Origin of the sequence: Bradyrhizobium sp. BR13661, assembly GCF_029892425.1 — a bacterium.
GTDB lineage: Bacteria > Pseudomonadota > Alphaproteobacteria > Rhizobiales > Xanthobacteraceae > Bradyrhizobium.
In genome coordinates this window covers 1-112,291 of record NZ_JARXWB010000018.1, presented here as the reverse complement: position 1 = coordinate 112,291, position 112,291 = coordinate 1, and the positions used below count along the sequence as shown (strand labels likewise).

Genomic DNA, 112,291 nt, shown 5'->3' with positions numbered 1-112,291 from the left:
CCTTCAAGGTCATGGAGCGCCGGCTGTTCAAGGCGATCATCAATCCCGCCATGATCGTCACCTGGCTCGCCGGGCTTTATCTCGCCTGGGCCGGTCACTGGTTCAGCTTCGGCTGGCTGCACGTAAAACTGGCAATGGTCCTCGCCATGTCCGCGGTCCACGGCTTTTTTTCCCGCTGGCTCAAGGACTTCGCGGCCGACAAGCGCCTGCACAGCCAGAAATTCTTCCGGATTATCAATGAGGTGCCGACCGTCCTGATGATCATCATCGTCATCATGGTGATCGTGAAGCCGTTCTAGGCAAGATTTGAGGCAGGAAACGTGAACGATCGCTCAGCGCTTCGGCTTGCGGAGTGGAAAGCGATTTTCTATATTGTCGACATCCCACCCAACGCAGGCGGATGTGGTTGTGTCTGAGCTTTTTAAAGGCCGGACACCGCATCAGGTTTGAAGCCCCACGGGCACGTAACCTTGCCAGACCTGCGGACCTTACCTTCTCGCGTCCGCATTTCAGAGCCTCCTCGCACCCCCCTCCCAAGGCTACCCCACAGGACCACCCCAATGCGGGAAATTAAACTCGAAGACCTCAAGTCCAAAACGCCGGCCGAGCTGGTCTCGTTTGCGGAGGAAAACGGGGTCGAGAACGCCAGCACCATGCGCAAACAGGAGCTGCTGTTCGCCATCCTCAAGCAGCTTGCGCTGGCTGAGACAGACATCGTCGGCCAGGGTGTGGTCGAGGTTCTCTCCGACGGCTTCGGCTTTCTCCGCTCTCCCGATGCGAATTATCTGCCCGGCCCTGATGACATCTACGTTTCGCCCTCGCAGATCCGCCGCTTCGGCCTGCGCACCGGCGACACCATCGAAGGCCATATTCGCAGCCCGAAAGAGGGCGAGCGCTATTTCGCGCTGCTGAAAGTCAACACGCTCAATTTCGAGGATCCGGAAAAGGCCAAGCACAAGGTCAATTTCGACAACCTCACGCCGCTGTTTCCGAACCAGCGTTTCCGCATGGAAATCGACGATCCGACGCGGAAAGACCTGTCGGCACGCGTGATCGACATCGTCGCCCCGATCGGCAAGGGCCAGCGCGCGCTGATCGTGGCGCCGCCGCGCACGGGTAAAACCGTGCTGATGCAGAACATCGCGCACTCGATCGCGCACAACCATCCCGAATGTTATCTGATCGTACTTCTGATCGACGAACGTCCGGAAGAAGTCACCGACATGCAGCGCTCGGTGAAGGGCGAGGTCGTGTCGTCGACCTTCGACGAACCGGCGGTGCGCCACGTTCAGGTCGCCGAGATGGTGATCGAAAAGGCCAAGCGCCTCGTCGAGCATGGTCGCGACGTCGTCATCCTGCTCGATTCGATCACGCGCCTCGGCCGCGCCTACAACACGGTGGTGCCGTCCTCAGGCAAGGTGCTGACCGGCGGTGTCGACGCCAACGCGCTACAGCGCCCGAAGCGCTTCTTCGGTGCCGCCCGCAACATCGAGGAGGGCGGCTCGCTGACCATCATCGCGACCGCACTGGTCGATACCGGCAGCCGCATGGACGAAGTCATTTTCGAAGAGTTCAAGGGCACCGGTAACTCGGAACTGATCCTGGACCGGAAGGTCTCGGACAAGCGCACCTTCCCGGCGATCGACATCTCGCGCTCCGGCACCCGCAAGGAGGAGCTCATCACCGATCCGCAGGTGCTGAAGAAGATGTACGTGCTCCGCCGCATCCTCAACCCGATGGGTACGATGGACGGAATCGACTTCCTGCTCGACAAGCTGCGCTCGACCAAGAGCAATTCGGAGTTCTTCGACTCCATGAATACCTGAGTGCAGTGCAGCAAGACATCAGGGCGCCTTCGGGCGCCCTTTTTCGTTGTGCAGCTTTGCTGCAGGGAAAGTGCAGCATGGCGACGAGTGGCAGGCTTCCGAATCATGGTGTCAATTAAGTTGTTGATATATTTATCAAATAGTTGACTTATGATCGACCGAAATCGCTCTGGATGGCGACTTTTGCGGCAAAATCCGAGTGCACTGCTGCAGTGCAATATTTATCTTATTGCGGGTTTGACCGCAGCAAAATCGTTGCTCCGGCTGACCGAGAACGGGCCCGTTTGCCTTTTCCCCGCCAGCCGGACAAATAGGCCATGCACCCGCGAGACCAGACCATCTTTGCGCTGTCGTCCGGCCGTCCGCCGAGCGCGATCGCCCTGGTGCGCGTTTCCGGTCCGCAAGCAGGGATCGTGCTGACATCCCTCGCGGGCAAGCTGCCTGCGCCGCGGCAGGCCAGCCGTCGGCTGCTTCGTGACAGTGCGGGCCAGCCGATCGACGACGCGGTCGTGCTCTGGTTTCCAGGGCCGGGGAGCGCGACCGGCGAGGACATCGCCGAATTTCACGTCCATGGCGGCCGCGCGGTGCTATCCGCGCTCTTTACCGCAATTTCTTCAATTCCGAATACGCGCGCGGCGGAACCCGGCGAGTTCACCCGGCGCGCCTTCGAGAACGGCAAGCTCGACCTGACCGAGGCCGAGGGCCTCGACGATCTCATTCATGCCGACACCGATCGTCAGCGCCGCCAGGCGCTGCGCCAGTTGCAAGGCCTGCTCGGCAATCGCGCACGCGACTGGCGCGAGCGCATCATCGAGGCCTCGGCCCTGATCGAGGCCGGCATCGATTTTTCCGATGAGGGCGATGTGCCGGCGGAGCTGCGGGCGCCAGCGGTGAAAGCGATCAAGGCGCTGCACGACGAAATTGCAGAAGTACTTGCGGCTCAGGGACATTCTGAACGGCTGCGCGATGGCCTGATGGTTGCGATCGCCGGCCCGCCGAATGTCGGCAAGTCGACGCTGATGAATCAGCTCGCCCGCCGCGAGGTCGCGATCGTCTCGCCGCACGCCGGCACCACGCGTGACATCATCGAGGTGCAGCTCGATCTCGACGGCTATCCCGTTACCGTGATCGACACGGCTGGCATCAGAGAGACCGATGATCCCGTCGAGCAGGAAGGTGTGCGCCGCGCGAGGGCGCGGGCCGAGGATGCCGACCTCGTGTTGTGGCTGGTGGAGGGGGAGCGCGCTGTCGGTCCGGACGTAATGCGGTCGCTCCTCCAATCGGGCGCGGGAGATCAGTCCCACAGCTCGGTCTGGGTCGTACGCAACAAGATTGATCTAGGCGGAGCTGGTCCGCAGGGTGAGCTCGGAATCTCGGCGAGCCGCGGCGATGGCATTCCCGAACTGGTCGAGGCTCTCGTGAAATTTGCGGCCGAGTTTTTTGGAACCACCGAAGGTGCGTTGGTCACGAGGGCTCGGCAACGAGATTTGTTGGCGCGGGCCTCGGACAGCTTGCGTCGGAGTTTGGAACTTGTAGAAGAGGGGGAAGAGCTGGCCGCCGAAGAACTGCGTGCCGCCGCTTATGCTCTTGGTCGGCTGCTTGGCCGAGTCGACGTCGAGGACGTCCTTGGGGCCATCTTCCAGAAGTTCTGTATTGGAAAGTAGCCCTAGTTCTACAATGTAGGACTAGCGCTTGTTCCATTGCTTGTGTTTCACGTGAAACACAGACGAGGGTTCCTGACTGTTTCACGTGAAACAACGCAGGCTCATAAGCAGCGGTGAGCCTCTGGCTCCATCCGCGTCATTGCGAGGAACACTTGCGACGAAGCAATCCGGACTGCCTTCGTCGAGGGAATTCTGGATTGCTTCGCTGCGCTCGCAATGACGGAGCACGGCGGCGGGAGGCTCGCTTCAATGGACGGGTCGTGCCCATAGCCCGGTCATCCTGTTTCACGTGAAACACCAATCAGGCCAACACCCTCCCTACTGTGCATGGGGTTGTTTTCGCGAACCACGCAGCAGCCCACCCCGTTTCACGTGAAACATCCACCTCACCCAGTTTCCACTTCCGGCTTTCCTGCCTCTGAGCTAGAAGTCCGCCCATGCGTACAGAGCAAGCGAGTTTCGACGTCATCGTCATCGGCGGCGGCCATGCCGGCTGCGAGGCCGCGGCTGCGGCCGCCCGGATGAGCGCGACGACGGCGCTGGTGACGCACCGCTTCTCGACCGTCGGCGCGATGTCCTGCAATCCCGCCATCGGCGGTCTCGGGAAGGGCCATCTGGTCCGTGAGGTCGATGCGCTCGACGGCCTGATGGGCCGGGTTGGCGACGCCGGCGGGATCCAGTTTCGCGTTCTCAATCGCCGGAAAGGTCCGGCTGTCCGTGGTCCGCGGGCGCAGGCTGACCGGAAGCTCTATGCCGCCGCCATGCAGATCGCGATCCGGGAGACCGGGGGACTTTCCGTCATCGAAGGCGAGGCCGACGAACTCATCGTGGTCGATGGCCGGGTGACGGGACTGCGCCTGGCTGATGGCCGAGAGCTCCGGGCAGGGGCCGTTGTCGTCACCACCGGCACCTTCCTCCGTGGTCTGATCCATCTCGGCGAGAAGAATTGGCCTGCCGGTCGGGTCGGAGAGGCCCCCGCGATGGGTCTTTCGGCCTCGTTTGAGCGCGCTGGCTTCAAGCTCGGACGCCTCAAGACCGGCACGCCGCCGCGTCTGGATGGGTCGACGATCGACTGGTCCGCGGTCGAGATGCAGCCCGGTGACGAGCCGCCGGAGCCGTTTTCGGTGATGACCGGGCGGATCACGACTCCGCAGATCCAGTGCGGGATCACTCGGACCACGGCCGCCACCCATGAGGTGATCCGAGCCAATGTCCATCGCTCCCCGATGTACTCCGGCCAGATCAAGAGCTCGGGTCCGCGCTATTGCCCCTCGATCGAGGACAAGATCGTCCGCTTCGGCGATCGCGATGGCCATCAGATCTTCCTCGAGCCGGAAGGCCTCGACGATACGACCGTCTATCCCAATGGCATCTCCACATCACTTCCAGAGGAGGTCCAGCTCGCGATCCTGGCCAGCATCCCTGGCCTGGAGCGGGTGAAGATGGTCCGTCCCGGCTACGCCATCGAGTACGACCACATCGATCCCCGCGAGCTCGATCCGACCCTGCAGACCAAGCGCCTGCGCGGTCTCTTCCTGGCCGGGCAGATCAACGGCACCACAGGATATGAGGAAGCTGCCGGCCAGGGCATCGTGGCCGGCCTGAATGCGGCGCTCGCTGCCGGCGGCGCCGCGCTGACCGTGTTCGACCGGGCTGATGGATACCTCGGGGTCATGATCGACGACCTTGTCACCCGCGGGATCACCGAGCCCTATCGGATGTTCACCTCGCGGGCCGAATACCGGCTGACTTTGCGGGCGGACAATGCCGATCAGCGTCTGACCGAGAAGGGGATCGCGCTGGGCTGTGTCGGGAGCGCCCGGACGCAGTATCACCGGAGCAAGATGGACGCCCTGAATGCCGCCCGGGCGCTCTCGAAGTCTCTGACGATCACCCCGAACGAGGCGATCAAGCACGGGTTGTCCCTCAACCACGACGGCCAGCGTCGGTCGGCCTTCGAGTTGATGGCCTATCCTGATATCGGTTGGAGCCAGGTCCGGGCGATCTGGCCGGAGCTCTCGGCGATCGATCCTGTCATCGCCACCCATCTTGAGATCGACGCCAAATACGACGTCTATCTGGAGCGCCAGAGCGCCGACGTCGAAGCTTTCCGGCGCGATGAGGGGATGGTGCTCTCCGACGTCGATTACAGCCTCGTCCCGGGTCTCTCCAATGAGGTTCGTGCCAAGCTGCAAAAGGCGCGGCCCTTCACGGTCGGGCAGGCCGGCCGGATCGACGGCATGACGCCGGCAGCGCTCGGCATCCTCGCGGCCTATCTCCGCCGAGAAGCACGCAAGTCGTCCAAAGCAATCGCATAGGCGTTTCACGTGAAACAGCGCGGACCGGGCGGCGACAGACCACTAACGCGACGACCCGAAGCAGGTGAGGGTGGCGCGCGCCGATCTGACCCCGCGCCCAGCAAACCGAAGATCGCCAAGGCCGGCGCTAACGATCAGGCACTCGACTCCGTCATCGCCGCGGACAAGCGTGCGGCCTTGAAGCTCGCGCCGGTTTCACATGAAACGGAGGCGCGGCTCGATCGCTATATCGCGTTGCTCCGGGAATGGCAGGCCAAGACCAATCTGGTCGCGCCCTCGACCTTGCCAAACCTCTGGACCCGGCACATCGCCGACTCACTTCAGCTCGTCGATCTCGCACCGTCGGCCAAACGATGGGCCGACCTCGGCAGCGGTGGCGGCTTTCCAGGTGTAGTCCTTGCCTGCGCGATGGCCGGAACACCGGGCGCCAGCGTCCATCTTGTCGAGCGAATCGCCAAGAAGGCCGCGTTTTTGCGCGAGGCGATCCGCGTCACCACATCTCCGGGAGTCGTACATCTCGCTGAGATCGGGGATAATGTGGATAGAATCACCGGCCCCGTCGATTGCGTCACCGCGCGAGCACTGGCTCCGCTACACCAGCTCATCGGCTTTGCGGAGCCGCTGATGCGCCAAGGCGCAAAAGCGTTGTTTCTCAAAGGTCAAGATGTAGAGGCTGAATTGACCGAAGCCGCTAAATATTGGAATATTCAGCCGCAGCTCCACCAAAGCCGGACGGGCGATGGTTGGATCGTCGAGCTGGCTTCAGTTGAACGGCGCGGGTGAGCGTTCAGGGGTTGAGTTGGGGAATTTCGATGACCGTGACTGACGAGCCGAAGCAAGACCAGACCGCCCAAGAGCAGTCTGAAGTCCCGCATGGCCACCCGCGCATCCTGGCGCTGGCGAATCAAAAGGGTGGTGTGGGAAAAACAACCACAGCGATCAACCTTGGCACGGCACTCGCTGCAATCGGCGAGCGCGTCCTGATCGTCGATCTCGATCCGCAGGGCAACGCCTCGACCGGTCTCGGCATCGATCGCCGCAACCGCTCCTGCTCGACCTATGACGTGCTGATCGGCGAGGCGCCGCTGCGCGAGGCCGTTGTCTCGACCGCAGTGCCGCGGCTCCACATCGCGCCTTCGACCATGGACCTCTCCGGTCTCGAGCTCGAACTGGGCACCACGCCCGGCCGCGCCTTCAAGCTGCGTGACGCGATCTCCTCGCTCAACAACAACGTTTCGCCGGACGCCGACTACACCTACGTGCTGATCGACTGCCCGCCTTCGCTGAACCTGCTCACGGTGAATGCGATGGCCGCATCCGACGCGATCCTGGTGCCGCTGCAGTGCGAGTTCTTCGCGCTCGAAGGTCTGTCGCAATTGCTGCAGACGGTGGAGCAGGTGCGCTCGACGCTCAATCCGAACCTGTCGATCCACGGCATCGTGCTGACCATGTTCGACTCGCGCAACAACCTCTCGAACCAGGTCGTCGCCGACGTCCGCCAGTTCATGGGCGAGAAGGTCTACAAGACCATGATCCCGCGCAACGTGCGCATCTCGGAAGCGCCGTCCTACGGCAAGCCGGTGCTGGTCTACGATCTCAAATGCGTCGGCAGCGAAGCTTACCTGCGGCTTGCCACCGAAGTGATCCAGCGCGAGCGCGAGCTGCGCGTCACGCATTGAAGGTGCCGTAGTCCGTAGGGTGGGTTAGCGCAGCGTAACCCACCAAGTCTCTCGGCTCGAACAAGCCTGTGGCGGATTACGCTACGCTAATCCGCCCTACGATCGACAATTCGAAATTCAGTTCTGGAGTGCTGCAGCGTGAATCCAAGGGAGTTGGCAATGGCCGACGAAGCGCGTTCGCGATTGGGCCGGGGTCTTGCGAGTCTGATCGGCGATGTCGGTGGCGAGGCTCAGCACGTCGATCGTCCGCGCGCGCAGCGCAAGGTGCCGATCGAATTCATCAAGGCAAATCCGCGCAACCCGCGCCGGACCTTTTCGGACACCGAGCTCAAGGAGCTCTCGGAATCGATCAAGCAGCACGGCGTGATCCAGCCGATCGTGGTGCGTCCAGTGAAGGGCGCGCAGGATCGCTTCGAGATCATCGCGGGCGAACGGCGCTGGCGCGCCTCGCAGATGGCGGGCCTGCATGAAGTGCCGATCGTGCCGGTCGACATCAGCGACAGCGATGCGCTGGAATTCGCGATCGTCGAGAACGTGCAGCGCGAAGACCTCAACCCGATGGAAGAGGCGCAGGGCTATCACGCGCTCGCCAACGAGTTCAAACGCAGCCAGGACGACATCGCCAAGGTCGTCGGCAAGAGCCGCAGCCACGTTGCCAACATGATGCGGCTGACCAAGCTGCCAGCGGAGGTCCAGGCCTTCATCGCGGAAGGCCAGCTGACCGCCGGTCACGCCCGCGCGCTGATCGGCGTGCCCGATCCGCTGGCAGCGGCCAGGCGTATCGTCGCGGAGGGCCTCAATGTCCGTCAGACTGAGGCGCTCGCGCATGAAGAGGGCGTACCTGAGCGCAAGCCGCAAAAGGCGCGTGCCACTGGAGGCAAGGAGAAGGATCCTGACACGATCGATCTCGAGAAGCGCGTCAGTGACGCCCTTGGCCTCAAGGTGACCGTCAATCACCGCGATCCCGGCGGCTCGGTCCAGATCAACTACCGCAACCTCGATCAGCTCGACGAGGTGATGAAGCGGCTGGCGAAGGGCGCGCTGTAGACCGCGCACTCTCCACGTCATTGCGAGCGAAGCGAAGCAATCAAGAATCTTTCCGCGGAGGGACCCTGGATTGCTTCGTCGCAAGAGCTCCTCGCAATGACGGGGAGAGAGTGGCGTGCTATCCCCGCCGCCTCGCATTCGCGGCGATCGCCATCAGCGTGCGCTGGGCGATGGTGGCGGCCAGGGTCGATTGCTTGCGGGTGTCGAGCGCAGCGGCCGCAAGCTGCTCGATGATGCCGGCGAGGCGCGCCACGCTGAAATTGCGCAACGCCGTTTCGACCATAGGCTTCCGTGAAAAATGCAGGCGCGGGAATCCGCCGTCGAGCACCGCGGAGGCCGGCGTGCCGTCGGCAATCGCGAGCGCGGATTTGTGCAGCCACGCGGCCTGGCGCTGCGCGGCCGAGATGATCACGCCCGGATAGGTGCCGGCGATCATCGCTTTTGCGAACTCGGTCTCGACGATATCGGGCCGGCCGGCGAAGGCGCCGTCGACGATCGGATCGAGCTTCAGCTCGGAGGCATCAGCCACCACGGCCATGACGTCGTCCAGCGTGATCTCGCCCTTGCCGTAGCCATAGAGCGTGAGCTTGCGCAGTTCGTTGCGCGAGGCCTGGCGGTCTCCGCCGAGGAATGACATCAGCGCGGCGCGGGCATCCTGCGTGATGCGCAGATTCGCGATGCGGAGCTCGTCGTCCATCAGCTTGGCGAGGTCGCGCTCCGTGTCGGGATAGCAGCCGATCGCCACGGCGGTCTTGGCCTTCTCGCAGGCTTTGCGCAGCGGCGATTCCGGACGCAGCTCGCCGGCCTCGATCACGATGCGGCAATCTTTCACGCCCATCTCGGCCAGCGTGTCGACGCCGGCGGCGAAGCTGCGCGATCCTGCGCGGATGCGGATGGCGCGGCGTCCGCCGAACAGCGGCACGGTCATGGCTTCGTCGACCAGGCGCGACGGCTCGGCGGAAAGTTCGTCGCCGTCGAGCTTCACCAGCGAGAAGGGATCGTTGGGATCGTCGACGGCGGATGCAATCAGCGCGTCGGCGCGCTCGCGCACGAGGCCGGCATCGGGACCATAGAGCAGGATGATCGGGCGGCCCGCGTCAGGACGGGCGAGGAAGGCGTCGATCTCTTTTCCGCGCAGCGCGACCATGTTGCTCAAGGTTCGTCATTCCGGGGCGCGCCAAGCGCGAACCCGGAATCTCGATCTACAATCTCTGGATTCCGGGCTCGCCCTGCGGGCGCCCGGAATGACGGGAACTAGCTCCCCGCGGTGAAGAACGCGGCGAGCCTTGTGTTGATGTTCTCGGCGATCTCGTTGGCGGCACGATCCTCGGCGTCACGCAGTGCGCGGTTGCGGGCGAAGCGCTGATAGGAGCCGGGCAGATCATAGGACACCCGCGAGAACGTGGTGCCGGTCATCACCGATTTCCCGGTCACAACCTCGATCAGATTGTACTGGCAGTCGATGCCGTAGTTCTCGGTGTTCGGCAGGCCGGTCGCGGCATTGACGATCAGGGACGTCTTGCTGGTGTTGAAACGGATCACCAGGCGGTGCGTCGGCGGCATGCCTGTGGCCGAGCCGTAGAGCTTGAAGGCCAGCGCGTTGCGGACTTCGACTCCGACCCGGGCTTCGCGCGAGGCGTTCGCCTTGTCGACCGGCGGGAGGTCGACACCCATCAGCTTTTCGCGCAGGCCGGGGGTGCCGTCGGTATGCTCGGCATACATCGGCTGGAAGCAGCCGGCCGTCAGCGCCGCCAATGCAGCGACAGCCAGCAAGCGGGCTGCGATACGGATCCTAGCCGACAACATTCACGATCCTCTTGGGGACGATGATCACCTTGCGGACGGGCTTGCCGTCCAGGGCTAGTTTTACAGCATCGAGGGCCAAAGCGGCAGCCTCGATTTCCGGATTCTGGGCCGCTGTTGCAACCGTGACCTCGCCCCGCTTCTTGCCGTTGACCTGAACCACCAGGGTCACGCTGTCTTCAACCAGCAAATCGCGTTCGATTTGCGGCCAATTGGCCTCCGAAACCAGCCCGGGCTGCCCCATGACCTGCCAGCACTCCTCGGCCAGATGCGGCATCATCGGGGAGAACAGCTGGACCAGGATCTGGCTGGCCTCCCGGATCGCCCAAGCCAAATCTGGAGCGAGGTCAGCCGCTGGCTGGCCGGGGCGCTGCAGCACCTCTGAGAAGGTATTGGTGAATTCGCGGATATGGGCGAGGCAGACGTTGAAGTGCAGCCGCTCGACGCCTGATGTGACCTTGTCGAGCGCGCCATGAGCGGCTTTGCGCAAGAGGAGTGCGTCGTCCCCGAACGCGGCCGGGCGGGCCGCCGGGGCAGCCTTGCCGAGTTCCACCGCGTCGTTCACCAGCCGCCACAGCCGCTGCACGAAGCGCGAGGCGCCCTGGACGCGCTCGTCGCTCCAGATCACGTCGCGGTCGGGAGGGGAATCCGACAGCATGAACCAGCGGGCGACGTCGGCGCCGTAGGTTGCGATGATGTCGTCGGGGTCGACCGTGTTCTTCTTCGACTTCGACATCTTCTCGATCGCGCCGATCGTGACGTCTTCGCCTGTCGCCAGCAGCGTCGCGCGGCGTCCGTTGCCGCCAACGTCGATCTTCACCTCGGCCGGTTGCACCCAGCTGCCGTCGGCCTTCTGGTAGGTCTCGTGCACCACCATGCCCTGCGTGAACATGCCTGCGAACGGCTCGTCCAGCGCGATGTGCCCGGTCGCCTTCATCGCGCGGGTGAAGAAGCGGCTGTAGAGCAGATGCAGGATCGCGTGCTCGACGCCGCCGATATACTGGTCGACCGGCAGCATCCGGTTGGCGACCGCAGGCGTCGTCGGCGCGGTCTCGTTCCAGGGATCGGTGAAGCGCGCAAAATACCAGGACGAATCCACGAAGGTGTCCATGGTGTCGGTTTCGCGGCTAGCGCTGCCGCCGCATTTCGGGCAGGTCACGTGCTTCCAGGTCGGGTGATGGTCGAGCGCGTTGCCCGGCTTGTCGAAGCTCACATCCTCCGGCAGCACCACCGGCAACTGGTCGTCCGGCACCGGCACCACGTCGCACTTCGGACAGTGGATGACGGGAATCGGGCAGCCCCAATAGCGCTGGCGCGAGATGCCCCAGTCACGCAGACGGAAATTGACCTGGCGCTCGCCGACCGGCGCGTTGCCGCGCAGCTCGTTTTCCAGGCGCCTTGCGACTTCGTCCTTGGCCTGCTCGATGGTCATGCCGTCGAGGAAACGCGAATTGATCATGCGGCCGTCACCGTCATAGGCGGTGTCGGTGATGACGAACGATTTCGGATCCTGGCCCTCGGGGCACACCACCGGCGTATTGCCGAGGCCGTATTTGTTGACAAAGTCGAGGTCGCGCTGGTCGTGCGCGGGGCAGCCGAAGATCGCGCCCGTGCCGTATTCCATCAGCACGAAGTTGGCGACATAGACCGGCAGCTTCCAGCTCGGGTCAAACGGATGCACGGCGTGGATGCCGGTGTCGAAACCCTGCTTCTCCGCGGTGTCGATGATCGACTGCGCGGTGCCGATCTTCTTGATGTCGGAGATGAACTCCGCAAGGTCAGGATTCTTGGCAGCCGCTGCCTGCGCCAGCGGATGGTCGGCCGAGATCGCCATGAACTTCGCGCCGAACAGCGTGTCGGGGCGCGTCGTGAAAATCTTCAGCTCGTTCTCGCCGGCGGGCGTGGTCGCGGCATCGAGCGCGAAACGGATCAACAGGCCCTCGGAGCGGCCGATCCAGTTGCGCTGCATCAGTCGCACCTTGTCGGGCCAGCGGTCGAGGCCCTCAAGCGCGGACAGCAATTCCTGCGAGTACTTCGTGATCTTGAAGACCCACTGGCTCATTTCCCGTTGTTCGACAACAGCGCCCGAACGCCAGCCGCGGCCGTCGATCACCTGCTCGTTGGCGAGCACGGTCATGTCGACCGGATCCCAGTTGAGCTTGCGTTTCTCGCGCTCGGCCAGACCGGCGGCGAGCATGTCGAGGAACATCTTCTGCTGGTGCTTGTAATAGCTGGGATCGCAGGTCGCGAATTCGCGCGACCAGTCCAGCGACAGCCCGATCGAGCGGAGCTGTTTCTTCATCGCGGCGATGTTGTCGTAGGTCCAGGCCTTCGGTGCGACCTTGCGCTCGATTGCGGCGTTCTCGGCCGGCAGGCCGAAGGCGTCCCAGCCCATCGGATGCAGCACGTTGAAGCCCTTGGCGCGCATGAAGCGGGCCAGCACGTCGCCGAGCGTGTAATTGCGGACATGGCCGATATGGATGCGCCCGGACGGGTAGGGGAACATCTCGAGCACATAGTATTTTGGCCGCGAATCATCGTTCTTCGAGACGAAGATCGCCTGTTCGTCCCATTGGCGTTGCCAGCGCGGTTCAGCGTCGCGGGCGTTATAGCGTTCGGAGGTCATGGAATCGTTGCGTTTTCGTGGTTTCGGCAGCCTGAAGAGGCCGGACTAGGCCATAGAAGTCCTCGGGGGGTCAATGGGTTGCCGCTGCCGGCGGCGTCCCGCAATACTGCTCCGCATAAGTACGGACAAGGCTATTGGGACCAGATTAAGGGCTCGGTGCGAAGTTGCCTCCCAACAGCACCCCTGCAGGCGATGGCATCCAGTTTCGACGATCCGGATTACGACTATGCCGCGTCCATCGCCGGACGGGCGGTGCGGAGCATGGCCGAACAGCGGATTCCGCCGACGCCGACCAACTTCGCCATCTGGTTCCAGTACTACGCTGGCGGCCAGGACGATTTGCGTAACGCCATCGATCTCCTGATCGACCACAACCGCCCCTTCGACACCAGGACCAATCAGGACCTGTTCGAGACCTATATCGTGCCCCAGGTGAGCGCCCACGTCGTGGATACGTCCGAACGGCTGCATGCCCTCATGGGCGCGGCAAAGGAGTTTCTGACCACCGCGATCGCCGACAATCATTCCCAGATGCAGGCGATCAGCCAGGTCGCGGACCAGGGCAAGGCCGGCGTCGATCCGAAGGCGCTGGTCGCCCAGCTCATGAACGAGCTGGCGCGGGCCGCCACCCGCGCGACGCGGCTCGAAGCGGGATTCGAGGAAAAGACCCGCGAGCTCGATGTTATCAGAGATTCGCTCAGCAAGTCCGAGGAGCGCGCCCGGACCGATACGCTGACGGGCCTTGCGAACCGGCGGGCGCTGGATGAATTCCTGCGCAAGGCGCAGACGACCGCAGAGTGGGGCGAGCCGCTCAGCGTGCTCTTGCTCGACATCGACCACTTCAAGACGTTCAACGATAATTTCGGCCACGGCGTCGGCGACCAGGTGCTGCGGCTGATGGCGAAGGTGCTGCGCGAAAAGGTTCGCCAGCAGGATCTGCCGGCCCGCTATGGCGGTGAGGAGCTGATCGCGGTGCTGCCCGACGCCGATCTTGCCGCTTGCGTCGAGATCGCCGAGCGCATCAGGCAGGCGATCGCGGACGCAAGAATCACGCGCCGTTCGACCGGCGAGGTGTTGCCGCACATCACGATTTCGATTGGCGTTGCGCAGTACCGGACGGGCGAAACCGTCGCCGATCTGATCGAGCGCTGCGATCGCGCGCTCTATCTCGCCAAGGGCGGCGGCCGCAATCGCGTGGTGACGGAAGACGAGCTCGATCGCGCCGAGGCTGCGGGCTAAAGACCAGCCGCGCGAGAGCCTAGAGCATGATCCGGAAAAGTGCGCAGCGGTTTTCCGAAGAGATCATGCTCAAACAATAACCTAAGTTGCGATGACCATTCATCCAAATCTCATCGCACTTCAGCCCGCCATCGCGATTCCGGCAGTGCTGCCCTCGATCCGCAAAATCCCGTGCTCGACAACATTGTTGCGACCGCGATGTTTCGCGGCGTAGAGCGCCGCATCGGCGGCTTCGATCAGATCGCCCGGACGCAAGGTCTCGTTCGGCCTCGTCGCCGCAACGCCGATCGACACCGTGACCACCATGTGGGCAGATGTGATGTGCGGCAGGCAAAGCTTCAGCACGGCCGAACGCACCTGTTCGCCGATCTCGACGGCGCGCATCACGTCGGTGTTCGGCAGCAAGAGGCAGAATTCCTCGCCACCATAGCGCGCCGCAAAGCCCATCGTGTCGGCGGCGATGCCGGACAGCGATTCGCCGAGGCGGGTCAGGCAGGAATCGCCTTCGAGATGGCCGTAGGTGTCGTTGAACAGCTTGAAATGGTCGACGTCGATCATCAGCAGCGCGAGCTCGCTGCCATATTGCTGCGCGCGCATCCATTCGAAGTCGAGCCGGCTCTGGAAGCCGCGCCGGTTGGCAAGTCCCGACAGCATGTCGATCGAGGCCATCACCGTCAGCCGATCGTTGGTCGCGATCAGCTCGCGCTCGCGCTGGCTGAGCTGCGCAGCCATCCCGTTGAAGGCGCGCGCCAGCGGCACGAATTCGGACGGCAGCCGGGTGCGCGCGGCGCGGGCCGACAGATCGCCCTCGCCGAGGCGCTTGGCCATGTCGGCAAGCATTTCGATCGGCTTGATCACGAGCTTCTCGGCCGCGATCAGCGCGCCGAGCAGCACGAACATGACGACGAAGGCGAGCTGCAGATAGGCGGTGCGGATGTCGCGGCTGACCGCCGCGGACACCTTGTCTTCATCGATGCTGGCGATCAGGCGGGCATTGGTGCCGGCGATGCGCGTGTAGCTGACCGCGCGACGCGAGCCGTCGGCGGCGAGGAACGACAGCGAGCCTTCGTCCTGGTCCGAGCGCAAGGCCTTGTCGGCGATGGCCGACATCAAGGGCATGTTGTCGAGCGGACGGCCGACGACGCTGTGCTGATCGGCGGGCGCGGCCAGCACCGTGCCGGCGCTGTCGACCAGCACCGCCGTGATGCCCTCGCGGCCGCCCAGATTGTTCATCACCTTCGACATCCAGTCGAGGTTGACGGTCGCCAGCACGACGGCATCGGCGGCGCCGCTGAACGCGGAAACCGGATAGACCGCCATCACGGTCGGCGACTGCACCGGACGCGACAGGATGAAGTCGCTCAGCACGAAGCGGCCGGTCTCCTGCGCCTGCTGGAAATAGGGACGGTCAGACAGGTCGAGGCCGACATACATGTTGTTGGTCGCGCACTGGATGCGGCCGTCCTGGCCGGCGATCAGCAGCGTGCGGATCCAGGGAAGGCTCGTCGGCAGGCTCGCGCGCAGCACGTCGCAGCTCTTGCTGACGCCGCCGGCGGAGGCGCGGATGAAGGCTTCCGATTTCAGGATCGTCTCGACCGACGAGATCACCTCGCGCTGCGCATCGGCGCTGTGCTTTGCGACGGTGGTGAATTCGGTCGTGGCTTGCGCGATCTGCTTGGCGCGGGTGTCCTCGAGCGAACGGATGCGATCGAGCATGAGCGGCGCGACAAGAATGACAGCGAGCAATGCAAGCCGGGCCCTGATGCCGAGGACCTGCTTGAGTTTTGCTCGTTTGCGGTTGAAACTAACGTTTGCCATCTTCGCGACCCACCCCGCCGGACAAGGTAAAGCGAAGGGTTCAAAAACTCTTTCTTGAACTGGGTAAAATTGGAACTACCTCCGTTACGCTCACAGCGCGATCGATCTCATGACAGAAGATAATGCCGTGCCGGTAACCGGCCATTCACCAAACGCGCTCGCCGCGGTCGAGGCCGAGATTGCACGTGCCTGCAAGGATGCGCGGCGCGCACGCGCCTCCGTGACGCTGATCGCCGTGTCCAAGACGTTCGCCGCCGATGCAATTATCCCTGTCATCGGTGCCGGACAGCGCGTGTTCGGCGAGAATCGCGTGCAGGAAGCCAAGGGCAAGTGGCCGGCGTTAACGGCTGATTATCCAGACATTGTGCTGCATCTGATCGGACCGCTGCAATCCAACAAGGCGAAAGAGGCGGTGGCGCTGTTCGATGCGATCCATTCGGTCGACCGTCCGAGCATTTGCCAGGCGTTAGCCAAAGAAATCGAATCCCAGAACAAGCACCCGCAACTCTTCGTCCAGATCAACACCGGCGAGGAGCCACAGAAGGCCGGCGTCGCGCCCGGCGAGGCCGATGCCTTCCTCGCGAGTTGCCGCGACACCTATGGCCTGACGATCTCAGGCCTCATGTGCATTCCGCCGGTGGACGAGCCGCCGGCCGCACATTTCGCGCTGACCGCCAAGATCGCCGCGCGCAACGGCTTGCAGAACCTGTCGATGGGCATGAGCGCGGACTATGCGACCGCCATCATGCTGGGCGCTACCCATGTCCGCGTGGGCAGCGCGATCTTCGGGCACAGGTAGGAGTCGGCGTATTTATTTTGGTCGTCCTGGCGAAAGCCAGGACGACGATGGTGATTACACAAACCTCACCGACACCTTCCCCAGCACGCCGAAATCCGCGGCGAAATGATCGCCGGTCTGGATCGGCAGCGGCGGATGGCAGGTGCCTGTCGTCACCACCGCCCCTGCCCGCAACGTGATACCGAGCCCGCGCAGCTCATTGGCGAGCCAGGTCAATGCTATCAGGGGATCGCCGAGCACGTTCTTGCCATGACCGACATAGCGCTCGCCGCGCAGCGTGATCACGGGTCGTACCTCGACGAGATCCATTGCGCGCCAGTTCGCAGATGTCGCCGGGCCCAGTACGAACAGATGCGCACACGCGTTGTCGGCGATGAGCTGCGCCTCGCCGGCGCTGGCGAAATCGGCGAAACGCGAATCCGGAATTTCGATGGCGGGATGCAACGTATCGACGGCGGCGAGCACCTCGTCGACCGCGTACGGCGTTGGCCGCGGCGGCAAATCGCGCCCCATGCGGAAACAGAATTCCGGCTCGCCGACGCGCATCGCGTTGCCCTTCATCGACGCAGTGCCACCGTCGGCGATGACGGTGTCGCTCATGATGCGGCCGGCCAGCGGGCCCGCGACGTTGATGTGCTTCTGCCCGGCCTCGCTCGTCGCCGCGATCTTCCAGCCGAACAGTTTTCCGAGCGTTTGATTTTCAAGGACGGCTTGGACCGCATATCCGTCCGCCCGGCTCTGCGGCCGCAGCCGCGTCTCCAGAGCGTCGAACTTGGTGCCGTCACGCCAGTGTCGAACCAGGACTTGCGAAGCCGCGGCGATCTGATCCTTGTCGAGCATTGCCCTCACCCGATGATGATTTTTGTCTTGGGTCCTATCAGCCGCAGCAATTGCAGCATCGCAGATTTGGTCATGGAGACGCAGCCCGCCGTAGGACCGAAATTGTCGCGCGCCAGGTGCAAGAACACCGCGCTGCCGCGGCCGGCGATTCGGGGCCTGGTGTTGTGGTCGATTTCGATGATGAAGTCATAGAGCTGGTCGGCGCGCTTGAGCCGGTCGCCGCCCTCGCCCTGCCCGCGCCGGATCCACTGGTTGTAGTGGCGATCCCCGGGGTCCTCGCACCAGGCGTCCGCGCCGGTGATGATTCGCGCCGGCAAAAAGGTTCTGGGGCGGCTGTGCCGGTCGCCCCGCCACCATAATTGCCTCGGCCGAAAGCTGCCCCTGGGCGTGCCGCCATCGCCCTCGCGCTTGTTGGCCAGAATGCCGCCGCGCCCCAGCGCGACCGGAATCGTCAGGCCGGCTGCGGTCAGCCAGCCCCGGCGCGGATTCCCGGCGGCAGCCTTAACGCGGATCGCCGAAACCGGTCCCGATCCCCGATTTCTGGTGTAACTTGCTGACGCGGCTTTGTTTTTCATGCGAAATCGCGATGTCGAATTCATTACAGGACATTCATCGAAACGCCCTGCTATTCTGGGTTAGAGTGCTTCCGGCTTGTGAATCGGTAACAGCCCACTACTTCAACACGAACAACAATAAAAATAGCGACCCCTAAACTTCCCATCACGGCTGGGTGCGGCATGCATGCGCGCCTCGCCGGACTCCAAAAGGATGACCCCCTATGGCCAATGCCCGCAAGATCCTGATCGTGGATGACGATACCGATCTGCGCGACACGTTGGTGGAGCAATTATCGCTACACGAAGAATTTGAAGCCTCCGCCGTCGATACCGGCGCCAAGGGCGCCAGCGCCGCAAAGGCCAACGCCCCCGATCTCGTGCTGATGGATGTCGGCCTTCCCGACACCGACGGCCGCGAGGTGGTTCGCTCCTTGCGCAAGGGCGGCTTCAAGGCGCCGATCATCATGCTGACGGGGCATGACACCGATTCCGACACGATTTTGGGCCTGGAATCCGGTGCCAACGACTATGTGGCAAAACCCTTCCGCTTCGCCGTGCTGCTGGCCCGCATCCGCGCGCAGCTACGGCAGCACGAGGCCAGCGAGGACGCGGTGTTCTCGGTCGGCCCCTACTCCTTCCGTCCCGGCTCCAAGATGCTGACCGCGGCCAATGCCCGCAAGGTCCGCCTCACCGAGAAGGAAACGGCGATCCTGCGCTTCCTCTACCGCGCCGGCCAGATGCCGGTCTCGCGCGAAACCCTGCTCCAGGAAGTCTGGGGCTACAATTCCGGCGTCACCACCCACACGCTGGAAACCCACATCTACCGTCTTCGCCAGAAGATCGAGAAGGATGCCGCCAACCCGGAAATCCTGGTGACGGAAGCCGGTGGCTACAAGCTGGTGCCGTGATACGTTCCAGGAGCGCGCGATTCGTCGTAAATTCGCGCGTTCCTCGAGCTTCGGACCGGAATGTCAATCGACGACGACGTAGCGCTGCTTGAGCGTGTCCCGACACTGCGCCTGTTGGGAGACGCCTCGTTGCGCATGCTGGCGATCGGCTCCGAGCAACGCGACTTCGTCCGCGGCGACATCCTGTTCAATCTCGGTGACGATGCCGATGCCGGCTTCGTGGTCCAGCGCGGCGCTTTTCGCGTCGATGACGGCGCCGGCGCTGAGATGATCGCGGGGCCCGGCACGCTGATCGGCGAGCTCGCGCTGGTCGTGCCGATGAAACGGCCCTCCGGTGCAATCGCGCTGGAGCATTCTTCCGTCATCCGCGTCGCCCGCAGCCTGTTTCAGCGCGTGCTCGAAAGCGACCCCGCCGCGGCGGTCCGCCTCCGCGATGAATTCGCTATCCGCTCCAGCCAGATCGCCAGCGATATCCTGATGGCGGGTTCGAAGCTGAGCACGTAGCTCCCCACCCGTCATTCCGGGGCGTCGCGAAGCGACGAACCCGGAATCCATCGAGCGTCAGCGATGGTGGATGAATGGATTCTCAGGTGCGCAATTGCGCACCATAGCTCGCGCTGCGCGCGCCCCGGAATGACGAGTGGAGGGCTAAACCTCCAGCGTCACCGTGACCGGCACATGGTCCGACGGCCGCTCCCAGCTCCGTGCATCGCGCAAAATCTTGAAATCCTGGACCGCGTCCTTCAGCGCGCGCGAGACCCAGATGTGGTCGAGCCGTCGGCCGCGGTCACCGACGGTCCAGTCGGCGGAGCGGTAGCTCCACCAGGTGTAGACTTTTTCCGACACCGCAATGCGGTCGCGCGCGACGTCGACCCATTCGCCGGCCTCGAGCGCAGCCTTCAGCTTCTCGGTTTCTACCGGCGTGTGCGAGACGACTTTCAGAAGCTGCTTGTGCGACCACACGTCGTTCTCGTGCGGCGCGACGTTGAGGTCGCCGACCAGGATGTGCCTGTCATCACCGCGTGGATGCAGCGGCTCGCAGGCTTTCATCTCGTCGAGGAAGCGCAGCTTGTGGTCGAACTTTTCGTTCAGCGCGGGATCGGGAATGTCGCCGCCGGCGGGCACGTAGAAATTATGCAGCACCAGCGGTTTTGCGATGTTGGCCTTGCCGCCGAACGACACCGAGATATGGCGTGAGTCCACCTTGTCGCAGAAGGTGCGGATGTCGGTGGACTCGAACGGAATCCTCGAGACGATGGCGACGCCGTGATAGCCCTTCTGCCCGTTCAGCGCGACGTGCTCGTAGCCGAGCCGCTTGAAGCGCTTCAGCGGAAACGCGTCGTCGATGCACTTGGTCTCCTGCAGGCACAGTACGTCCGGCCGCGCGCTCTTGAGAAATTTCGCGACCAGGTCGATGCGCAGCCGCACCGAGTTGATGTTCCAGGTTGTCAGGGAAAGACGCATGGGAGTTGCGTCTTAGCAAGCTCTCGTAGGGTGGGCAAAGGCGCAATGCGCCGTGCCCACCGTCTTTTCTGGCTTGAAATGGTGGGCACGCTTCGCTTTGCCCACCCTACGGCAGAAGGGCGCTACCCCGGCGACGGCACGCTGTAATTGGTGAAGTCGATCTTGAACATGTTGGGATCGAGCTTCTTGCTCGCATCGAGATTATAGACAGCGAATGTGGTGTCGTATCCCTGCGGATCGGTCACGGTCCATTGCTTCAATTGGCCGTCCTTGGCGCCGATCATCAGCAACAGGCGGCTGGTGCCGACCAGCGCCTGCTTCTCCTCGATGGTGACGCTGATGAAGAGATCGTCCGCAGTGACGCTGACGACGTTGGTGTCCTTCATCAGGTCGATGCGGTCGGATAGCAGGAAGCGCAGCGGCGTCTGCGACAGCGGATAGACGTCCTGTGTCGCGAGCTTGCGGTCGCGCACGACGACCGACGATCCGTCGGCGATGATGTCGATCGGGCTCGGCGGATCATATTCGACGCGCATCTTGCCGGGCTTCTGGATGTAGAAATCGCCCTGCGTCTTGCTGCCGTCGGGGCCGACCTGGACGAAATTTCCAACCAGGGTCGACAGCGAGGACAGGTAGGCGCTGACCTTGGCCGCCTGCGCCTTCTGCTTGTCGTCGAAGGTCTGGAAGATGCTGCTCGGCACGTTGCGGCGCGGATCTGGAATGACCGGATTCGGCGGCGCCTGCGTTGCGCCCGTGACCGCCGGTCCGCCCGACGGCGGAGCAGCGTCGCGCGCCTTCGGTGCCGGCTTCGGCACGGGCACGGTCTGCGCAACGGACGATGCGGTCACCATCGCGGCGGTGACGAGCAGCACGCCGGCCACGCGCGCACCATGCGCGGCAATGGAGGCAGCGAATCGATTGTCCGGATGTTGGGTCAACGCGTCGTCCTGTGTGGCTGGGCGTCGTTTTAGCGTGATTTTGGGCAAAAGCAGATAACGTTTTTGCGTGAAATGGGACTTTGAGGCGGGGTGCCTCACATATGACTGTCTTCTTCCTCGACCAGAATCTCGCGCTTGCCGGCGTGATTTGCGGGTCCGACAATGCCTTCCAGTTCCATGCGCTCCATCAGCGACGCGGCGCGGTTATAGCCGATTTGCAGCCGGCGCTGGATGTAGCTGGTCGAGGCCTTGCGATCGCGTTTGACGATCGCAACGGCCTGCTGGAACAGGTCGCCGCCGCCGTCCGCGCCCATGCCGCTGGCGTCGAACACGGCACCGCCGTCCTCGTCCTCGGTCGGTTCTTCCGCCGTGACCGCTTCGAGATATTCCGGCTGGCCCTGCGTCTTGAGGTGGCGCACCACCTTCTCGACTTCCTCGTCCGAGGCAAACGGTCCGTGCACGCGGCTGATGCGGCCGCCGCCGGCCATGTAGAGCATGTCGCCCTGGCCGAGCAGCTGTTCGGCGCCCATCTCGCCCAGAATCGTGCGGCTGTCGATCTTCGAGGTGACCTGGAAGGCGATGCGGGTCGGGAAGTTCGCCTTGATGGTGCCGGTGATGACGTCCACCGACGGACGCTGCGTTGCCAGGATCACATGCAGGCCTGCGGCGCGCGCCATCTGCGCGAGGCGCTGCACCGCGCCTTCGATGTCCTTGCCGGCGACCATCATCAGGTCGGCCATTTCGTCGACGATGATGACGATATAGGGCAGCGGATCGAGCGAGAGCTTCTCTTCCTCGTAGATCGCCTTGCCGGTTTCCTTGTCGAAGCCGGTGTGCACCGTGCGCGTAGGCTCTTCGCCCTTGGCCTTCAGCTCGAGCAGGCGCGTGTTGTAGCCGTCGATGTTGCGCACACCGAGCTTGGCCATGTTCTTGTAGCGCTCTTCCATCTCGCGCACCGCCCATTTCAACGCGACCACCGCCTTCTTCGGATCGGTCACGACGGGCGTGAGCAGATGGGGAATGCCGTCATAGACGGAGAGTTCGAGCATCTTCGGATCGACCATGATCAGCCGGCACTGATCCGGGCGCAGGCGGTACACCAGGCTGAGGATCATGGTGTTGATCGCGACCGACTTGCCGGAGCCGGTGGTACCGGCGATCAGCATGTGCGGCGTGCGCGCGAGATCGATAATGACGGGGTCGCCGCCGATGGTCTTGCCGAGGCAGAGCGGCAGTTTTGCCACTGTGTCGGTGGCTTCCTTCGCAACGAGCAGTTCACGCAGATAGACTTTTTCGCGATGCGCGTTCGGCAGCTCGATGCCGATGGCATTGCGGCCGGGAACGACCGCGACGCGCGCCGACAGCGCGCTCATCGAGCGGGCGATGTCGTCGGCGAGGCCGATCACGCGCGACGACTTGATGCCGGGTGCGGGCTCGAGTTCGTACAGCGTGACGACGGGACCGGGATTGGCCTTCACGATCTCGCCGCGCACGCCGAAATCCTGCAGCACGCCTTCGAGCGCGCGCGAATTGGCATCGAGCTCGGCCTTGCTGAGCGGCTGACGATCGCCGGCCTTCGGCGCGGCCAGCATGGAGACGGAGGGAAGATCGAACTTGTCGCCCTTCTTGGACGCCACCTTCGGCGCGGCCTTCTTGCGCGATGCGCGCGCGGGCGCCTCTTCCTCTTCTTCCTCCTCCTCGTCTGCTTCCTGTTCGTGCTCGTCGTCCTCGTCTTCGGACTGCGGTGAGATCGAGGGGGCAGCGCGGCGGGCACCGAGCGTGGGCTCCTGCCGGCTGAACGAAACGGCCTTGGCCTTCGGCCCGCTGGAGACCAGCGAGCGATAGGCCGTGCCGACCAGCCAGATCAGCCGCGCCTTGGTGCTCATCAGCGCGTGGAACAGCCAGCCCAGCGACACCGAACCACGATCGCTCTCCTCGTCGTCATCAAGCGGCTTGTCGTCGTCCTCGATCTCGGAGAGTTCTTCGTCATGCTCGCGCGCGCCGAGGCCGCAGGCGATCAGGAAGGTTGGGGCCAGGGCCGCGAACAGGATGGCGGCGAGCACCATGCGATAGATCGCGCCCGGTGGCCCGAAAATCACCGCGGGCGCGCGCACCAGCGCATCGCCAACCACGCCGCCGAGCCCGGTCGGCAGCGGCCAGGCGCCGCCATGCGGCCAGCAGCTGACGAAGCCCGCCGCGATCACCGTGCAGAGAATCCAGGAGCCGAGCCGCAGCGCCTCGCGATCGAACGGGCGATGGGTCATCATCCGCCAGCCCCACACCGCGACGGTGAGGATCAGCATGATCGCACCGAGCCCGAGGATCTGCATGGCGAGGTCGGCGCCGATGGCGCCGGCATAGCCGAGAATATTGTGGATCGGCCGTGAGGTCGCGTGACTGAGGCTCGGGTCCTGCACCGACCAGGTCATCAGCGCGGCGGACGCGACGCCCGAGAGCGTGACGAGGCCAAAGCCGGTCAGCTCGCGCAAGCGTCGGCTCAGCGCTTCGCGGATCGAGGGCGGCAGATGGCCGACCAGGGGAATCACACGTTCGATTGCCGACATGCTCATGGGCCCCACCTAACCCAGAGTTTCGACCAACCGGTGCAGCGCTTGCGCCGTGGTCTCACTGTCCTGCACCAGCGCCAGGCGGATATAGCCGGCACCGGGATTGAAGCCGTCGGGCTGAAGCCGCGCCAGATAGGAGCCCGGCACCACACGCACGCCGGCTTCCTTGAAAAGCCTGAGAGTCACGGAGACGTCGTCACCGATCTCGGATGTATTGAGCCAGACGCAGAAACCGGCGTCGGGCCGGCGATAGCCGTAACGATTGCCGATGATCTGGTCGGCGAGATCGAACTTGATCCGGTAGAGCCTGCGGTTCTCCTCGACATGCGCCTCGTCGCCATAGGCAACGGTCGCGACATGCTGGAGCGGCACCGGCACTTGCGGCGCCGCGATGTTGCGCAGCTCCAGGAACTTGCCGATGAACGTCTTGTCGCCGGCAGCGAAGCCGACGCGCAAGCCCGGCAGGTTCGAGCGCTTCGACAGCGACTGGAACGCGGCCACGCGGGTGAAATCGGCACCGGCGCATTCGAGTGCGCTGCCCGGCGCCTCGCGGGTGTAGATCTCCGAATAGCACTCGTCGCTGAGGATCATGAAATTGTAGCGATCGGCGAGGCTTTTCAGGCGCGTGAAATAATCGCGCGAAGCGACCGAGCCCTGCGGGTTGGCGGGCGAGGCCAGATAGAACGCCACGGTGCGCGCCAGCGTGGCCTCGTCGATGGCGTCGAGATCGGGCAGGAAGCCGTTGTCGACGGTGGTCGGCAGATAGACCGGTTCGCAGGCCGCAGCACCTGCGCCCGCGCCATAGACCGGGTAAAACGGGTTCGGCATCAGGATGGCGGGCTTGCCGGGCTTCGGCCCGACATAGCGCGCGGCTGCGATCGCCGCGAGGAACAGCCCTTCGCGGCTGCCATTGAGCACGAGAAGTTCGGTCTTGGGGTCGAGCGCGCGCGGCAGCTTGAACCGCGACGACAGCCAAGCGCTCGCAGCGTTGCGGAACGGCTCCATGCCCTGGTTCATCGGGTAGCGGCCGAAATCGGCGATGTGTTTGGCCAGCACCGGACCGACGAAGTCAGGCACCGGATGCTGCGGCTCGCCGACCGCGAGCGAAATCAAGGGCTTGCCGGGCTGATGCGGCGCCAGCAGCTCGTTCAGCCGGACAAAGGGCGAGCGTTCGTTGTTGGAGTTTGCACTGGCCTGCGGCGCACGGGTTGAAGCGGTCATGACCATTCTGGGCGCCAGTACTCTTCGAACGGCCGGTCGCGCGCTGCGCGCCGGCAGGAAAGCGGTTCAGTTCACCATAGATAGGGCGAGGTTAAGACGCGATTAACCATCGGCGGGCCGGCCCGTCCAGAGCCGGAAAAATAGGGCCGGATAACAATGGGATGGCGGGGTGAAGTCGAATTTGGTTCGGCCGACAGCAGCGCTCTCTCCGTTCCCTCCCCCACAAGGGGGAGGGAATGCACCTCCGTCGGGGCGCTAGTCGAGCCTCATCCCCTAATACGCCGGCAGCTTCTCGAACGTCGTCATGCCTGCGGGGATCGCGTGGAACTCCTGCTTGTCGCAGGTGTAGATCGCCATCTGCGGCTTGAATTGTTCCGGTTCGTCCAGCGTGCCGACCTTGACCACGACGGCGGGCAGGCCGGGTATTTTCGTGACGAGATGCGTGCCGCATTCAGCGCAGAACTCGCGCGTCACCGCGCGTTCGAGATCCTTGCGCGCGAACTGCCTGGGTTGTCCGGTGATGTAGGTGAAGCCGTCCGACGGCATGGCGATGAAGGTGTTGGGCGCGCCGCCCGAGATGTACTGGCACTCGCGGCAGTGACATTGGCCCTGCATCATCGGATCGCCTTCGGCCACGTAGCGCACCTCACCGCAATAGCATCCGCCTTCCAAACGCATGACGACCTCCCATGTTGTTGTTCGTTGTGGTCGATATTTCTGCGCCGGCCATCTGGAATGGCAATCTCTTTCTTCCAGGCTAGTCAAAAAGAATCCCGCCAAAAAGAAAGGGGCTCCAACTTGCGCTGGAGCCCCTCAACGGTCAGGGCATTGCCGGGTATGTGCCCAAACCGTAGTTGTGGACGCGATCCCGAGGAGAGATCGCGCCCGGGAGGAGAGGTTACATGTTGTAGGCGCGCTCGGTGTGCTCGGTGATGTCGAGGCCTTCACGTTCGGTCTCGACATTGGCGCGAAGGCCAACGATCACATCGACGATCTTGTAGAGGATCGCCGAACCGATGCCCGACCACACCAGCGTGGTGCATACGGCTTCGACCTGCGAGATCATCTGCGCAGCGAAGTCGTAATCGGCAACCTTGGGCGGGATCGCGGTGTAGTCGATGATGCCGGCGCCACCGAGAGCCGGGTTCACCAGGATGCCGGTGCCGAGGGCGCCGACGATGCCGCCGATGCAGTGCACGCCGAACACGTCGAGCGAGTCATCGTAGCCGAGCGCGTTCTTCACGACGGTGCAGAAGAACAGGCAGACCACGCCGACCACGAGACCGAGGACGATCGCACCCATCACGCCGGAGAAGCCGGCGGCAGGCGTGACGGCCACGAGGCCCGCGACAGCGCCGGAGATGACGCCGAGCACCGACGGATGACCCTTCACGATCCACTCCGCGAACATCCACGACAGCGCGGCGGCTGCGGTGGCGACGAAGGAGTTGGTCATGGCGAGGGCTGCGCCGCCGTTGGCTTCGAGGTTGGAGCCGGCGTTGAAGCCGAACCAGCCGACCCAGAGCAGCGAGGCGCCGATCATCGACATGGTCAGCGAGTGCGGAGCCATCAGCTCCTTGCCGTAACCGACGCGCTTGCCGATCAGGAGAGCGCCGACGAGGCCTGCGATGCCCGCGTTGATGTGCACCACGGTGCCGCCAGCGAAGTCGATCGCGCCCTTCTTGAAGATCCAGCCGGCATCGGCGTTGATCTCGTCGAGCTTGGCCTGAGCCGCGGTCTTCGCCGCCGCATCACCCGCAGCAGCCAGAGCCTTGGCAGCGTCCTGGATCGCGTCCGGGCCGGGCCAGTACCAGACCATGTGCGCGATCGGGAAGTAGATCAGCGTGACCCAGAGCGGGATGAAGAGGGCGATGGCCGCGAACTTCATGCGCTCGGCGAAGGCGCCGACGATGAGGGCGGGTGTGATCGCCGCGAAGGTCATCTGGAAGCACACATAGACGAGCTCCGAGATGTTGGCGTCGACCGAGAAGGTTGCGGCCTTCGAGTCGGTGGTGACGCCCATCATGAAGGCCTTGGAGAAGCCGCCGATGAAGTCGGAACCGCCGGTGAAGGCGAGGCTGTAGCCGTACACGGCCCAGATCACGGTGACGACGCAGACGGTGTAGAACACCTGCATCAGGACCGAGAGCATGTTCTTGGAACGAACGAGGCCGCCGTAGAACAGCGCAAGACCCGGGATCGTCATCAACAGCACGAGGACTGTCGATGTCAGCATCCAGGCGTTATCCCCCTTGTTGACCGTTGGCTCGGCGTAGGCTGCGGTCGCAGCGAACAGGCCGACTGCGAGAGCCGCCAGTCCCGCGCCATAGGGACGCTTAAACGTCATTTCATTTACTCCTGATTGGATTTTGGTTGAGCGCGAAATCAAAGGGCCGCGGCGTCGGCCTCGCCGGTGCGGATGCGAACCGCATGGTCGAGGCTGATGACGAAGATCTTGCCGTCGCCGATCTGTCCGGTTTTCGCAGCCGACGTGATGGCGTCGATGGTCTTGTCGACCTGCTCGGAGGCGACAGCGACTTCGATCTTGATCTTGGGCAGGAAGCTCACGGCATATTCGGCGCCGCGATAGATTTCCGTATGGCCCTTCTGACGGCCATATCCCTTGACTTCCGTCACCGTGAGACCGTGAACGCCAATGGCGGTCAGGGCGTCACGGACTTCTTCCAGCTTGAATGGCTTGATAATCGCCATAACAATTTTCATGGGTCCTATCCCCGCTTGGGCCCGGTCCGGACGTGGCCGGGCGTTTCTCGACTGGTTCGCCACGAGGGAGAAGTTTCACTACGCGGGCACAGCCACGCCCCCTAGAATCAAATGCCGTGCCAGATCGGGCGGCTTGCCTAACGGACTATGAAAGCGGGTGTTTTCGCGTTCAGCTTGTATCGCGCTGCAGTGCGCTATTACGTCGCGCTCAAAACGTGACCATAGCTGATTAAAATGCAGGCAGGACAGGCTGCCGACACAATGTTGCTCATGTGTCGGGCAGTCAAAAGGTATTTTGCTACAGGAAATGCTCGCTCAACGCCGCCGCTACGCTGCAAAATACCGGGTGCGCCCGCGGCGTGCTTACAGGATGGTCGCAACCGGGGGAGACGATCAGGCGGCGTCGCGCTCCACGAACACCCGGTCGATCAGGCCCCATTCGACCCCTTGCTGCGCGGTCATGAAGTGGTCGCGGTCGAGCGTCCGTTCGACCTCCTCCTCGGTGCGCCCGCAATGCTTGGCATAGAGCCTGATAATGCGCCGCTTGGTTTCCTGCATCTCGTTGGCATGGATCAGGATGTCGGAGGCCTGGCCCTGGAAGCCGCCGAGCGGCTGGTGGACGTGAAGGCTGGCATTCGGCAGGGCCGCGCGGTGACCGGGTTCGCCGGCCATCAGCAGGAACGAGCCCATCGAGCGCGCGGTGCCCATGCACAGCGTGTGCACCGGCGCCTTGATGAATTGCATGGTGTCGTACATCGCAAGGCCCGAGGTGACCACGCCGCCATAGGAGTTGATGTAGAGATTGATCGGCCGGTTCGGGTTCTCCGCCTCCAGAAACAAGAGCTGCGCGCAGACGAGGCCCGACATCGCGTCGTTGACTTCGCCGTTGAGGAAGATGATGCGCTCGCGCAGGAGGCGTGAGTAGATGTCGAAGGATCGCTCGCCGCGGGCGGATTGTTCGACGACCACAGGGACGAGCTGAAGCATGTCGCGCATCGGCGACCTCCATGTCTTTAAGGTGATGAAGTCTGTTTGCTGCTAAGCCGCCAGCATCAGGCAGCAGTTGGTATTAGCCGGCTGCGGCAGCTTCGTTCTGACATCGCAGGCTTGCTGGATGATGCGAAAGCGCGTGCCGCCCGACACGTTCGGCTCGATCTTGAAGATGACCTGGCTTTCGCGAAATGGCGGTTCGGAATCGCGCATCCGGTAGCGGACTTCTTCGCCGGGAATCGATGTTTCAGGCTCGGCACTCGCGAGGTCGAAATCCGGCAGCCAGCGCTCGCGCAATTCCGGAATGGTCACAGCGCGCCAGACCTTTGCCGGCGGCGCGTCGAATTCATATTCGAGCACGAGAGCTTCGTCGGGACGATCGGGCTTCACTGCGTCGCTCATTGATCCATATCCTTCAGGAGGTCAGCGAGTGCGTCCATGCGCTTCGGCCAATAGGCGCGGTAGCGCGCAAGCCAGGCCCCGATGGCGACGATTCCATCGGGATCGACTTCGTAATTCACAAAGCGGCCCTGCCGCTGCTCGCGCACGAGCCCTGCCGCGCGCAGCACCGCAAGATGCTGCGACATTGCGGGTTGGCTGATCTCCAAACCGTCGCGCAAGGCGCTCGCGTTCAGGCTGCCGCCGGCGAGCTTCTCAAAGACCTTGCGGCGGGTCGGGTCGGCCAGCGCCTTGAAGATGTCGGCTTCGATCATGGCAACACATAAGCATTTACTTATGTGTTGCGCAAGCCCTTCCTGACAAGCCTCCAATTACTGAAGCGCCTCGCCATGCTGCGAGATGTCGAGCCCCTCGAGCTCGTGCTCACGCGAGACGCGCAACGGCACGAACAGGCCGACCAGCTTGAGCAGGATGTAGCTGATGCCCGCCGACCAGACGAAGGTGACAGCGACGCCGTAGAGCTGGATCAGCAGCTGCTGCGGATGACCCTCGAGCAGGCCCGCGGTGCCGCCGATGGCGCTGGTCGCGAACACGCCGGCGAGCAGCGTGCCGGTCAATCCGCCGATGCCGTGGACGCCGAACACGTCGAGCGAATCGTCATAGTTGAAGCGGTGCTTCAGCCAGGTGCAGGCCCAGTAGCAGATGGCGCCGGCGGCAATGCCGATGACGATGCCGTGCCATGGCGCGACGAAGCCGGAAGCCGGCGTGATGGTGCCGAGGCCCGCGACCGCGCCCGAGATCATGCCGAGCACGGACGGCTTGCGCCGCGTCGACCATTCGATCGCGCCCCAGGTCAGCGCACCAGAGCAGGCCGCCAGATGCGTCGCGATGATCGCCAGCACCGCGCGCGAATTGGCTGCACCCGCCGAGCCGCCGTTGAAGCCGAACCAGCCGACCCACAACAGGCCGGTGCCCATCACCGCGAGCGACAGATCGAACGGCGAGAGATTTTCGGTGCCGTAGCCATGACGGCGCCCCATCACCTTCGCCGCGACGAGGCCGCCGGTGCCGGCCGACAGATGCACGACGAGGCCGCCGGCAAAATCCAGCACGCCCATGCTGTTGAGGAAGCCGCCGCCCCACACCCAATGCGCCAGCGGGATGTAGACGAAGATGAACCAGGCGACCGAGAACAGGAGATAGGCGGAGAACCGCATCCGGTCCGCGACCGAGCCGGCGACCAGCGCCACCGTGATGATCGCGAACGTCATCTGGTAGAGCATGAACAGTGCCTCCGGGATCGTCTTCGCCGCCGGATTGACGCTGTCCATGGTCATGCCGGCGAGGAACCAGCGGTCGAGCGAACCGATCCACGGGCCATCACCGACGAAGCAGAGCGAATAGCCGAACGCGACCCAGAGGATGGAGATGATCGTCACCGCGGCAAGGCTCTGCGCCATGGTTGCGAGCACGTTCTTCTTTCGCACCATGCCGGAATAGAACAGCGCCAGGCCTGGGATCGTCATCATCAGCACCAGCGCGGTGGCGACGATCATCCAGGCGGTGTCGGCGGTGTTGATCTCGCTAGCCGCGGCGCGCGCCGGTGCCGCCATGACCAAAGCACATCCGATCGGCGCAGCCATAGCGGCTACGCGGCGCAACAGTCCCGCCATGTTATTTCCCCCGGCAGTGTGATGGCGTCGCACGTTACGGCGTCATTGCCGGTGCGATCGACGAAGTCGAAATTAGAGAGCGTCGCTGTCGGTTTCGCCGGTGCGGATCCGCACCGCGTTATCGATCGGCGTGACGAAGATCTTGCCGTCGCCGATCTGCCCGGTGCGGGCGGTCGCGGTGATCACGCCCACCGCTTTTTCGGCGACGTCGGAGGCCACCGCGATCTCGATCCGCAGCTTGGGCAGGAAGTTCACGACATATTCCGCGCCGCGATAGATCTCAGTGTGACCTTTCTGGCGGCCGTAGCCCTTCACCTCGGTCACGGTCATGCCGTGGACGCCGATCGCCGTCAGGGCCTGGCGGACCTCATCGAGCTTGAAGGGTTTGATGATCGCGACGACGAGTTTCATGATTCAGCCTGCTCCCCGGGGATGCGCCCGCCGTGTGTCCCCGGCGCTGCGTCAATCTGGCATCTTTCCGGGCAAATGGCACAAAAAACTTGCAGATTGAAGCGGAAAAACATTTGGCCACGGGCGGTCATGTGAATGGCCGCCTCTGTACAGGGCAACCGTTCATCCTTCACAATGCATTTTTGGCATGGATGCGGTGAACCCGCGCCGGCCGGGCGGTACATAAGTATTTTGGGGGAGGCGTCATGGCGAGTTGGTTCTATGCATCCGAGGGCAAGCAGCAGGGGCCCTATCCGGACGGGCAATTCCGCGACCTGATCGCGCAGGGCGTGGTGCGCGCGGATACGCTGGTGTGGTCCGAGGGCATGGCCGGCTGGCAAAAGGCCGCCGAAATTCCAGGTCTGATCTCGGGCGGGCCGCCGATCATTCCCGCCGGGGGCCCGCCGATGATGGGCGGCGGTAGCTATACCGGTGCCGGTAGCGCCGCCGGCGGATCGCTGTCGATCGATTTCGGAATCTGGGACTTCACCTGGCGTACGCTGGTGACGACGATAGTCTCGTGCCTGGTCATTCCGGTGCCGTGGATGGTTGTTTGGTACACGAAGTGGCTGGTGTCCTGCGTTCGTGTGCCCGGACGACCAAACCTCAGCTTCGAGGGCAACGCGATGACCATCGTGCCCTGGTTTTTTGGCACCATCGTGCTCTTCGCCATAGCGGCGTACACGGGCAGTCAGTTGATCAACCTGGTGGCGACTCTGGCTTACATCGCCATCTACTGGCTCTTCGTGAAATGGTTTGTCGCAAACCTTGCGTCAAACGGTCAACCGCTCGGGCTGAGCTTCTCCGGCACCCCATGGGCCTATGCCGGTTGGATGCTCCTGTTCTTCGTTTCCATCATCACCATCATCGGCTGGGCATGGGTCTATGTGGCCTGGATCCGATGGTTCTGCCGCAACATCCAGGGCACGCGGCGTGAGGTCACCTTCGTTGGCACCGGTCTGGAGTTTCTGTGGCGCGCGATCGTGATCGCGATCGCCAGCTCCTTTATCATCCCGATTCCGTGGATGTATCGCTGGAAGATGCGTTGGTTGGCGTCACAGACGGTGCTCTCGCCGCGCGGCTCGCTCTGAACGATCAGCTCCTCCGCTCGCGCACGGAACCTTCCTGTGCGACGGAGGCGACAAGCGTGCCATCAGGCTTGAAGATCGAGCCGCGGGTCAGGCCGCGGCCGCCTTGCGCGCTCGGCGAATCCTGCGCGTAGAGCAGCCATTCGTCGGCGCGGAATGGGCGGTGAAACCACATCGCGTGGTCGAGGCTCGCCGGCATCATGCGCTTGTCGAACAGTGTGCGGCCATAACGCGCCATGATGGCGTCGAGCAGCGAGAAGTCCGAGGCGTAGGCCAGCGCGCACATGTGCAGCGCCGGATCGTCCGGCAACGTCGCCGCCGTCTTGATCCAGACGTGGATGCGGCCGTCCTCGATTTTCTCGCCGAAGTAACGGCTGAGCTCGACCGGGCGCAGCTCGATCGGCCGATCGGATTCGTAGTAGCGGCGGATGAACTCAGGCATCTCGCGGAACATCGGCTGCTTCGCCACTTCCTCCGCCGTGAGTTTTTCCGGTGGCGGCACGTCAGGCATCTTGTCCTGATGATCGAACGCGCTCTCTTCCTCGGCGTGGAACGACACCATGATCGAGAAGATCGCGTTACCGTGCTGAATGGCCGTGACGCGGCGGGTCGAATAGCTCTTGCCGTCGCGCAGGCGCTCGACCTGATAGATGATCGGGATCTGCGGATCGCCCGGCAGGATGAAATAGCAATGCAGCGAATGCGGCAGCCGTCCCTCGACGGTGCGGCACGCCGCCACCATCGCCTGGCCGATCACCTGCCCGCCGAACACCCGCTGCCAGCTCGTCTTCGGGCTGTTGCCGCGGAACAAATTCACCTCGAGCTGCTCGAGGTCGAGGATCGAAATCAGGTCGATCAGGCTCTTGGACATGCTGGTGCTTTCGATGGATCTCGTCATTCCGGGGCATCGCGATAGCGATGAACCCGGAATCTCGAGCTGATAACCTCTGGATTCCGGGCTCGCGACTTTGTCGCGCCCCGGAATGACACGCTGAGCTCATTCCGCCCTTGTTTCACCGCACTGTTTCGCCCACCTCAAGTCTGCTAGCAAGACCAAGAATTGGCCGGGAATTTTGGCAGGATAATCTGGGTATGTCGGTACAGGGTCACATTGTCATTGGCGGCGGCGCGTTCGCGGGCCTTGCGCTCGCGCTGGCGCTGCGCCAGGGGCTCGGCCCCGAGATTCCCGTCATCGTCGCCGATCCCGCGCTTAGCTCACGGCCGAGCCGCGATCCCCGCGCGACCGCGATCGTCGCCGCCTGCCGCCGCCTGTTCGAGGCGCTCGGCGTCTGGGACGACGTCAAGGCCGAGGCGCAGCCGATCCTCGACATGGTCGTCACTGACTCCAAGCTCGAGGACGCCACGCGTCCGACGTTCCTGAATTTCGCCGGCGACGTCGCGCCGGGCGAGCCCTTCGCGCACATGATCGAGAACCGCCGCCTGATCGATGCGCTGGTCGTCCGCGCCGAAGCTGAAGGCATCGATCTGCGCGCCACCACCGTGTCGTCTTACGACGCGCGCGCCGAGGGCATCGACGTGACGCTCGGCGATGGCAGCGTCATCGCGGCGAGCCTGCTGGTCGCCGCTGACGGTGCGAAGTCGAAGCTGCGCGAGCGCGCCGGCATTGCCACCCACGGCTGGGAATATGATCAATCCGGCATCGTTGTCACCGTGGGCCACGAGCGCGATCACGAAGGCCGCGCCGAGGAGCACTTTTTGCCCGCGGGTCCGTTTGCGATTTTGCCGCTCACTGGCAAGCGATCCTCGCTGGTGTGGACCGAGCGCCGCAGCGAGGCTGCGCGCATCATCGCGCTCAGCGACGAAGAGTTTCACAGCGAGCTCGAGCAGCGTTTTGGCCTGCATCTCGGCGAGGTGAAGGCACTCGACAAGCCGCGCGCGTTTCCGTTGTCCTATTTCGTCGCGCGCTCCTTCGTCGCCGAGCGCCTTGCGCTGGTCGGCGATTCCGCTCACGTCATTCATCCGATCGCGGGGCAAGGCCTCAACATGGGGCTGAAGGATGTCGCTGCGCTAGCCGAGGTCGTGGTCGATGCCGCCAGGCTCGGCATGGATCTCGGCGGCGCCGACGTGCTCGAGCGCTACCAGCGCTGGCGCCGCTTCGACACCATGGCGATGGGCGTTGCCACCAACTCGCTGAACTTCCTGTTCTCGAACGAGTCGGCCTTGCTTCGCACAGTGCGCGACATCGGCCTCGGCATCGTCGATCGTACCCCGCCGCTGAAGAACCTCTTCATCCGCCAGGCGGCGGGTCTGACGGGCGAGATTCCGCGGTTGTTGAAGGGCGAGGCGTTGTAATCGCAGCAGAGGCCCAGTGACTAGGACCATACGTCGGCTATTAGCCGCTTCGTTTTTGGTGTTTCTGCAGGTCACGAAAGTCGCGGCCCAAATGATGGCGCCAGAACCGTTCGAGATGCCCGTTCCAGAAAAATGGCGCGCGCCCCTCGCGCGATTCTTAAGTGACTTGGACGTCACCGACGCTGCATCGACGGTCGAAGCGAGCAAGGCGACACCACACCTGGATCCCACTAGCGTTCTCGAAAGGATGATTTTTCGAGTGATGCACAAGAAGACGTGCTCTCCTGATCAGGATGTGTGCCTGACGATCATAGCGCACATCGAGAAGGACGAACTTGTCTCCGATGCAATGTTTTATGCTGGCGGTAAAATAAACCGTGGAGACGTCATACTCCAGACCATGGGTATGCGATCAGTGCCAACTTTCTTTTATAGCCGGCATCAGACAGTCGGCGTCATAATTACCGTGAAGGGGCTTCTGGTTAGCAGTTGGCCGGCCGAACCGAAATGAACGCCAATCTGCAATCCGGATCCGGCCTTCACTCTCGCTCCATCCGGGCTGCGAAAATCTCAATCGATCTTTCTTGCCTCTTCCGGCAGCATGATCGGGATGCCGTCACGGATCGGATAAGCAAGCTTGGCGCTGCGCGAGATCAGCTCTTGCTTGGCAGCGTCGAATTCCAGCTGGCCCTTGGTCAGCGGACAGACCAGGATCTCCAGTAATTTCGGATCGACGCTGTTTTCGGAACGTTCAGTCGGCGTGTTCATAGGGGTCTCCGGCATTCGCTTGCCTCTAACATAGAAATCTGCGGTCGCCCATCACCTCAACCCGAGACCATCTGCTGGATCTCGTCGAGCAGGCCCTGCAGCCGCGCGGCCGGTATAGGCGCCGCCGACAGCGCAAAACCGAGAAACGTCCAGTACAGGATCTGCGCGCGCGCCTGCGCCGTTGCGGCGTCGAGCCCCCGCTTCTCCAGCAATGCCTCGATATAATCGAGCCTGCGGCGGTCGATGGCGCGGACGGCGGCCTGGGCCGTCGGATCGAACGCCGCCCAGTTGCGCACTGCGCGTTCCAGGTCGAGCCGGGCACCGAAGGTCCGGCGCAACAGTGCCTTCAGCGGCTCGTCGCCGTCGGCCTCGACACCGGCGATGATCTCCTCCGCCGCGATCTCGCGCCAGCGTTTCAGCACGGCGGCGTGGAACGTGCCGAGGTCAGCAAAATGCCAGTAAAAGCTGCCGCGCGAGACGCCCATCGTCCTGGCCAGCGGATCGGCCTTCAGCGCGGTGAATCCGCTTCTGGTGAGCGCCTTGATGCCCTGGCTGATCCAGTCGTCGGCGGAGAGTTGTTCGGTCATGTCCGGTCCCGAAATCCGACCATACACTAGTGTATTGACAGGCGGCGCGCCAGCTTCTATCACACCATACATCGCTGTATGGAAAAGATTCAGGGAGCCTTGTTGATGCGTGATCTCCTGCTCCAATGCGCTGGCGTCCTCGCCATCGTCGTGGCACTCATTCACGGCATTCTCGGCGAGACCAAGGTCTTTCCCCGTGCTACGATCGAGCCACCGCGGCTCCGCACCCTGATCCGCCTGGTCTGGCAGGCCTCGACCGTCGCCTGGATCGGCTGCGGCGTGCTTCTGATCGCGACGCCCTGGATGGATTCGGCGCTGGCGCGCCGCTGGATCGTCATCACCATGATCTGCGTGTTCGGTTTCTCCGCCTGCGCCAACGCCTGGGCGACGCGCGGTCGGCATTTTGGCTGGATGGCGCTCAGCGTGGTGGTCGTGATGGCGGTGGTCGGTTACTGAGCGTGGCCGGACAAGATGTGCCGTCGAACCGGTGAGGCTTAAGGCCGCAGCGCGCGGCAAAATACGCATTGCACGCGGAGCGCGCTGATCTTTTGGCGCCGGCTGGAATATCTCTAAGAGGCGGCGGATCCGAGCCGCAATTGACTTCGCCCTCCCCTTCGCTTCCTTCGGTCGCGCTTCGCGCAGGATCTTGCGCACAGAGGAGGAGATATCAGTGAGAGTCATCCGTGTTCTTGCCATCGCACTGACCGTCGGGATCGGCATGGAATCGACGGCGATGGCCGACGGCTTCAAGGATTGCACCAAGCTCGACAAGGCGTCTTGGAAGCCGGCCACCGAGGCCGAAGCCAAGGCGAAAGCGTTGGGTTACGAAGTGCGCCGTTCCAAGATCGAAGGCTCGTGCTACGAGGTCTACGGCGTCAAGGAAGGCAAGCTCTACGAGCTGTTCTACAGCCCCGAAGATCTCAGCCTGAAGCACACGATCGCCAAGTAAGGCCAAGGTCCGAAGGTGGTCGCGACTTGATTGAAGAAGCGGTGCCAGACATGCGCGGGGTGTCCGACAGACGCCCCGCCGATCGCACGGTAGCGGTCTGGGACCTGCCGTTGCGTCTTTGGCACTGGACCCTCGCGACATGCGTCCTGGTCGCGTGGTTCACGCCCACTGTGCAAGACCGCATTCACCGCATCGTCGGCTATTCGGTCATCGGGCTTCTCGTCTTCCGCTTGATCTGGGGCGGTCTGGGAAGCCGCTATTCGCGCTTTCGCATGACCGGCGTCAGGCTTCGCGCAGCGCCGGGCTATCTCTGGAATCTACGACGCGGCATGACCGGCCGCTATATCGGGCTCAATCCCGCCGGCACGTTGATGCTGGTGGCGCTCATGTTGGCGCTCGCCGTCTCGGCGATCACGGGCGCCCTGTCGGTGACAGTCACGTTCTTCGGCGTCTGGTGGATCGAGGACACGCACGCCGTCGCATCGGATGCGGTCATGATCCTGATCGTGCTGCACGTGGCGGGCGTGGTGCTGATGAGCGTGCTTCAGCGCGAGAACCTGATCCGCGCCATGATCACCGGCCGCAAACGTATCCGCGCGCCCTTCCGGGATTGAGCGCCGCGGGCTGCTTCGTCTCCTTCGCCTGCGAGCGAGCTTTGATTTATTCTAATTCTAATATCGAGCGATTCTAATTTCGATTCGGATCGTTTCTGACTGTTTCTGCTTCCCAAGAGCTGCCCTGCCTGATTTTCCTGCGGCCGGATGTCGCAACATTTGGGGGCACGCGTGTCACGGCAGATTTCCACTGGTCGGTTTGCATTTCTGTTCGAAAGCCGTCGATGCCCCAGCCGGTCGGCTTTATTGGCGGCCACAGCGATCTCGATCCTGACTTCCGGTGGTGCTTTTGCAGCCGACGGTGACGCGAACGCGGCGTTGCTGAAGAAGCTGGAGAAGATGGAGCAGCGCATCCAGCAGCTCGAATCCGAGCTCAAGCAGAAGCAGGACCGACCTGCGGCAGATGCTGACGCTAAGCGGGCGGGCAAAACGGCATCGCTGACGAGCGCGAATGCGGCCGCGTCCTCCACTGATACCAAGTCCTCCACTGATACGAAGAGCGCGGCAGCCAAGCCCGAGGATCGAAAGCCGGAAGCCCAACCGTCCGACAAATCGACCAAGCCGAAGTCGAAAGACTTCATGGCATTGCCGCCGCTACCCTCGGCGTCGGACAAGCCGATCCTCGGTGTTGCGGATTCTCCCGTCCCCGGTCTCAGCCTCGGGGCCTATGGCGAGATCAAGTTCGGCGCCATGCAAAATCCTGCCGCCGCCGGTCAGTGGCAGAAGGGATTTGACGCGGCCAGGTTCGTTCTGCTGCCCACCTATGCGATCACTCCGAACATCATCTTCAATGCGGAAATCGAGTTTGAGCACGCGGGTGCGGGTTTCGACAACGACGACAAGCTGCACGGCACGGCCGAAATCGAGCAGGTCTGGATCGATTTCAAGATCATGGATCAGTTCAACTGGCGGTCGCCGGGCGTCGATCTCGTCCCGATCGGCTACATCAACCAGCATCACGAGCCGACGCAATTCTTCAGCGTCGGCCGGCCCGAGCTTTACAACGGCCTGATCCCGTCGACCTGGAAGGTCCCGTCGAGCAGCGTCTACGGAACCATCACCGAGGACGTCAAATACCAGGTAATGGTCAGCACCAGCAACGAGGATTTCGGCGACTCCTTCGACAACCGCACCGGCGCCAAGACCGTCCCTCTTCCAGGCACGCCGTATGCCGCAGGTATCGATGGCGTCAATGCGCTCGGGTTTTCGAGACCCCCGCTCGGCGACTTCCAGCAGCTCAACAATGCGGTCGCGGTGTCCGGCCGGCTCGACTTCACGCCGACCTTCTTGCCGGGCTTTGCAGCAAGCGTCAGCGCCTATTTCTCGCCGAACACGACGCCGCGCGGTGCGCATGATGATCTCGGCAACTTCCTCGGCAAGTCGAGCCTCACGTTGTTCGACGCCGAGTTCCGTTACCGGGTGCCGGACACGGGTCTCGAGCTTCGCGGTGAATATGTCCGCGCCGACTTCGGACATCCGGAGAATCTGCGCGCCAACAACGACTCCGATCCCACCAACAATGTCGGCAAGTCGATGTACGGCTATTCCGGCGAGATTGCCTACCATGTTCCGCTCGGCACGATTCTCAACAGCGAGTGGGAGGCTGTGCCGTTCTACCGCTACACCTATCAGAACCTTCAGACGGCTGGCTTCGCCGGCACCGATGCAGATCTGCCAACCGGTCAGGGTCAGCGGCAGTACCACACGGCCGGCTTCGCGGTGTATCCATCCCCGAAACTCGTGCTCAAGGCGACCTATCAGCGCGTGATTGACAAGAGCGCCACCGGCGCACTCTCGGATTCGTTCCTCGGCGGCGTCGGGTTCTTCTTCTGATACCGACAGGGTTGCTTTGGACGATTTTGCAAGATTGATGACAGGACCAGGAGCTAGGTGACCATGACTTGGGTTCGATACACCCTGCCGGCGGCGGCCATCGCGGCCGCCACCTCTCCGGCCTACGCCGTTCGGTATCTGTCGATCGAGGAGGCCCAGAAAGAGGCATTCCCGTCGGCGACGCAATTTTCCGAGGTTCAGGCGGGCCGGGTGTGGAAAGCGGAAGCCGGCGGCAAGGTCGTCGGCTTCTTCGTGTTTGACCGGGTCGTCGGCAAACACCTCTTCATCGATTACGCGGTCGCCCTGACGCCGGCAGGGGCCGTGCAAAAGGTCGAGATCCTGGAGTATCGGGAATCCTATGGCGGCGAAATCAGGGGCGCGAGCTGGCTGGCGCAGTTCGTTGGCAAGACCAGCGGGAGTGCGTTGAAGATCAACGGCGACATCAAGAATATCTCGGGCGCGACCTTGTCGTCGACCCATGTCACCGAAGGCGTGAAAAGAATATTGGCAGCCTATGGCAATCGCCTCCGATAGCATTCGTCGCGCCAGGCCGCTTCTCGGCACCTTCGTCGAGATCGAGGTTTCCGGCGCTTCCGGAGACCACGCGGAAAGCGCCATCGACGCAGCATTCGATGCTGTCGCCGAGGTTCATCGGCTGATGAGCTTTCATGAGCGGGATAGCGATGTCAGCCGGCTCAACCGGGAAGCCGGCGTTGGTCCCGTGAGGGTTCATGCCTGGACGTTCCAGGTTCTCGAAATGTCAGTCGCGTTGCATCGACAGTCTGGCGGCCGTTTCGATGTCACGATTGCCCCCGCATTGCAGGCCATGGGGTTGCTGCCCCGACTGAAGCCGTCGGCGGCGCCGACGGCGGCGGTTGCCGATGCGATCACGTTGCTTCCCGACCTGAAGGTCTGCTTTCAATCGGCTGATGTGACGATCGACCTTGGCGGAATTGCCAAGGGATTTGCTGTCGACCGGGCGGTGGACACACTGCGCCACTTCGGCATGGCGAGTGGAATGGTGAATGCGGGTGGCGATCTCAGGGCATTCGGGGTGGAGGCGCGCACGGTTCACGTCCGTGATCCACGCGATCCCGGCCGACCGATCTGCCGCATCGATGTCGCAAGCGAAGCGCTGGCCTCGACAGCGCGCCGCATTGACCCGATCGATGGCCCCGTATCGGCTGGCTCCGCGGTGATTGATCCGACGACGCAGAGGCCGGCAGGCGCGATCAATGGTGTCACGGTTCGCGCGCCATCCTGCATGGTTGCAGATGCCCTGACGAAGGTCGTCATGCTCTCCGGGAGCGATGCCGGTCAACTGCTCACGCATTACGAGGCGAGCGCCCTGATGATCTCGGCCGACCACGACATTCACATCACCTCCGACTGGCATCACGCGGTGCATCTTGCGGCTTAAATCATCGTTTCGCTATTCGCTCTACGCGGCGTTTGCCGTCCTGTCTCTCACGGGCGCCGGCTGGCTGGTGGCGGACTGGCAGAAGGACGTCGCCGGCGACGAGATCTGGCAGATGACGGCCGCCAACATGCTGATGATCCATGGCGGCGTCGCGATGCTGTCGCTGCTGTTGGTGGGAGCCCTCATTCCCCTGCACCTGCTGCGATCATGGCGCAGGGGCAGGAATCGCGTCTCGGGATCCATCATGGCGGCGTTCAACGCCGTGTTGATCGTCACGGCTTTCGGGCTCTATTACCTCGGATCGGAAATGGTCAGGCCTTGGATGAGCTGGATCCATCTTGGCGCCGGCTTTGCCCTGGCCGCGATGTTTCCGTTTCACATCTGGCTGGGACGGCGGGATCGCGCTCGCGAAGAACTGAGGCCAAGATCTGAGATCAAGAGCTGAGATCAAGAGCTGAGACCAAGAGCTGAAGCTGAGAGCAGGACCGACGCCCCTCACTGCAACGGCGGGTCGCCGCTGGTGCGTTTCTTGGCGAGGTCCATCTCGGTGACCGCGATCAGGATCTCGGCCCGGGTCTTCAGGTCTGGTGCTTCCAGCATCGCCTGCTTCTCGGCCGGGCCATAGGGCGACATCATCGCCAGCGCGTTGACCAGCGCCTCGTTGGGCGCGCTCTCGACGCCCTCCCAGTCGACCTTGAGATTGTTGGCCTTCAGGAAATCTGCCAGCGCCACCAGCAGTGCCGCGCGATTGACCTGATCCTCGCCCAGGCGCGCCTTGAAATCGTCGGTGAAGGTGAAGAAATCGACCTTGCACTGCCGGTAGGCGGTGAGCACGTCGAGCTCCTCGAGCACCCTGAAGCGCGCGACGCCTGTCAGTTCGAGGAGGTAGCGCCCGTCGCCGGATTCGGCGAGCTGGGTGATGCGGCCGACACAACCGACGCGGAACAGCGCCGGCCTGTCGGAATTTTTCGGCGAATGCGCCACGTCAGGCTGGATCATGCCGATCAAGCGATGGCCATCGCGGAAGCTGTCGTCGACCATCGCGAGATAGCGCGGCTCGAAAATGTTGAGCGGCATCTGGCCGCGCGGCAACAGCAGCGCGCCCGGCAGCGGAAACACCGGAATGATCTCCGGAAGGTCGGCGGGGCCGCGATATTCGATGTTAATCGGCATCTGATGCCCACTGTCGGCAATGAAGTATCGTTCGAAACGTCACCCCTGGCGCGTCGGATCACCGGCGCACGCCGCTCACGAGAACAGGATGGTCGACAGCCGCTTGCGTCCCTCGACGGTTGCCTCGTCGGCGCCGCCCCAGGCCTCGAAGAACTGCACCAGCTGCTTGCGGGCGCCGTCGTCGTTCCATTTGCGGTCGCGCTTGACGATCGCGAGCAGCTGCTCGGTCGCGGCCGCCCGGTTGCCTTGCGCGTTCAGCGCGGTGGCGAGGTCGAACCGCGCCTGATGATCGAGCGGGTTTGCGGCGACTTTCTGCTCCAGCTCCGCGACGGGCCCGAGCTGTTCGGCCTGTTCGGCGAGGTCGATTGCGGTCTGCACGGCCTTCACGGCCGGGTCGTTGCGCTTGGATTCCGGCACCATGGCCAGCGTCTGCTTGGCCTGCTCCATCGCGCCTGACGTGGCGTAGCATTTGGCGAGGCCGGCCAGCGCTGCGATATTGGTTGAATCGTACTGCAGCACTTCGGCATAGATCTGCGCGGCCGCAGCAGCGTCGCCCTCGGCGAGGACGGCCTCGGCCTCCTGCAGGATCTCGGCGATGTTGGGCTCGCCCGGCGCGGTGACGCCCTTGGTCACCTTTTCGATGAAGGCGTTGACTTGGCTCTCCGGCACCGCGCCCATGAAGCCGTCGGCCGGCTGGCCGTTGACGAAGGCGATCACGGCGGGGATCGACTGGATGCCCATCTGGCCGGGGATCGCCGGATGCTGGTCGATGTTCATCTTGACCAGCTTGACCTTGCCCTTGGCCGCCTTGACCGCCTTTTCCAGCACGGGGGTCAGCTGCTTGCATGGGCCGCACCACTCCGCCCAGAAGTCGATCAGCACCGGCTGGCGCTTCGATTCCTCGATGACGTCCTTCACGAAGGTCTGGGTGGTGGTGTCCTTGATCAGATCGGCCGCAGCCGGGTTCGCTCCGTTACCCTGGTCGATGATCGTCACGGGATCCCCTCGTCTGATGTCTGGAATGGCGGGTCTTTAGCACGTCGCCATCACATATGCTTCGGTCCAGGCGCTAAAATTGGGCCGGGACGGCCGAATTTCAATCCGTCCGAGCCGATTCGCTGGTTTCGGGCCATTTTCGATCGATTTGGCCGCTTCGGGGCTCATATTGGGGCTCCGAAAGCGAGATGATGCTGCCGGTAGCTGTTGCATTCGCCTCCCGCTTTTGGCATACGACAGCCGTTGCCGGCGCGTCACGCGACCGACACAGGATGCGGGTGTAGCTCAGTGGTAGAGCACGACCTTGCCAAGGTCGGGGTCGAGGGTTCGAGCCCCTTCGCCCGCTCCAATTTTTCCCAGCGCATCCAGCCAAACCGGGTCAGGCCGTGGTTTTCCGCGCGCCGCTGGTGGCTGGCGTGGGCCTGACATGACAATTCTCGTCACCGGTAGCGCCGGCCATCTCGGGGAGGCCATTCTCCGCACGTTCCGGCGTCGCGGGTCGCCCGCGCGCGGGATCGACCTCAAGCCGTCGCCCTTCACCGACGCGGTCGGCTCAATAGTCGATCCCGGCTTCGTCCGGGCGCAGATGGATGGCGTCACCGCAATCATCCACACGGCGACGCTGCACAAGCCGCACGTGGGGACCCACAGCAAGCAGGCCTTCGTCGACACCAACGTCACCGGGACGCTCAACCTGCTCGAGGCGGCCGTCGCGGCCGGCGTGACGAGCTTCGTCTTCACCAGCACCACCAGCGCGTTCGGCTCGCAGCTCAGGCCTGAGGCCGGGCAGGCGGCGGTGTGGGTCACCGAGGAGCTACCATCGGTACCGAAGAACATCTACGGCACCACAAAGCTGATGGCGGAGAATCTGTGTGAGCTGTTCTTTCGCGAGCGCGGCTTGCCGGTCGTGATCTTGCGGACCTCGCGGTTCTTTCCGGAGGACGACGACGATGCCGCGATGCGGTCGGCTTACGCGCTGGACAACGCCCAGGCCAACGAGCTGCTCTATCGGCGGCTGGATATAGCTGATGCGGTGAGTGCCCATCTGCTCGCCGTCGAGCGCGCGCCCGGGCTCGGTTTCGGCCGCTACATCGTCTCGGCGACCAGCCCGTTCGGGCAGCACCACCTCGCCGCGCTCGCTCGTGATGCGGCCAGCGTCGTGCGCGAGCTCTATCCGGATTGCGCGCAGCTTTATGCCGCGCGCGGCTGGCGGCTGTTCCCCGAGATCGACCGCGTCTATGTCAACGCGCGCGCCCGGCACGAGCTCGGATGGCATCCGGAATTCGATTTCGCCCATGTGCTGCGCAACCTGCGCGCTGGCTCCGATTTTCGCAGCGCCCTGGCGCGCGAGGTCGGATCGAAAGGCTACCACGACACGTCGTTTGACGACGGTCCGTATCCCGTCGCCAATTAGTCGCCGCTTTTGTCAAATCGCATGATGAATCAGATGCGTGGCTGGTGTCGCCGCGCATCGTCCGGCCTCTGCCGTTCTACTGTGCATGGGGTTGTTTTCGCGGCTTTGTGTTGGCTGCATCCCATGCTGCTTGCAAAACAGGCGATCGCCAGTGCGATTTCGCGGTGCAGCGAGAACGTCGTCGCCGCTGCATGCGACGATGTGAGACGATCAGTCTCAATTTTTGCGCAACGCAACCGCAGCGGACGCGATGCGCTTTTCACCGCCCGCAGATGTGCTAACCTTTTTGCGTCTGCCTCTCGACAGACCAAAGACTTCGCCTACTCACACAGCAAAACAAAGAACGTGCAGCCCTGACGGCTGCCTTAGGGGAGTGACGCGATGACATCGATGATCCATCGATCCGTGTTGGCGCTTGCGGCCGTGGCCCTTCTTGCCGGGACCAGCGTTGCCAGCGCACAACAGGACAAAGCACGAGCGCTGAAGAAGTACGAATCCGGCACCAAGGAATTCTGGACCCATCCGCCGGATGACTGGTTCCTCGGCGACGAGACCGAGGCGCAGAAGGGCCTCGCGCCGCCCTCGGGTCCGCCGACCGGTGCCTCCGAATCCGAGCTCGCCAATATCATCAAGAAAGTGAAGTTGCCGGCGGGCTTCAAGATGGAGGTCTACGCCTCCGGCGTGCTGGCCGCGCGGCAGATGGCCTGGGGTGACAAGGGCACGTTGTTCGTCGGCTCGTTCGGCCTCGGCAACGTCTACGCCATCAAGGACAATGGCGGGAAGAAAGAGGTCAAGACCATCCTCAAGGGGCTAAACATGCCCACCGGTCTGGCCGTCAAGGATGGTTCGCTCTACGTCATCGCGGTCGACAAGCTGATCCGCTACGACGATATCGAAAACAAGCTCGACAATCCCGGCGAGGGCAAGGTCGTCTATGACGACATGCCGTCCTATGCCGCGCATGGCTGGAAGTACCTCGCCGTCGACAAGGAAGGCTGGTTCTACATTCCGTTCGGACCGCCCTTCAACGTCGGCATTCCGCCGACCAGCGTCTCGCAGATCCGGCGCGTCGATCCGAAGACCGGCAATGCCGAGGTCTACGCGCTCGGCGTTCGCAACTCGGTCGGCGGCGACGTCGATCCGCGCACCGGCAAGTACTGGTTCACCGAGAACGCGCGCGACTGGGTCAGCGACGACCTGCCCTCGGACAAGCTGAACATGATCTCCAAGCTCGGCGAGCATTTCGGCTATCCCTACTGCCACCAGGGCGACCTTCCCGATCCGAAGTTCGCGATGGGCCACAAATGCTCCGAGTTCACGCCGCCTGTGCTGAACCTCGGCGCCCACGTCGCTCCGCTCGGCATGAAGTTCTATACCGGCGACCAGTTCCCCGCCGAGTACAAGAACAACATCCTGATCGCCGAGCATGGCTCCTGGAACCGTCACAAGTACCAGGGCGGGCGCATCATGCGCGTGATCGTCGGGCCCGACGGCAAGAACGCCAAGCAGGAGGTGTTCGCCTCCGGCTGGATCGAGGGTGACCAGGGCTATCTCGGCCGCCCCGATGACATCGTTCTCGCCAAGGACGGCTCGATCCTCGTCGCCGACGATTGGGCCGGCGCGATCTATCGCATCAGCTACAGCAAGAAGTAGCGCGACATGACCAGGAGGCTGCGGTGCTCGCAAGGCGCCGCAGCCTCTTTTCATTTTCACTCCGCTGTCGTTCCGGATTGCGCGCCAGCGCAAGTCCGGAACCCATAACCCCGACTCGTGGTTATGATTTCGGGCTCGTGCTCCGCACGCCCCGGAATGACGAAGTCGATAGATTGGAATTCCCACCATGCGCCGGCAGTTCATCTCGCACGCAATCAGCGCAGCCGTGCTCCTCGCACTCGCTCCGGCGCAAGCCGCCGACAACGCCGCCGTTCAGGAGAAGGCGGCCGTGTGCTCCGGCTGCCACGGCGAGAACGGCATCTCGCAGACCGAGAACATTCCCTCGCTGGCCGGGCAGCCCGACCAATTCCTGCAATGGCAACTCGTGTTCTTCCGCGCGGGCTCGCGCAAGAACGAGCAGATGCAGCCGATAGCGGAGCAAATCGCCAACGAGGATATCCGCAGTCTCGGCGCCTATTTCGCCGCGATGACGCCGCCGAAGGGACCTGAAGACAAGGATCCGGATCTGTCGAAGAAAGGCGCGCAAGCGGCTGTCGGCCGTCGCTGCGCTTCATGCCACACGGATAGTTTCGCCGGCACCAAGGCTGTCGCCCGCCTAGCAGGCCAACGCGAGGAATATCTCGTGAAGGCGCTGCACGATTACAAGGCGGGCCTGCGCGTCGGTGGCGGCGTCGCCGCGATGGCTGATGTTGCGTACTCGCTGAGCGAGGAAGAGATCACCGCGCTCGCGCATTATCTGGCGTATTTCAAATAGTGCGGGGCTACCCCGCCCGCTGCTTCTCATACGCCTTCAGATGCGTGTACGCGATGCGCAGCTTCGGCACGGGGACCTTGGCCGCATCGGCGCGTGCAATGAGATCGCCGATCACGTGATCGGCCTCGACCGGGAGGCCTGCCTTGATGTCACGGAACATCGAGGCCGTCATCGGCGAGCCCTCGGTGGTGAGGTTGCCCTTGACGCGCTCGAAGAACGGGCCGCCCGGCGTGTAGCCGGATGCGGTGGCGATCGCGCTGGTCTCGTCCAGCATGCCGAGCAGGAAATCCCGGCCGCCGGGAGCAGCGAGGATGTTGCCGACGGAGGTGCGCATCAGGCTGGTGGAGGCTGCGAGCGAAGAGAGGAACACCCACTTCTCCCACATGTCCTGCATGATGTTCTGGCTGGCGTTGGCACCATTGATGCCGCTCTTGAAGGCCTCGTCGATCGCCCTGACGCGATCCGACAGCTTGCCGTCGCGCTCGCCGTAATTGATCGACTGCATCGGCTGCAGCTGCACCACTTCGCGCTTCTCGTTCAAGGTTGCGGCGATGGCGCAGAGACCGCCGAGCACGCGCTCGCTACCGAACTTGGCATCGAGCGTGTCGAGATGCTTCATGCCGTTGAGCATCGGGATGATCGCGGTATCAGGGCCGACGGCGGCGGCGAACGACTTGATGGCATCGTCGAGGTCAAACGCCTTGCAGCTCAGCAGCACGACGTCGAACTTGTCCTTGATCGCGTCGGCCTGCACTGTCGGCGGGTTCTTCAAGGTCACGTCGCCATTCGGGCTCTTGATGACGAGGCCGTCGCTCGCGAGTTCGCTGGCGCGTTTGGGGCGGACCAGAAAGGTTACGTCGCGGCCGGCCTGCAACAGCCTGCCACCAAAATAGCCGCCGATGGCGCCGGCGCCGACCACGAGGATGCGCATGGGAAAGTCCTTATTTTTGCTCTTCCACCGTCCTGGAGAATGCCAGAACGACCTCGAGGAGACCACCCGCTTTCTGGAGGATGCTGGATCACTTCTCCAGCACCATCTCCTCGACCTCGCGCAGCTGCTCCTTGCCGAAGAACATCTCGTTGCCGACGAAGAAGGTCGGCGAGCCGAACGCGCCGCGTGCGACCGCTTCCTCGGTGTTCTTGATCAGCTTGCCCTTTACCTCCGGTTCCTGGGCACGGGCGAACAGCTTCTGCGCGTCGAGGCCTGATGACGCCAGCGCCTTGGCCGCAACTTCAGGATCGTCCATCTTCTTCGGGTCGCGCCACATGTGGTAGAAGGCCGCGTCGACATATTTCTCGAACACGCCCTCGAGCTGAGCGGCGATCGCAGTGCGCATCAGGTTCAGCGTGTTGATGGGGAAGTCGGGATTGAAGACGTAGGGCTGGACCTTGAAGCGCTTGAGGAAGCGCTCGGTTTCCACCTGCTGGAATTCGCGCTTGTTCTTGACGCCGGCGAGCGTCTCCGCCGGCGACCTGTTGTTGGTCGACTTGAAGATGCCGCCGAGCAGGATCGGCACATATTCGAATTTGACGCCGATGCGCTGCTCGATCGCCGGGATCGCCAGATGGCTGAGATAGGCGTTCGGACTGCCGAAATCGAACAGGAATTGCGGGGCTGTGCGGGTCAAATTCGTTCTCCCTGACCAGGCTTTTTGAGATGAATTTTTTGCATTGTGGCGCAGGGCGCGCCACAGGTCCACCGTTTAATGACGGTCATAATATCTTGACGATCAGACCAGGCGCCGGATCGCCTGCTTGCGCCACACCAGAAGGTAATAGCCCGCCTGCAAGAGGAACATGGCGCAGAACACGATCGGATATGCGGCCCAGACGCCCGCAAGTCCGATCATGCGGCTGAGGATCACCGCCGACGGCAACTCGATCGCGACAATGGCTGATATCGACAGCAGCATCGGCGTCAGCGCCACTCCCGCGGCACGCATTGCGCCTGAGAATGTGGTCGCAAGGCCGAACGGCACCGAGCTCCACAGGGCGATGAAGAGCAGTCCCTTCGCCAGATCGAGCACGGCGCCGTCGGTGATGAAGATGCCGAGCACGGCGCGCGGAGCGAGATAGATCAGCGCCACCAGCCCACCAGTCAGCACGAGGTTGAACGCGAGACCCGTGCGGACGATGCCGTCGAGCCGGGCCCGGTCGCCGCTGCCAATCGCCTGCGCGCCGAGGATCGAGACCGCGATCGAAATCGACATCGCCGTGAACTGCGTGTAGCCCATCACCTGATTGACCGCGCCATAGGCCGCAGTCGCGTTCGAGCCATAGCCGTTGACGAGGCCGAGCAGCACCAGCTCGGCGACCGCCATCACGACCATACCAACCGCACTTGGCAGGCCGATGCCGAGGATTTGTCCGAGCACTGCGCGATTGAGCCGCAGATGACGAAGCAATGCAGCGTCCGGTGCGAGCGCGTGCTTCTTTCGCAGCAAGTAGACTGCGAGAACGATCAGCGTCACCGCGTTGGAGATCGCGGCCGCCCAGGCTGGACTGGTGATGCCGACGTCGCTGCGGATCAGTATCGGGGTCAGGATCAATCCGATCGTCGTCGACAGCGCCAATGCCAGCAGCGGCGTCACAGCGTCGCCGATGCCGCGGATCATTGCCGTCATCAGCAGGAAGACGAAGCCGAGCGGCATCGTCAGCAGCATGATGCGCGCGTAGCGGCTAGCCTGGTCGAGAATGTCCGCGGGCGTGGCCAGCGCCATCATCAATTGGCGGCTGAACAGGCCACCGGCCAATCCCACTGATATCGAGAGCAATAGGCCGACCGCGAGTGTCGTGCCGGCGACGATCTTGATCCTGTCGTGCTTGCCTGCGCCAAAGGCCTGGCCGATCAGCACGGTGGCGCCGGTGCTCAGGCCCATGACGAAGGCGAACAAGAAGAAGAACACCGGGAAGAAGGTCGAGACCGCCGCGAGTGCGTCGACGCCGATCATGTGGCCGAGATAGACGTTGCTGATGGTGCCGAACAACGATTGCAGCGCGTTGCTCAGCATCAACGGAGCGAGGAAGCGCAGAAATGTTTTCCAGAGCGGCGTGGGAGCGGACATGGATGTGCCTTTCATCAGGACGTGCGAAGCCGTTGCCGCGCGATGCACGCGCGGCATGGCCGTTGATGGGGTTATTGGAGATCGCGCCTAGGCGCGGTCGCTATAGGCGAGCTTGACGATGTGGTCGCGGATGTCGGCCGGCCAGTCGGCAATCAGTCCGGTGAAGCGGCGCCGGTCATCTGCGAACAGAGCACGCGACGCTTCCTCGAACTGTGCGCGATTGCCGGCCATGGTCGTCATGAAGTGATAGGCCGCATCGCGCGCCTGCCGCTCGCGGTCCTTGTCGCCGCTCGCGCGCCTGGCCTCCTCGACGAGCTTGCGCAGCGCGACCGAGGCACCACCTGGCTGGGCATTGAGCCACTCCCAGTGCCGCGGCAGCAGCGTCACCTCGCGCGCGACCACGCCGAGCTTTGGCCGGCCGCGGCCGCGCGACTCTGTCGATGGTGCAGCCTCCTCGACCGGTGGCGGCATCAGCTTCGCCAGGCGCGCCAGCACCTCGCGGTCGCCGCCGCGCAGATCGAAGTCGATCGATCGGCCCGTGGCGTCCTCGAAGATGATGATGGGCTCGTCCGGCCGTGCCGCCACCCGCTTGACGACAAGTGCGACCTCTCCGGCCGGCCCGGACACCAGCCGGCGCGGCCCCTGGAACGCGGTGAAAACCCTCTGCATTGGAATCATTGCCATATTGACGACGTTGGGCGCTTTAATACCCGGGTAAATAACCGAGGTCAATATACCCGGATGAAATTTCCGTCCAGACGGCTCGACATTCCGTTCCCGGGCTGGCACCTACGCGACCGACCAAGCCTAAGCCCCGGGGATCTCGCGATGCTGACCGTCCACCACCTCAACAATTCTCGTTCGCAGCGTGTGCTGTGGCTGCTCGAGGAATTGGGCGTGCCCTACGAGATCGTGCGCTATCAGCGTCAGCCCGACATGCGTGCTCCGAAAGAGCTGCGCGCGATCCATCCGCTCGGCAAGTCGCCGGTCATCACCGACAACGGCAACACCATCGCCGAGTCGGGCGCGATCATCGAATATCTCGTCGCCACCTACGGCAATGGTCGGCTGATCCCGCCGCCGAACCCACCGGAGCGGCTGCGCTTCACCTATTGGCTGCATTATGCGGAAGGGTCCGCGATGTCACCGCTGCTGCTGAAGCTGCTGTTCACGCTGATGCCGAAGCGCGCGCCGGCGCTGCTTCGCCCGCTGGTGCGAAAAGTCTCGAACCAGGCGCTGACCACGCTGGTCAATCCGCAGCTCAAGCAGCACATGGATTATTGGGAAGGCGAGCTCGGCAAAAGCGAATGGTTCGCCGGCAACGAGTTCACCGCGGCCGATATCCAGATGAGCTTTCCGCTTGAAGCCGCCCAAGCACGCGGCGGGCTCGAGCAGGGCCACCCCAAGGCGATGGCGTTCCTGGAACGCATCCACGCGCGCCCGGCTTATGCGCGCGCGCTCGAAAAGGGCGGGCCGTATCAAGTGGGGCGGTAAGCTTCCTCACCGCCCCACGACGAGCTCAATCTGCGTGCAGCACGCGCCCGCGCGTTTCTGGCAGCGCGAAGGCCGCAATGAAGAACAGCGCGTAAGCCACCACGGCGAAGATCGCGATCGCATTGGCAAGCGATGTCGATGCCGACAGCGCGCCGACGAGGAACGGAAACAGCGCGCCGATGCCACGGCCGAAATTATAGCAAAAGCCCTGGCCCGAGCCGCGCAGCCGCGTCGGATAGAGCTCGGTCAGGAACGCGCCGACGCCAGAGAAATAGCCCGAGGCGAAGAAGCCGAGCGGGAATCCGAGCACCCACAGGATCTCGTTGGTCAGCGGCAGCTGCGTGTAGAGCAGCACCACGGCCATCGCGCCGATCGAGAAGATCAGGAACAGATTGCGCCGTCCGATCCGGTCGGCGAGCCAGGCGCCCGTGAGATAGCCGATGAACGAGCCGATGATCAGCGTCGAGAGATAGCCGGTCGAGCCGACGATCGACAGGTGACGCTCCTTGGTCAGGAACTGCGGCACCCAGAAGGTGATGGCGTAGTAGCCGCCCTGACAGCCTGTCGCCATCAGCGATGCAAGCACCGTGGTCTTCACGATCGGAAAGGTGAAGATCTCCCACAGCTTTGGATGACTGCCCGTCTCAGCGTGCTTGGCGCGTGCGGCGGCCGCGATCTCTGGCTCAGTGACAGAGCGGCGGATGTAGAACACCAGCAGCGCCGGCAGCGCGCCGATCACGAACATCCAGCGCCACGCCGTTTCAGCCGGCATCAATGAGAACAGGATCGCCTGCGACAGTACCGCAAGGCCCCAGCCGACGGCCCAGCCCGATTGCACCGAGCCAACCGCGCGTCCGCGATATTGCGGCCGGATCGCCTCGCCCATCAGCACGGCCCCTGCGGCCCATTCGCCGCCGAACCCGAGGCCGAGCACGGCGCGCGCGATCAACAGCTGTTCGAAATTCTGCACGACGGCGCAGACCAGCGAGAAGAACGAGAACCAGATGATGGTGATCTGGAGCGTCCTGACCCGGCCGATATGGTCGGAGAGATAGCCGCCGAGCCAGCCGCCGATCGCGGAGGCCAGCAGTGTCACCGTGCCGGCAAGACCGGCCGACGCGGCATCGACCTTCCACAGCGCGATGATGGTGCCGATCACCAGCGGGTAGATCATGAAGTCCATGCCATCGAGCGCCCAGCCTGCCGCGCAGGCCCAGAAGGTGCGCCGCTCCGGCGCATTCATGTCGCGATAGAAGGCAAGAAGGCTGGTGTCCTCGATCTCGGCGCGTTCGATGCGCCCGGTCGGATCGGCTGTGGTCATGTGCGTTTCCCCGGCAAATTGCTTTTGGCCGGGTGGTGGTAGCACGCGCGGCGCGCCGCGCAAGCCAGCGCGTGCGGCCGTGCCATGCAAGGGCAGGCTTACTGTCCGGCTGCCTCCGCGCCGCGTGTGCGCGGGTCGGGTGCGCCGAGAGGGCCGTTCGGTGTCACGGCAATCGAATTGGCCGACGTCTGTCCCATCGGTTCGACGATGAGATGGTCCATCGCCTTGAGCTCAAACAGCACGTCGTCGGGAAAACCGCGCTCGACGCGCACCTCATCCGGAAGCCACTGATGATGCAGCCGCGGCGCGGCGACGGCGGCCGCCACATCCATCTTGTAGTCGAGCACGTTCACGATCACCTGGAGCACGGTCGAGATGATGCGGCTGCCGCCGGGCGAGCCAGTCACCAGCACTGGCCTGCCGTCCTTCAGCACGATGGTCGGTGACATCGAAGACAGCGGCCGCTTCCCAGGCCCGGGCAGGTTGGGTTCGTAGCCGACAAGGCCATAGGCATTGGAGGCACCGACGGCGGCGGTGAAATCATCGAGCTCGTTGTTGAGCAGCACGCCGGTGCCGTCGGCGACGAGGCCGACGCCGTAGCTGAAGTTCAACGTATAGGTATTGCTGACGGCATTGCCGCTGCTGTCGACGACGGAATAGTGCGTGGTGTTGCTGCCTTCGCGCGGCGCGGGCAGCGCGGAAACGATCTCTTTCGACGGTGTTGCGCGATCGGTTGAGATGCTGGCGCGCAATTTGGCTGCATAACCCTTCGAGGTGAGCGTCTCGATCGGCGCATTGACGAAGGCGGGATCGCCGAGATAGCGCGCACGGTCGGCGTAAGAGCGCTTCATGGCTTCGATCAGCAGATGCAGCGATGCCGGCGAGCCCTGCTTCAGATCGGTGAGCTGAAAGCCTTCGAGGATGTTGAGCGATTCGACCAGCACCACGCCGCCGGAAGATGGCAGCGGCATCGAGACGATGTCGTAGCCGCGATAGGTGCCGCGCACCGGAGTGCGAACCACCGGCTGATAGGCCTTCAGATCGGCGGGAGTCATGATGCCGCCGGCGTCGGACACGGCCTTGGCGATCTTCTCTGCCACCGGGCCTTCATAGAAGCCGCGCGGGCCTTGCGCTGCGACGTTCGTCAGCGTGTCAGCGAGATCGCTCTGCACCAGCCTATCGCCTTCGCCCAGGGGCTTGCCATCAGGCTTTGCGAAGATACTGGCTGACGATGGAAAGTGGGCCAGTCGCGGGTACCAGCCCGGCAGCGTATCGGCGATGTCGTCAGTGACGATAAATCCGTCCCGCGCGAGTGCGATCGCGGGTTCGAGCAACTGTGCCAGCGTGAATTTGCCCGAGCCGTACTTCTCGTGCGCCAGCGCCAGCCCCGCGACCGTGCCGGGCACGCCGATGCCAAGCCCGGAATCGCGCGACTTGGCGGGATCGGGCTTACCGTCGGGCCCGAGGAAAATCTGCGCCGTGGTCGCCGCCGGCGCGCTCTCGCGATAGTCGATCGCAATATCCTCATTGCGCTCTGCGGAATGGATCACCATGAAGCCGCCGCCGCCGATATTGCCGGCGCGCGGATAGGTCACCGCCATCGCAAAGCCGGTTGCGACGGCCGCGTCGACGGCGTTGCCGCCACGGCGCAAGATATCCGCGCCGACCTGCGCGGATATCTTCTCCTGCGCCACCACCATGCCATGCTCGGCAGGGATGGCATGCACGGTGTCGAGCGCGGGCGGGACATAAGTTCGCCGCGCATCCTGCGCGATTGCCGATGTAAGCCCAATCGCCAGAGTGGCGATGAGCACGACAAATGTCCGACGTGTCGAAAAAGACGCCATCATCAAATTTCCGCCAAGCGTTCGGGTCAATTCAAACGCGTCGCTGTAATGCTATACGGTTTGCGCTAAGAGAGACAAAACTGTTTGTGATGAGGACTGCGTGATGACGACGATCGCCCCCGAGGCGCGCATGGCCAGCGCCCCGCGGACCTATCCGCCGCGCGCAGCTGTCATCAGCTGGATTTTCTTCGATTGGGCTGCGCAGCCCTATTTCACACTGATCACGACCTTCGTGTTCGCGCCCTATTTTGCCACCAGCGTTGCGCCGGATCCCGCCACTGGCCAATCGCTCTGGGGATTTGCGATGGCAGCAGCTGGCATGGCGATTGCGCTTCTGTCACCCGTGCTTGGCGCTATCGCGGATGCTTCGGGTCGCCGCAAGCCGTGGATCGCCGCGTTCGGTGCGGTCCTGGTGCTGGCCTCCTGCGCATTGTGGATCGGCAAGCCCGGCGACCATGGCATCATTCCGCCGCTGCTGCTTGCGGTTGCGCTTGCCAGCGTCGGCGCGGAATTCGCCACCGTCTTCAACAATGCGATGATGCCGACGCTGGTGCCGCCGGAGCGCATCGGTCGGCTCTCGGGCACCGGCTGGGCCACGGGTTACATCGGCGGCATCGTCAGCTTGATCATCGTGCTCGGCTTCTTCGCCGCCAATCCCGAGACCGGCCGCACGCTGCTCGGCTTCGCACCGCTGTTCGGGCTCGATCCCGTCACCCACGAAGGTGATCGTGCTGCCGGCCCGTTGACCGGGCTGTGGTTCATCATCTTCGTGACGCCGATGTTCTTGTTCACGCCGGATTACCCGGCGAAGCGGCCGGTGCGTGAGGCGTTGCACGAAGGCCTGGCTGATCTCAAGCAATCGCTGAGGGATCTGCCGCAGCAGAAATCGCTCGCCGCGTTTCTGATTGCCAACATGATCTACACTGACGGCCTGGTGTCGCTGTTCGCGTTCGGTGGCATCTATGCGGCCGGCACATTCGGCTGGCATACGATCCAGATCGGCACGTTCGGCATCATCCTCGCCATCGCTGGCACCTTTGGTGCATGGCTTGGCGGCAAGCTCGACGACTCCCTCGGTCCGAAGCGCGTCATTGCCGGCAGCATGCTGATCCTGCTGCTGTCGGTCGCCGCAATCCTGCTCGTCGACAAGGACAGCGTGCTGTTCGTCAAGGTTGCGCCGCCGGTACCCGGCGGGCCGCTGTTCGCGGCCGCCGCCGAGCGTGCTTACATCGTGCTGGGCTGTTTGATCGGCGCCGCCGGTGGTCCCCTTCAGGCGGCGTCGCGCACGCTCCTGATCCGCCTCGCGCCGAAGGATCGGATCGCGCAGTATTTCGGTTTGTTCGCGCTGACGGGGAAAGTGACGTCCTTCATCGGACCGCTGCTGATCGGTGTGATCACCGCAGCCACCGCGAGCCAGAAGGCCGGCATGGCCGTGCTGGTGGCGTTTTTCGTGACGGGTTTCGCGCTGTTGATGCGGGTCCGGGACTAGCCTGCAATTCACCGTATTCCGGGGCTCACGCCAAGTGGCGCGCCCCGGAATGCCGGCAAGATCAGTGCCGGAAGTGCCGCGTGCCGGTGAAGACCATGGCGATGCCGTGCTCGTCGGCTGCCTTGATCACCTCGTCATCGCGCATCGAGCCGCCAGGCTGCACCACAGCGGTGGCGCCGGCTTCGATGCAGGCCAGCATGCCGTCAGCGAAGGGGAAGAACGCATCCGAGGCCACGACCGAGCCTTTGGTCAGCGGCTCGGCGAGCTTCAGCTCGTTCGCTGCGTCCAGCGCCTTGCGGGCCGCGATCCGCGCGGAATCGACGCGGCTCATCTGCCCGGCACCGATGCCGACGGTGGCGAGATCCTTGGCGTAGATGATGGTGTTCGACTTGACGTGTTTTGCCACTCGGAAAGCGAACTTGAGGTCGCGCATTTCCGCGTCCGTCGGCGCACGCTTGGTGACGACCTTGAAGGTCATATCGTCGACCACGGCATTGTCGCGGCTTTGCACCAGAAGGCCGCCCGCGACGGTCTTGGCGGTGAGGCCCGGCGCGCGCGGATCGGGCAGGCTGCCGGCGAGCAGCAGGCGGAGGTTCTTCTTCCCACCGATGATGGCGATCGCCTCTTCGCTGGCATCGGGCGCGATAATCACTTCAGTGAAGATCTTGGTGATCTCGCGCGCGGTATCGGCGTCGAGCGCGCGGTTCATCGCGATGATGCCGCCGAAGGCCGAGGTGGAATCGCAGGCCAGCGCCTTGCGATAGGCGTCGACAAGGTTCGCGCCTTCGGCGACGCCGCAGGGATTGGCGTGCTTGACGATGACGCAAGCCGCGGTGCGCTTGGCGTCGAATTCGCTGATGCATTCATAGGCGGCGTCGGTGTCGTTGATGTTGTTGTAGGAGAGCTCCTTGCCCTGGAGCTGCCGCGCGGTCGAGACGCCAGGACGCTTGTCGGGCGTGGCATAGAACGCCGCGGTCTGGTGCGGGTTCTCGCCGTAGCGCAGCGACTGGATCAGCTTGCCGCCAAAGGCGCGGAAATCGGGCGCGTCGATCTCGAGCTGGCGGTTGAACCAGTTCGAGATCGCGGCGTCATAGGCCGCGGTGCGCGCATAGGCCTTTGCGGCAAGGCGGCGGCGCAGCTTCAGCGTGGTTGCGCCGTTATTGGCGGCGAGCTCGTCGAGCACGGCCTTGTAGTCGTCGGCCTCGACCACGACGGCGACGTCGTCATGGTTCTTCGCGGCGGCCCGGATCATCGCGGGGCCACCGATGTCGATGTTCTCGATGCAATCCTCGAAGCCCGCGCCTTTGTCGACGGTCGCCTCGAACGGGTAGAGATTGACGACGAGCAGGTCGATCGGCGCGATGCCGTGGGCCTTCATCGCCTCGGCATGCTCCTTGTTGTCGCGGATCGCGAGCAGGCCGCCATGCACCTTCGGATGCAGCGTCTTGACGCGGCCGTCCATCATCTCGGGGAAGCCGGTGAGGTCGGAAACGTCCTTCACCTTCAGACCGGCTGCGGCGATCGCTTTCGCGGTGCCGCCGGTCGAGACCAGCTCGACATCATGCGCGGCAAGTGCCTTGGCGAACTCGATCAGGCCTGATTTATCGGAGACGGAAAGAAGGGCGCGGGTGACGCGGCGGGGATGGTCAGTCATGAGCAAGATCCTCTGTTCAGGGAGTGTCTATGCCCAGGCGCGCGGCAGATATGTGTCGCGCTTCCCGATGGTGCTCCATCCAAGGTCGCCAGTCGCGCGAACGAGCGCTCGATAGCAGTTTTCGAGGCCCTTCACAACGACCAGATGGGACCGAATCGTGCCTGTTTACAGCGGGAGTTCCGGCTCGCGGCGAGCGTTACGGCGGGCATTGGTGACTGCTGGCGATGCCGTCGAACGCACAAAACTCCAGCGGATCGAGGGCGCCCGGCGCGCATCCTGGCGGATCACGATCTGGGCGGTGCGGCGGGGGCCGTCATTGCCGGCCAGGAACACGCTGTCTTCGAGATCGACCCTGTCGTCGAGCGCCTCGAAGGTCCAGACGTCCCGGTTCGGCAGCACCAGCATCACCCCGCGCGCATCCGACAGCCGGCTTGCCTTCACCGCGGGATGCAGATGGAAGCGCAGAGCAAAATCGGCATCAGATCCTTTGAGGCGCGCGCCTTGCGGCGGCGACAGCGTGTCCTCGCCGTCGATCCGGGCACCGTCATTGGCAACCATCAGCACGCGGCGGTGGATCACGCCGAACTTGGCGAGATAGCCATCATGCGAGGTCGTCAGCAGCGTGCCGCCTTCGACGACCTCGCGGTAGCTCTCGACTTCATGCGGGCCGCTCATGATCGGCGCGCCGCGCAGCAGCCGCTTCATCGCCGACATCTCGACGAACTGACAGGACGACGTGTCGTGATAGGTCAGCGTCGAATGCGCCGCGGTGCCGCGCGCGAACGGACGCCAATTGTCACGACCCGTGGTCGGCATGCCGCAATTGGTGACGATGCGGCTGATTCCGGAGGACAATTCGAACGACAGGGAGCCGGCATGGGCGTCGTGGCTGACGCTGGGCGGCGGCGGCGGGCCGGTGTCGATGATCACAGTGGTCGGGCCGGCATCGAGGCGCTGGAAGCCGGTGTGCGGCATGTTCGCCATCGGCGCGCCATGGGCGTCATCATAGGCGAGCAGCGTCGCGAGCAGATCCGACGGCGTCGCGCTCATGCCGTTGAACAACGCGAAATTGCCATCGCCATGCCGGAAGAAGCGTAGCATCGGCATCATGCGGTCGATCGCATTGAGCAGCGCCGGCGGCGGCGCGATATTGCGCGCGGCAAAGGTCTGCCGCAGTGGCAACAGGTCGATCAGGAGTTCGATCAACGCGCCCGGATTGCGCGAGATGTGGCCGCCATCAGGGAGAATCTGCCGCTGCAATTCATCAGAGAGCTTTTTCGACGCGCTGCGGATGTGACGCGCCTGGTTGGCGAGGCACAGCGTCGTGTAGCATAGCGCGATCTGCACCTGGAGTTTTGGCACCCCGTCCGGGATGTTGACCATGGTGTAGCGCAGGAAGCGGATCTCGCGTGCGAGTGCGCGCAAGTAACGGCGGTAGAATTTGTTGTCGGTGTCGCTGAGCACCAGCGGCGCCTGCGACAGCAGCGAGATCACGCGCCGCGCCAGCACGTCGGCGCGGCGGGCAACGGGCCGGCGCTTGTTGGCAGGGTTGCTGATCCAGTCCTCGACCAGCGCGCGTGCATTCGCCCGGGTCAGCGCGGTGTCGGCGGCGCGCAAATGCCGCAGCCAGCCGAAGCCGAGCAACGCGACTTCCCAGTCTTCCGAGGGCGGATCGAGATCGAAGATCGAGCGGCCGTGGCAGTTGACGATCTTGCCGGCGAAGACGAAGCGCCCGGCATAGATCTCGGCGGCGCGCGTTGCATCCGCGGTACGCAGATCATGCGGCGCGATGATCAGCCGGTCGGTTCGGCCAGGCCAGACCCGCGACAGCGCAACGGAACCGCCGCTCGCGCGCGCGAGCATGTTCCGCGCGAAGCGGTTCATCACCAGCGTCGAGATACGTCTGCGTTGAGCGACCGACACGCCTTGCCTTGAAGGGGGAGAGGATTCCGACGAATCCTTATTAATCCCAAAATCGGGCGGCTGACACCACCTTGAAAGGTCCCGAATCAGTCCAGTGGTAGCAAAATCCGGTGCAAAATCAGGATTTAACGAGCCGGGCCGCGTAAAACCCGTCGAGCCCGCCGAGCTTCGGGTCGGCGTGCGGCAGATGGCTCGGCAGGGTCCGGAGATCGCCCTCCGCGGTGATGATCTCGCTGAGCCCGGAGACCTCGCTGGCCTCGATCGGCACGCGGCGAAGCGCAGGTTCTGCGGCCAGCAATGCGGCGACGGCCTGCTCGCCTTCTTCGGGTTCCAGCGAACAGGTGCAGTAGACCAGCGTCCCGCCCGATTTGAGCAGCGAGACGGATTTCTTCAGCAGCCGCTGCTGGAGAACGGTCATCGCAGCGATGTCCGACTCCTGCCGCAGCCACGCGACGTCAGGATGCCGACGGATCGTACCGGTCGACGTGCAGGGCGCATCGATCAGGACTCCGTCGAAGCCGTCCACAGGCCCCGTCCACTCGACGGCGTCGGCGACGACAGTCTCGGCCTGGAGCGACAGCCGGTTCAGATTTTCGCGCAGGCGCGCCACCCGGGCGGGCGAACGGTCGAGTGCCGTGACACGCGCGCCAGCCTGCGCCAGCTGTGCGGTCTTGCCGCCGGGCGCGGCGCAGAGGTCGGCGACGGATTTACCGGCGATGTCGCCGAACAGCCGGACCGGCAGCGCGGCAGCGGCGTCCTGCACCCACCATTGTCCTTCGGTGAAGCCGGGCAGCATCGTCACGGCACCATGGAGTACCGTGCGCACCGATCCGGTCGGTAGCACTTCGCCATGCAGCCGGCTTGCCCATTGCGCGGCGTCGGACTTCACCGTGAGATCGAGCGATGGTTCATGGCCGAGCGCGAGTGCCATCTCCCGCGCGGTCGTCTCGCCGTAATGCGCGCTCCAGCGCGCCAGCAGCCATGGCGGCAGGTCCAGCGACTGCGCGGCGACCTCCTCGACCAGCGCCTGGCCCTCGCGCGCGCAGCGACGCAGCACGGCGTTGACGAGGCCGGCATAGCGCGCGGCGCGCCGGTCGGATTGTACCAGGCGCACCGAGAGATCGACCGCGGCGTGATCGGGCACATCCATCCAGAGGATCTGGGCAGCCCCGATGAGAAGCGCGCTTTGCGCGCGCGGCGCGTCGGAGGGAATGCCCTTGTCGAGCAGGCGCGACAGCACATGGCCGAGCGTGCCGAGCCGGCGCAGGATGGTCGCGACCAGGCGCCGCATCAGCGCGCGGTCGCGGTCGGCGAGTGTCTTCAGGCCGGGATGGGCGCCGGATCCGTCGAGCTGGTCGTCGAGCGTGCGGTGCTTGTGCAGGACGCCGTCGACGATGTCGGCAGCGATCCGCCGCGCCGCGAGACCGGGCACTTCGGATGGTGGGGCGAAACGTTGAGATGGCATGCGGCAGTAAGGTTCTGAGCGAGCGGCAGTTCCGCCGAGGGGGCGCATGCCTTAAGAACTGCAGCTGTGGCATGCGAATATGCCAAATGTAAGAATGGCCTCTGGCGATTTCAGCCCTTGGCGGCCATTTCAGCAATGCGTTATTGGACGTCGCGCGGGTCGCGATCCTGCGCTAGGACACCCGACGATGAACGACCAATCTTCTGCCTCCAATCGCAAGCCCTTGCCACCGGCCGCCCAGCGCGCGCTGGCCGAGGCCGAGGCGCGTCGGCAAGCTGCCGCTGCGCATGCTGAGGATGGCGCGAAGGCCGCGCCGAAGGAATTGCAGGGCCCGAAGGGGCCCGAGCCGACACGCTACGGCGATTGGGAGCGCAAGGGTATCGCTTCTGATTTCTGACGCTGACTTGCCGGCTCGGCCGACTCAGCCCTAGCGTGCGCGAATGTCGCGTTTCGACCCCGGTAGCTCCTATCGCCCGTCTTACGGCGGCTCGCCATTTGGCCGTCGCTTCTCGGGACTGTTGCCGTGGATGTTCGTGGTCGGCATCGTGACGGCGATCGTGCTCACCTTTCGGCATGGCAGCAGCTGGCCGATTGCGCATCCGGCCGAAGAGCGCTCGCGCGATGCCGAGATCATCCTTCAGCATTCAGGCAATCCCGAGGATCGTCTTCAAGTCGACGTCGTTCGCACCATCGATGGCGACACGTTTCTCGCCCGCGTGCATCAGCGCGATGGACAGGATCTCGTCGCGCGGGTTCGGTTGCGTGGCATCGATGCGCCCGAGAAGAAGGCGTCCTGCCGGGACGAGCTGAACAAGGCGGAAGCGGCCACCGAAGCGCTGCGCAATTTGCTCGGTCAGGGCGGCGTCACCATCTACAATCTCGGCACGGAAAAATACGGTCGCGTTCTCGCCGACGTCGCGACCAGACGAACCTCCAACGTTTCGGCCGCGATGCTCGCGGGCGGGTACGCGCGCAGCTACAATGGCGGTCATCGCGAGGGCTGGTGCAGGCGAGGTTGGCGCTTCTGGTAACAAAAAAGCCGCGTCGTCAGACGCGGCTTTTTCAAATCCTGTCTTGATCGCGATGATCAGCGCGTCACGACAACCTTCGTGCCGACCGAGACGCGGCTGTAGAGATCGGTGATGTCGTCGTTGAGCATGCGGATGCAGCCATAGGAGACGAAGCCGCCGACCGAGCCCGGCACGTTGGTGCCGTGGATGGCGTATTCGCCGCCGGACAGCGTCATCGCCGCAACGCCCATCGGGTTGCGCGGCGAGCCGCCGGGGATCACGTCGGGAAGCTGCGGCTTGTCGCGCTTCACCTCGGCGGGCGGCGACCAGGCCGGGTTGCGATATTTGCCGTCGATGCGGGTGGTGCCGGCCCACTGCTTGCCGGACTTGCCGACGCCGACCGGGTAACGCACGGCGTGGCCGTCATCGAGGATCAGGTAGAGCCGGCGTTCGTTGGTTTTGACCACGATGGTGCCCGGCGAATAGTCGGCCAGGTGGGCTCCCACCATTTCCGGCCGCGCCTCGGCCGCCGTCGACATCAAGGCCCCTGCGGCGATGGTGGCGGCCAGCGCCAGTGCAATCTTCATCGACATCGATTTTCCCCTTAACCCCGAACGGATCGTCCAAATTCACACAAAACCGGCAATCGCCGCCTCGCCAGGTCCTTGTCAGGGGACATTCTTAACCGCGCTTGTTAACCGAACAGTTTCCACGCGCGGACGCCAGAGGCGAGCCAGCAGGGGCAAGAAAGGAAATGTTCGAAATAAAGTAAATGACCTGAAAACAACACTCGGCGGGAAAGATGCGGCCGCGCCGGGGGCGCCCTGACAAGTGCGTGAGGTACCAGCCATCGTCATTCCGGGGCACGCGGAGCGTGAACCCGGAATCCATCTCGCCGCGTGTTCGTGGTTCGATGGATTCCGGGTTCGATGCTGACGCATCGCCCCGGAATGACAAGAGGAGATCCTTACGCGCTTTTCTTGTTCTGCCGGTTCTTCACGAGATCATCGACCACGGCGGGATCGGCCAGCGTCGAGGTATCGCCCAGGCTCCCCGGCTCGTCCTCGGCGATCTTGCGCAGGATGCGGCGCATGATCTTGCCGGAGCGGGTCTTGGGCAGGCCGGGCGAGAACTGGATCTGGTCGGGCGCGGCGATCGGGCCGATCTCCTTGCGCACCCAGGTCACGAGCTCCTTGCGCAGTTCGTCGCTCGGCTCGACGCCGGCCATCAGGGTGACATAGGCGTAGATGCCCTGCCCCTTGATGTCGTGCGGGTAACCGACCACGGCCGCTTCCGAGACCTTCTCGTGCGCGACCAGCGCGCTTTCGACTTCCGCCGTGCCCATGCGATGGCCGGACACGTTGATGACGTCGTCGACGCGGCCGGTGATCCAGTAATAGCCGTCGGCGTCGCGCCGGCAGCCGTCGCCGGTGAAGTACTTGCCCTTGTAGGTCGAGAAATAGGTCTGCTCGAAGCGGGCGTGGTCGCCATAGACGGTGCGCATCTGGCCCGGCCATGAGCGCGTCAGGCAGAGATTGCCTGTGGTCTCACCCTCCAGCACCTTGCCGTCGGCGTCGACGATCTCAGGCGCTACGCCGAAGAACGGCTGCGTCGCCGAGCCCGGCTTGAGCTTGGTCGCGCCCGGCAGCGGCGTGATCAGAATGCCGCCGGTCTCGGTCTGCCACCAGGTGTCGACGATCGGGCAGCGGTCGTCGCCGACGACGCGGTGATACCACTCCCAGGCTTCCGGATTGATGGGCTCGCCGACCGAGCCGAGCAGGCGGAGCGAGGCGCGCGAAGTCTTCTTCACGGGCTCGTCGCCCGACTGCATCAACGCGCGGATCGCGGTCGGCGCGGTGTAGAAGATGTTGACCTTGTGCTTGTCGATGACGCTCCAGAAGCGCGAATTGTCCGGGTAATTCGGCACGCCTTCGAACATCAGCGTGGTGGCGCCGTTGGCGAGCGGCCCGTAGAGAATGTAGCTGTGGCCGGTGACCCAGCCGACGTCGGCCGTGCACCAGTAGATATCGCCCTCGTGATAGTCGAAGACGTATTGATGCGTCATCGAGGCGAACACGAGATAGCCGCCCGAGGTGTGCAGCACGCCCTTGGGCTGGCCGGTCGAGCCCGACGTGTAGAGGATGAACAGCGGGTCCTCGGCGTGCATGTGCTCGACCGGGCATTCCGTCGTCACCATCGCCGCCGCCTCGTGATACCAGAGGTCGCGCGTCGGGTTCATGTCGACCTTGCCGCCGGTGCGCTTGACCACGACGACCCAGTCGACGCCGTCAGCCTTGGCGAGCGCTGCGTCGACATTGGCCTTCAGCGGCACCTTCTTGCCACCGCGCAGGCCTTCATCCGCGGTGATGATGATCTTGGACTGGCAGTCGTTGATGCGCTGCGCGAGCGAATCGGGCGAGAAGCCTGCGAACACCACCGAGTGGATCGCGCCGATCCGCGCGCAGGCCAGCATCGCGTAGGCCGCTTCCGGAATCATCGGCAGATAGATGGTGACGCGATCGCCCTTCTTGACGTTGCGGGTGCGCAGGATGTTGGCCATCCGGCAGACCTCGTCGTGCAGCTCCTTGTAGGTGATGTGCTTCGACTGCGAGGGATCGTCGCCTTCCCAGATGATCGCGGTCTGGTTGCCGCGCTTGTGCAGATGCCGGTCGATGCAATTATGGGCGACGTTGAGGATGCCGTCCTCGAACCATTTGATCGAGATGTTGCCGGGGGCGAAGGAGACGTTCTCGATTTTGGTCGGCGCGTGCATCCAGTCGATGCGCTTGGCCTGTTCGGCCCAGAACCCGTTCGGGTCCGCGATCGAGCGGGCATACATGTCCTTGTACTTGGCCTGGTCGACCCAGGCCCGCTTGGCCCATTCCGCGGGGACGTCGTAAATCTTCTCGGACATGCTTCCCTCCACATACGGCAAGCCGAGCACAGCAGACTGGCAAGCCGACTTCATCGTTGAACGATTATGCGTCGGGCTAACCGCCCCCGACAAGGAGGACAAGCTGGACCTTCGGAGAGCGGCCGGCCATGCGGAGAATCAAGGCCGCAACGGGATGCTGTCGCAAATCTGAAAAAGAAGGGGCAGCGGCTTTCGGCTCTTTACCCAAATCTCCAGAACAGGCCCGCGCAGGGCGCCCATGCGTCGCAGGAGGTATTTAGAAACCACCCCTCACTGATTCGGGACTCGCAATGCCGTTCGGAACACCCTAAGTGGCTAACCCGGGTCCCAAGAGACCCTTCCAAGTGCGCCTTGGAACAAACATCAGAACAGCGGCATTGAACGGTAGCAGACAGGGTCAAGGCGTAAGGCTATGATGGATCAGCAGAATCTCGGGACGATGCGGCCTGCCTCGGCCGATCCTGCCGCCATTGCGCTGGCCAAGGCCCTCGGACAATGGCCGAAACCATCAGGTTCCAGCCGTCCCAGCCCGAAAAAGGTGTTCGATTCCGCCTCCCCGGCGGCGGTCGAGGCGCTGGCCAAGGAGCTCGGCCTGCGGCTCGGCGACCAGAACGAGCTGACCATTCGCCGTATCAGGCGCGGCAAAGGCTATTCCTTCGTCCGTCCGAACGGCGCCCATATCCGCGACGCCCGCACCATTCGCCGGCTGCACGCCATGGCGGTGCCGCCGGCCTATCGCGAGGTGCGCTATTCGGCCGATCCGAGCACGCATCTTCAGGCGGTCGGCCGCGATGCCGCGGGCCGGCTGCAATATCGCTATCACGCCGACTGGGAGAAGGTCCGCGAACACCGCAAGGCGCATCGCCTGGAGAAGCTCGTCGGTGCGTTGCCGAAGATCAGGCGCAAGGTCTCGGCGTTCCTGTCGGGCGACGAGCCGACGCGCGAATTCGCGCTCTCGGCCGTGATCGAGCTGATCGCGCGCACCGCGATCCGTCCCGGCAATGAATCCTACGCCCGTCTCAACGGCACGCGTGGCGCCACCACGCTCCTGAAGTCCAACGTCACGCTCGAAGACGACAGCTTCGTGCTGACCTTCAAGGCCAAGGGTGGCAAGGCGGTGCGGAAAGAATGCGACGCCGCCAAGCTGGTGCGCGCCATCGGCATCCTCAACGGCGTTCCCGGCAAGCGCATGTTCCAGTATCGCGATGCCTACGGCATCGTGCGCGCGGTCAGCACCACGCAAGTGAATGCATTCCTGCGCGAGATCGCCGGCATCAAGATTTCGCTGAAGGATTTTCGCACGCTGATGGCCTCGGCCGTCGTCGTCGAATCGCTGTCGCGGATCACGCCGGCGACCAGCCAGCGCGGCCGCAAGAAGCAGGTGCTGGAAGCGATCCGCGCCGCCGCCGACAAGCTCTCCAACACGCCGGCGATCTGCCGCAAGAGCTACGTCCACGATACCATCGTCACAGCGTTCGAGGACGGCATTTTGGAGCGCTTCGCAGCGACCATGAAGGGCCAGCGCTCGCAGGCGCGGCGCGAGCAGCTTCTGCAGCAGGTGGTTGCGACCGCGGCGGTGTGACCCGCCGAACCGCTACATCTTGTCTGAGACACCCTTGTCCGGACCGGGATCGCGGCCCGCGGCGGCGCTCGTGAGCCGTTCCAGATAATGCGCCCAGCCTTTCGCATGCGCGGCCATCTGTTCCTCGGTTGGCAGCCCGCTATGGGTCATGCGCAGCAACGTGCCGCCGTCGCGTTCGATCAGGTCGATCTCGATCAGGCTCGACCCCGGCGGCACTTCCTGACCGCCCTCCCAGCCGAATGTATAGGCGAGACGATGCACCGGCACGACCTCGCGGAAGGCACCGCGGGCCACGCTGGCACGTGGGCCGATACCCTTCAACAGATAGAGCCCACCGGGATGCGGTTCGGTGGTCGCATCCGAACCCATCCAGCTCAGGATTTTCTCAGGGTCGGTCAAATAGGCAAAGACGGTGGCGCGCGGCGCGGCGATCTGGGTCTCGCGTCGCAATACGAACGGCTCGGTCATTTGCGATCATCCCTAGGGTGATCCTGGCACATGGCGGCGCCAAAGCGGCTCGTCAAGGATTGCCCGTGACAAAGACGGCCCTCCTTCGCCATCATCGGATCATGCAACTCTCCCCGACCCTCGCCTGGCTTGTCGATGCCGCCTCAGACAGCGCCGGCGCCGATCGCCTGCTTGCGGAACTCGGTGCGCATCTGCTCGCCGACGGCGTGCCGCTTGCGGCAGGCGCCCTGACGCTGGAGGTGCCGCACCCGCTGATCGCGAAGCGGACATGGTTGTGGCGGGCGGACAATGGCCGGGTGATCGAGGCGCTCGGCTTCGCGCCGGGTGGGCTCGCGCCCGATTTGCCCGACGATGCCGGCCGCCGCTGGCTGCGCGGCGTCGCGGGCGGCGAAGTGCATGAAGACGTTGTCGGCCGTGATGGGCCGTTGCTCGGCTGGATCGGGCCGCGTCCATTCACATCAGACGAGATCGGGCAGTTGCGCCAGGCCGCGCGCTTTGCCGCGACGCCGCTTGCCGTGCTCGCTGCACGCGCCACCTTGCGGGCGACGCTGGAAGCCTATCTCGGCAAGCGCAGCGCCGAGCGGGTGCTGGCGGCGCCTCTGCGGCGCGATTTAGGTGAGACCATCCAGGCTGCGCTGCTCTACGCGGATCTGCGCGGCTTCACGACGTTGTCAGAGACCATTCCGCCGGCCGATGTCATCGCCGCACTCGATGCCTGGTTCGATCGCATCGCCGGCGCCGTTCATGCCTTCGGCGGCGAGGTGCTGAAATTCATCGGTGACGGCGTGCTCGCGATCTTTCCGGTGGGCGAGGCGTCACCGCGGCGTGCCTGTGAGGCTGCTCTGCGTGCCGCGGGCGCGGCCGAAGCCGGGATGGCGTATCTCAACGCGGAGCGCGGCGCGCAAGGCTTGCCGCCACTTGCGTTCGGCGCTGCGCTTCATCTCGGCGAGATGCTCTGGGGCAATATCGGTGCCGCCAATCGGCTGGATTTCACGGCAATCGGTTCCGCCGTCAATCTCGTCAGCCGGCTCGAAGGCCTGTGCAAGCCGCTCGGCAGGACCGTGCTGGTCTCAGGCGCGCTCGCCGCCGAGACCGATATGCCTCTCATTGCGCTCGGACTGCACGAGCTGCGTGGCATTGCCTCGCCGTGCGAGGTGCTTGCGCTGCCGGAGACGCAGAGACGGACGGCGTAGCCCTACAATCCGCCCATCTTGCAGACGAGCTTCCACTCTTCGGCCGTCACTGGTTGCACCGACAGGCGCGAATATTTCACCAGCGCCATGTCGGCGAGCTTCTTGTCCGCCTTGATTGCGGCCATCGTGACCGGTGTCTTCAACGGCTTGTCGGCCTTGATGTCGACGCAGACGAATTTTTCGGTCTTGTCGGTCGGGTCGGGGTAGGCCTCCCTGATGATCTCCGCGATGCCGACGATCTCCTTGCCCTCATTGGAATGATAGAAGAACGCCTTGTCGCCCTTCTTCATGTTCACGAGGTTCTGGCGCGCCGTAAAATTGCGCACGCCGGTCCAGGCCTCGCCTTTGGCGCCTTTCGCGACTTGCTGGTCCCATGACCACACCGATGGTTCGGATTTCACCAGCCAGTACGCCATGCTCATTCCTCTGCCTTGAAGGGACGGGTCAACAAACCCGAAATCGCAGCGTCGATCGTGCTCCTGCCGCTCAGGATCGAAGCGACGGCTTCTGATACAGGCATCTCGAGGTTTTGCGAAGCGGCGAGCTCGATCAGCACCGGCGCGGTGAACTCGCCCTCGGCCAGCTTGCCGGCCGGCGGCTGCTCGCCGCGTCCGAGCGCCAGCCCGAGTGCGAAATTGCGCGACTGCGGGCTTGAACAGGTCAGGATCAGATCGCCGAGACCGGACAAGCCCGTGAGCGTCTCACTGCGCGCACCGAGCGCGCGGCCCAAACGAGTGAGTTCGGCAAAGCCGCGGGTCGTGAGTGCGGCCTGAGCGGAGGCGCCGAGCTTGCGCCCGACCGAGATTCCGACTGCAATCGCCAGCACGTTCTTCGCAGCGCCGCCGATCTCGACGCCGCGGACATCGTTGGTGTGATAGGGCCGGAACGTCGCAGAGCCCAGTGCCCGCACGAGCGCGCTCGCCAGGGCCTCGTCCTTTGCCGCCAGTGTCACGGCTGTGGGCAAGCCGCGCGCGACGTCGTCGGCAAAGCTCGGGCCCGAGAGGATCGCGGGGATCGCATGGGGCGCGGCTTCCGCGATCACGTCGGTCATGAATTTGTGGGTACCGTGCTCGATGCCCTTGGCGCAGGCGATGATCGGCACGTCCCCCGTGACATGCGAGGCCAGCATGTTGACGGCGCCACGCAGATGCTGCGCCGGTGTCGCGATCAGCAGCATTTCCGCGCGCGACGCTGCCGCAAGATCGCTTGTCACGACGATCTCAGGCGCGAGTCGTACGCCCGCGAGCCGCGGATTGTCACGGGTCGAGGCGATCCGGGCGGCATGATCGGCATTGCGGGCCCACAGTGTCACATTCCGTCCGGCGCGCGCGGCCACCGTCGCAAGCGCCGTGCCCCAGGCGCCGGCACCGATCACCGCGACGGAGTCTAGTCGGGTCATCGCTAATATCCCGCGCGCGTCTTGTCGTAGCCATCAGGCGCGGTTGCGCCGGCGTCGAGCAGCCAGCGCGCGCGGGGCTGGGCCTCCATCGTGTCGGTCAGGCCGAGCGCGAGGCGTTCGGCACCAGCCCAGGCGATCATCGCGCCATTGTCGGTGCAGAGCGCGGGCGGCGGCATGATCAGCAGTGTCCCGGCTTGCCGCGCGACGTCATCCAGCGCGCCGCGGATCGCCTGATTGGCTGCGACGCCGCCGGCCGCGACGAGCGCGTTGGGCGCACCGAACCGTTCGCGGAAAAGCCTGAGGCCAACGCTCAAGCGATCGGCTGTCGAGTCCAGTACAGCCGCCTGGAAACTCGCGCAGAGATCGCTGATGTCCTGCGTTGTGATCTCGGTGAGCCGGCTCGCTTCGGTGCGGACAGCCGTCTTCAATCCCGATAGCGAGAAATTGGCGTCGGGGCGTCCCTGCATCGGCCGCGGGAAGGCGAAGCGCGTGGCATCGCCGTCCGCCGCCGCGCGTTCGACCTGCGGGCCGCCGGGATAGGGCAGCCCCAGCATTTTCGCGACCTTGTCGAAGGCTTCGCCGATGGCGTCGTCGACGGTGGTGCCGAGCCGTACATATTGGCCGACACCGGTGACCGCGACGATCTGGGTATGGCCGCCGGAGGCGAGGAACAGGCAATAGGGAAATTCGATGCCGTCGGTGAGGCGCGGCGTCAGCGCATGTGCTTCGAGATGGTTGACCGCGACCAGCGGCGTGTCATGGACCATCGCGATCGCCTTCGCGGTGGTGAGCCCGACGATGACGCCGCCGATCAGCCCGGGACCCGCGGCGGCTGCGACACCGTTGAGCTGGGCGAAGCCGATACCGGCCTCGCGCATGGCCCGCTCGATGATGCCGTCGAGCAGGTCGACATGTGCGCGGGCCGCGATCTCCGGCACGACCCCGCCGAAGCGGGCGTGCTCCTCGACCTGGGACCGCACGATGTTGGAGAGGATCTTGCCGCTGCCATCGGGCGCGCGCTCGATCACGGCCGCTGCGGTCTCGTCGCAGGTGGTCTCGATGCCCAGTACCAGCATTGGCGAATTGTTATCCAATCTGTGCCCTTGCGCTCATCCGTAAAGCAGAGTTCTGGTTACGCGGTAGCATTCCAGGGTTGGCTTATGCAATCGCCACCGGCCGTCGTCCCTCGCGAATGCATCACCGCCTCGTGGTCCGGGAACACAAGCGATGTCCATTCTTGTCACACGGCCGCATCCGGACAACGAGGCGACGGCGGAAAATCTGCGCGCGCGGGGTCATGCGGTGCTGCTCGCGCCGGTGCTCAAGTTCGAGCCGGTTGCTTTCCATGACGAGAGCGAGGCGGACTACGGCGCGCTCATCGTTACTTCGGCCAATGCGATCCGCGCCGTTGCGCCGCAATTGCGCCATCCCGGCCTGTTCGAGCTGCCACTGTTCGCGGTCGGCGAGCACACGGCTTCCGTGGCGCGCGAGGTCGGCTTCGCGGACGTCATCGTTGCAGGTGGCGATGCCGCATCCCTGCGCGACAAGGTGATGCAGAGCGCACGTGACAAGGTGCTGAAGAAAAAAAGTACGCTGCTTTATCTTGCGGGTGCGGATCTGTCCCGGGATCTCGGTGGCGAGCTCGGCGCCGAAGGGTTCAGCGTGGTCACGCAGACGACCTATCGCATGGCCCCGGTCAAGATTCTCCCGCGCGATGTCTGCGAAGGCTTTGCCGCCCATGGCATCGAGGCGGTGCTGCATTACTCCCGCCGCAGCGCGCGCGCCTTCCTGGATGCGGCCCGGGACGAAGGCGTCGAGATCTCGGCGCTGGCTATCCCGCAATGCTGCCTGTCCGAGACGGTCGCCAGCGTGCTGCGCGATGCCGGCGCGTCGCAGGTCCTGGTGGCCGCGACCCCGGACGAAAATGCCCTGTTCGACGCCTTGGAGCGTGCTTTGCGGACCCGTTTGGCGTAAGAGGACGGGCCGAATCCGACGCAATCGGGCTCGTCTCTGGTATGCAAGTGTGAGGAACCGTCACGATGGCCGACTTCAAGCCTGAAGACGCAGGCAAGCCTGAAGACGCTGAAATGCCCCCCGAGTCCGGCCGCGCCAAGCGCACCCCGCCCACCATCGACCTCGAGGCGACCGAAGTCTCCATCCAGCCGAAGGATGTCGCCGGTGAGCCAGGCGCGCAGCCGTCGGCGGAGCGGGCGAACACCGAGCAGGCGAATTTCGCCCAATCAGGTGCCGAAGACGCCAAGGTCGAGACGGCCAAGGCGGAGCCGGAGCGCGAGCCACAGGCCGCCGCAGCCTCGAACGCCATTTCTCCCTGGGTGATCGCGCCATTCTCAGGCGCCGTCGCAGCCGCGCTCGTGATTGCAGTCGGCTGGGCGCTGGGTTGGCCCGCGGTGCAGGCGCCGCCCGCCACGCCGCAAGTGACCAGCGCGACGGTCGATGCGCTGAGCGGTCGTGTGGCTGCAGTCGAAGCCAAGGCGGGCAAGCCCACGGCCGATCCGGCAATGACAGCACGGCTGGACGCGCTGGAAAAATCGGTCGGCACCTTGCGCAGCGACATCGCCAGTTTGCGCGCACAGTCCGACAAGACCGCGAGCGCATTGAACGACGCGAAATCCGCGCCGCGCGACGCTTCGGCGTCACCTGGTCTCGCCGCCCTCGACGAGCGCATCGCCCAGCTCGAGCGCGCCAGCACGACCGCCCGCGCCGAGCTCGCGCAGCAGGGAGAGAAGATCGCCGACGCGAGGGCGATGGACGACAAGCCGTTGCGCTATGTCGTTGCCGCGACCCTGCTCGACGTCGCCGTTCGTCATAACGATCCCTATGGGGCGCAGCTCACTGCTGCGCGGGCGTTCGCCGCCAAGCCGGAGATGCTCAAGCCGCTCGAGGGTTTTGCCTCCACGGGCGTTCCGACGCCGGTTATGCTGACCCGCGAGCTCCTCAACATCGTGCCGAAGCTGTCGCCGCCGCCGGAAGCACCGAGCAGTAATGCCGGCATCGTCGAGCGTCTTCAGGCGGGTGCATCGAAGCTCGTTCGCATCGAGCGTACCGACGGGGTCGGCAACGACCGCGGCGCTATCGTCGCGCGGGTCACCGCCGCGGCGCTGCGCAACGACTTCGCCGAGGCGCGCCGCGAGCTGAAGACGCTGTCGGATGCCGATCGTGCGCCCGCGCAGGCCTGGCTGGACAAGGCCGATGCACGCGATGCCGCGCTCGACGCCTCCCGCAAATTCGCCGACGACGCTCTGGCTGGTCTCACCAAGCCTGCTCAATAAGATTCGCGCAACAATCCGCGCGTATAGGGATAGTCATGCTTCGCATTGTCCTCTTCCTTGTTCTGATTGCGCTTGCAGGTGCAGGCGCGGCCTGGGTTGCCGACCAGCCCGGCAATGTCGTGCTGACCTGGGGCGGTCTCCGGGCCTCACCGAGCATTCCGGTGTTCGTGCTCTGCCTCGGCATATTCGCCGTCGCGGTGGTTTTGCTCTGGAGCATTCTGACGATGATCTGGCGCATGCCGGGCCGGATACGCCGCCGCCGTCATGAGAAGCGCCGCGCGCGCGGGCGCCACGCCATCACCCATGGCCTGCTCGCGATCGGTCATGGCGATACCGGGCTTGCCCGCCGGCATGCCGAAGCGGCGCGGCGTCACGCGCCGGATGATCCGCTCGCGCTGCTGCTGCATGCGCAATCGGCCCAGCTCGACGGCAATCGCGACGAGGCGCAGCGCGCTTTCCGCGCCATGGCCGAGCGCGAGGATACGCGGCTGCTCGGCCTGCGCGGCCTGTTCATCGAGGCGCAGCGCGCCGACGATGCCGTCGGTGCCGTCATGATCGCGGAGGAAGCGATCAAGCTGTCGCCGTCCTCGACCTGGGCCTCGCATGCGGTGCTCGGCTTCCGCTGTGCGCGCGGCGACTGGAGCGGCGCGCTCGCGATCCTCGATTCGAATCTGTCCGCCGGCCTGATCGACAAGCCCGCCTATCGCCGCCAGCGCGGCGTGCTGCTCGCGGCGCGCGCGCTGGAGCTGGAGACCATGGACCGCGACGTCGCGCGCGAAAGCGTGATGGAAGCCGTCAAGCTCGCACCGACGCTGGTGCCGGCCGCCGTGCTCGCCGCGAAATTCGAGAGCGAGGCGCATCAGGTGCGTCGCGCCATGAAGCTGGTCGAAGCCGCGTGGCTCGCCAATCCACATCCCGATCTTGCCGATGCCTACGCGCATGTGAAGCTCGGCGATTCCGCGCGGCAGCGCCTGCAGCGGGTCGAGACGCTCGCGGCGAAAACGCCCGCGGACAAGGCCGGCCATGTCGAGGGCCAGCTCGCAATCGCGCGCGCCGCGATCGATGCCTCCGAATTCGCCCGCGCGCGCGAGGTGCTGTCGCCTTATGTCAACGATCCGACCCAGCGCGTGGCGCTGCTGATGGCCGAGCTCGAGCGCACCGAGCATGGCGATGGCGGCCGCGCCCGCGCATGGACCTTGCGGGCGGTGCGTGCCCGTCATGATCCCGCCTGGACCGCGGATGGCTATGTCAGCGATCACTGGCATCCGGTCTCACCGGTCACCGGCCGGCTCGATGCCTTCCAGTGGCAGACGCCGGTGGCGAGCCTGCCTTCGGACAAGGGCACGACGATCGAGTCCTCGGCCTTCGAGGAGGCCATGCTCGCCGCACCACCTCAAAAACGGGTGACGGTGGAAAGCCAAGCGCCGGTGGAACCGGTCGGGATCGCGCCAACACCGACACCGGCACCCGCTCCGGCCGCGCAGGACAACGCACCTCCGGTGGCCAGGGAAGAGCCGGTTGCAGCGCCCGCGGAGCCAGTCATGCCGGCTCCTGAAGTTGCCGAATCATCGCCGGTGGCGGCAACTCCAGTGTTCCGGACGCGCGCCGACCTCGGCAAAGCGGCGCAGACACCTATCCAGGCCGTCATCCCGATCGTCCGCGCGCCCGACGATCCCGGCATCGATGACGATGGTCCGAGCGATGAATTTACGGAACAAATCGGCACGCCCAGGGACCATGCAAAGGCCCAGGCCGGCGGCTGGCGCGGATTCTGGTCCCGCTGGGGCGCGTGAGGCGCATTTCGCCCCCCGCTTGTCTTGCCAATTCGGGCCATGCCCGATATCAGAAGCGCGCGTATCGGGGCCGGCCTCGTCCGGGCCCCGGCAGGGTTCGCCGCAATAGCTCAGTCGGTAGAGCACGTCATTCGTAATGACGGGGTCGGGGGTTCGAATCCCTCTTGCGGCACCACCTCCTATTCGCAGCCATTCTCCACCGTTCGTTTTCAAGGCTCAAGGCACTGAAATCAGTGCTCTTTTGAAACGTGTCGCTCGCTCGCGTTCATCCTGGTTCGTTGACAGTCGCGAAAACAGTGGTTCTTTTGGTGGTGCTCGATGCAACGGGCGATTCCAAAAGGACCACACTTCGGGAGCGAGGACATGGTTGGCGGCAAGCTTACGGACAAAGCCATCAAGAACGCGAAACCGGGCGAGCGGCTGGAGATATTGTCCGACGGTGGCGGGCTGCAATTGTGGGTCACCCCCAAGGGGGGCAAGCTCTGGAACTACGCCTATCGGTTTGGAGGCAAGCGCAAGCGGCTAGCGATCGGGTCCTACGGGAAGGATCCGGCGGGAGTGCCGCTCGAGGCAGCGAGGCGACGCAGGGATGAGGCCGCGGGGCTGCTCCGAGATGGCGTCGACCCGGCCACTCGAAAGCGTCAAATGAAGGCAGCTCAAGCAGAAGCGCACGCCAATACGTTTGCGCTGATCGCGGATGAGTTGATCGCCAAGAAAAAGCGAGAGGGCGTAGCAGACGCGACGGCTGGGAAGTTGGAATGGCTGCTCGGGCTCGCCAAAGTAAACCTGGGGCCGCTCCCGGTCTCTGAGATTTCAGCCGGCGAGGTCCTCCGCGTCCTTCGTCCCTTAGAAGCAGCTGACAAGCTCGAGACGGCCAAGCGTCTGCGCGCCGTGATCGGCTCGGTGTTCCGCTATGCTATTGCCACGGCTCGCGCAGAAATCGACCCAACCCTAGCGCTGCGCGGTGCGATCGCGTCACCGAAGCCCCAACACCGTGCCGCCGTCACCGATCCGGCGGAGTTCGGAGCGCTCTTGAGAGCGATCGATGGTTTCATGGGGCAGCCAACAACGAAAGCTGCGCTGCAACTCATGGCGTTGCTTGCTTGTCGCCCTGGCGAACTGCGGCAGGCGAGCTGGAGTGAGTTTGATCTTGATGGGCAGGCCTGGGAAATCCCCGCCGAGCGTATGAAGATGCGCCGCCCTCACCGCATTCCTCTGCCGGTGCAAGCGGTCAACGTCCTCAAAGCGTTGCACCCGATCACGGGGCACGGCGCTGCGGGACTGGTGTTCCCGGGCCTCCGCAGTGTGAAGCGGCCGATCAGTGAGAACACCATGAACGGCGCGCTTCGGCGCATCGGCTTCTCGCAAGAGGAAGCTACTGCGCATGGCTTCCGCTCGACATTCTCCACGTTGGCCAACGCGAGCGGAAAGTGGAGTGTCGACGCCATTGAGGCGGCACTTGCGCACATCGAGCCGAATGCAGTGCGTCGAGCCTACCAGCGCAGTGATTTTTGGGATGAGCGCGTGAAGCTCATGACGTGGTGGGCGGACTATCTCGACGTGCTGCGCGAGGGAGGGCGGGTGGCAAAGCTCAAAGAGATTGCCGCCTGAACGTCGCTGTTCGCCGAGCAACCGCCGGCGTTCACTTACATCCATAATGAACGCGCAAAATCGGGTGGTGCTGACGAGGGAGTCGGTCGCCTCCGGCCGAAATAGACCGGCGAGCTCTCCGAGCCCGCTCATGCATGCGGCAGGGGGGCGCGCGCGGTGCCGTTGGCGCACGGAGAGATTCGGAGTGCAGCGACTTTTCGGAGTCTCTGTGGATAAAGCATTTCCGTAGGCGCCGCGGCTGTTTACAGGTGTTCTCACGAAGAATATTAATGACGAATCTTCAAGTGTCCGGTAATACGTTTGAAATCACGCCCGCCCTACGCGGGCGTTTTCTATTTGGCCAGCAACCCTTAAGCTGAGACGAACCAGCCCGGCGGCAACAACCGCGCGGGCTTTTTTTCTGAACCGACCTGAACTCGGACGTCAACGCCGCCCTACCGGGCGTTTCGTCCAACTGAACCGACCTGAGCCCGCCGGCAATCCCGCCGCGCGGGTTTTTTTATTGGAGGCCCTGATGGGCAAAAGCCTGAAGCGCTCCGAGGAACTCGCAGCGCAATCAAAAGAACGAGCCCGAACAACGCGGCTTCAAGCTAGTACGAGCCATATTGTAATGTCGCATCGGCCTTATGGTCCGCGCCTGCATATGGATGAAAACGCAGCGAGCGCCGTGACAGGCAGCGGCGCGATGACCGTCTCTGAGTTTTGCGACTGGGCCCGCATCGGTCGAACGAAGCTGTACGCCGAGATCAAGGCGGGCCGGATCGTGCCGCGCAAAATCGGAGCCAAGACGCTCATCCTCCGCAGCGACGCAGAAGCGTGGCTGCAAGCGCTGCCGCCTGCCGCCTAACCAACCTAATCAAAAACCCGGCGGCACGATCCGTGTCTTTGACGGAACGATCGCGCACACCGGGCTTCAGTGGAGTTTTCAGAGTGAGCATCGATACCAAAGGCGCCTTACGGGCGCAACGCGTTCGCAATCCTCTCCCATTTGATTCTAGTATCGTCGTCCGTCCGCGTCCGAGCACGATAGGCGGTCGCTTCATTGCGCGTCGCTGGCGTCGGAAGCGAGGTGCGGTAATGGGCTATCACGATCGCTATCCCCACCGCCCTGGATTCAAGACCCACGGGACGAGCAGAACTGCCGCTGATCGCATCGCGCCCCATGCGCAGACGTTGCGCGGCGGGGTGCACGCCTTCATCCGGGCGAACTACCCGGCCGCCTACACGGCGGACGCGATTGCTGAGCACCTAGGAGCTTCCATCTTGAGCATTCGACCGCGCGTCACCGAGTTGCGCCACGCCGGTCTCATCGAGCCGGCAGAGCAGCGGGGCCGAAACAAGTCCGGCATGTCAGCGATGCGCTGGCGCGCGAAGGTGAACGTTGGGGAGGCCTCGCAGTGAGCGAGCGGGGCTACTTCGTAGTTGATCGCGGCATCTGGGACCATGATGTATTAGCCGATGCCAAGCCGTTCTCCCGGCGCGAAGCGTGGCTTTGGCTGGTTTCGGAGGCGGCATGGAAACCGCACAAGCGCCGCATCATCGGCAGGTCGATTGAGCTCGCTCGCGGGCAGTATGCCGGATCGCTCCGCTTCATCGCTAGCAAATGGCGGTGGGACAATTCGCGGGTCCGTAGATTTCTGGATGTGCTGATTTCGGCAGAGATGATCGACGCAAATACCGACGCAGGCGTGACGGTGATAACCATCTGCAAATACGACGAGTATCAGCGCATCAGTCTGCCGAGCGACGCAACGCGCGAAAGCGATGACGACGCACGAACGACGCAGGAGCGACGCAAAGTAGAAGACAGGGAAGACAAGGAATCTCTCTCCTCACTTCGTTCGGAGAGGGCGCCAGCGAGGCGGCCGACACGCAGCCGAGCTCGGGCTCAGCTTCCGGATTGTTGGCAGCCTGACGAGCAGGATCTCGAATACGCCACGGATCGCACCTTTGAGGAGCCAAAAATCCGCCAGATGGCGAACGCGTTCAGCAATCACCACCGCGCCAAGGGATCGCTCATGGCCGATTGGCATGCGGCATGGCGAACCTGGGTCGAAAACGAAATCAAATTCCATGGAGGAACGAATGGGTACCGAACTCGCGATCTACGAACCGCTCAAGCTTCCGGATCCACGCCGACCAGCTCTGATGCCATCCTTGCCGGCATGGGTCGACTCGCGGATCGCATCACTGCAAGAAAACTGGCAGAACGGCAAGAAGGCACTAACTTTGCCGGCGGCGATGGTGGTGAGCGGCACTAACCGAGAACAGCTCCTTCTAAGCCATGCCTACGAACTCAAAAAATTCCTGCAATACACGCCGATCGCCAGCGCCGATGCCGAGGCCGAAACGCTAGCGATCGTCACGAAGATGCTGTTCGCACTGCCTGGCCAGCGCGCGAGTGAAACCGCCAACGAGGCTCGCGGAGAGGCCTATCTTGCGGCGCTCGAGGACATCCCGTCATGGGCTGTCCAGGAAGCGGTTCGCAAATGGTACCGTGGCGAACACGGACCGAAATACGACTATCGCTGGTCTCCGTGCCCCGCTGAGCTGCGCGAGGTCGCCTATCTCGAGCAATATCCAATGAAGAGCCGGATCACGATGCTGGAGCGTGTCGCGAAGGCAGTGGCACTTGTCGAGTACAGGCGATGACAGCGGGCGGGACAATTCAATTAGCCGGAGACACCTCCGCTTCCGTCATTTCCTTTGAGGCCCCGCGGAAGAAGGACAGGACGGCAGCTGCCCGGGCCAAAGCCTATCGGGAGCGCAAAAAGCGGAATACGAAGCCGGTGGAAGGCGAGCCTCCATCCTCGGGAGGCCTGCCGTCTTCCGGGCCCCTCCCAGCGGACAGCGACGCGGCAGAAGCGCCCGATACGCAGTTGCTGCCCGTCACGGCGGCGTCACGGGCCGTCACGCTGCCTTCCTCCCAAGTAAAGAGCACGCCGTCACCGCGCAATTATGCCTCGATCCTCCTCGTGTCGGCCGGAGTTGCTCTGGGCGCGGTCGGCATCGCGATCAATGGTTGGTTTGCCCGATCGTTGGGTGCAAGCGATGTCGCCGGATGGCTCTTCCTAGCCGTTGGCGTTGCCGCTGATGTTGTTGCTCTCGTAATGCCCTCCTGTGCCGCTGCCCAATGGCAGGGTCAACGGAAGGCGACCGCAGTGGCAGGCTGGGCCATCTGGTTGGTCACGTTCGCCTATGCTTTGACCGCCGCTATCGGCTTCGTGGCAGTCAACATCACCGACACGGCTCTAGCGCGGGCGGCGCGTGTCACCCCTGCTGTGACGGCAGCGCAAGCCGCTCTTTCGGATGCGACGATGGCCCGTGACAGGGAGTGCAAGGGCGGCATTGGCAAGTTCTGCCGTGAAAGAGAGCTAGCCGTCGCGGAGCGCCGCCTGATCCTTGATCACGAAGTGGAACTGGTCCGACAGAGTGCGGACCCTCAAACTGAAGCGGCCGTCAGGCTCGTCGGATGGGCAACCCGCGGCATCTTGCGACCGTCCGCCGATGACTTCGCTCTGCTGAGGCTCGGCTTACTAGTGCTCTTGCCTCACCTAGGCGGCGTGATCTTGATGGTTTGCCGTGTGCGGCGCGGTTCTCAAATTTGCCCACCCGATTCCAATTGATTCCACTTGGACTTGATCTTGCCGCAAAGCGCAGGGAGTTCAGTCCGCGGAATCGTCGAGGTTGCATTTAGAGCATCCGTACAAGGGACGGGTCCAGTTACGTTTCAGACTCACCAAGGTCGCTGCATGGCAGCGTGCCCCAACCGATAGCTTGCCAGCGGCTGCATGCCAGACGGCCACACGCGGTGCGACGGACGACCGCCTGATGAAGCTGGACAGATAGCCGAGGATCGCACCGGACCGGCTGGCCGCCCGGCCAAAATTACGCTCGGCTAGCTACGACCAACTGGCGCGCACGATCTCACCTAACTGCCTCGATATTTCCCACAACACCTCTGGCCCGGCCCCTGCTCTCGGTGATGGTGTCTCACCGTTTCACAGCCGACTCAAGAAACGCAATTTGCAAGATGAATCGCACGAGACGCCCGCCCAATTTTCAGAAAGTAAGGGGCTTTCGATAGCGGCCTTAAACACCCGACTCAGCCAGTGGGTTATCGCTGCCGACGGTTCAAGCGCAATGCGCCCGGAACTTCCCCGACGCGGCCGGTCTTGGAGCCGCGCGAAGCCGTTCGTTTCAAGACCTTCTTTGTTTTAGTTTTCGGTGTCTTGGGCCCTGTGACTCGCCTCGCGCGGGTTTGGGCAGCAGCTCTCGGCCGTTTCGGGGGGTGCGTTGGCTCACCCCTCCAGGCGTTTAACCCGACACAGGCGACGACTATGTGGCCGACGGCATTCTGCTTGATCGATGCGGCGCTGCTGGACAGCCATGCGATTAGTTCGGCAAACGTGATCCTGTTGCTTTTATTGGGCCGCTGCCACTGGCGGCTATAATGATGGGTAACGACCAGAATCCCATGACGCCGATAATCGGGCTTGAGGTAATCTTCTGCAAGCTGCACGCGTAAGGCGTTTTCAAGCTCGGCGCCGGTCCAGCCTTTGCCGCCGTGCTTAACCTCGACCGCGACCTGAAAAGGGATTGCCGTCGAGGAGACTGTAATGTCGGGCTTGTCGCCAAGGGCTACCTCGCTCTCGCGAGTGATTTGAAAGCGGCCCTTTGCGCGCAAATGCAATTGCTCGGCTAGCCACAACTGGACTTCGTCCTCATCCTTTGCGCGCTCAAGAAGGGCACGCGACGAGAAATCGTCGGTGCTCAGACCTTTTTGAATGTCCGCCAGAACGCCCAGTACGACACGGAACAAGTCACCCCCCGTCTTAGCCGGGGCGAGGAAGCTGCTTTCGAAACCGCGGACTTCCTCGGCGGTCCATGCTGGAAGCTCGGCGTCGCGTGTGGCCTTGCCGCGCGCGAGCTCACGGAAGCGATGTGCACGCACCGCGAACGCAGGATTTTCGGCGAGCCTTTGCATAGCATAGTAGGCATCGGGCCCGGAGCGCGCGAGAAGTATGCCGAGAATGGCATCGCGCGCGCTTTGCGCTTGATCGCGCGTGTCGGGAGTGTGAGTGCCTTCACGCTTGACATCGTCCTTCGGGCGAATGCTGGCGTAAGCAACGTGAAGCAGGCGTTCGAGCGCTTCGGTCGATGCTACTGCGAGCGATCCTGCAACAAGCCCATCGTACCGGTCGAAAAGGGTGCTAAAAGTCTGCTCCGCCCTCGCCTTGCGATCCGCGGCAGGAGCTGCATTGAGCCAAGTTTCCAGGATGGAAACAGCTTGATCGGGATCGACTATCAAGAGAAGGCCAAGATAGGAAAGCGTCCAGTCATTCTTACCCGCCTTCGCATATCCGTCGAACCGCTTGCGCGCGACGGAGAACAGCTTAGTTTTTTGCGTCACATCTAGTTCAAGGCGCTGGACTAGGCGCTGGGCGGTATTGATCGTCTGCGCGGCACTGGCTTCCGCTGCGACCATGGCATCGAAAATCAGCCGCTGGACCGGCTTCTGAATTGAGGTCGCAGCTCCGCCATAGCGATGCAAGAAGGTAGTCGAAAGATTGCCGGGTGCTGACCATTCGAACTCGATCTGCTCCCTTATCGCGGGCAGAACCGCTTTTGGACTCGCAATCGTCAGCAGGTCGATCCAGTCCGGATAGGTCTGCTCGGCGCGGCAACCGTGGCGGGCCGCCAGTCCCATTTCTTTTTCGCTGAGATTTGCGGGCCAATCGGCATTGTTTGCTGCCTCCACGCCCACGGCCGCAAATGCGAGGAGCGTAGGCCACTTGATGGTTATATGGCCGCCCGGCTTTTTAATGGGGCGTACCGCTTTGACCAGCCGCCAGAGGATTTTCATGCCGTCGCGAAAAGCTTCCGCCACCTCCCGGCTAAAGCCCTCCTCAAGGAGACGCCACTGAAGAGCGACATTGCCTTCGTCCGATCCAGTGCGGTGCTGAAGCCACCGTTGAAGGGTTTGCAGCCTGAAGATTCCTTTCGTCCAGGATGAAAGGAGGTTTGGGTCTCGCAGGAGCTGGGGATTAACGAGTATTTCCTGACGGAATGCGATCCAGCTTTCCTTGTCCTTGACCCGCTGATACCGACCCTGAAGCTCGTAGAAGGCTATTTGAAGTGCATGGGTTCGGTCGAGCGTTGGCACGGGTGCCGGTGACAGCGCGGCCCCGAGCTCAGCAAGCAATGCGGCCTCGGGCCCGATTGCCATGCGTAGCTGAGACGCTTGTGCGGCGAGCTTTCCCGATTTACCGAGAATCTCGATCAAGCAACTGAGAGCGACTTGCCGGTCCTCAAGGTTCGGCCTTGTTCTGAGATCGTCGAACAACCATCGCAGATCGCTCTCGGCCAGTCCCCAGAGCCGCGAATTTGCGCCGACAAGCACTTGCCAATGGCGTGTCACCGCGCCGTACCTGCTGCTGTTGGCCCTTTGCTCGGCGACATCGGCCCACATGAGGTCGCGGTTCAGAGCGGCATTCGCGCGAATCCGTTCGGCGAGGCGCTGCTTGGGTTCGTTGTTCGACCCATCGCGGCCGGATCGTTCGACAACCATCAGCATACGGATGACATAGTCGGGATGCGCCGCAACTTTGAGCCGCTGAACCTCAAGATCGGCGAGCCCCAGCATATGCCGAGTGAGATCGACGTACCGAGCGCTTGTGCGACAGAAGTCATCGACAAAGGGTTTCGACAAGCACAGGTCGGCCAGCCCGCTAAGGAACGCGGCGCGGGCGGCGTTGTCCGGCACTTTGGCATAGATTTCTCTAAGGTGATAACCGAACCCATCGGTTGAATACGGTCCGGCCGATTTAGCGTTCTCAATGATCTTGAGGAGATCATGAGTGCTGAGATACTTTGGATAAAAGCTTGCACTGAAGGAAGAGGCGAGGCGCGCGCTGGCAGTTGCAGGGTTCCTAAGAAAGCGCTTGGCGATTTTGGCGATTGTGGCTTCATCGCCGCAAGCTTCGAGCGCGTCCATCGCGACGATACGATAATGGTCGTTCGCCTTCTCATCGAGCGCAACAGAGCGCGCGAGACTGACCGCGCCTTTGATTGCGCCTTCGCGAATGAGACGAAGCAAGTCGAAATGAAAGTCGTCCCGCTTGTTGATGGACGCTGCTTTCAAAATCGCAGGCGCAAGCTGTTCGGTGGCAAACATCCATAGGTCGCGATTTTCAAGGCGATCATCGGCCGTTTCACCGGTGGCTTGTTTGGAGGCGTAAGCCAACAAGATTTGCTCGCGGGCTTCGGGTGGCAGAGAGCCAGGGTCGCCGTAGCCAAGAAGAATGAGGGGCTCGCGTTTGGTGAGTTCTTGCCGGATTTCCGTGTGCCAAAGTGCCAGCCAAGCGGCGATAACCCTGAGGGAGGGGACGACCGTCTCAACTCCATAGCGTTCCGCGAAGAGAAGATGGAACATCTCGGCGTGAGGGCAACCTGCCCGAAGTAGCCTGTCCAGCCATTTGGCTGTGAGATATTCCTGGCTGGATCGGTGATGGAAGCGTATGCGGCCATAGGTTGCTGGTGCGAATAGCCCGCGGCGAAGAAGCGCGTTTCTTTTTGCCGGAGTCCATTCGGGTAATATGTGGGCCGGGTCGAGCGCGCCAGTTGCGAGTGACGGATCGGTTTCATTGCCCGGCGCGCGGAGCGTGAAGGACTTGCCGAGCGTGAGCGCAGCTGCGAGGCGTTCGGCTCCCCAAAGTGCGTCGTCCTGCGAAAGGGCTTCGTTGTCGGGCCGATGCGGGTTCGGCTCCGCAAGCTTACGCAGCACACTGTGTTCAATCATTTTGGCGAAGGCACCAAACTTGCCGTTGGCGTTCCAATAGTCCGCCAAATCGAGAAGATCGCCAGGTCTTTCAGTGAGGGCGGATAGGCCCTGCTTGACGATGGCCGCGGTGAAGGCCTCGATATCCTTGACCGCGGCAGCCTTGGCAAGTTCGCTGAACTGTTCCGCCGAGAGCGGAACAAGCTGAACAACCGTTAGGCCTTCGAGGTTTTCTTCATCCTGATTGGGTGTGCGTCTTTGCGGCCTTTCTTCTTTATCGAAAATCGGGCCCAAGAGGCCACTCAGGTTGCCCGCGGGTGCCGCCGGATCTGTCTCCGGGCTCTTCCATGCAGGTAAGTAGCGGAGAAACAATGCGCGGTCGTCGGCGCCTCGCCAGTCTGTGATGCGGCAGGATACATAGATGTGAGCGCGTTCGCTCGCGTCACCGATATCCTTCGCAAATCGTCGTAAAGCCGTCTCGAAGTTCTTGCGGTTGAGACGCGCTTCATCAACAGAATCGAGGAAGAACCAGGCCTCACCTGGGGCCGCCAACCAAGCGCGAAAGCGCTCCGTGCTCTCCCGGTCCAGCGCTTGTTCTGTACCTTGCTCGAGGTCCTCGATCCTTAGAAAGAAGGCGGGCTTGCCATCGGCTTGCAGAGTAGCACATTGGTGGCGAAACTCTTCCGTCTTGCCGCTATAGGCTTCCGCTAGCAAGATCACCCGTCGGCGACGACGTAAGTCGGCCCACGATAGCCACCCGCTTACTTGTGGTCCCCACAGGCGGCCAATATCGAGATCTGCCTCCTGATCTTCCCGAAGGGGAACGAAATATCTATTGAGATCGATAAAATCCATAGCGTTTGGAGAACCTATCAAACGTCTTTGTCGCCAACTGCTATGCCACTCGGCTCGGTGGCGGCGTGTCGAGCTCTACTCGCCGCTAGAAGTTCAACATAGGCAACGCTGGGTCACTATTTGGGGAGCCACGGCCGGCCGCGAGGTAGGCTATCATTTCCGAGAGGCGGACTACACCACGCGCCTCGTCGCCGATGATCAGCGCGCGAGTGCCATGGTCCACTGGCGTTTATCGCTTGGCGGTCCATCCCGGTATCTCCCCTGGGTCGAATTGCTGCGCGACTGCCCGGCAAAGCTCGTCAGTCGCGTGGATCGATGATGCGGGCGAAAACAGATCAGCAATGCCCGCTTTCTCCGGGTATCGGAAAACGAAGTCCTTGTGCAACGGCGAGAGCGCGCGCACGAAGGTCTCAACGCCTTCGATCGGCGCAAGCCCAGTGGCCGATGCTTTGTCGTAGAGGTCCGCCAGATCGTGCGACCGCTCCCATTTGCCCGGCGGCTCCCCCTTCTTTTCGAGATGCGCCTTCAGTGCGTTCTCGACGGAGAAGCCGATCAGCAAAAATAAGGGAATACGGTTACTCTTGTCGTCGGCGAGACGGCGCGCGCCTTCCAGTATGCTGACCGCCCACGCGAATTTCTCAAGGTGCATCAAACAGTCTCGCGTCATTACCGAATTGCTTCGCCATGCACTCCACGTGCTCGCGGGTGTCAATCGCCGTTTTCAGGAAGGCATCCGCGCCGGCAAGCCATCGCGCCAACTCTTGCGGCGTTCGGCGCTGCGCCAGCACGTTGGGATGGATAAACCCTAACTCCACGAAATCGAGCTGGGATGACGCGGGCTCTAGCAGCCGCTTCAGATCGCCGAGCCGGCTGGTCAACTCGGCGACACGCGCCCGCTCGTCGCGCACCTTGGCGCGTAGGCTTTCGATGTGCTTGTCATTGGCTTCGGTCATGGCGACATCCCGTGGTGCATTAGCGATCGAGATACGGTGCGAGCGCGGCCGACGCCTGGGCGATCTCTGCGTGAGAATCGCCGGCTCGCAGAATTAGGTTTGCGATGTACATCCGCGCGGCTACGAGGAATTGCTGGCGTAACGGATGCTGCTTTGTGTGCTCATTGCCCATCTGAAGCTTGCGAACCTTGTCGGCGATCTTCTCCGCGTCGAAGGTGACGGGGTTCATGTCGTGTGCGGCTTCGTTCCGGATGCTGCGCAAGAGATCGATGTCGGCGCGAGCGATGGGCCCGATGATCTTCAGGAAATAAGCGACGGTAGTCTTCTGCGACCACGTTTGAAGCGGCCCGCTCTCTTTGAACAGATCATTCCAGGCCTTGTCGGAATCCGGCTCGCGCAACCGAGATTTGATAGCTTCGGCGAGCGCATAGTCGATCAGCGAGCCGACAACCAAGATGACGGCCCTATCGTTGACGCCGTCCAACTCGGCAAAGACGGCTTCCCAATCTTTCGGAATGTGTCGCGCCATGGTAGCGCGGATCATGTCGCAAAACCTCGCAGTGTCAACTATCGACAGGCCCGCGACATCCGTCTAGGCTTGAACGATCGAGGGCGGGACCATGCGGAAAGTTCTGATCGCGGGCGCGGCGCTGGTGTTGCAGACGCTTCCGAGTGCTGGTGCTGAGGTTACAGCATTGACGCTGAGCTGCGACGGCACGGCGAAAAACATCCTCACGACTGCCGAGGATGATAAACCGGAGAAGATTACCAAGTTAGGCATACTGGTGAATCTAGCGGGGCAGACCGTCCTGGGTTTTGGGCATCCCGCGCGGATCACGAAGGTTGATGCCGTGAGCGTTGAATTCTCCGCACATGGCACTGAGATCAGCAATTGGTCGATAAACGGCACCGTCGATCGCATTACCGGCAGCATCACTGCAACGGAGTTGTCTAGCAGCGCCAAAGGTGCGCTAATCTTTGGCGAGAGCTGGGATTTGACGTGCAAGCCGACTAAGCGTGTCTTCTAGCGAGAGGGAAAATCCGATGTGGGCGCGCCGAATGCATCGTTGCGCTGTCATCAGCGGAATGGTCCTGTTCGGCGGGTCACAGGCCTTCGCCGACAAAATCATCTACACCTGCGGACCTTCCTCTGGCTATAGCTACTATCTGCCGGGGGGCCTTGCGCAAGACAGCGGTGATCTCGGCTGGAAAAAGGATGGCATCAATGCTGGGCTGCGGCTGATTTTCACGGACAGCCACGCATTGGATTTGGTGTCGATGGGTGACCCGCCGAACGATTTCCGCTATTCGGCTCATGGTTGTCAGATTAACTCATTGCAGAGCGACAACACGGGATTGCAGCTCATGGCGCGATGCGCGTCCGAATCTGAGCTGTTTATGTTCAGCTTCAAACCGGACAAAACTGGTGAGTTAGTGCGAGCTGGCATCGCGTCTTCCCAGCTATCAAAGCGGGCAGGCGTGCTCCACAGCGAATGCCGGATTGGACCCTAGCTTACTAGCGGCACGTCATGGCGAAGACAGTAAAGGTTACCAGGCGCAAGCACGACAATGCTCCATTCCAGCGAGCGGCCCACTGCATCTTCTGCGGGGCGCCAAAGATGAATGGGGAGCACATATTTTCGCGTTGGTCCCACAGATTCCTGCCACCGCGATCGATGAGGAAGTACGACGTTGAGCGAGTGGATGTGAAGGTTGTGCAGTCGGACCGATACCTGATCAAACGTATCGGCGACATCCGGGACTGGAAGGTCTATTGCGTTTGCGAATCCAACTGCAACAACGGCTGGATGCGCGATAAGGTCGAGAATTTGGCGCGACCGATCATGATCCCGCTGATTGATAGAGATCGCCTTTTGCGCGGAGAGACAACGCGCCTTCTGCCGCATCAACAGAAGATCATTGCAACATGGGCCGTTCTGAAGGCCATGGTTGCGGAATTCGATACGCATAGTTGGGTGACGACCCATCATTCACAACGAAAGTATCTGATGAACAGGCTAGCTCCTCCGGCACGCGGCTGGGCCGTTTGGATTGGTCCATATCTGCGAGTGAGCTGGCCGACGCATTGGGGATCGTCGCCTTTCTTGTATCTCTCGCCGAAGCAAGAAGCTCGACGCGGCGGCAGTCTCGTTGCCACCTTCTATAATAGTCACGCCTCTACGCAGGTGATCGGATCGCTTTTCATCCACGTCATGCGCTCGCCAGCGAATGATTACATCGAAAACTGGAAATTCTCGACGCCAGATGGTGGCTCCGTTTTTCGTATCTGGCCGCCGAGCGATGTAAGCGTGAGCTGGCCGGGAACGATTATGAGCGACCGCGACGCGGACTATGTCGCGACGGGCCTCTATAGGGATTTGATGGACCGGGTCTCACCACTGATCAAGGAAGGAATCGAGAACGCCCCGGCGAGATCGGGCGGCGCCCCGTTTTGGCGGTGGCGCGCCTAGCAGCGCGTGGGCCAATGTGTCCCCAACCGTTGCGGGCAGATCGCCTCGGATCGTGCAGACGCCACGGCGCCGCGATCCCACCACATGAACTGCCCCTGACCCTGCTCTGGTGTTCTTGTTTCACTGTTTCACTGCCGACTCAGTAAACGCAATTTGCAAGATGGAACGCAGGAGACGACCGCCCATGACTTTAGGCAGTTGCTGCGGCTAAGCAGTTTCATATGAAACGAGCCCGTAGGAATGCGGACCTCATTTAGCGGTCTATTCCTCCAGGAGCTTCGAGGCCGAGATGCGCAACCCCTTCGCAATGCGCGCGATGTTATCGATCGAGACATTTCGCTCCGAGCGTTCAACGCCGCTCAGGTATGTGCGATTAATCCCACATTCATGGGCCAAGGCCTCCTGACTGAGCCCGCGCGCGGCCCGAAGCCGGCGCATGTTTCGCGCCAGAACATCCCGCAATGGTCCCTTGTGAGTCCTTTTCACAGGGCCATTTCGGCGCGCTGTCGCTTTTAAGGCGACCGCTTTTAAGTTACATTCGAACGGCAGGGAGCCCGAAATCCAAGCCGAGGCGGCTGGTGACGGACTTCCGTCAGCACGAACAGGGAGCCGAGCGTGACCAATAGCTGCAGGTGGCCGATCGTTGGCCTCATTGCTTTGGCGGCGCTGATAACCCCGGCGAAGGCCGCAGAGGATCTCTCCTCATTCGGCACCCCTGTTGAAACCACCACGCCGGCCCGTCCAGTAGCCCAATCGAAGGCGCGCGCGAACAAGCTTTGGTCGGCCGAGGTCTGCGCCGAGATACAGCGGATCGAGAACGTTGTGATTTCGGGCCCATTGCACCCTAGCGATCGAGGGATGGCCCGGGGAGGGCTGCTGATGCTGGAACAACTTCACTGCGGAATCGACGTAAGCGAGAAGCTGGCTGCCGACGAAGCCGTTCTCGAGAACGAGCAGCGAAAGGCTCAGCGAACCTACGAGAAGAACATGGACGCGGCTCAACGCGCTGCAGAGCGTGCGGCGGCTCCCCGGGAGCCAATCATCATCCAGGTCCCCCAACCCGCTCCGGCGTCCTCGCTTCCCGATCCACCTGCCACCGTGAACTGCTCCACCACCCGGTTGGGAGGCGGTATGTCGAGCACGACTTGTCGATAGAGACGGCCTGGTCGGCGGTGACGCCCGATCCAACTGGCCTGTGAACTGGTCGGCCAACACTCCCGTACCCCTTCCGCCCTGGTCGCGAACTGGTTGTGGCCTTGTAGGTCTTGGAGGTCTCCTCTGGACAAAGTGAAGAAGACAAGGGCTCGGTTGGCCGAGCGGTTGGCGGCCTTGCTCCGGCAGGATCCGGACTGGGAGATTGTCGCGGACGAGATCGAAATGATGCTCGACCGTAGCGAGTGGACCGTCCAGCCGACACCGAGGGACAATCCTTTGGTTTACGCACGCAGCTTGATACTGGAAAACCTCGTGGGCCTTCAGTTGGCCGAGCAGGCGGAGAAATACGGGGCCGATCCCGACGCGGTCGACAGCGCCTACGATCTGATTGTGAACCTGATGCCGAGCGATCATCATCTCGATTGAGAGGCCGAACGCTCGGCAGTAGCTACGCCACTCTGTGGTCGTTTCCGTGGTCCGTTTCAAAAATCGCGCAGAAAATACCGAACGATATCAGCTTGCTGCGAGCATAGTGCGATGCCCTCTTGCGCACCAGCCTTCGCAGGCTGCGTCTGCTTCGGCTCGGCAAGCCGCTCCGCAGCGAAGGCCGCGCCCGCGCTTCCGTGATTCTTCTCACATAAGCTGGCGCGGCTCTCCCCTAGTGTCCCGGCCACGCAAACAAGGGGAGATTTCACATGCGCAAGATCGTTCTGGTTGCCGCCATGGTGCTGGTTTCCGCATCTGCCCATGCGGGCGACCGCAGCCTGTCGGTGTCGCCAGTGACCGAGCAGAGCTCCGCTCCGCAAACCACCACGCCCGCCGCCCCCGCGACTCACACCACGGAAGTCGCGCCTGCCACCCAGGATCCGAAATATTTCGACCGTCCGCCGGTGGTGTCGCTGGCCGCGCCTGTCGTGGCGACCGCTCCTGCGGCGCCCACAACGGCGACACCAGCATCGACGACAAAGCCCGCCAAGATCGCCAAGCCTGCAAGGACGGCAAAGGCCAGCACACCGAGGCTCAAGCCGTACTGGACCGAACGCCGCATCGTCGCCGAGCTGCATCGCCACGGCATTTATTGGTAAGCCGTCGATGGTCTCAAAGCAAAATGGCCGGGCATGAGCCCGGCCATCATACTTAGCGTCGCGATGACTTGCTTAGCGCTGCGAGACCGTCTGCACCACGCTCGAGACCGGGCGCGCATTGGTCGCGCTGCTGGACGCCGGCACCTTCAACTCCTTGAGCACGGCTTCGTCATAGTCAGGCAGCGATTCGAACGTCGTCTTCGCCTTGATCTGCACGACCTTGTAGCCGCCGGCCTTGAGGCGCGCGAGCAGCGTCGGCAGCGCCTCGCCGGTGCGCTTCTGGAAGTCGTGCATCAGGATGATGCCCTTGCCGAGCTTGTCGAGCTTGGTCATCACGTTGCTGACGATCTTGTCCGGCGTGCTCTCCTTGCGGAAGTCGAAGGAGTCGAGGTCGGTCGAGAAGATTCCGAGGTTGCGGCTGCCGAGATAGGTCACGAGTGCCGGGCTCTGCGACAGCTGCGGGAAGCGGAAGAACGGCGACGGATTGGTCCCGAGCGCCCATTTCACCGCGCTAAAACCTTTCTCGATCTCGTCCCTGGCCTGCTGCTCCGTCATCTTCTTGCCGGCGAGGTTGACGTGCGACCAGGTGTGCGCGCCGACCGTATGGCCCTGAGCGAGCACCTGGCGCAGGATTTCCGGATGATAGGTCGCATGCTTGCCGACGGAGAAGAACAAGCCCTTGGTGCACTCATCCGCGAGTGCCTTCAGCACCGCCGGGGTGTTGACCGGCCACGGGCCGTCGTCGAAGGTCAGCACAACCTCCTTGTCGGCGAGGAAATCAAACTGCTTGTACTGCTCGAAGCCGAAGCCGGGACCGCCTGTCGTGTCGATCTCGACCACGCGCGAGACGCCGAGCGCATTCGGATTGCTGCAATTCGTCGTCTGCTGAACCGGAGCCACTGCCGGTGCGGGCGCTGGAGCAGCGGTGGCAGAAGCGGGCTTGCCCGCGATCGCCGCAGTGGTGTCGACGTCATCCTTGGCGCCAAGCTTGGCCTGCGCCGGAAGCGGATCGGCAGCACGGGCTGCCGTTGTCTTGGGGGCGCCCTGGTCGGCGCGCGAGGAATAGAAGTACCAACCTCCGGCGATCACGATCGCCGCAACCACACTGGCCAGCATCAGGCCCAACGCATTACGCATCGCTACTCTTTCCAAACACGCAACCAAACTGGCGGAATGACCCGCGTCACGAGCCATTAATGCGAAGGAACAGTTAACGTGACACCAACGCGACGGCGGTTGCGGAGGAATTTCAGGCGGGTGCGCCAAAGTGACCGATGTCACGGAGGGTGGGTCGCTTGTGATGGTCATCACAGTTGACGCAGTCCTGCTGAGGCATGGTCATTCCCATCGACAACGGGCCCGCCGCCGGCGGTGCCAATGGGAGCTCCAAATGACCAAGTCCTTCTCTGCCAAGATCCGCGACGCCAGCCTGACCCTGGGCTTCGCCGCCATCGTCTCGATCATCTCGACCAGCTCGAGCTTCGCCTTCTCGGAGGCTGTGAAGCAGGCATGCTATAGCGACGCCTTCCGCCTCTGCGCGTCAGAGATTCCCAACGTCGAGAAGACCACGGCGTGCATGATGCAGCGTAAATCCCAGCTGAGCATGGGCTGCCGCACTGCGGTGGAAAAAGAACTTGGCGGCGGCGCCGCAAACAAGGTCGTTGACGCCCGGAACAACTGATAAAAGCGCACGCCGTAAACTCAGCGTTGTGTCACTCAAGCTCCCGCACGATGCACCCCGGCGCCAAGCCGGGGCCACGTTGCGGCAGTCTACCCGCCAATAAAGCCGTTGCGGCATTCGCAGCACCCCACTAGCTTCGCGCCCACATTTTCCGGGTACGAGGCCTTACGTGATGACCAGATTTCTCTTCATTGTTTCCTTGGTTCTGTGCGCTTCCGCCGCCTCGGCGCAGCAGCAGCCCGGCCAGGACGCCTGCGCGCGCGACGTCACGCGCTTCTGCCGTCCGGTGATGAACAATGGCGATAGCGCCGTGCTCGCCTGCCTGAAAGAGCACCGCGCCAGACTGAGCAAGGCCTGCGACAGGGTGCTGACCGAGCACGGGCAGTAATCGGGCCGCGCAAAAAAGCCTATGTACTGCTGCCCGCCGCGGTCGCGACCACGGGCAGCACTTCGCTTCCGGCCCGGTCCGGCGTCTCTTCCTTCCAGCGCACCGAACCGAACGGCCGCTCGAGCATGCGGCGGATCCGCACCGGCTCGACGCCGATGTGGAGGTCGCTCGCGCGCTGGTACAACGCGCGTTCGGATTGGGTCGCACGGTTGCGCTGACGCAGATAGTCGAGCCAGGTCGGACAATGATAGCGCTCGGTCCACAATTCCGGATCGGCGATGTCACGCGCGATCGACCAGCCATAGGCGCCGTTACGCTGCCGCGACAGCTGGATGTCCTGCATGATGTTGTGAAAGGTACGCGCGTTCTCCTGGGCGACGCGATACTCGATTTCGACCACCAGCGGCCCGCTGCGCGCGGTGAGCGACAGCTTGACCTCGGGATCGGCCAGCACGTCCGCGTCTTCGTTGCGGGCGCCGACGCGAGGCATCGCCAGCCAGATGCCGAGCACCGGCGAGATCAGCATCAGGCCCGCCGCTGTCAGCAGTGCGACCTCGACGCCGGCATAGTCGGTGAGATGCCCCCAGCCCCAGGCGCCGATCGCAATGCCGCCTGAGATCGAGGCCTGGAATGCTGCGAGCGAGCGTCCGGCGACCCATCGCGGCGCCGAGAGCTGTACGCCGATATTGAACAGCGCCACCGCGGCCATCCAGACCGCGCCGGCAAGCACCAGCGCGGCCGCGGTCAGCACCGGCTCGGTGCTCAGCGCAATCGCGGCCATCGCAAACGCCATCGAGATCGTGCAGGCGCGGATCGCGGCTTCGCCGCTCATGCGCTTGCGCAGCTCATGGATATTGAGCGCGCCGACCACCGCGCCCGTACCGAACGCACCCAGGATGATGCCGTAGGTCTGTGCGCCGCCATGCAGCAGGTCGCGCGCCACCAGCGGCATCAGCGCCATCACGGCGCCGCCGATCAGGCCCATCACCAGCGTCCGCAGCAGCACGATCTTGATCGGCGGCGAATTGGTGATGTAGCGGAAGCCCGAGACCATCGCACGGTTGAGCTTCTCCCGCGGCAGCCGCGAGGGCTCGACCGCGCGACGCCACAGCAGCAGCACCACCAGCAACGGCAGATAGAGGATCGCGTTGCAGGCGAACGCCGCCACTGCGCCGGCTGCGGCGACGATGACGCCGCCGACCGCGGGGCCGAAGCTGCGCGCGATATTGTAGCTGATGCCGTTCAGCGCCACCGCTGACGGCAGCGCGTCCGGCGGCACCTGCTCGCTGACCGAGGATTGCCAGGCGGGTCCAAACAGCGCATTGCCGCTGCCGACCACGAAGCAGAAGGCCAGCAGCGATTCCGGTGTGATGAGTTTGAGCCCGGCCAGGATCGTGAGGGCGGACGCGCCGGTCAGCGCGATCATGAGCGCGACCAGCGTCACGATGCGGCGGTCGTACATGTCGGCGATGGCGCCCGCCGGCATCGAGATCAGCATGATCGGCAGCATCAGGGCGGTCTGCACCAGTGCCACCTTGTCGGCGGAGGCCGCCATCTGCGTCATCGCCCAGGCCGCGCCCACGCCCTGGATCAGCAGGCCGAGATTGGAGAGCAGGCTGGCGAGCCAGATGCGCCGGAACACGGTATACCGAAGGGGGGCGGTGATGCCATCGGCGGAACGTCTCTGACGGTTTGTCTGCTCGGTCATATACCCTTCCAAGTCGTCTGGCAGAAATGGCTTGAATAATTCGGGCAGGCTCAGTGATGCCCGCGAAAGTCGTTCGCTGTCCAGTGGTTAGGCCGCTATAAGCGGTGCAAAGACATGGTTTTATCGGGGAGGATCAGATGAAGTTGTCGCGACGCACAATCCTGCAAGGTGCAGGTAGCCTGCCTTTCTCGGTTGCGAGCTTGCGGATGGGGGCGCTGGCGCAAACGTCGTCCGCGGCCGGCAGTTCCGAGGTGCCGCCGATCCTGTTCGTCCACGGCAATGGCGATTACGACGCGCTCTGGATGACGACGTTGTGGCGGATGGAATCCAACGGCATCGCGCGTGACCGCATGATGGCGATCAATTTCACCAATCCCAATGCACGCAGCGACGATACTGTCGAGCAGGCCAACCGGTCCTCGACCGAGGAACAGCGCCGCGAGCTCGCCGCGGCCATCACCGAGCTGAAGCGCCGCACCGGTGCGGCACGCGTGGCACTGGTCGGCAATTCGCGCGGCGGCAATTCCATCCGCAACGTCATCAAGAACGGCGGTGCCGGTGACGTCAGCCACGCGGTGCTGTGCGGTACTCCCAATCACGGCGTGTTTGCGCTCGACGATCTGCTCGGCAGCGAGTTCAACGGACGCGGGGCCTTCCTGCGCGGCTTGAACGAGGGCGACAGCGAGGTGACGCCGGGCACAGCCTTCCTCACCTTGCGCAGCGACGGCATGGACAAATTTGCACAGCCTGACGGCCGCTTCATGGGCAAGCCGGGCGTGCCGACCAACGTCACCGCCGAGGGGCCGGAGCTGAAGGGCGCGACCAATCTCGTGCTCGGCACAATCGACCATCGCGAGACGGCGTATCACCCGCGCGCCTTCCGCGAGATCTACAAATTCATTGCCGGGCGCGAGCCCGCGCGCATCGCGATCACACCAGAGCGGACGGTTCGCCTTAGCGGATTGGTCACGGGCTCGGCGGATGGCGTGCCGACCAATCGCCCCGTGGCCGGCGCGACGGTGGAGGTCCACCATGTCGACCGTGAGAGCGGTGAACGCCGGGGCGACGTGGTGTATCGTTCGAAGACGGGTGCGGACGGTCGCTGGGGCGCGGCCGAGGTCGATCCCGCCTCGCCGCTCGAAATCGTCCTGACCTCGCCGGATGCGCCGACGACGCACTTCTACCGCTCGTCCTTCCCGCGCTCATCCGCCGTCGTGCATCTGCGCGCGGCGCGCCCTTTCACTCCCGAGGAAAAGGACGCCGGTGCAGTCGTGATCATGACGCGCCCGCGCGGCTATTTCGGGCTGCCGCGGGACACGGTCCTGTTCGACGGCCGGGAGCCCGCCGACGTCCATCCGGGAGTGCCCACGGATGCGGCAGCAACGCTGCGCCTTCCGGCCAGCGAGATCGGGCGTAGTATCGTGGCCCAGTTCAACGAAGAACGAATTGTGGCGCGCGCCTGGCCGGCTTACGAGAACAGGATTGCGGTCGCCGAGCTGACTTACTAGCTAATGCAGTGCGTCGGATCTGCGGGAGAGAGCCATGAACATCGCCAGCGTGTGTCGGCCCATCATCCCCCCGACCCCGCCGCGCGCGCCGGAGAACATGTCGTTCTTCGGTCGGGTCACGGCGATCAGGCAGAATATGATCGCGACCTGGGGCCAGCGCGCCTATGAGGAAGAGATCCTCCAGGGGCGCTTCTTCCTGCACAAGAGCTTCATCCTGAACCAGCCGGCCGCGATCCGGCATGTCCTGCTCAGCAATTACGAGAACTACACGCGGACGCCGGCCGGCATCCGCATGCTGCGTCCCGTGCTCGGCGAAGGCCTCCTGCTCGCCGAGGGGCACGACTGGACGTTCCAACGCCGGACGCTGTCGCCGGCCTTTACGCCGCGCGCCACCGCCAATCTCGTGCCGCATATGACGGCGGTGCTCGACGAGACCATCGCGAAGCTGGATGCGCGTACGAACGAGCCGGTCGATCTGCGCGAGGTCATGCAGCGCATGACGCTGGAGATCGCCGGGCGCACGATGTTCTCGTTCGGCATGGACCAGCACGGCGCGACCCTGCGCAACTTCGTCATGGAATATGGCGAGCGGCTGGCGCGGGCCCACTTCCTCGACATGGTGCTGCCGGTCTCCTGGCCGACGCCTTTGGATCGGGCCCGGGCTCGCTTCCGCAAGCGTTGGGTCGAGTTCGTCGCGATGCTCATCGCCGAGCGGCGTGCGGCGGGCAAGAAGGACGGCGCACCGCCGCGCGATCTGTTCGATCTCATGGACGAGGCGCGCGACCCCGAGACTGGCAAGGGCTTTTCCGACGCGCAGCTCGTCGACGAGGTCGCGACCATGATCCTGGCGGGTCACGAGACCACCGCAACCGCACTGTTCTGGGCGCTCTATCTGCTTGCGCTCGATCCCGGCACGCAGGAGGAGGTTGCCTCCGAGACGCACGGCGAGCATCTCGACAGCATGGCCGACATCGACCGGCAGAAATTCACCCGCGCCGTGATCGACGAGACCATGCGGCTGTATCCGCCGGCCTTCCTGATCGCCCGGGCCGCGCGCGACAAGGACAATGTGGGCGGCGCCGAGGTCAGCAAGGGCGATGTCATCATGATCGCGCCATGGCTGCTGCATCGGCACGAGAAGCTGTGGGATCAGCCGAACGCGTTCATTCCCAAACGCTTCATGTCGAAAGAGCAGCCCGACCGCTTCGCCTATTTACCGTTCGGCGCTGGGCCGCGCGTCTGCATCGGTGCGCCGTTTGCGCAAGCCGAATCCGTGCTGGCGCTGGCGCGACTGATCGGCGCGTTCCGGGTCGAGCTCGCGGATGCAACGCCGGTCATTCCGTATGGCGTCGTCACGACCCAGCCGGACCACTCACCCATGTTCCGCATCACGCGCCGTTGACGGGCACTCGTCGAGCCGTCGGCGTGCTCCACTCAAGATAGGGTTACGCCATGAGCGATATCCAGGCCCAGCTTTCCGTTTTGAAGCAGACTGCCGACGCGAAGGTGGTCGACGCGATCGCCTCTCTCATTGAGAACGGCGAGGATCACGAGCTCAATCGCGTCAATGTCCTCGACTTCGCCAAGCTGCATGACGTCGACGAAGAGCACGCGATCTCTGCTTTCCTGCATTCGGCGCGGCTGGGGCTGTTCGATCTCGGCTGGAACGTGCTGTGTCCCGGCTGCGGCGGTGTGCTTGGGGCCCATACGACGCTGAAGGCGCTCAAGCCGGACGATTATCACTGCGCGCTCTGTGCCTGCGGCTACAAGGCGTCCGTCGACGATCAGGTCGAGGTCTCCTTCACCGTGAATTCGCGTGTCCGGCGCATCGCCGCCCACGATCCCGATACGCTTCCGGTGTGGGAATATTTCAAGCAGGTGTTCTGGAGCTCGGGTGTCGACTTCAACAAGGAATCCTTCGCGACGCTGGCCAACGAGGTGACGCTCGACACGATGGAGCTGCCGGCCGGCGAGAAGGCGACCATGTCGCTGCAGCTGCCGAACGACTTCATCATCATTTTTGAGCCGGTGACGCACGCCGCCCAGTTCATCGACGTCCAGGGCGAGCCGACCAAGGATCGTCAGCAGCTCGCCATCATGTACAACAAGGTTCAGGCGCCCACGGGAACCACGACGATGCGGCCGGGGCCGCTGCGGCTGTCGCTGGAGAACCAGGCCGGCGTGCGGGTGCTGCCGTCGGTGTTCATCGCGGCCGAGGCGCTCCATCATCTGATCGGCCAGCGCAAGCCGTTCCTCACTGCCAAGCGCATGCTGTCGAACCAGACCTTTCGCGACGTCTTCAAGGCGGACAATCTCAGCCTCGATCAAAGGCTGCAGATCACCTCGCTCACCTTCCTGTTCACGGACCTGAAGGGCTCGACCGCGCTCTATGAGCGTGTCGGCGATCTCGCGGCCTTCGATCTCGTGCGTGCGCACTTCCATGCGCTGCTCGAGATCATCTCCTCGGAGAAGGGCGCGGTGGTGAAGACCATCGGCGATGCCGTGATGGCGACCTTCATCCGTCCCGAGCATGCGATCGTCGCGGGCCTGCGGATGCGGGCGGCGATGGACGAGCTCAACAAGCAGCGCGGCACCGATGATCTCATCGTCAAGATCGGCATCCATGAAGGGCCGTGCCTCGCGGTGATGCTGAACGAGCGGCAGGATTATTTCGGCCAGACGGTCAATATCGCCGCCCGCGTGCAGAGCCTGTCGACCGCGCAGGAGATCCACATCACAAGTCCAGTGCTGGATGCGCCGGCGGTTGCCGAGCTCCTTCAGCGGCGTGAGATCAAGCCGATCCAGAAGCAGGCGGCCCTGCGCGGCATCGCCGACAAGATGGTGGTGTACGAGATACCGTAGGGACGGCGCCAGCCGACCCTCCGGATTGCCGAAACGTAATGCAGCGCGCGGAACTGACGCACGTTGCGCCGGTTGAGTTTCCCGCTCATATAAGGCTGGTAACGGCCGCGCTTCCCCGCGGCTTCATCGATTTCGGTAGGACCTTATGCTCGACGGCCTGCGCCAATTCATCGCCGACATTGTTGCTCCCCATGCCCAGGACCGCGCCTTCGGCGACAGCGACTACCGGCTGGCGGCAACCGCACTGCTGATCCACGTGGTTTCGCTCGACGGCCAGCCGACGCAGGCCGAGCAGAGCAAGCTGCACAATCTGATCGAAAGCCATTTCAAGCTCGATCGGGGCACGGCCGACCGGCTGATTGCCGATGCGACCCAGGTCGAAGGCGAGGCGGTCGACCTCTATCACTTCACCAGCGTCATCATGCGCTCGCTCGACGAAGACGGCCGCAAGCGCATCGTCCAGATGATGTGGGAGCTGGTCTATGCCGACGGTCAGGTCACCGAGTTCGAGGACAACGTGGTCTGGCGTGCCTCCGACCTGCTCGGGATTTCCCAGCGTGACCGGATCGACTTGAAGCATGCTGTCGCGGACCGCAGCAGTGATCAGGTCAGAGATGGCGCGGTTGGCGGCTGAGATGCGCTTCGCGCGCATTGTTCTGGGTTGTGCGGCTCACATGACGAAACTTTAATGTAACGTCGCTTCGCCCGGATTCCGGATTCCCCTGTAATTCCGGGGGTTTCCTGCTTCCCTGTTGCCCGCTCAGGCAGCCATGCTGCCCGCGCCGCTTGCTTGTCGCGCACGGCCTATGCTCCAGTTCCGCCGTTTCGGGGCGAAAAAACTTCAATTCAAGAGACTTGGATAAAGAGACTTGGATCGTGACTGAGCGGGTAACGTTGATCACCGGCGCTTCGGCGGGCATCGGCACGGAGCTGGCGCGCGTGTTTGCCGCGAACGGACATCGCCTCGCGCTGACGGCGCGACGTGCGGACCGGCTCGAGGCGCTCGCGAACGAGCTCACCGGCCCCTGCGGCAAGAAGCCGATCGTGATCGCCTGCGATCTTCAGCAAGCGGATGCCGGCGAAAGGATCGCCGCCGCGCTCGCGGCCGAAGAGGTCGAGCTCGACTATCTCGTCAACAATGCCGGCTTCGGTGTGTTCGGCGATGCGGTCGAGCGCGACCGCGACGAACAGGTCGGCATGGTCGACGTCAATGTTCGCGCGCTGACGGATCTGTCGCTGCGCTTTGCCGATCAGCTCATCAGGAACAAGGGCGGCCTTCTCAATGTCGGCTCGGTCGCGGGCTTTCTGCCGGGGCCCGGCATGGCCGTGTACTACGCGTCGAAGGCCTATGTGATTTCGCTGACCGAGGCGTTGCGGGCGGAGCTCGCGCCGCGCGGCGTTCGTGTCACGGTGCTGTGCCCGGGGCCGGTGCAGACCGAATTCCAGGGGCGCGCCGGCGTTGGCGACGGGCACGATACGGCGATTCTCAACGTCCCTGCCGCCGACGTTGCGCGGCAGGCTTATCGTGGCCTGATGGCGAACAAACGGGCAGTGCTGCCGGGCATCGGCATCAAGATTGTGCCGTTCGCGCTGCGCTTCTTCCCGCGCGGCTTCATCCTGTCCGCCACGAGCCGGTTCCAGCGGCAGCGGCACTGAAGCAACCCCAAACGACCCTAGTGGCCCGGAGCTTGCTTCAGGATCGGGGCGTGTGTGTGCAAACTCACACGATGTTAACTTTCGTTTAGCTATGCTGGCGGCTTGAACTGATAGCACTCGCAAAGGCCATGTCGTTCCGGACGAACAGGTTTGGTGGCGCAGAATTGGTGCCCTTCCCCCGAAGGACGCCGAGCGCGATCGCCTCCGAATCCCGGCTTCCGGTTCTGATCGTCCTGCACCAGGAATCCTCGACACCCGGCCGCGTCGGCAACGCGCTGCGCGCGCTCGGCCATCGCCTCGATATCCGCAGGCCGCGCTTCGGCGATCCCTTGCCCGAGACGCTCGACCAGCATGCCGGCGCCGTCGTGTTCGGCGGTCCGATGAGCGCGAACGATTCGGATGATTACATCCGCCGCGAGATCGACTGGATCGAAATTCCGCTCCGCGAGCAGCGTCCGTTCCTCGGCATCTGCCTCGGTGCGCAGATGCTGGCAAGACAGCTCGGCGCACGCGTCGCGCCACATCGGGATGCGCTGACCCAGATCGGCTATTACCCGATCCGCCCGACGGCGGCAGGCCACGCGCTCTGCCCGGACTGGCCGGCGCAAGTCTATCACTGGCATCGCGAAGGCTTTGAGCTGCCTGATGGCGCCGAATTGCTAGCGGAGGGCGATGATTTCCCGAACCAGGCGTTCCGATCAGGCAATGCCTTCGGCGTGCAGTTTCATCCTGACGTGACCTACGCGATGATGCATTGCTGGACCACACGCGGCTATGACGGCCTCAGCGCGCCCGGCGCGCGCGAGCGGCATCATCATTTCTCGGATCGTGCCGTGCATGATGTCGCGGAACGCGCCTGGCTGGATCATTTCGTCGACGGCTGGCTGGCGCGCCGGCCGGTGCTGGCGCAAGCCGCCGAGTAGATCGCGGCTTCGCGCAGATACTTGGCGCAAGTCCTTGGCGCATCCCCAACTATGCTAGTCTCGCTGCCAACGAGCGCGCGAACGCGTGCCGGCAAAGGGAGAGCGTCATGGCCTATGAACATATTCTCTATGAGGTGAGCGAGAGGATCGCAACCATCACGCTCAATCGTCCCGACCGCATGAACGCGTGGACGCCTGTCATGGAGCGCGACGTGCGCCACGCGATGGAGGCCTCAAGCGCCGACGACAATGTCCGTGTCATCGTGCTCACAGGCGCGGGCCGCGCGTTCTGCGCCGGCGCCGACATGGATGCGCTGAAAGGGCTCGATCCCAACGACGTCCGGCGCGCCTCGAACTTGCCGCCCTTCGACATGAACCGCCGGCCGGACTGGCAGACGCGTTACGGCTTCTATCCGTCGATCGGCAAGCCTGTGATCGCGATGCTCAACGGCGCCACCGCCGGCATCGGTCTCGTCCACGCGCTCTATTGCGACCTGCGCTTTGCCGCCGACAATACGGTGTTCACGACAGCCTTCGCGCGGCGCGGCCTGATTGCCGAGCACGGCATCAGCTGGATGCTGCCGCGCATCATCGGCCATGCCAATGCGATGGATCTCCTGCTCTCGGCGCGCCGCGTGGGAAGCGATGAGGCGTTGCGGATCGGGCTGGTGAACCGCCTCAGCCCACCGGACAAGCTGCGCGAAGAGACCTACGCCTATGCCCGGGATCTCGCCGACTTCGTCTCGCCCAGCGCGATGGCCGTGATCAAGCGGCAGCTCTACGAGGTGCCGTTCCAGACGCTGGCCGAAGCCACGATCGAGGCCAACAGGGAGATGATGGTGGCGCTGAACGGGAGTGATTTCCGCGAGGGCGTGGCGAGCTTCATGGAGAAGCGGCCGCCAAGGTTTACGGGGAAGTAGGGGGAAGATGTGGACGGAGCCCGCCGTCGCCCTTCGGGCTTTGGCGCGGCAGCCTTCGCTGCGAAGCGGCTTGCCGAGCCGAAGCAGGCCCAGCCTGCGAAGGCTGGTGGAGCCAGGCGGGATCGAACCGCCGACCTCGTCATTGCGAACGACGCGCTCTCCCAGCTGAGCTATGGCCCCTTTGCTGGCCGCTCTGGTAAAACGCGGCCGACAACCGGGCGCCATTTAAGTCCCCGCCAAGGTCAAGTCAAGGACGGGTGTAACGGGGTTTTAGCCATCACGGCACCGACTTCCCTTGTTTGGACCGGGGGGAACCGATATCTAGCGAAAGCGACACGCATCTCCATCGGAGACGAGCCCACTTCATGAAGCCCATCGTCTATGTGCTGATTCAAATCATCAGCCTTTACAGGTATATACTGATCATTGCGGCAATCTTCTCCTGGTTGATTGCGTTCAATGTCGTCAACACGCGCAATCAGTTCATCTCTGCTGTAGCCGAATTTCTCTACCGGATAACCGAACCTCTGCTCGGGCCGATTCGTCGTCGGCTGCCGAATTTCGGGGGGTTGGATATCTCGCCCATTATCCTCTTCTTCCTGCTGTTGCTGATCGAGATCTATCTGTCGGACTACGTGTACCCCTACGTGCCGTAGAGGCCGATGGAACCCTGGCGTATCTCCACCACGGGTGTCAGCATCGCACTGCGGGTGACGCCGCGCGGAGGACGTGACGGCATCGACGGGATCGAGCAGCTTTCCGACGGCCGCAGCGTGCTGAAGGTGCGCGTGCGGGCCATCGCCGATGGCGGTGAGGCCAATCGCGCGGTTCTGGCGCTGCTGGCGAAATCGCTCGGCGTCCCCAAGGCCGGCGTCAGCCTCCTGTCGGGAGCGACGTCGCGGCTGAAGCAGGTCGCCATTGCGGGCGATCCGGCGCGGCTTGATGACAGGTTGCGCGAGATCGCATCGGTCAAATCGAAAGACTAGGGAACTGACATGACGGCCAGGATCATCGACGGAAAAGTCATCGCCGCAGACCTTCGCGCCCGCGTCGCCGACGAGGTCGCCCGCGTCAAGCGCGAGCACAATCTGGTGCCGGGTCTCGCCGTGGTCCTGGTCGGCAACGATCCCGCCAGCGAAGTCTATGTCCGCTCCAAGCATACGCAGACCCAGGCCGCCGGCATGGCCTCGTTCGAGCACAAGCTTCCCGCAGACGTCTCGCAAGCAGATCTGCTGGCGATCGTCGCCAAGCTCAACCGCGATCCCGCCGTGCACGGCATTCTCGTGCAACTGCCGCTGCCCAAGAGCCTCAACACCGAGGCCGTCATCAACGCGATCGATCCCGCCAAGGACGTCGACGGCCTGCATCCGAACAATGCCGGCCGGCTCGCCGGCGGCTTCGAGGCGCTGTCGCCCTGCACGCCGCTCGGCTGCATCATCCTGACCAAGAGCGTGCACCCTTCGCTCGAAGGCATGAACGCAGTCGTCATCGGCCGCTCCAATCTGGTCGGCCGCCCGCTGGTGCAATTGCTGCTCAACGAGAATGCCACGGTGACGATCGCCCATTCGCGTTCGCGCGACCTGCCCGGCATCGTCAAGCAGGCCGATCTCGTCTATGCCGCGGTCGGCAGGCCCGAGATGGTGCGCGGCGATTGGCTGAAGCCGGGCGCGACCGTGATCGACATCGGCATCAACCGCATCCCGAAGGATGACGGCAAGACCCGTCTCGTCGGCGATGTCGCCTATCAGGAAGCGCTTGGCGTTGCCGGTGCCGTGACGCCGGTGCCCGGCGGCGTCGGCCAGATGACCGTCGCCTGCCTGCTCGTGAACACGCTGCGCGCTGCTTGCGCGATCGCGGGTTTGCCGAAGCCCGCGGTGTAGCCTTCTCTTCACCCCGCCGTATTCTCGATCAGCCGCCGGTAGAACCGGATCATGTCGGCATAGCCTTCGATGCTGAGGCGCTCGTTGGTGCCGTGGAATCGCTTGAGGTCGTCGGAATTGGCGCGCACCGGCGAGAAGCGGAAAATGTTGTCGGTGAGGGCGGCATAGTGACGTGAGTCCGTCGCCGCGATCATCAGGCCGGGCGCCACGATCACATCGGGGAACACTTCGCGGATCGAGCGCGTCAGCGCCGCATAGGACGGGCTCGCGGTGCCCGTCACCGGTGGCGGATCGGTATTGCCCGGGAACGTCGCGATCGAGATCTTCTCGTTGGCGATGGTCGAGCGGACATGGTCGGTGACGCTGGCCTCGGTATCGCCCGGCAGCAGGCGGAAATTGACGGTCGCCTCTGCGTTCCCCGGCAGGACATTGTCCTTGTCCCCGGCGTTGAAGATCGTGAGCGCCGTCGTGGTGCGGACCATGGCCTCGGTCGGACCGCTCTTCTCGAACTCCCGCATCAGCAGCGGCTTGAACAGCCACAGGTTCGACAGCACCACGCGGTTGAAGCCGCCCATCTCCGGCGCCAGCGTGTCGAACATCTCGGCGACAGCGCCGCGGATATGGGCCGGCAGCCGGTGGTCCTCCAGCCGCGCCAGCGCGGCGCTCATCATTCCGATCGCGGTCTCGCGCGGCGGCATCGAGGAGTGTCCCGGCGCCGTGTGCGCGGTCAGCACCAGCGTCGAATAGCCCTTTTCTGCGACTCCGATCAGCGCCGCCGGCTTGTCGAGACCCTTCATGATGCCTTCGGCGATCAGCAGGCCTTCGTCGAGCACGAAGTCGAGCTTGACGCCGCGCGCGGCGAGCGCGGCGGCGATCGCTTTGGCGCCGCGGGTGCCGGAAACTTCCTCGTCATGACCGAAGCCGAAATAGATCGTCCGCTTCGGACGAAAGCCATCCTTCGCCATCTGCTCGGCGGCTTCGAGCATTGAGTAGAGATTGCCCTTGTCGTCCCAGGAGCCGCGTCCCCAGATGTAGCCGTCCGCGACCGCGCCATCGAACGGCTTCTGCTGCCAGTCCTTCTCGGTGCCCGGTGCGATCGGGACCACGTCCTGGTGCGCGAGCAACCCGATCGGTTGCGCTTTCGGATCAGTGCCCTCCCACGTGTAGAGCAGGCTGTGGCCGCCGATCACCTCGCGCTTGGCCGCGGCATGGAAGGCCGGGAAGCTTGCGGCAATATGGGCAGAGAGGCCGCGCAGGGCGTCGGCATCCTGCTCCGGATTGAGGAAGTTCGAGATGGTCTGGAAGCGGATCGCCTCCGACAGGCGCTGCGCCGCGCCCTTGGTATCGACACTGGCGCGCGGGATTGCCGTGACCTGCATTTGGCGCGAACCGCGCGTGGCGACGTTGTAAGCCAGCACGCCGGCGAGGATGACGACGCCCGCGACGATCAGCAGGATCAGATTACGGAGGATCTTGAGAAGCCGACGCATGACAAGCTCGCGGGGTTCTGGAAGCGCGATTAAGCCGCGCCACGGCGTCCGACAAGATCAAGCCCGAAAGACCGCGAAGTCGGGATTACGCCTTGTTTTTCTTCTCGCGCTCAATGCCTTCGAGGATCAGCTTCTGCGCTTCCTCGGGGCCACCCCAACGGGTGATCTTCACCCACTTGCCCTTCTCGAGATCCTTGTAGTGCTCGAAGAAGTGCTGGATCTGCTGCAGCGTGATTTCAGGCAGGTCGGAGTACGATTTAACCTTGTCGTAGCGCTGCGTCAGCTTCGACGACGGCACCGCCAGGATCTTCTCGTCGCCGCCGGCTTCGTCTTCCATGAACAGCACGCCGACCGGGCGCACGCTCATGACGGCACCGGGGATGATGGCGCGGGTGTTGATGATCAGCACGTCGCAGGGGTCGCCGTCATCGGACAGGGTGTGCGGGATGAAGCCGTAATTACCGGGGTAACGCATCGGCGTGTACAGGAAGCGATCGACCACGAGCGTGCCCGCCTCCTTGTCCATCTCGTATTTGATCGGCTCGCCGCCCACGGGGACTTCAATGATGACGTTGACGTCGTGGGGGACGTTTTTCCCGATCGAGACCGCATCGATACGCATGAAATAGGCTCCGTTATTGCCGACGTTAACTTTCGCCCGGCAGCGATTTTGGCGCTGTCATACGCGGGCTTGGGCCGCCGATCCATCGTGTTTTTGTGAAATAATGAATCCAGCGATCACCGGCGCAAAGGGCTGACGGTATCGACGGGAGGGGAGCGCCGCCGTGAGGCTTTCAGCGGTTTGATTGGTCCGAACCCTAGTTGGTCCAGGCGAAAGCGACCTTGTCGAGCGCCTTCGGCCCGAACCGCTCCGAGGAACGTGCCACCATGCGGCCGCCCAGAGCCCGGTAGAACTCTGTCGCCGGATCGTTGTCCGAGAGCGCCCACACCACCATGCTCTTCAGGTTGCTCTGCATGAGGTCGCGGCGGGCGGCGGCGAACAGCCGGCGGCCGAAGCCGAGGCCCTGAAACTCGGGACGCAGGTAAAGCTCGTAGATCTCGCCGTCAAAATGCAGGCTGCGCGCGCGGTTGCGGCCGTAATTGGCGTAGCCCGCGATCTTGTCGCCGAACACGAGCACGCTGACGCGGCTGCCCTTGCGGATCGCGCTGTCCCACCATTGTGGGCCGCGGCGGTTGATCAGCTTCTCCAGCTCGGCGCCGGGAATGATGCCCTGATAGGCGGAGCGCCAGGCTTCATCATGCGTGGACGCCACCGCAGTTGCATCTGCAGCTTTGGCCGGCCGGACCTCGATCAGGGTTGTGCTCATGGAAGCGATCAAACCAAGTCGCCGCGCCGGCGGCAAGACCTATCGTTAATTATCGGTTAACCTGTGGACTTTCTGCATCAGTATTTTAACCATGTTGTACCGAAAAAAGACAAGACGCCATTTCGAACGGCAGCAGCGTGCCGTGCGCCGGTGCAAAACTCCGGCAACGCAACGAATGAACCGCGATGACAGCGCAGAAAATCCGCCCAGAGTGATTCGTTCCGACTAGTTTGGCCAAACTCTCCGTGCGCGCCCTCGGCAATTCATGCGGCTTCTCAACACCCTTGCCCCTCTGCTTCTGCTGTCTGTGCTGACGGCACGACCTCTGTGCGCTCAGGTCACGCTTCAGGTCACGCTTGGCGCATCAGGCGCGGAAGGCGAGCCGTTCCGCAGGCAGGAATGGCGCGTGCCGTCGCCGGATACCGATATTGCCGCGCGCGCGCTGTTGTTTCGCCCCTCGGGCGCCGGTCCGTTCCGGCTTGCCGTGATCGCACATGCCTCGACGCAGAACGTGCTGCGTCGCGCGCAAATGCCGCAGCCGGAATATCGCGCGCTTGCAAGTCTTCTCGTGGCGCGCGGCTTTGCCGTGCTGGTGCCGGAGCGTCTCGGCCATGGCGCGACCGGTGGCCGCTATGTCGAGGATCAAGGCGGCTGCGACGAAGCGGACTACGCGCGCGCGGGCCGCGCGACCGCAGAGGAAATTTCCCTCGCGCTGGACTATTTGCGAAAGCAGGATTTCATTCGCGGGGATGGCGCAGTCGTGATCGGTCATTCTGCCGGAGGCTGGGGCGCGCTGGCGCTCGCGAATGCCGATCCGAAAGAGATCTCCGCCATCATTGCATTCGCGCCAGGGCGCGGCGGCCACGCCAATGACGAACCGAACAAGATCTGCGCGCCGCATACGCTGCTTGCGGCTGCGGCGGAATTCGGCAAGGCAGCGCGCATTCCCGTCACATCGCTGGTTGCAGCGAATGACAGCTATTTTGCTCCGGCATTTTCGAAAACAATGGCGGATGCGTTTCGCAGCGGCGGCGGCAAGGACGATTTTCGTGCACTGCCTGCCGTTGGCAGCGAGGGGCATTGGCTGATCGAGACGGAATCCGGCGTCAAAGCAGCAAGCAGCGAGCTCGACCGCGCGCTGAAGCCTGTGGCGGCGAAGAAGCCATGATGCTGTATTTCCTGGTCAAATATCTGCACGTGCTCGGCGCCATCGTCATTCTCGGCACTGGAACTGGCATCGCTTTCTTCATGCTGATGGCACATCGCACCGATAATGCGGAGTTCATCGCGCGGACGGCGTCGGTGGTGGTGATCGCGGACGCGATCTTCACGCTGTCGGCGGTGATCCTGCAGCCGGTCACGGGCGGCCTGCTGATGATGCTCTCGGCCACCTCGATCACGGAACGCTGGATCCTCGTCTCGCTCGCGCTCTACGCCATCGCCGGCCTGTTCTGGATTCCCGTCGTCTTCATGCAGATCGAGATGCGCGATCTCGCGCGCAAGGCCGCCGGGCAGCAAGCGGCGCTGCCGGAGCGTTACTTCGTGCTGTTCCGCCGCTGGTTCGCATTCGGCTTCCCTGGCTTCGGCACCACCATGCTGATCCTCTGGCTGATGATCGCCAAGCCGTTTTGAGAGAGCAGATGAACCAGCGAACCATTTTGGTGCTCGGCGCCTCCGGCCTGATCGGCCGCTTCGTCACCGATGATTTGCGCACGCGCGGCTTTCGCGTGGTCGGTCTCGCACGCAGCCTGTCGGCGGCGCAGAAGATGAGCGCGCTCGATCTCGAGCTGCCGATCCTGTCACTCGATGCGATTGCGCTGACGCGCCTGCTGAGCGAGCATGCGGTCGACATCGTCGTGAACTGCCTCGGCGTGCTCCAGGACGGCCCCGGCAGCGACACCAACGCCGTCCATCGCGATTTCGTGGCGCGTCTGCTTCAGGCCATCGCCGGCAGCGGCCGTGCGATCCGGCTGGTGCACATCTCGATCCCCGGAACTGCCGAGGCCGATCGGACCGCGTTCGCCACAACCAAGCGCGAGGCCGAGCGTTTGATCGCGGCCTCAGGGATTCACCACGCCATCCTCCGGCCCGGCTTCGTGGTCGCGCCGTCAGCCTATGGCGGCAGCGCCATGCTGCGGGCGCTGGCTGCCTTCCCGCTGGATCTTCCGGCCAAGGAGATGGCAACGACGTTCCAGCCCGTCGCGGTCGAGGATATCTCCGCGACCATCGCCTGGCTCGCCGCGCGCGAGATCGACGATGCGTCTGTGAAGGCGGTGAGCTGGGACCTGATGCAATCCGAACCGATCACGATGGCCGGCGTCATCGAGCAGTTTCGCCTCGCGTTCGGCACCGCCGGTTGGCCGCGCATCGCGATGCCATCCTTCATGCTCGATCTCGGCGCTAGGGGCGGCGATCTCGCCAATACCCTGGGCTGGATGCCGCCGATGCGCTCCACCGCGATCGCCGAGTTGCGTCGCGGTGTTATCGGCGATCCCTCCGCATGGATCGCTGCCTCGGGCATCGTGCCCAAGACGCTGACGGATGCGATCGGGCGCCATCCCGCCGCCATCCAGGACAAATGGTTCGCGCGGCTGTTCCTGATCAAGGCATTGATCTTCGCAAGCCTGGTCGTGTTCTGGCTCGTCTCCGGCTTCATCGCGCTGTTCGTGTCCTACCGCGCCGCCGCCGGGATCCTGACCACGCACGATTTCCCGCCAGCGCTGGTCGATCCCATCACGACAGGCACCAGCCTGATGGATATGAGCATCGGCGTATTGATCGCCTTCCGCCGCACAGCTGCGATCGGGTTGGTCGCAGGCATCTTTGCTTCGCTCGGCTACATGTTTGGCGCGGCGATCCTGACGCCCGATCTCTGGATCGAACCGCTTGGGGCGCTGGTGAAGACAGGACCGGCGATCGTGCTGATGCTGGTCGCACTTCTGATGCTGGATAATCGCTGATGGCAAGATGGCCCGACGATGACGTGATCCTGTACGACGGCGTCTGCATCTTCTGCTCACGCTGGGTGCGTTTCGTTGCGCAGCGCGACACGGCGAAGCGATTTCGCTTCACGCCGATCCAGTCGGATTATGGCGCGAGGCTGGCGCGCACGTTCGGCATCGATCCCGATGATCCCGATACCAACGCCGTTGTCCATGGCGGCGAAGTGTTCATGAAGTCGGATGCGGCGCTGACCGTGCTGTCGCTGCTTCCGGGCTGGGGCTGGGTGCGCGTACTATTCGCGGTGCCGAAACCGCTGCGAGACCCCGTCTACAGCCTCATCGCGCACAACCGCTACCGCATCTTCGGCAAGTACGATGCGTGCTTCGTGCCTGATGCGGACCTGCGGGCGCGGGTGATCGAGTAACTCGATAGCGGCGCTACAGAATCGGTGTCGTCCCGGCGAAGGCCGGGATCCATAAGCACAGGCCGGAATTTGGCGAAGGCTAACAGTTAAAGGGCCAATCCACGGTACTGCGACCGTGGTTCACCGCGAAATCACGCGGTATGGGTCCCGGCCCCCCGTGCGCAATTGCGCACTAGGCCGGGACGACGTTGGAGCTAGACTAACGCTCTCCAATCGCCGCCAGCACTTCCTTCGCCGCCCGCTCCCCACTATCCCTTGCCCCATGCGCGGTCGTGAAGAAATTCGGCGAGGTCGCTTCGCCCGCGAAGAACAGGCGCTCCTCCACCCTCTCGGCCAGCACCGCGCGATCACCCGCATGCCCCGGCAGCGCGTGCGAGTAGGAGCCTCGCGCAAACGGGTCGTGCCCCCAGCGTGACTCGTACAGCGGCTTCAGCTTGAGGCGGATGTCGTTACCGAGGAGGCCTGCGATCTCGTCGATGCTGTGCGCCGCGATGGTGCCGTCGCCGGCGGCTTCCAGCTGGCGGGCAAAGCTGCCGCCGAAAAAGCCTTCGATGCATGGCTGGCCGAACGGGCGGATGTGATAGGTGCCCATCTCGGTGCGCATGGTGGCGCCGCGCAGGTTTCCTTCACTCGGGAAGGCTTCGGCATCGCTAAGCGCCAGCGTCACCTTGTCATCGACGCCGAGCGGCAGGCCGGCTGCGGCATCGACCTTGCGGGGAAGCGGCGGCGAGAAGCGGATCGCCTCATCCGCGATCAAATTGGTCGGCACGGTGACGATCACCTTGTCCGCGGTCTGCGTGCCCTGTGATGTCTCGATGCGCACGCGCTTGGCGGAATGATCGATCAGCGTGACGTGGCAGTTCAGCGCCACGGGACACGGCGCGCCATAGGCCGCGATCAGCGCGCCATAGCCGCGGCGGACGCGCCAGTTGAGCTCGCTGTCCTCATAGGCGTCCCAGTCGAGTGTCGACATGTCCTCGAGTTCGCAGCCGTTGATATAGGTCGAGATCGCGTCGATCATCGGGTTCCAGCGATTGCCGGGCTCGAGACTCAGGCTCGCGGGCTCGTCCTTGCCCTTTTGCGCCGCCTGCCATAGGCGCTGATAGAACGCGTCCATCGCGCGCATGAAATCGTCGCGCTCGCTTTGCGGAAACGCATTGCCATAGGCGCGCTCGCGCCAGGGCGGCAGGTCCTTGTTGAGCTCGAAATCGAGCGCGCGGGCAATTGGAACGAACGAGTTCTTGTCGGCCGAGTGCAGCCAGCCGCAGCCGACGTCAAAGGTCACGTCAGGCGAAGCCTGCACGGTCCAGGCGCGGCCACCAAGCCTGTTACGCGCCTCCAGCACGATCACCGAGAGGGCAGTGCCTTGCAGCGCATGCGCCGCACCAAGGCCGGCCGCACCGGCACCGATGATTGCGACGTCAACGGAGGAGGGGAAGGACATGGATCGGCTCTAGCACGTTCGTGCAGCGTGCTGAAGCGGGCCCGGTATGCCGTTCTCGTGTCCCGGACGCGGTACAGCGTGTAACGCCGCTCCGCAGAGCCGGCAACTGTTATGTCGATGGGGCGATCATATAAGGTTTTCGGTCGCGCATCATTGCGTTGAGCACGGTTAGAAGCTTCCTGGCGA

110 protein-coding genes, 3 tRNA genes and 1 riboswitch (1 of these 114 cut by a window edge) are annotated in these 112,291 nt (G+C 63.6%); of the genes, 63 read left to right on the top strand and 50 right to left on the bottom strand.

Annotation, left to right across the window (positions count from 1 at the left end):
- The 7 genes from hemJ to M2427_RS26815 form a co-directional block, all read left to right on the top strand.
- A protein-coding gene (hemJ, locus tag M2427_RS26845) for a protoporphyrinogen oxidase HemJ (RefSeq protein ID WP_280709878.1) crosses the window boundary here: on the top strand, positions 1-299 show its 3' portion. 136 nt of this gene lie to the left of the window's left edge; the window shows 299 of its 435 coding nt (coding positions 137-435); the start codon falls outside the window, past its left edge; it ends in the stop codon at positions 297-299.
- A gap of 261 nt (positions 300-560) precedes the next feature.
- Complete coding sequence (rho, locus tag M2427_RS26840; RefSeq protein ID WP_280709876.1) at positions 561-1,826, top strand: transcription termination factor Rho; 1,266 nt, start codon at positions 561-563, stop codon at positions 1,824-1,826.
- A 317-nt stretch (positions 1,827-2,143) separates the two neighbouring features.
- A complete protein-coding gene (gene mnmE / locus M2427_RS26835) occupies positions 2,144-3,490 on the top strand; it encodes a tRNA uridine-5-carboxymethylaminomethyl(34) synthesis GTPase MnmE (RefSeq protein ID WP_280709874.1) in 1,347 nt (448 codons plus the stop codon).
- A 437-nt stretch (positions 3,491-3,927) separates the two neighbouring features.
- Positions 3,928-5,808 carry a tRNA uridine-5-carboxymethylaminomethyl(34) synthesis enzyme MnmG gene (mnmG, locus tag M2427_RS26830; RefSeq protein ID WP_280709872.1) on the top strand — a complete coding sequence of 627 codons (1,881 nt, stop codon included), beginning with the start codon at positions 3,928-3,930 and terminating at the stop codon, positions 5,806-5,808.
- A 111-nt stretch (positions 5,809-5,919) separates the two neighbouring features.
- Positions 5,920-6,591, top strand: a complete 672-nt coding sequence (gene rsmG / locus M2427_RS26825) for a 16S rRNA (guanine(527)-N(7))-methyltransferase RsmG (RefSeq protein ID WP_280709927.1) — start codon at positions 5,920-5,922, stop codon at positions 6,589-6,591.
- Between the two features lie 29 nt (positions 6,592-6,620).
- On the top strand, positions 6,621-7,487 hold the full coding sequence (locus tag M2427_RS26820) for a ParA family protein (protein ID WP_280709870.1): 867 nt from the start codon (positions 6,621-6,623) through the stop codon (positions 7,485-7,487).
- A gap of 159 nt (positions 7,488-7,646) precedes the next feature.
- Positions 7,647-8,534, top strand: coding sequence for a ParB/RepB/Spo0J family partition protein (locus tag M2427_RS26815; RefSeq protein WP_280709868.1), 888 nt, complete (start codon positions 7,647-7,649; stop codon positions 8,532-8,534).
- A 118-nt stretch (positions 8,535-8,652) separates the two neighbouring features.
- Here M2427_RS26815 and holA read toward each other — a convergent pair whose 3' ends face one another.
- The 3 genes from holA to leuS form a co-directional block, all read right to left on the bottom strand.
- Positions 8,653-9,681: a DNA polymerase III subunit delta gene (gene holA, locus M2427_RS26810; RefSeq protein ID WP_280709926.1), complete on the bottom strand. Its 1,029-nt coding sequence runs from the start codon at positions 9,679-9,681 to the stop codon at positions 8,653-8,655.
- A 107-nt stretch (positions 9,682-9,788) separates the two neighbouring features.
- Positions 9,789-10,340 carry an LPS assembly lipoprotein LptE gene (locus M2427_RS26805; protein WP_280709866.1) on the bottom strand — a complete coding sequence of 184 codons (552 nt, stop codon included), beginning with the start codon at positions 10,338-10,340 and terminating at the stop codon, positions 9,789-9,791.
- Entirely contained in the window at positions 10,327-12,963 is a 2,637-nt protein-coding gene (gene leuS / locus M2427_RS26800) for a leucine--tRNA ligase (protein ID WP_280709865.1), read from the bottom strand. Before leuS ends, M2427_RS26805 begins: the two co-directional genes overlap by 14 nt.
- A gap of 192 nt (positions 12,964-13,155) precedes the next feature.
- Here leuS and M2427_RS26795 point away from each other — a divergent pair, with 192 nt between their 5' ends.
- Positions 13,156-14,202, top strand: coding sequence for a GGDEF domain-containing protein (locus M2427_RS26795; RefSeq protein ID WP_280709864.1), 1,047 nt, complete (start codon positions 13,156-13,158; stop codon positions 14,200-14,202).
- A gap of 120 nt (positions 14,203-14,322) precedes the next feature.
- On the opposite strand, the gene M2427_RS26790 is transcribed toward M2427_RS26795, so the two are convergent.
- Positions 14,323-16,020, bottom strand: a complete 1,698-nt coding sequence (locus M2427_RS26790; RefSeq protein WP_280709862.1) for a diguanylate cyclase — start codon at positions 16,018-16,020, stop codon at positions 14,323-14,325.
- Positions 16,021-16,129: 109 nt separating this feature from the next.
- Here M2427_RS26790 and M2427_RS26785 point away from each other — a divergent pair, with 109 nt between their 5' ends.
- Positions 16,130-16,819, top strand: a complete 690-nt coding sequence (locus tag M2427_RS26785; RefSeq protein ID WP_280709860.1) for a YggS family pyridoxal phosphate-dependent enzyme — start codon at positions 16,130-16,132, stop codon at positions 16,817-16,819.
- A gap of 54 nt (positions 16,820-16,873) precedes the next feature.
- Here M2427_RS26785 and M2427_RS26780 read toward each other — a convergent pair whose 3' ends face one another.
- On the bottom strand, positions 16,874-17,659 hold the full coding sequence (locus tag M2427_RS26780) for a fumarylacetoacetate hydrolase family protein (protein WP_280709858.1): 786 nt from the start codon (positions 17,657-17,659) through the stop codon (positions 16,874-16,876).
- 5 nt (positions 17,660-17,664) lie between these two features.
- The gene (locus M2427_RS26775; protein WP_280709857.1) at positions 17,665-18,234 is read right to left on the bottom strand and encodes a L,D-transpeptidase family protein; all 570 of its coding nucleotides are present in this window, start codon (positions 18,232-18,234) and stop codon (positions 17,665-17,667) included.
- Positions 18,235-18,437: 203 nt separating this feature from the next.
- On the opposite strand from M2427_RS26775, the gene M2427_RS26770 reads away from it, so the two are divergent.
- Both M2427_RS26770 and M2427_RS26765 read left to right on the top strand, forming a co-directional pair.
- A complete protein-coding gene (locus M2427_RS26770; RefSeq protein WP_007598630.1) occupies positions 18,438-19,124 on the top strand; it encodes a response regulator transcription factor in 687 nt (228 codons plus the stop codon).
- A 60-nt stretch (positions 19,125-19,184) separates the two neighbouring features.
- Positions 19,185-19,628 (top strand): cyclic nucleotide-binding domain-containing protein, encoded by a 444-nt coding sequence (locus M2427_RS26765; protein ID WP_280709856.1) that lies wholly within the window; start codon positions 19,185-19,187, stop codon positions 19,626-19,628.
- Positions 19,629-19,772: 144 nt separating this feature from the next.
- Here the strand turns inward: M2427_RS26765 and xth are convergent, their stop codons facing one another.
- From xth to M2427_RS26705, 12 genes are all read right to left on the bottom strand, one after another.
- Complete coding sequence (xth, locus tag M2427_RS26760) at positions 19,773-20,588, bottom strand: exodeoxyribonuclease III (RefSeq protein ID WP_280709854.1); 816 nt, start codon at positions 20,586-20,588, stop codon at positions 19,773-19,775.
- 122 nt (positions 20,589-20,710) lie between these two features.
- Positions 20,711-21,469 (bottom strand): outer membrane lipoprotein carrier protein LolA, encoded by a 759-nt coding sequence (locus M2427_RS26755; RefSeq protein ID WP_280709925.1) that lies wholly within the window; start codon positions 21,467-21,469, stop codon positions 20,711-20,713.
- Between the two features lie 152 nt (positions 21,470-21,621).
- Positions 21,622-24,096, bottom strand: coding sequence for a DNA translocase FtsK (locus M2427_RS26750; protein ID WP_280709853.1), 2,475 nt, complete (start codon positions 24,094-24,096; stop codon positions 21,622-21,624).
- Between the two features lie 9 nt (positions 24,097-24,105).
- On the bottom strand, positions 24,106-25,320 hold the full coding sequence (locus M2427_RS26745) for an aminotransferase class I/II-fold pyridoxal phosphate-dependent enzyme (protein WP_280709852.1): 1,215 nt from the start codon (positions 25,318-25,320) through the stop codon (positions 24,106-24,108).
- A gap of 267 nt (positions 25,321-25,587) precedes the next feature.
- A complete protein-coding gene (locus M2427_RS26740; RefSeq protein WP_280709850.1) occupies positions 25,588-25,992 on the bottom strand; it encodes a GFA family protein in 405 nt (134 codons plus the stop codon).
- 220 nt (positions 25,993-26,212) lie between these two features.
- Positions 26,213-27,661, bottom strand: a complete 1,449-nt coding sequence (locus tag M2427_RS26735; RefSeq protein ID WP_280709848.1) for an ammonium transporter — start codon at positions 27,659-27,661, stop codon at positions 26,213-26,215.
- A 38-nt stretch (positions 27,662-27,699) separates the two neighbouring features.
- Positions 27,700-28,038 carry a P-II family nitrogen regulator gene (locus M2427_RS26730; RefSeq protein ID WP_280709846.1) on the bottom strand — a complete coding sequence of 113 codons (339 nt, stop codon included), beginning with the start codon at positions 28,036-28,038 and terminating at the stop codon, positions 27,700-27,702.
- 393 nt (positions 28,039-28,431) lie between these two features.
- Positions 28,432-29,034: an ATP-dependent Clp protease proteolytic subunit gene (locus tag M2427_RS26725; RefSeq protein ID WP_280709845.1), complete on the bottom strand. Its 603-nt coding sequence runs from the start codon at positions 29,032-29,034 to the stop codon at positions 28,432-28,434.
- Positions 29,035-29,076: 42 nt separating this feature from the next.
- The gene (locus M2427_RS26720; protein WP_280709844.1) at positions 29,077-29,430 is read right to left on the bottom strand and encodes an SRPBCC domain-containing protein; all 354 of its coding nucleotides are present in this window, start codon (positions 29,428-29,430) and stop codon (positions 29,077-29,079) included.
- A complete protein-coding gene (locus M2427_RS26715; protein ID WP_280709843.1) occupies positions 29,427-29,741 on the bottom strand; it encodes a metalloregulator ArsR/SmtB family transcription factor in 315 nt (104 codons plus the stop codon). The genes M2427_RS26720 and M2427_RS26715 overlap by 4 nt, the downstream gene beginning before the upstream one ends.
- A gap of 57 nt (positions 29,742-29,798) precedes the next feature.
- Positions 29,799-31,100 (bottom strand): ammonium transporter, encoded by a 1,302-nt coding sequence (locus M2427_RS26710; protein ID WP_280709841.1) that lies wholly within the window; start codon positions 31,098-31,100, stop codon positions 29,799-29,801.
- Between the two features lie 72 nt (positions 31,101-31,172).
- The gene (locus M2427_RS26705; RefSeq protein WP_280709840.1) at positions 31,173-31,511 is read right to left on the bottom strand and encodes a P-II family nitrogen regulator; all 339 of its coding nucleotides are present in this window, start codon (positions 31,509-31,511) and stop codon (positions 31,173-31,175) included.
- Positions 31,512-31,756: 245 nt separating this feature from the next.
- Between M2427_RS26705 and M2427_RS26700 the strand changes: the two genes are divergently transcribed.
- Entirely contained in the window at positions 31,757-32,641 is an 885-nt protein-coding gene (locus tag M2427_RS26700) for a DUF4339 domain-containing protein (protein WP_280709839.1), read from the top strand.
- 4 nt (positions 32,642-32,645) lie between these two features.
- Here the strand turns inward: M2427_RS26700 and tesB are convergent, their stop codons facing one another.
- Positions 32,646-33,509 (bottom strand): acyl-CoA thioesterase II, encoded by an 864-nt coding sequence (gene tesB, locus M2427_RS26695; RefSeq protein WP_280709924.1) that lies wholly within the window; start codon positions 33,507-33,509, stop codon positions 32,646-32,648.
- A 221-nt stretch (positions 33,510-33,730) separates the two neighbouring features.
- Here tesB and M2427_RS26690 point away from each other — a divergent pair, with 221 nt between their 5' ends.
- On the top strand, positions 33,731-34,951 hold the full coding sequence (locus M2427_RS26690) for a ubiquinone biosynthesis hydroxylase (protein WP_280709838.1): 1,221 nt from the start codon (positions 33,731-33,733) through the stop codon (positions 34,949-34,951).
- A 91-nt stretch (positions 34,952-35,042) separates the two neighbouring features.
- Entirely contained in the window at positions 35,043-35,462 is a 420-nt protein-coding gene (locus M2427_RS26685) for a hypothetical protein (protein ID WP_280709836.1), read from the top strand.
- 59 nt (positions 35,463-35,521) lie between these two features.
- Here M2427_RS26685 and M2427_RS26680 read toward each other — a convergent pair whose 3' ends face one another.
- Together M2427_RS26680 and M2427_RS26675 are read right to left on the bottom strand one after the other, a co-directional pair.
- The gene (locus tag M2427_RS26680; RefSeq protein WP_280709834.1) at positions 35,522-35,719 is read right to left on the bottom strand and encodes a Trm112 family protein; all 198 of its coding nucleotides are present in this window, start codon (positions 35,717-35,719) and stop codon (positions 35,522-35,524) included.
- Positions 35,720-35,775: 56 nt separating this feature from the next.
- The gene (locus M2427_RS26675) at positions 35,776-36,306 is read right to left on the bottom strand and encodes a TetR/AcrR family transcriptional regulator (protein ID WP_280709832.1); all 531 of its coding nucleotides are present in this window, start codon (positions 36,304-36,306) and stop codon (positions 35,776-35,778) included.
- A gap of 105 nt (positions 36,307-36,411) precedes the next feature.
- Here M2427_RS26675 and M2427_RS26670 point away from each other — a divergent pair, with 105 nt between their 5' ends.
- The 7 genes from M2427_RS26670 to M2427_RS26640 all read left to right on the top strand — a co-directional run bounded on the left by M2427_RS26670 (position 36,412) and on the right by M2427_RS26640 (position 41,567).
- Positions 36,412-36,762: a hypothetical protein gene (locus M2427_RS26670; RefSeq protein WP_280709830.1), complete on the top strand. Its 351-nt coding sequence runs from the start codon at positions 36,412-36,414 to the stop codon at positions 36,760-36,762.
- 214 nt (positions 36,763-36,976) lie between these two features.
- On the top strand, positions 36,977-37,255 hold the full coding sequence (locus M2427_RS26665; RefSeq protein WP_102672956.1) for a PepSY domain-containing protein: 279 nt from the start codon (positions 36,977-36,979) through the stop codon (positions 37,253-37,255).
- Positions 37,256-37,281: 26 nt separating this feature from the next.
- The gene (locus tag M2427_RS26660; protein WP_280709826.1) at positions 37,282-37,869 is read left to right on the top strand and encodes a cytochrome b/b6 domain-containing protein; all 588 of its coding nucleotides are present in this window, start codon (positions 37,282-37,284) and stop codon (positions 37,867-37,869) included.
- Positions 37,870-38,115: 246 nt separating this feature from the next.
- The gene (locus M2427_RS26655; RefSeq protein WP_280709825.1) at positions 38,116-39,702 is read left to right on the top strand and encodes a hypothetical protein; all 1,587 of its coding nucleotides are present in this window, start codon (positions 38,116-38,118) and stop codon (positions 39,700-39,702) included.
- 63 nt (positions 39,703-39,765) lie between these two features.
- The gene (locus M2427_RS26650) at positions 39,766-40,236 is read left to right on the top strand and encodes an FMN-binding protein (RefSeq protein ID WP_280709824.1); all 471 of its coding nucleotides are present in this window, start codon (positions 39,766-39,768) and stop codon (positions 40,234-40,236) included.
- Positions 40,217-41,122, top strand: a complete 906-nt coding sequence (locus tag M2427_RS26645; RefSeq protein WP_280709822.1) for an FAD:protein FMN transferase — start codon at positions 40,217-40,219, stop codon at positions 41,120-41,122. Before M2427_RS26650 ends, M2427_RS26645 begins: the two co-directional genes overlap by 20 nt.
- Positions 41,112-41,567, top strand: coding sequence for a hypothetical protein (locus M2427_RS26640; RefSeq protein WP_280709820.1), 456 nt, complete (start codon positions 41,112-41,114; stop codon positions 41,565-41,567). The genes M2427_RS26645 and M2427_RS26640 overlap by 11 nt, the downstream gene beginning before the upstream one ends.
- A 50-nt stretch (positions 41,568-41,617) precedes the next feature.
- Here M2427_RS26640 and M2427_RS26635 read toward each other — a convergent pair whose 3' ends face one another.
- Positions 41,618-42,295 carry an LON peptidase substrate-binding domain-containing protein gene (locus M2427_RS26635; RefSeq protein ID WP_280709818.1) on the bottom strand — a complete coding sequence of 226 codons (678 nt, stop codon included), beginning with the start codon at positions 42,293-42,295 and terminating at the stop codon, positions 41,618-41,620.
- A gap of 75 nt (positions 42,296-42,370) precedes the next feature.
- Positions 42,371-43,291, bottom strand: a complete 921-nt coding sequence (trxA, locus tag M2427_RS26630) for a thioredoxin (RefSeq protein WP_280709816.1) — start codon at positions 43,289-43,291, stop codon at positions 42,371-42,373.
- A gap of 274 nt (positions 43,292-43,565) precedes the next feature.
- On the opposite strand from trxA, the gene M2427_RS26625 reads away from it, so the two are divergent.
- The 4 genes from M2427_RS26625 (at position 43,566) to M2427_RS26610 (ending at position 47,133) form a co-directional block, all read left to right on the top strand.
- A tRNA-Gly gene (locus M2427_RS26625) sits at positions 43,566-43,640 on the top strand.
- A 78-nt stretch (positions 43,641-43,718) separates the two neighbouring features.
- Positions 43,719-44,705, top strand: a complete 987-nt coding sequence (locus M2427_RS26620) for an NAD(P)-dependent oxidoreductase (RefSeq protein ID WP_280709814.1) — start codon at positions 43,719-43,721, stop codon at positions 44,703-44,705.
- Positions 44,706-45,086: 381 nt separating this feature from the next.
- Positions 45,087-46,358, top strand: a complete 1,272-nt coding sequence (locus M2427_RS26615) for a PQQ-dependent sugar dehydrogenase (RefSeq protein WP_280709813.1) — start codon at positions 45,087-45,089, stop codon at positions 46,356-46,358.
- Between the two features lie 187 nt (positions 46,359-46,545).
- Positions 46,546-47,133, top strand: a complete 588-nt coding sequence (locus tag M2427_RS26610) for a c-type cytochrome (protein WP_280709811.1) — start codon at positions 46,546-46,548, stop codon at positions 47,131-47,133.
- 7 nt (positions 47,134-47,140) lie between these two features.
- On the opposite strand, the gene panE is transcribed toward M2427_RS26610, so the two are convergent.
- From panE to M2427_RS26590, 4 genes are all read right to left on the bottom strand, one after another.
- Complete coding sequence (gene panE / locus M2427_RS26605) at positions 47,141-48,064, bottom strand: 2-dehydropantoate 2-reductase (RefSeq protein ID WP_280709810.1); 924 nt, start codon at positions 48,062-48,064, stop codon at positions 47,141-47,143.
- Positions 48,065-48,152: 88 nt separating this feature from the next.
- Entirely contained in the window at positions 48,153-48,761 is a 609-nt protein-coding gene (locus M2427_RS26600) for a 2-hydroxychromene-2-carboxylate isomerase (RefSeq protein WP_280709809.1), read from the bottom strand.
- Positions 48,762-48,863: 102 nt separating this feature from the next.
- On the bottom strand, positions 48,864-50,198 hold the full coding sequence (locus M2427_RS26595) for an MATE family efflux transporter (RefSeq protein ID WP_280709807.1): 1,335 nt from the start codon (positions 50,196-50,198) through the stop codon (positions 48,864-48,866).
- 87 nt (positions 50,199-50,285) lie between these two features.
- Positions 50,286-50,882 (bottom strand): DUF2239 family protein, encoded by a 597-nt coding sequence (locus M2427_RS26590; RefSeq protein ID WP_280709805.1) that lies wholly within the window; start codon positions 50,880-50,882, stop codon positions 50,286-50,288.
- Positions 50,883-51,026: 144 nt separating this feature from the next.
- On the opposite strand from M2427_RS26590, the gene M2427_RS26585 reads away from it, so the two are divergent.
- On the top strand, positions 51,027-51,692 hold the full coding sequence (locus tag M2427_RS26585) for a glutathione S-transferase (protein WP_280709803.1): 666 nt from the start codon (positions 51,027-51,029) through the stop codon (positions 51,690-51,692).
- Positions 51,693-51,717: 25 nt separating this feature from the next.
- On the opposite strand, the gene M2427_RS26580 is transcribed toward M2427_RS26585, so the two are convergent.
- Both M2427_RS26580 and ggt read right to left on the bottom strand, forming a co-directional pair.
- The gene (locus M2427_RS26580; RefSeq protein ID WP_280709802.1) at positions 51,718-53,013 is read right to left on the bottom strand and encodes an MFS transporter; all 1,296 of its coding nucleotides are present in this window, start codon (positions 53,011-53,013) and stop codon (positions 51,718-51,720) included.
- Positions 53,014-53,111: 98 nt separating this feature from the next.
- Complete coding sequence (ggt, locus tag M2427_RS26575; RefSeq protein ID WP_280709800.1) at positions 53,112-54,863, bottom strand: gamma-glutamyltransferase; 1,752 nt, start codon at positions 54,861-54,863, stop codon at positions 53,112-53,114.
- Positions 54,864-54,963: 100 nt separating this feature from the next.
- Here ggt and M2427_RS26570 point away from each other — a divergent pair, with 100 nt between their 5' ends.
- Positions 54,964-56,349, top strand: coding sequence for an MFS transporter (locus M2427_RS26570; protein ID WP_280709797.1), 1,386 nt, complete (start codon positions 54,964-54,966; stop codon positions 56,347-56,349).
- A 61-nt stretch (positions 56,350-56,410) separates the two neighbouring features.
- On the opposite strand, the gene purH is transcribed toward M2427_RS26570, so the two are convergent.
- The 3 genes from purH to M2427_RS26555 form a co-directional block, all read right to left on the bottom strand.
- Complete coding sequence (gene purH, locus M2427_RS26565; protein ID WP_280709796.1) at positions 56,411-58,003, bottom strand: bifunctional phosphoribosylaminoimidazolecarboxamide formyltransferase/IMP cyclohydrolase; 1,593 nt, start codon at positions 58,001-58,003, stop codon at positions 56,411-56,413.
- Positions 58,004-58,027: 24 nt separating this feature from the next.
- Positions 58,028-58,109: riboswitch (ZMP/ZTP riboswitch) on the bottom strand.
- A 59-nt stretch (positions 58,110-58,168) separates the two neighbouring features.
- A complete protein-coding gene (locus M2427_RS26560; RefSeq protein ID WP_280709923.1) occupies positions 58,169-59,887 on the bottom strand; it encodes a heparinase II/III family protein in 1,719 nt (572 codons plus the stop codon).
- 157 nt (positions 59,888-60,044) lie between these two features.
- On the bottom strand, positions 60,045-61,391 hold the full coding sequence (locus M2427_RS26555; RefSeq protein ID WP_280709795.1) for an RsmB/NOP family class I SAM-dependent RNA methyltransferase: 1,347 nt from the start codon (positions 61,389-61,391) through the stop codon (positions 60,045-60,047).
- Positions 61,392-61,578: 187 nt separating this feature from the next.
- On the opposite strand from M2427_RS26555, the gene M2427_RS26550 reads away from it, so the two are divergent.
- Positions 61,579-61,788 carry a DUF1674 domain-containing protein gene (locus M2427_RS26550; protein ID WP_280709793.1) on the top strand — a complete coding sequence of 70 codons (210 nt, stop codon included), beginning with the start codon at positions 61,579-61,581 and terminating at the stop codon, positions 61,786-61,788.
- A 43-nt stretch (positions 61,789-61,831) separates the two neighbouring features.
- On the top strand, positions 61,832-62,422 hold the full coding sequence (locus tag M2427_RS26545; protein ID WP_280709791.1) for a thermonuclease family protein: 591 nt from the start codon (positions 61,832-61,834) through the stop codon (positions 62,420-62,422).
- A gap of 56 nt (positions 62,423-62,478) precedes the next feature.
- Here M2427_RS26545 and M2427_RS26540 read toward each other — a convergent pair whose 3' ends face one another.
- Both M2427_RS26540 and acs read right to left on the bottom strand, forming a co-directional pair.
- On the bottom strand, positions 62,479-62,994 hold the full coding sequence (locus M2427_RS26540) for a L,D-transpeptidase (protein ID WP_280709790.1): 516 nt from the start codon (positions 62,992-62,994) through the stop codon (positions 62,479-62,481).
- Positions 62,995-63,368: 374 nt separating this feature from the next.
- Positions 63,369-65,315, bottom strand: a complete 1,947-nt coding sequence (gene acs, locus M2427_RS26535) for an acetate--CoA ligase (protein ID WP_280709789.1) — start codon at positions 65,313-65,315, stop codon at positions 63,369-63,371.
- Positions 65,316-65,727: 412 nt separating this feature from the next.
- Here acs and M2427_RS26530 point away from each other — a divergent pair, with 412 nt between their 5' ends.
- Positions 65,728-66,897 (top strand): DNA topoisomerase IB, encoded by a 1,170-nt coding sequence (locus M2427_RS26530; protein WP_280709788.1) that lies wholly within the window; start codon positions 65,728-65,730, stop codon positions 66,895-66,897.
- Between the two features lie 12 nt (positions 66,898-66,909).
- Here the strand turns inward: M2427_RS26530 and M2427_RS26525 are convergent, their stop codons facing one another.
- Positions 66,910-67,365 carry an SRPBCC family protein gene (locus M2427_RS26525; protein ID WP_280709787.1) on the bottom strand — a complete coding sequence of 152 codons (456 nt, stop codon included), beginning with the start codon at positions 67,363-67,365 and terminating at the stop codon, positions 66,910-66,912.
- Positions 67,366-67,466: 101 nt separating this feature from the next.
- On the opposite strand from M2427_RS26525, the gene M2427_RS26520 reads away from it, so the two are divergent.
- Complete coding sequence (locus M2427_RS26520; protein ID WP_280709922.1) at positions 67,467-68,558, top strand: adenylate/guanylate cyclase domain-containing protein; 1,092 nt, start codon at positions 67,467-67,469, stop codon at positions 68,556-68,558.
- 2 nt (positions 68,559-68,560) lie between these two features.
- Here M2427_RS26520 and M2427_RS26515 read toward each other — a convergent pair whose 3' ends face one another.
- The 3 genes from M2427_RS26515 to tsaD are packed head-to-tail and all read right to left on the bottom strand — an operon-like array spanning position 68,561 to position 71,033.
- The gene (locus tag M2427_RS26515) at positions 68,561-68,974 is read right to left on the bottom strand and encodes an EVE domain-containing protein (protein WP_280709786.1); all 414 of its coding nucleotides are present in this window, start codon (positions 68,972-68,974) and stop codon (positions 68,561-68,563) included.
- 2 nt (positions 68,975-68,976) lie between these two features.
- Positions 68,977-69,957 carry an NAD(P)H-dependent glycerol-3-phosphate dehydrogenase gene (locus M2427_RS26510; RefSeq protein WP_280709784.1) on the bottom strand — a complete coding sequence of 327 codons (981 nt, stop codon included), beginning with the start codon at positions 69,955-69,957 and terminating at the stop codon, positions 68,977-68,979.
- A gap of 2 nt (positions 69,958-69,959) precedes the next feature.
- Positions 69,960-71,033 (bottom strand): tRNA (adenosine(37)-N6)-threonylcarbamoyltransferase complex transferase subunit TsaD, encoded by a 1,074-nt coding sequence (tsaD, locus tag M2427_RS26505; RefSeq protein ID WP_280709783.1) that lies wholly within the window; start codon positions 71,031-71,033, stop codon positions 69,960-69,962.
- A 151-nt stretch (positions 71,034-71,184) separates the two neighbouring features.
- Between tsaD and M2427_RS26500 the strand changes: the two genes are divergently transcribed.
- From M2427_RS26500 to M2427_RS26455, 10 genes are all read left to right on the top strand, one after another.
- Complete coding sequence (locus M2427_RS26500) at positions 71,185-71,931, top strand: uroporphyrinogen-III synthase (protein WP_280709782.1); 747 nt, start codon at positions 71,185-71,187, stop codon at positions 71,929-71,931.
- A 65-nt stretch (positions 71,932-71,996) separates the two neighbouring features.
- The gene (locus M2427_RS26495) at positions 71,997-73,247 is read left to right on the top strand and encodes a hypothetical protein (protein WP_280709780.1); all 1,251 of its coding nucleotides are present in this window, start codon (positions 71,997-71,999) and stop codon (positions 73,245-73,247) included.
- Between the two features lie 35 nt (positions 73,248-73,282).
- Positions 73,283-75,040 (top strand): heme biosynthesis HemY N-terminal domain-containing protein, encoded by a 1,758-nt coding sequence (locus M2427_RS26490; RefSeq protein ID WP_280709778.1) that lies wholly within the window; start codon positions 73,283-73,285, stop codon positions 75,038-75,040.
- A gap of 99 nt (positions 75,041-75,139) precedes the next feature.
- A tRNA-Thr gene (locus M2427_RS26485) sits at positions 75,140-75,215 on the top strand.
- A gap of 188 nt (positions 75,216-75,403) precedes the next feature.
- A complete protein-coding gene (locus M2427_RS26480) occupies positions 75,404-76,651 on the top strand; it encodes an integrase arm-type DNA-binding domain-containing protein (RefSeq protein WP_280709776.1) in 1,248 nt (415 codons plus the stop codon).
- Positions 76,652-77,165: 514 nt separating this feature from the next.
- The gene (locus M2427_RS26475; protein ID WP_280709775.1) at positions 77,166-77,498 is read left to right on the top strand and encodes a helix-turn-helix domain-containing protein; all 333 of its coding nucleotides are present in this window, start codon (positions 77,166-77,168) and stop codon (positions 77,496-77,498) included.
- A gap of 230 nt (positions 77,499-77,728) precedes the next feature.
- Positions 77,729-78,052: a hypothetical protein gene (locus tag M2427_RS26470; RefSeq protein WP_280709774.1), complete on the top strand. Its 324-nt coding sequence runs from the start codon at positions 77,729-77,731 to the stop codon at positions 78,050-78,052.
- A complete protein-coding gene (locus tag M2427_RS26465; protein WP_280709772.1) occupies positions 78,049-78,912 on the top strand; it encodes a hypothetical protein in 864 nt (287 codons plus the stop codon). The genes M2427_RS26470 and M2427_RS26465 overlap by 4 nt, the downstream gene beginning before the upstream one ends.
- Positions 78,899-79,303, top strand: a complete 405-nt coding sequence (locus M2427_RS26460; protein WP_280709770.1) for a hypothetical protein — start codon at positions 78,899-78,901, stop codon at positions 79,301-79,303. Before M2427_RS26465 ends, M2427_RS26460 begins: the two co-directional genes overlap by 14 nt.
- The gene (locus M2427_RS26455) at positions 79,300-80,277 is read left to right on the top strand and encodes a hypothetical protein (protein WP_280709769.1); all 978 of its coding nucleotides are present in this window, start codon (positions 79,300-79,302) and stop codon (positions 80,275-80,277) included. Before M2427_RS26460 ends, M2427_RS26455 begins: the two co-directional genes overlap by 4 nt.
- 491 nt (positions 80,278-80,768) lie before the next feature.
- On the opposite strand, the gene M2427_RS26450 is transcribed toward M2427_RS26455, so the two are convergent.
- From M2427_RS26450 to M2427_RS26435, 4 genes are all read right to left on the bottom strand, one after another.
- Entirely contained in the window at positions 80,769-85,286 is a 4,518-nt protein-coding gene (locus M2427_RS26450) for a hypothetical protein (protein ID WP_280709768.1), read from the bottom strand.
- 229 nt (positions 85,287-85,515) lie between these two features.
- Positions 85,516-85,935, bottom strand: a complete 420-nt coding sequence (locus M2427_RS26445) for a hypothetical protein (protein ID WP_280709767.1) — start codon at positions 85,933-85,935, stop codon at positions 85,516-85,518.
- Positions 85,925-86,239, bottom strand: a complete 315-nt coding sequence (locus tag M2427_RS26440; RefSeq protein WP_280709766.1) for a hypothetical protein — start codon at positions 86,237-86,239, stop codon at positions 85,925-85,927. Before M2427_RS26440 ends, M2427_RS26445 begins: the two co-directional genes overlap by 11 nt.
- A gap of 19 nt (positions 86,240-86,258) precedes the next feature.
- On the bottom strand, positions 86,259-86,783 hold the full coding sequence (locus tag M2427_RS26435) for an MltR family transcriptional regulator (RefSeq protein WP_280709764.1): 525 nt from the start codon (positions 86,781-86,783) through the stop codon (positions 86,259-86,261).
- A gap of 76 nt (positions 86,784-86,859) precedes the next feature.
- On the opposite strand from M2427_RS26435, the gene M2427_RS26430 reads away from it, so the two are divergent.
- From M2427_RS26430 to M2427_RS26420, 3 genes are all read left to right on the top strand, one after another.
- Positions 86,860-87,267, top strand: coding sequence for a hypothetical protein (locus M2427_RS26430; protein WP_280709763.1), 408 nt, complete (start codon positions 86,860-86,862; stop codon positions 87,265-87,267).
- Positions 87,268-87,283: 16 nt separating this feature from the next.
- Positions 87,284-87,751 (top strand): hypothetical protein, encoded by a 468-nt coding sequence (locus M2427_RS26425; protein ID WP_280709762.1) that lies wholly within the window; start codon positions 87,284-87,286, stop codon positions 87,749-87,751.
- Positions 87,752-87,939: 188 nt separating this feature from the next.
- The gene (locus M2427_RS26420) at positions 87,940-88,710 is read left to right on the top strand and encodes a hypothetical protein (RefSeq protein ID WP_280709761.1); all 771 of its coding nucleotides are present in this window, start codon (positions 87,940-87,942) and stop codon (positions 88,708-88,710) included.
- Positions 88,711-88,971: 261 nt separating this feature from the next.
- Here the strand turns inward: M2427_RS26420 and M2427_RS26415 are convergent, their stop codons facing one another.
- Positions 88,972-89,148: a helix-turn-helix transcriptional regulator gene (locus M2427_RS26415; protein WP_280709921.1), complete on the bottom strand. Its 177-nt coding sequence runs from the start codon at positions 89,146-89,148 to the stop codon at positions 88,972-88,974.
- 177 nt (positions 89,149-89,325) lie between these two features.
- Between M2427_RS26415 and M2427_RS26410 the strand changes: the two genes are divergently transcribed.
- The 3 genes from M2427_RS26410 to M2427_RS26400 all read left to right on the top strand — a co-directional run bounded on the left by M2427_RS26410 (position 89,326) and on the right by M2427_RS26400 (position 90,950).
- On the top strand, positions 89,326-89,865 hold the full coding sequence (locus M2427_RS26410; protein WP_280709760.1) for a hypothetical protein: 540 nt from the start codon (positions 89,326-89,328) through the stop codon (positions 89,863-89,865).
- A 153-nt stretch (positions 89,866-90,018) separates the two neighbouring features.
- Positions 90,019-90,291: a hypothetical protein gene (locus M2427_RS26405; RefSeq protein WP_280709759.1), complete on the top strand. Its 273-nt coding sequence runs from the start codon at positions 90,019-90,021 to the stop codon at positions 90,289-90,291.
- Between the two features lie 269 nt (positions 90,292-90,560).
- Positions 90,561-90,950 carry a hypothetical protein gene (locus tag M2427_RS26400; RefSeq protein ID WP_280709758.1) on the top strand — a complete coding sequence of 130 codons (390 nt, stop codon included), beginning with the start codon at positions 90,561-90,563 and terminating at the stop codon, positions 90,948-90,950.
- A gap of 72 nt (positions 90,951-91,022) precedes the next feature.
- On the opposite strand, the gene M2427_RS26395 is transcribed toward M2427_RS26400, so the two are convergent.
- Positions 91,023-92,087, bottom strand: coding sequence for a polysaccharide deacetylase family protein (locus tag M2427_RS26395; RefSeq protein ID WP_280709757.1), 1,065 nt, complete (start codon positions 92,085-92,087; stop codon positions 91,023-91,025).
- A gap of 253 nt (positions 92,088-92,340) precedes the next feature.
- Here M2427_RS26395 and M2427_RS26390 point away from each other — a divergent pair, with 253 nt between their 5' ends.
- Together M2427_RS26390 and M2427_RS26385 are read left to right on the top strand one after the other, a co-directional pair.
- Positions 92,341-92,631 carry a hypothetical protein gene (locus M2427_RS26390; protein WP_280709756.1) on the top strand — a complete coding sequence of 97 codons (291 nt, stop codon included), beginning with the start codon at positions 92,341-92,343 and terminating at the stop codon, positions 92,629-92,631.
- Between the two features lie 172 nt (positions 92,632-92,803).
- A complete protein-coding gene (locus tag M2427_RS26385) occupies positions 92,804-93,019 on the top strand; it encodes a hypothetical protein (RefSeq protein ID WP_280709755.1) in 216 nt (71 codons plus the stop codon).
- A gap of 19 nt (positions 93,020-93,038) precedes the next feature.
- Here the strand turns inward: M2427_RS26385 and M2427_RS26380 are convergent, their stop codons facing one another.
- Entirely contained in the window at positions 93,039-94,727 is a 1,689-nt protein-coding gene (locus M2427_RS26380) for an MFS transporter (RefSeq protein WP_280709754.1), read from the bottom strand.
- 137 nt (positions 94,728-94,864) lie between these two features.
- On the opposite strand from M2427_RS26380, the gene M2427_RS26375 reads away from it, so the two are divergent.
- The 7 genes from M2427_RS26375 to M2427_RS26345 all read left to right on the top strand — a co-directional run bounded on the left by M2427_RS26375 (position 94,865) and on the right by M2427_RS26345 (position 102,596).
- Entirely contained in the window at positions 94,865-96,235 is a 1,371-nt protein-coding gene (locus M2427_RS26375) for a hydrolase (protein ID WP_280709752.1), read from the top strand.
- A gap of 34 nt (positions 96,236-96,269) precedes the next feature.
- Positions 96,270-97,637 carry a cytochrome P450 gene (locus M2427_RS26370; protein WP_280709750.1) on the top strand — a complete coding sequence of 456 codons (1,368 nt, stop codon included), beginning with the start codon at positions 96,270-96,272 and terminating at the stop codon, positions 97,635-97,637.
- Positions 97,638-97,687: 50 nt separating this feature from the next.
- Positions 97,688-99,097 (top strand): adenylate/guanylate cyclase domain-containing protein, encoded by a 1,410-nt coding sequence (locus M2427_RS26365; RefSeq protein WP_280709749.1) that lies wholly within the window; start codon positions 97,688-97,690, stop codon positions 99,095-99,097.
- 145 nt (positions 99,098-99,242) lie between these two features.
- On the top strand, positions 99,243-99,731 hold the full coding sequence (locus M2427_RS26360) for a TerB family tellurite resistance protein (protein ID WP_280709748.1): 489 nt from the start codon (positions 99,243-99,245) through the stop codon (positions 99,729-99,731).
- A gap of 242 nt (positions 99,732-99,973) precedes the next feature.
- Positions 99,974-100,753: an SDR family oxidoreductase gene (locus M2427_RS26355; RefSeq protein WP_280709747.1), complete on the top strand. Its 780-nt coding sequence runs from the start codon at positions 99,974-99,976 to the stop codon at positions 100,751-100,753.
- Positions 100,754-100,881: 128 nt separating this feature from the next.
- A complete protein-coding gene (locus M2427_RS26350) occupies positions 100,882-101,676 on the top strand; it encodes a glutamine amidotransferase (protein WP_280709746.1) in 795 nt (264 codons plus the stop codon).
- Between the two features lie 107 nt (positions 101,677-101,783).
- Complete coding sequence (locus M2427_RS26345; RefSeq protein ID WP_280709745.1) at positions 101,784-102,596, top strand: enoyl-CoA hydratase; 813 nt, start codon at positions 101,784-101,786, stop codon at positions 102,594-102,596.
- A 104-nt stretch (positions 102,597-102,700) separates the two neighbouring features.
- Here the strand turns inward: M2427_RS26345 and M2427_RS26340 are convergent.
- Positions 102,701-102,776: transfer RNA gene (locus tag M2427_RS26340), tRNA-Ala, on the bottom strand.
- Between the two features lie 185 nt (positions 102,777-102,961).
- Here M2427_RS26340 and M2427_RS26335 point away from each other — a divergent pair.
- From M2427_RS26335 to folD, 3 genes are read left to right on the top strand one after another with little or no spacing between them, the layout of a single operon-like run.
- The gene (locus M2427_RS26335; protein WP_128959610.1) at positions 102,962-103,252 is read left to right on the top strand and encodes a YggT family protein; all 291 of its coding nucleotides are present in this window, start codon (positions 102,962-102,964) and stop codon (positions 103,250-103,252) included.
- A 6-nt stretch (positions 103,253-103,258) separates the two neighbouring features.
- A complete protein-coding gene (locus M2427_RS26330; RefSeq protein ID WP_280709744.1) occupies positions 103,259-103,582 on the top strand; it encodes a DUF167 domain-containing protein in 324 nt (107 codons plus the stop codon).
- Positions 103,583-103,591: 9 nt separating this feature from the next.
- Complete coding sequence (gene folD, locus M2427_RS26325; protein WP_280709743.1) at positions 103,592-104,476, top strand: bifunctional methylenetetrahydrofolate dehydrogenase/methenyltetrahydrofolate cyclohydrolase FolD; 885 nt, start codon at positions 103,592-103,594, stop codon at positions 104,474-104,476.
- Between the two features lie 8 nt (positions 104,477-104,484).
- Here folD and M2427_RS26320 read toward each other — a convergent pair whose 3' ends face one another.
- From M2427_RS26320 to M2427_RS26310, 3 genes are all read right to left on the bottom strand, one after another.
- Positions 104,485-105,966, bottom strand: a complete 1,482-nt coding sequence (locus M2427_RS26320) for a M20 family peptidase (RefSeq protein WP_280709742.1) — start codon at positions 105,964-105,966, stop codon at positions 104,485-104,487.
- An 85-nt stretch (positions 105,967-106,051) separates the two neighbouring features.
- Positions 106,052-106,588 carry an inorganic diphosphatase gene (gene ppa, locus M2427_RS26315; RefSeq protein WP_280709741.1) on the bottom strand — a complete coding sequence of 179 codons (537 nt, stop codon included), beginning with the start codon at positions 106,586-106,588 and terminating at the stop codon, positions 106,052-106,054.
- 196 nt (positions 106,589-106,784) lie between these two features.
- Positions 106,785-107,294: a GNAT family N-acetyltransferase gene (locus M2427_RS26310; protein WP_128949012.1), complete on the bottom strand. Its 510-nt coding sequence runs from the start codon at positions 107,292-107,294 to the stop codon at positions 106,785-106,787.
- Positions 107,295-107,559: 265 nt separating this feature from the next.
- Here M2427_RS26310 and M2427_RS26305 point away from each other — a divergent pair, with 265 nt between their 5' ends.
- The 4 genes from M2427_RS26305 to M2427_RS26290 are packed head-to-tail and all read left to right on the top strand — an operon-like array spanning position 107,560 to position 110,661.
- Positions 107,560-108,462 (top strand): alpha/beta fold hydrolase, encoded by a 903-nt coding sequence (locus tag M2427_RS26305; RefSeq protein ID WP_280709740.1) that lies wholly within the window; start codon positions 107,560-107,562, stop codon positions 108,460-108,462.
- Positions 108,459-108,926 carry a DUF2269 domain-containing protein gene (locus tag M2427_RS26300; protein ID WP_280709739.1) on the top strand — a complete coding sequence of 156 codons (468 nt, stop codon included), beginning with the start codon at positions 108,459-108,461 and terminating at the stop codon, positions 108,924-108,926. The genes M2427_RS26305 and M2427_RS26300 overlap by 4 nt, the downstream gene beginning before the upstream one ends.
- 8 nt (positions 108,927-108,934) lie before the next feature.
- Positions 108,935-110,254: an SDR family oxidoreductase gene (locus M2427_RS26295; RefSeq protein WP_280709738.1), complete on the top strand. Its 1,320-nt coding sequence runs from the start codon at positions 108,935-108,937 to the stop codon at positions 110,252-110,254.
- The gene (locus M2427_RS26290) at positions 110,254-110,661 is read left to right on the top strand and encodes a thiol-disulfide oxidoreductase DCC family protein (RefSeq protein WP_280709737.1); all 408 of its coding nucleotides are present in this window, start codon (positions 110,254-110,256) and stop codon (positions 110,659-110,661) included. Before M2427_RS26295 ends, M2427_RS26290 begins: the two co-directional genes overlap by 1 nt.
- Positions 110,662-110,860: 199 nt before the next feature.
- Here M2427_RS26290 and M2427_RS26285 read toward each other — a convergent pair whose 3' ends face one another.
- On the bottom strand, positions 110,861-112,105 hold the full coding sequence (locus M2427_RS26285) for an NAD(P)/FAD-dependent oxidoreductase (RefSeq protein WP_280709736.1): 1,245 nt from the start codon (positions 112,103-112,105) through the stop codon (positions 110,861-110,863).
- Between the last annotated feature and the right edge of the window lie 186 nt (positions 112,106-112,291).

Excerpts from the sequence above, each read along its gene's own strand:
- M2427_RS26455 (WP_280709769.1), top strand. The coding sequence starts at position 79,300 with ATGACAGCGGGCGGGACAATTCAATTAGCCGGAGACACCTCCGCTTCC.
- M2427_RS26335 (WP_128959610.1), top strand. The coding sequence starts at position 102,962 with ATGAAGCCCATCGTCTATGTGCTGATTCAAATCATCAGCCTTTACAGG.
- M2427_RS26475 (WP_280709775.1), top strand. The coding sequence starts at position 77,166 with ATGGGCAAAAGCCTGAAGCGCTCCGAGGAACTCGCAGCGCAATCAAAA.
- M2427_RS26790 (WP_280709862.1), bottom strand. The coding sequence starts at position 16,020 with ATGGCAAACGTTAGTTTCAACCGCAAACGAGCAAAACTCAAGCAGGTC.
- M2427_RS26430 (WP_280709763.1), top strand. The coding sequence starts at position 86,860 with ATGCGGAAAGTTCTGATCGCGGGCGCGGCGCTGGTGTTGCAGACGCTT.
- M2427_RS26375 (WP_280709752.1), top strand. The coding sequence starts at position 94,865 with ATGAAGTTGTCGCGACGCACAATCCTGCAAGGTGCAGGTAGCCTGCCT.
- ppa (WP_280709741.1), bottom strand. The coding sequence starts at position 106,588 with ATGCGTATCGATGCGGTCTCGATCGGGAAAAACGTCCCCCACGACGTC.
- M2427_RS26820 (WP_280709870.1), top strand. The coding sequence starts at position 6,621 with ATGACCGTGACTGACGAGCCGAAGCAAGACCAGACCGCCCAAGAGCAG.
- M2427_RS26690 (WP_280709838.1), top strand. The coding sequence starts at position 33,731 with ATGTCGGTACAGGGTCACATTGTCATTGGCGGCGGCGCGTTCGCGGGC.
- M2427_RS26555 (WP_280709795.1), bottom strand. The coding sequence starts at position 61,391 with ATGCCATCTCAACGTTTCGCCCCACCATCCGAAGTGCCCGGTCTCGCG.
- M2427_RS26745 (WP_280709852.1), bottom strand. The coding sequence starts at position 25,320 with ATGGTCATGACCGCTTCAACCCGTGCGCCGCAGGCCAGTGCAAACTCC.
- tsaD (WP_280709783.1), bottom strand. The coding sequence starts at position 71,033 with ATGCTGGTACTGGGCATCGAGACCACCTGCGACGAGACCGCAGCGGCC.
- M2427_RS26540 (WP_280709790.1), bottom strand. The coding sequence starts at position 62,994 with ATGTCGATGAAGATTGCACTGGCGCTGGCCGCCACCATCGCCGCAGGG.
- M2427_RS26550 (WP_280709793.1), top strand. The coding sequence starts at position 61,579 with ATGAACGACCAATCTTCTGCCTCCAATCGCAAGCCCTTGCCACCGGCC.
- M2427_RS26580 (WP_280709802.1), bottom strand. The coding sequence starts at position 53,013 with ATGACCACAGCCGATCCGACCGGGCGCATCGAACGCGCCGAGATCGAG.
- M2427_RS26730 (WP_280709846.1), bottom strand. The coding sequence starts at position 28,038 with ATGAAAATTGTTATGGCGATTATCAAGCCATTCAAGCTGGAAGAAGTC.
- M2427_RS26715 (WP_280709843.1), bottom strand. The coding sequence starts at position 29,741 with ATGATCGAAGCCGACATCTTCAAGGCGCTGGCCGACCCGACCCGCCGC.
- M2427_RS26720 (WP_280709844.1), bottom strand. The coding sequence starts at position 29,430 with ATGAGCGACGCAGTGAAGCCCGATCGTCCCGACGAAGCTCTCGTGCTC.
- M2427_RS26305 (WP_280709740.1), top strand. The coding sequence starts at position 107,560 with ATGCGGCTTCTCAACACCCTTGCCCCTCTGCTTCTGCTGTCTGTGCTG.
- M2427_RS26480 (WP_280709776.1), top strand. The coding sequence starts at position 75,404 with ATGGTTGGCGGCAAGCTTACGGACAAAGCCATCAAGAACGCGAAACCG.
- M2427_RS26300 (WP_280709739.1), top strand. The coding sequence starts at position 108,459 with ATGATGCTGTATTTCCTGGTCAAATATCTGCACGTGCTCGGCGCCATC.
- M2427_RS26515 (WP_280709786.1), bottom strand. The coding sequence starts at position 68,974 with ATGGCGTACTGGCTGGTGAAATCCGAACCATCGGTGTGGTCATGGGAC.
- M2427_RS26705 (WP_280709840.1), bottom strand. The coding sequence starts at position 31,511 with ATGAAACTCGTCGTCGCGATCATCAAACCCTTCAAGCTCGATGAGGTC.
- M2427_RS26440 (WP_280709766.1), bottom strand. The coding sequence starts at position 86,239 with ATGACCGAAGCCAATGACAAGCACATCGAAAGCCTACGCGCCAAGGTG.
- M2427_RS26495 (WP_280709780.1), top strand. The coding sequence starts at position 71,997 with ATGGCCGACTTCAAGCCTGAAGACGCAGGCAAGCCTGAAGACGCTGAA.
- M2427_RS26470 (WP_280709774.1), top strand. The coding sequence starts at position 77,729 with ATGGGCTATCACGATCGCTATCCCCACCGCCCTGGATTCAAGACCCAC.
- purH (WP_280709796.1), bottom strand. The coding sequence starts at position 58,003 with ATGACTGACCATCCCCGCCGCGTCACCCGCGCCCTTCTTTCCGTCTCC.
- M2427_RS26785 (WP_280709860.1), top strand. The coding sequence starts at position 16,130 with ATGACAGAAGATAATGCCGTGCCGGTAACCGGCCATTCACCAAACGCG.
- M2427_RS26750 (WP_280709853.1), bottom strand. The coding sequence starts at position 24,096 with ATGAGCATGTCGGCAATCGAACGTGTGATTCCCCTGGTCGGCCATCTG.
- rho (WP_280709876.1), top strand. The coding sequence starts at position 561 with ATGCGGGAAATTAAACTCGAAGACCTCAAGTCCAAAACGCCGGCCGAG.
- panE (WP_280709810.1), bottom strand. The coding sequence starts at position 48,064 with ATGCGCATCCTCGTGGTCGGCGCCGGCGCCATCGGCGGCTATTTTGGT.
- M2427_RS26400 (WP_280709758.1), top strand. The coding sequence starts at position 90,561 with ATGCGCAAGATCGTTCTGGTTGCCGCCATGGTGCTGGTTTCCGCATCT.
- M2427_RS26445 (WP_280709767.1), bottom strand. The coding sequence starts at position 85,935 with ATGCACCTTGAGAAATTCGCGTGGGCGGTCAGCATACTGGAAGGCGCG.
- M2427_RS26425 (WP_280709762.1), top strand. The coding sequence starts at position 87,284 with ATGTGGGCGCGCCGAATGCATCGTTGCGCTGTCATCAGCGGAATGGTC.
- M2427_RS26360 (WP_280709748.1), top strand. The coding sequence starts at position 99,243 with ATGCTCGACGGCCTGCGCCAATTCATCGCCGACATTGTTGCTCCCCAT.
- mnmG (WP_280709872.1), top strand. The coding sequence starts at position 3,928 with ATGCGTACAGAGCAAGCGAGTTTCGACGTCATCGTCATCGGCGGCGGC.
- acs (WP_280709789.1), bottom strand. The coding sequence starts at position 65,315 with ATGTCCGAGAAGATTTACGACGTCCCCGCGGAATGGGCCAAGCGGGCC.
- M2427_RS26520 (WP_280709922.1), top strand. The coding sequence starts at position 67,467 with ATGCAACTCTCCCCGACCCTCGCCTGGCTTGTCGATGCCGCCTCAGAC.
- M2427_RS26350 (WP_280709746.1), top strand. The coding sequence starts at position 100,882 with ATGTCGTTCCGGACGAACAGGTTTGGTGGCGCAGAATTGGTGCCCTTC.
- M2427_RS26620 (WP_280709814.1), top strand. The coding sequence starts at position 43,719 with ATGACAATTCTCGTCACCGGTAGCGCCGGCCATCTCGGGGAGGCCATT.
- M2427_RS26285 (WP_280709736.1), bottom strand. The coding sequence starts at position 112,105 with ATGTCCTTCCCCTCCTCCGTTGACGTCGCAATCATCGGTGCCGGTGCG.
- M2427_RS26735 (WP_280709848.1), bottom strand. The coding sequence starts at position 27,661 with ATGACGTTTAAGCGTCCCTATGGCGCGGGACTGGCGGCTCTCGCAGTC.
- M2427_RS26415 (WP_280709921.1), bottom strand. The coding sequence starts at position 89,148 with ATGCGCCGGCTTCGGGCCGCGCGCGGGCTCAGTCAGGAGGCCTTGGCC.
- ggt (WP_280709800.1), bottom strand. The coding sequence starts at position 54,863 with ATGATGGCGTCTTTTTCGACACGTCGGACATTTGTCGTGCTCATCGCC.
- folD (WP_280709743.1), top strand. The coding sequence starts at position 103,592 with ATGACGGCCAGGATCATCGACGGAAAAGTCATCGCCGCAGACCTTCGC.
- holA (WP_280709926.1), bottom strand. The coding sequence starts at position 9,681 with ATGGTCGCGCTGCGCGGAAAAGAGATCGACGCCTTCCTCGCCCGTCCT.
- M2427_RS26590 (WP_280709805.1), bottom strand. The coding sequence starts at position 50,882 with ATGGCAATGATTCCAATGCAGAGGGTTTTCACCGCGTTCCAGGGGCCG.
- M2427_RS26450 (WP_280709768.1), bottom strand. The coding sequence starts at position 85,286 with ATGGATTTTATCGATCTCAATAGATATTTCGTTCCCCTTCGGGAAGAT.
- M2427_RS26545 (WP_280709791.1), top strand. The coding sequence starts at position 61,832 with ATGTCGCGTTTCGACCCCGGTAGCTCCTATCGCCCGTCTTACGGCGGC.
- M2427_RS26390 (WP_280709756.1), top strand. The coding sequence starts at position 92,341 with ATGACCAAGTCCTTCTCTGCCAAGATCCGCGACGCCAGCCTGACCCTG.
- M2427_RS26525 (WP_280709787.1), bottom strand. The coding sequence starts at position 67,365 with ATGACCGAGCCGTTCGTATTGCGACGCGAGACCCAGATCGCCGCGCCG.
- M2427_RS26815 (WP_280709868.1), top strand. The coding sequence starts at position 7,647 with ATGGCCGACGAAGCGCGTTCGCGATTGGGCCGGGGTCTTGCGAGTCTG.
- M2427_RS26725 (WP_280709845.1), bottom strand. The coding sequence starts at position 29,034 with ATGCGCGACATGCTTCAGCTCGTCCCTGTGGTCGTCGAACAATCCGCC.
- M2427_RS26805 (WP_280709866.1), bottom strand. The coding sequence starts at position 10,340 with ATGTTGTCGGCTAGGATCCGTATCGCAGCCCGCTTGCTGGCTGTCGCT.
- M2427_RS26680 (WP_280709834.1), bottom strand. The coding sequence starts at position 35,719 with ATGAACACGCCGACTGAACGTTCCGAAAACAGCGTCGATCCGAAATTA.
- M2427_RS26530 (WP_280709788.1), top strand. The coding sequence starts at position 65,728 with ATGATGGATCAGCAGAATCTCGGGACGATGCGGCCTGCCTCGGCCGAT.
- M2427_RS26780 (WP_280709858.1), bottom strand. The coding sequence starts at position 17,659 with ATGCTCGACAAGGATCAGATCGCCGCGGCTTCGCAAGTCCTGGTTCGA.
- M2427_RS26560 (WP_280709923.1), bottom strand. The coding sequence starts at position 59,887 with ATGAACCGCTTCGCGCGGAACATGCTCGCGCGCGCGAGCGGCGGTTCC.
- mnmE (WP_280709874.1), top strand. The coding sequence starts at position 2,144 with ATGCACCCGCGAGACCAGACCATCTTTGCGCTGTCGTCCGGCCGTCCG.
- M2427_RS26295 (WP_280709738.1), top strand. The coding sequence starts at position 108,935 with ATGAACCAGCGAACCATTTTGGTGCTCGGCGCCTCCGGCCTGATCGGC.
- M2427_RS26490 (WP_280709778.1), top strand. The coding sequence starts at position 73,283 with ATGCTTCGCATTGTCCTCTTCCTTGTTCTGATTGCGCTTGCAGGTGCA.
- M2427_RS26290 (WP_280709737.1), top strand. The coding sequence starts at position 110,254 with ATGGCAAGATGGCCCGACGATGACGTGATCCTGTACGACGGCGTCTGC.
- M2427_RS26435 (WP_280709764.1), bottom strand. The coding sequence starts at position 86,783 with ATGATCCGCGCTACCATGGCGCGACACATTCCGAAAGATTGGGAAGCC.
- M2427_RS26685 (WP_280709836.1), top strand. The coding sequence starts at position 35,043 with ATGATGGCGCCAGAACCGTTCGAGATGCCCGTTCCAGAAAAATGGCGC.
- M2427_RS26510 (WP_280709784.1), bottom strand. The coding sequence starts at position 69,957 with ATGACCCGACTAGACTCCGTCGCGGTGATCGGTGCCGGCGCCTGGGGC.
- M2427_RS26395 (WP_280709757.1), bottom strand. The coding sequence starts at position 92,087 with ATGCGTAATGCGTTGGGCCTGATGCTGGCCAGTGTGGTTGCGGCGATC.
- M2427_RS26675 (WP_280709832.1), bottom strand. The coding sequence starts at position 36,306 with ATGACCGAACAACTCTCCGCCGACGACTGGATCAGCCAGGGCATCAAG.
- M2427_RS26615 (WP_280709813.1), top strand. The coding sequence starts at position 45,087 with ATGACATCGATGATCCATCGATCCGTGTTGGCGCTTGCGGCCGTGGCC.
- M2427_RS26610 (WP_280709811.1), top strand. The coding sequence starts at position 46,546 with ATGCGCCGGCAGTTCATCTCGCACGCAATCAGCGCAGCCGTGCTCCTC.
- xth (WP_280709854.1), bottom strand. The coding sequence starts at position 20,588 with ATGCGTCTTTCCCTGACAACCTGGAACATCAACTCGGTGCGGCTGCGC.
- M2427_RS26670 (WP_280709830.1), top strand. The coding sequence starts at position 36,412 with ATGCGTGATCTCCTGCTCCAATGCGCTGGCGTCCTCGCCATCGTCGTG.
- M2427_RS26740 (WP_280709850.1), bottom strand. The coding sequence starts at position 25,992 with ATGCGTTTGGAAGGCGGATGCTATTGCGGTGAGGTGCGCTACGTGGCC.
- M2427_RS26710 (WP_280709841.1), bottom strand. The coding sequence starts at position 31,100 with ATGGCGGGACTGTTGCGCCGCGTAGCCGCTATGGCTGCGCCGATCGGA.
- M2427_RS26635 (WP_280709818.1), bottom strand. The coding sequence starts at position 42,295 with ATGCCGATTAACATCGAATATCGCGGCCCCGCCGACCTTCCGGAGATC.
- M2427_RS26645 (WP_280709822.1), top strand. The coding sequence starts at position 40,217 with ATGGCAATCGCCTCCGATAGCATTCGTCGCGCCAGGCCGCTTCTCGGC.
- M2427_RS26775 (WP_280709857.1), bottom strand. The coding sequence starts at position 18,234 with ATGAAAAACAAAGCCGCGTCAGCAAGTTACACCAGAAATCGGGGATCG.
- M2427_RS26650 (WP_280709824.1), top strand. The coding sequence starts at position 39,766 with ATGACTTGGGTTCGATACACCCTGCCGGCGGCGGCCATCGCGGCCGCC.
- M2427_RS26700 (WP_280709839.1), top strand. The coding sequence starts at position 31,757 with ATGGCGAGTTGGTTCTATGCATCCGAGGGCAAGCAGCAGGGGCCCTAT.
- M2427_RS26365 (WP_280709749.1), top strand. The coding sequence starts at position 97,688 with ATGAGCGATATCCAGGCCCAGCTTTCCGTTTTGAAGCAGACTGCCGAC.
- M2427_RS26370 (WP_280709750.1), top strand. The coding sequence starts at position 96,270 with ATGAACATCGCCAGCGTGTGTCGGCCCATCATCCCCCCGACCCCGCCG.
- M2427_RS26585 (WP_280709803.1), top strand. The coding sequence starts at position 51,027 with ATGCTGACCGTCCACCACCTCAACAATTCTCGTTCGCAGCGTGTGCTG.
- M2427_RS26570 (WP_280709797.1), top strand. The coding sequence starts at position 54,964 with ATGACGACGATCGCCCCCGAGGCGCGCATGGCCAGCGCCCCGCGGACC.
- tesB (WP_280709924.1), bottom strand. The coding sequence starts at position 33,509 with ATGTCCAAGAGCCTGATCGACCTGATTTCGATCCTCGACCTCGAGCAG.
- M2427_RS26385 (WP_280709755.1), top strand. The coding sequence starts at position 92,804 with ATGACCAGATTTCTCTTCATTGTTTCCTTGGTTCTGTGCGCTTCCGCC.
- leuS (WP_280709865.1), bottom strand. The coding sequence starts at position 12,963 with ATGACCTCCGAACGCTATAACGCCCGCGACGCTGAACCGCGCTGGCAA.
- M2427_RS26765 (WP_280709856.1), top strand. The coding sequence starts at position 19,185 with ATGTCAATCGACGACGACGTAGCGCTGCTTGAGCGTGTCCCGACACTG.
- M2427_RS26380 (WP_280709754.1), bottom strand. The coding sequence starts at position 94,727 with ATGACCGAGCAGACAAACCGTCAGAGACGTTCCGCCGATGGCATCACC.
- M2427_RS26500 (WP_280709782.1), top strand. The coding sequence starts at position 71,185 with ATGTCCATTCTTGTCACACGGCCGCATCCGGACAACGAGGCGACGGCG.
- M2427_RS26330 (WP_280709744.1), top strand. The coding sequence starts at position 103,259 with ATGGAACCCTGGCGTATCTCCACCACGGGTGTCAGCATCGCACTGCGG.
- M2427_RS26595 (WP_280709807.1), bottom strand. The coding sequence starts at position 50,198 with ATGTCCGCTCCCACGCCGCTCTGGAAAACATTTCTGCGCTTCCTCGCT.
- M2427_RS26320 (WP_280709742.1), bottom strand. The coding sequence starts at position 105,966 with ATGCGTCGGCTTCTCAAGATCCTCCGTAATCTGATCCTGCTGATCGTC.
- M2427_RS26345 (WP_280709745.1), top strand. The coding sequence starts at position 101,784 with ATGGCCTATGAACATATTCTCTATGAGGTGAGCGAGAGGATCGCAACC.
- M2427_RS26310 (WP_128949012.1), bottom strand. The coding sequence starts at position 107,294 with ATGAGCACAACCCTGATCGAGGTCCGGCCGGCCAAAGCTGCAGATGCA.
- M2427_RS26795 (WP_280709864.1), top strand. The coding sequence starts at position 13,156 with ATGGCATCCAGTTTCGACGATCCGGATTACGACTATGCCGCGTCCATC.
- M2427_RS26770 (WP_007598630.1), top strand. The coding sequence starts at position 18,438 with ATGGCCAATGCCCGCAAGATCCTGATCGTGGATGACGATACCGATCTG.